General features: G+C 57.9%; 112 protein-coding genes, 2 pseudogenes and 1 riboswitch (1 of these 115 cut by a window edge). Of the genes and pseudogenes, 71 read left to right on the top strand and 43 right to left on the bottom strand.

Annotated elements, in window-relative coordinates; translation table 11 throughout:
- Positions 1-210 (bottom strand): annotated as a pseudogene (locus AC2FF7_RS13690) (hypothetical protein); the annotation flags it as partial.
- Positions 211-264: 54 nt separating this feature from the next.
- Positions 265-978 carry a uroporphyrinogen-III synthase gene (locus AC2FF7_RS13695; RefSeq protein WP_496905794.1) on the bottom strand — a complete coding sequence of 238 codons (714 nt, stop codon included), beginning with the start codon at positions 976-978 and terminating at the stop codon, positions 265-267.
- Positions 979-1,075: 97 nt separating this feature from the next.
- On the opposite strand from AC2FF7_RS13695, the gene tsaD reads away from it, so the two are divergent.
- From tsaD to AC2FF7_RS13715, 4 genes are read left to right on the top strand one after another with little or no spacing between them, the layout of a single operon-like run.
- Positions 1,076-2,170: a tRNA (adenosine(37)-N6)-threonylcarbamoyltransferase complex transferase subunit TsaD gene (gene tsaD, locus AC2FF7_RS13700; RefSeq protein ID WP_480868856.1), complete on the top strand. Its 1,095-nt coding sequence runs from the start codon at positions 1,076-1,078 to the stop codon at positions 2,168-2,170.
- Positions 2,167-3,123, top strand: a complete 957-nt coding sequence (locus tag AC2FF7_RS13705) for an NAD(P)H-dependent glycerol-3-phosphate dehydrogenase (protein WP_496905795.1) — start codon at positions 2,167-2,169, stop codon at positions 3,121-3,123. The genes tsaD and AC2FF7_RS13705 overlap by 4 nt, the downstream gene beginning before the upstream one ends.
- Before the next feature lies 1 nt (position 3,124).
- Entirely contained in the window at positions 3,125-3,394 is a 270-nt protein-coding gene (locus AC2FF7_RS13710; protein WP_170355578.1) for a YciI family protein, read from the top strand.
- Positions 3,394-3,816 carry an EVE domain-containing protein gene (locus AC2FF7_RS13715; protein WP_170755545.1) on the top strand — a complete coding sequence of 141 codons (423 nt, stop codon included), beginning with the start codon at positions 3,394-3,396 and terminating at the stop codon, positions 3,814-3,816. The genes AC2FF7_RS13710 and AC2FF7_RS13715 overlap by 1 nt, the downstream gene beginning before the upstream one ends.
- Before the next feature lie 190 nt (positions 3,817-4,006).
- On the opposite strand, the gene AC2FF7_RS13720 is transcribed toward AC2FF7_RS13715, so the two are convergent.
- Together AC2FF7_RS13720 and AC2FF7_RS13725 are read right to left on the bottom strand one after the other, a co-directional pair.
- Positions 4,007-4,348: a DUF2853 family protein gene (locus AC2FF7_RS13720; protein ID WP_353392476.1), complete on the bottom strand. Its 342-nt coding sequence runs from the start codon at positions 4,346-4,348 to the stop codon at positions 4,007-4,009.
- A 135-nt stretch (positions 4,349-4,483) separates the two neighbouring features.
- Entirely contained in the window at positions 4,484-5,359 is an 876-nt protein-coding gene (locus AC2FF7_RS13725; RefSeq protein WP_170355581.1) for a LysR family transcriptional regulator, read from the bottom strand.
- A 92-nt stretch (positions 5,360-5,451) separates the two neighbouring features.
- Here AC2FF7_RS13725 and AC2FF7_RS13730 point away from each other — a divergent pair, with 92 nt between their 5' ends.
- On the top strand, positions 5,452-6,528 hold the full coding sequence (locus AC2FF7_RS13730) for an L-dopachrome tautomerase-related protein (protein WP_480868862.1): 1,077 nt from the start codon (positions 5,452-5,454) through the stop codon (positions 6,526-6,528).
- A gap of 32 nt (positions 6,529-6,560) precedes the next feature.
- On the opposite strand, the gene AC2FF7_RS13735 is transcribed toward AC2FF7_RS13730, so the two are convergent.
- The 3 genes from AC2FF7_RS13735 to AC2FF7_RS13745 form a co-directional block, all read right to left on the bottom strand.
- The gene (locus AC2FF7_RS13735; RefSeq protein WP_496905796.1) at positions 6,561-7,307 is read right to left on the bottom strand and encodes an extensin-like domain-containing protein; all 747 of its coding nucleotides are present in this window, start codon (positions 7,305-7,307) and stop codon (positions 6,561-6,563) included.
- Positions 7,308-7,320: 13 nt separating this feature from the next.
- Positions 7,321-8,709 carry an adenosylhomocysteinase gene (ahcY, locus tag AC2FF7_RS13740; protein WP_170755541.1) on the bottom strand — a complete coding sequence of 463 codons (1,389 nt, stop codon included), beginning with the start codon at positions 8,707-8,709 and terminating at the stop codon, positions 7,321-7,323.
- Positions 8,710-8,810: 101 nt separating this feature from the next.
- Positions 8,811-9,131, bottom strand: a complete 321-nt coding sequence (locus tag AC2FF7_RS13745; protein WP_170355584.1) for a hypothetical protein — start codon at positions 9,129-9,131, stop codon at positions 8,811-8,813.
- A gap of 205 nt (positions 9,132-9,336) precedes the next feature.
- Between AC2FF7_RS13745 and AC2FF7_RS13750 the strand changes: the two genes are divergently transcribed.
- Positions 9,337-9,930: an HD domain-containing protein gene (locus AC2FF7_RS13750; RefSeq protein WP_480868866.1), complete on the top strand. Its 594-nt coding sequence runs from the start codon at positions 9,337-9,339 to the stop codon at positions 9,928-9,930.
- Here AC2FF7_RS13750 and AC2FF7_RS13755 read toward each other — a convergent pair.
- From AC2FF7_RS13755 to AC2FF7_RS13765, 3 genes are all read right to left on the bottom strand, one after another.
- On the bottom strand, positions 9,927-10,298 hold the full coding sequence (locus AC2FF7_RS13755; RefSeq protein ID WP_170355586.1) for a VOC family protein: 372 nt from the start codon (positions 10,296-10,298) through the stop codon (positions 9,927-9,929). The genes AC2FF7_RS13750 and AC2FF7_RS13755 overlap by 4 nt on opposite strands.
- Before the next feature lie 165 nt (positions 10,299-10,463).
- Positions 10,464-11,018 carry an ActR/PrrA/RegA family redox response regulator transcription factor gene (locus AC2FF7_RS13760; protein ID WP_142637470.1) on the bottom strand — a complete coding sequence of 185 codons (555 nt, stop codon included), beginning with the start codon at positions 11,016-11,018 and terminating at the stop codon, positions 10,464-10,466.
- A gap of 76 nt (positions 11,019-11,094) precedes the next feature.
- On the bottom strand, positions 11,095-11,715 hold the full coding sequence (locus tag AC2FF7_RS13765; protein WP_480868868.1) for an SCO family protein: 621 nt from the start codon (positions 11,713-11,715) through the stop codon (positions 11,095-11,097).
- A gap of 93 nt (positions 11,716-11,808) precedes the next feature.
- Here AC2FF7_RS13765 and regB point away from each other — a divergent pair, with 93 nt between their 5' ends.
- The 10 genes from regB to AC2FF7_RS13815 all read left to right on the top strand — a co-directional run bounded on the left by regB (position 11,809) and on the right by AC2FF7_RS13815 (position 24,407).
- Positions 11,809-13,206 carry a sensor histidine kinase RegB gene (gene regB, locus AC2FF7_RS13770; RefSeq protein ID WP_170355588.1) on the top strand — a complete coding sequence of 466 codons (1,398 nt, stop codon included), beginning with the start codon at positions 11,809-11,811 and terminating at the stop codon, positions 13,204-13,206.
- A gap of 64 nt (positions 13,207-13,270) precedes the next feature.
- Positions 13,271-14,779, top strand: a complete 1,509-nt coding sequence (locus tag AC2FF7_RS13775) for a PAS-domain containing protein (RefSeq protein WP_480868870.1) — start codon at positions 13,271-13,273, stop codon at positions 14,777-14,779.
- 41 nt (positions 14,780-14,820) lie between these two features.
- Positions 14,821-15,294, top strand: a complete 474-nt coding sequence (tsaE, locus tag AC2FF7_RS13780; protein ID WP_480868872.1) for a tRNA (adenosine(37)-N6)-threonylcarbamoyltransferase complex ATPase subunit type 1 TsaE — start codon at positions 14,821-14,823, stop codon at positions 15,292-15,294.
- Complete coding sequence (locus AC2FF7_RS13785; RefSeq protein WP_496905797.1) at positions 15,291-16,295, top strand: aminoglycoside phosphotransferase family protein; 1,005 nt, start codon at positions 15,291-15,293, stop codon at positions 16,293-16,295. The genes tsaE and AC2FF7_RS13785 overlap by 4 nt, the downstream gene beginning before the upstream one ends.
- A complete protein-coding gene (locus tag AC2FF7_RS13790) occupies positions 16,292-16,978 on the top strand; it encodes a nucleotidyltransferase family protein (protein ID WP_496847715.1) in 687 nt (228 codons plus the stop codon). Before AC2FF7_RS13785 ends, AC2FF7_RS13790 begins: the two co-directional genes overlap by 4 nt.
- Positions 16,971-19,898: a double-strand break repair protein AddB gene (gene addB / locus AC2FF7_RS13795; RefSeq protein ID WP_496905798.1), complete on the top strand. Its 2,928-nt coding sequence runs from the start codon at positions 16,971-16,973 to the stop codon at positions 19,896-19,898. Before AC2FF7_RS13790 ends, addB begins: the two co-directional genes overlap by 8 nt.
- Positions 19,895-23,254: a double-strand break repair helicase AddA gene (gene addA, locus AC2FF7_RS13800; RefSeq protein WP_496905799.1), complete on the top strand. Its 3,360-nt coding sequence runs from the start codon at positions 19,895-19,897 to the stop codon at positions 23,252-23,254. The genes addB and addA overlap by 4 nt, the downstream gene beginning before the upstream one ends.
- A gap of 60 nt (positions 23,255-23,314) precedes the next feature.
- Positions 23,315-23,635 (top strand): thioredoxin, encoded by a 321-nt coding sequence (trxA, locus tag AC2FF7_RS13805; protein WP_170355595.1) that lies wholly within the window; start codon positions 23,315-23,317, stop codon positions 23,633-23,635.
- 65 nt (positions 23,636-23,700) lie between these two features.
- Positions 23,701-24,048 carry a Lin0512 family protein gene (locus AC2FF7_RS13810; RefSeq protein WP_480868880.1) on the top strand — a complete coding sequence of 116 codons (348 nt, stop codon included), beginning with the start codon at positions 23,701-23,703 and terminating at the stop codon, positions 24,046-24,048.
- Entirely contained in the window at positions 24,048-24,407 is a 360-nt protein-coding gene (locus AC2FF7_RS13815) for a Lin0512 family protein (protein WP_480868882.1), read from the top strand. The genes AC2FF7_RS13810 and AC2FF7_RS13815 overlap by 1 nt, the downstream gene beginning before the upstream one ends.
- 58 nt (positions 24,408-24,465) lie before the next feature.
- Here AC2FF7_RS13815 and AC2FF7_RS13820 read toward each other — a convergent pair whose 3' ends face one another.
- Complete coding sequence (locus tag AC2FF7_RS13820; RefSeq protein WP_170355739.1) at positions 24,466-24,660, bottom strand: DUF1127 domain-containing protein; 195 nt, start codon at positions 24,658-24,660, stop codon at positions 24,466-24,468.
- Positions 24,661-24,857: 197 nt separating this feature from the next.
- Here AC2FF7_RS13820 and hslV point away from each other — a divergent pair, with 197 nt between their 5' ends.
- Positions 24,858-25,418, top strand: coding sequence for an ATP-dependent protease subunit HslV (gene hslV / locus AC2FF7_RS13825; RefSeq protein WP_480868885.1), 561 nt, complete (start codon positions 24,858-24,860; stop codon positions 25,416-25,418).
- On the opposite strand, the gene AC2FF7_RS13830 is transcribed toward hslV, so the two are convergent.
- Entirely contained in the window at positions 25,407-26,648 is a 1,242-nt protein-coding gene (locus AC2FF7_RS13830) for an MFS transporter (protein WP_209196012.1), read from the bottom strand. The two genes, hslV and AC2FF7_RS13830, sit on opposite strands and share 12 nt — an antisense overlap.
- Before the next feature lie 163 nt (positions 26,649-26,811).
- Here AC2FF7_RS13830 and hslU point away from each other — a divergent pair, with 163 nt between their 5' ends.
- From hslU to AC2FF7_RS13845, 3 genes are all read left to right on the top strand, one after another.
- Positions 26,812-28,119: an ATP-dependent protease ATPase subunit HslU gene (gene hslU / locus AC2FF7_RS13835; RefSeq protein ID WP_496905800.1), complete on the top strand. Its 1,308-nt coding sequence runs from the start codon at positions 26,812-26,814 to the stop codon at positions 28,117-28,119.
- A 99-nt stretch (positions 28,120-28,218) separates the two neighbouring features.
- Complete coding sequence (locus tag AC2FF7_RS13840) at positions 28,219-29,316, top strand: alpha/beta hydrolase (RefSeq protein ID WP_209196010.1); 1,098 nt, start codon at positions 28,219-28,221, stop codon at positions 29,314-29,316.
- On the top strand, positions 29,313-30,533 hold the full coding sequence (locus AC2FF7_RS13845; RefSeq protein ID WP_480868889.1) for an MFS transporter: 1,221 nt from the start codon (positions 29,313-29,315) through the stop codon (positions 30,531-30,533). Before AC2FF7_RS13840 ends, AC2FF7_RS13845 begins: the two co-directional genes overlap by 4 nt.
- Here the strand turns inward: AC2FF7_RS13845 and AC2FF7_RS13850 are convergent.
- From AC2FF7_RS13850 to AC2FF7_RS13860, 3 genes are read right to left on the bottom strand one after another with little or no spacing between them, the layout of a single operon-like run.
- Positions 30,530-31,117 (bottom strand): Smr/MutS family protein, encoded by a 588-nt coding sequence (locus AC2FF7_RS13850; protein WP_170755523.1) that lies wholly within the window; start codon positions 31,115-31,117, stop codon positions 30,530-30,532. The two genes, AC2FF7_RS13845 and AC2FF7_RS13850, sit on opposite strands and share 4 nt — an antisense overlap.
- On the bottom strand, positions 31,117-32,151 hold the full coding sequence (gene mltA / locus AC2FF7_RS13855; RefSeq protein ID WP_480868892.1) for a murein transglycosylase A: 1,035 nt from the start codon (positions 32,149-32,151) through the stop codon (positions 31,117-31,119). Before mltA ends, AC2FF7_RS13850 begins: the two co-directional genes overlap by 1 nt.
- Complete coding sequence (locus tag AC2FF7_RS13860; RefSeq protein WP_170355605.1) at positions 32,148-32,807, bottom strand: Tim44/TimA family putative adaptor protein; 660 nt, start codon at positions 32,805-32,807, stop codon at positions 32,148-32,150. Before AC2FF7_RS13860 ends, mltA begins: the two co-directional genes overlap by 4 nt.
- 108 nt (positions 32,808-32,915) lie before the next feature.
- Between AC2FF7_RS13860 and AC2FF7_RS13865 the strand changes: the two genes are divergently transcribed.
- Both AC2FF7_RS13865 and secB read left to right on the top strand, forming a co-directional pair.
- Complete coding sequence (locus AC2FF7_RS13865; RefSeq protein WP_480868894.1) at positions 32,916-33,404, top strand: FxsA family protein; 489 nt, start codon at positions 32,916-32,918, stop codon at positions 33,402-33,404.
- A gap of 64 nt (positions 33,405-33,468) precedes the next feature.
- Positions 33,469-33,969, top strand: coding sequence for a protein-export chaperone SecB (gene secB / locus AC2FF7_RS13870; protein ID WP_170355607.1), 501 nt, complete (start codon positions 33,469-33,471; stop codon positions 33,967-33,969).
- Positions 33,970-33,996: 27 nt separating this feature from the next.
- On the opposite strand, the gene dnaQ is transcribed toward secB, so the two are convergent.
- From dnaQ to AC2FF7_RS13890, 4 genes are read right to left on the bottom strand one after another with little or no spacing between them, the layout of a single operon-like run.
- The gene (gene dnaQ, locus AC2FF7_RS13875; RefSeq protein WP_480868897.1) at positions 33,997-34,719 is read right to left on the bottom strand and encodes a DNA polymerase III subunit epsilon; all 723 of its coding nucleotides are present in this window, start codon (positions 34,717-34,719) and stop codon (positions 33,997-33,999) included.
- Positions 34,712-35,305 carry a dephospho-CoA kinase gene (gene coaE, locus AC2FF7_RS13880; RefSeq protein ID WP_480868899.1) on the bottom strand — a complete coding sequence of 198 codons (594 nt, stop codon included), beginning with the start codon at positions 35,303-35,305 and terminating at the stop codon, positions 34,712-34,714. The genes dnaQ and coaE overlap by 8 nt, the downstream gene beginning before the upstream one ends.
- Entirely contained in the window at positions 35,302-36,135 is an 834-nt protein-coding gene (locus tag AC2FF7_RS13885; RefSeq protein ID WP_480868901.1) for a shikimate dehydrogenase, read from the bottom strand. Before AC2FF7_RS13885 ends, coaE begins: the two co-directional genes overlap by 4 nt.
- Positions 36,132-36,731 carry a Maf family protein gene (locus tag AC2FF7_RS13890; protein WP_480868903.1) on the bottom strand — a complete coding sequence of 200 codons (600 nt, stop codon included), beginning with the start codon at positions 36,729-36,731 and terminating at the stop codon, positions 36,132-36,134. The genes AC2FF7_RS13885 and AC2FF7_RS13890 overlap by 4 nt, the downstream gene beginning before the upstream one ends.
- Positions 36,732-37,135: 404 nt before the next feature.
- Between AC2FF7_RS13890 and AC2FF7_RS13895 the strand changes: the two genes are divergently transcribed.
- The 7 genes from AC2FF7_RS13895 (at position 37,136) to AC2FF7_RS13925 (ending at position 44,500) form a co-directional block, all read left to right on the top strand.
- Positions 37,136-37,585 (top strand): CopD family protein, encoded by a 450-nt coding sequence (locus tag AC2FF7_RS13895; protein ID WP_170355612.1) that lies wholly within the window; start codon positions 37,136-37,138, stop codon positions 37,583-37,585.
- Positions 37,586-37,707: 122 nt separating this feature from the next.
- Complete coding sequence (gene rho, locus AC2FF7_RS13900; RefSeq protein ID WP_170755515.1) at positions 37,708-38,979, top strand: transcription termination factor Rho; 1,272 nt, start codon at positions 37,708-37,710, stop codon at positions 38,977-38,979.
- A gap of 30 nt (positions 38,980-39,009) precedes the next feature.
- Positions 39,010-40,296, top strand: a complete 1,287-nt coding sequence (gene mnmE / locus AC2FF7_RS13905; protein ID WP_170755514.1) for a tRNA uridine-5-carboxymethylaminomethyl(34) synthesis GTPase MnmE — start codon at positions 39,010-39,012, stop codon at positions 40,294-40,296.
- Positions 40,297-40,308: 12 nt separating this feature from the next.
- A complete protein-coding gene (gene mnmG, locus AC2FF7_RS13910; protein ID WP_480868906.1) occupies positions 40,309-42,177 on the top strand; it encodes a tRNA uridine-5-carboxymethylaminomethyl(34) synthesis enzyme MnmG in 1,869 nt (622 codons plus the stop codon).
- On the top strand, positions 42,174-42,788 hold the full coding sequence (gene rsmG / locus AC2FF7_RS13915; RefSeq protein WP_480868908.1) for a 16S rRNA (guanine(527)-N(7))-methyltransferase RsmG: 615 nt from the start codon (positions 42,174-42,176) through the stop codon (positions 42,786-42,788). Before mnmG ends, rsmG begins: the two co-directional genes overlap by 4 nt.
- Positions 42,781-43,584: a ParA family protein gene (locus AC2FF7_RS13920; protein ID WP_170355617.1), complete on the top strand. Its 804-nt coding sequence runs from the start codon at positions 42,781-42,783 to the stop codon at positions 43,582-43,584. Before rsmG ends, AC2FF7_RS13920 begins: the two co-directional genes overlap by 8 nt.
- Before the next feature lie 19 nt (positions 43,585-43,603).
- Entirely contained in the window at positions 43,604-44,500 is an 897-nt protein-coding gene (locus AC2FF7_RS13925; RefSeq protein ID WP_170355618.1) for a ParB/RepB/Spo0J family partition protein, read from the top strand.
- Here the strand turns inward: AC2FF7_RS13925 and AC2FF7_RS13930 are convergent.
- Genes AC2FF7_RS13930 through rph form a run of 4 tightly spaced genes read right to left on the bottom strand, consistent with a single transcriptional unit; the run spans position 44,490 to position 47,313 of the window.
- A complete protein-coding gene (locus AC2FF7_RS13930; protein ID WP_480868910.1) occupies positions 44,490-44,843 on the bottom strand; it encodes a YbaN family protein in 354 nt (117 codons plus the stop codon). The two genes, AC2FF7_RS13925 and AC2FF7_RS13930, sit on opposite strands and share 11 nt — an antisense overlap.
- A gap of 1 nt (position 44,844) precedes the next feature.
- Positions 44,845-45,999 (bottom strand): radical SAM family heme chaperone HemW, encoded by a 1,155-nt coding sequence (hemW, locus tag AC2FF7_RS13935; protein ID WP_496905801.1) that lies wholly within the window; start codon positions 45,997-45,999, stop codon positions 44,845-44,847.
- Positions 45,989-46,603, bottom strand: a complete 615-nt coding sequence (gene rdgB, locus AC2FF7_RS13940) for an RdgB/HAM1 family non-canonical purine NTP pyrophosphatase (RefSeq protein WP_480868914.1) — start codon at positions 46,601-46,603, stop codon at positions 45,989-45,991. The genes hemW and rdgB overlap by 11 nt, the downstream gene beginning before the upstream one ends.
- Positions 46,600-47,313, bottom strand: coding sequence for a ribonuclease PH (gene rph, locus AC2FF7_RS13945; protein WP_480868916.1), 714 nt, complete (start codon positions 47,311-47,313; stop codon positions 46,600-46,602). The genes rdgB and rph overlap by 4 nt, the downstream gene beginning before the upstream one ends.
- Positions 47,314-47,425: 112 nt before the next feature.
- Between rph and hrcA the strand changes: the two genes are divergently transcribed.
- Both hrcA and AC2FF7_RS13955 read left to right on the top strand, forming a co-directional pair.
- Positions 47,426-48,490, top strand: a complete 1,065-nt coding sequence (hrcA, locus tag AC2FF7_RS13950) for a heat-inducible transcriptional repressor HrcA (protein ID WP_170755507.1) — start codon at positions 47,426-47,428, stop codon at positions 48,488-48,490.
- A 10-nt stretch (positions 48,491-48,500) separates the two neighbouring features.
- A complete protein-coding gene (locus tag AC2FF7_RS13955) occupies positions 48,501-49,064 on the top strand; it encodes a nucleotide exchange factor GrpE (protein WP_170355624.1) in 564 nt (187 codons plus the stop codon).
- A 28-nt stretch (positions 49,065-49,092) separates the two neighbouring features.
- Here AC2FF7_RS13955 and mutS read toward each other — a convergent pair whose 3' ends face one another.
- A complete protein-coding gene (mutS, locus tag AC2FF7_RS13960) occupies positions 49,093-51,708 on the bottom strand; it encodes a DNA mismatch repair protein MutS (RefSeq protein ID WP_496905842.1) in 2,616 nt (871 codons plus the stop codon).
- 161 nt (positions 51,709-51,869) lie between these two features.
- Here mutS and AC2FF7_RS13965 point away from each other — a divergent pair, with 161 nt between their 5' ends.
- Positions 51,870-54,134: an NADP-dependent malic enzyme gene (locus AC2FF7_RS13965; RefSeq protein WP_480868918.1), complete on the top strand. Its 2,265-nt coding sequence runs from the start codon at positions 51,870-51,872 to the stop codon at positions 54,132-54,134.
- Entirely contained in the window at positions 54,131-55,000 is an 870-nt protein-coding gene (locus AC2FF7_RS13970) for a ribokinase (protein ID WP_496905802.1), read from the top strand. The genes AC2FF7_RS13965 and AC2FF7_RS13970 overlap by 4 nt, the downstream gene beginning before the upstream one ends.
- Here AC2FF7_RS13970 and msrA read toward each other — a convergent pair.
- The 5 genes and pseudogenes from msrA to AC2FF7_RS13995 form a co-directional block, all read right to left on the bottom strand.
- Positions 54,997-55,668, bottom strand: a pseudogene (gene msrA / locus AC2FF7_RS13975) (peptide-methionine (S)-S-oxide reductase MsrA). The gene AC2FF7_RS13970 and the pseudogene msrA overlap by 4 nt on opposite strands.
- Before the next feature lie 88 nt (positions 55,669-55,756).
- On the bottom strand, positions 55,757-56,038 hold the full coding sequence (locus AC2FF7_RS13980; protein WP_170355627.1) for an SCP2 sterol-binding domain-containing protein: 282 nt from the start codon (positions 56,036-56,038) through the stop codon (positions 55,757-55,759).
- A 114-nt stretch (positions 56,039-56,152) separates the two neighbouring features.
- Positions 56,153-57,196: a M48 family metallopeptidase gene (locus tag AC2FF7_RS13985; RefSeq protein WP_480868922.1), complete on the bottom strand. Its 1,044-nt coding sequence runs from the start codon at positions 57,194-57,196 to the stop codon at positions 56,153-56,155.
- 3 nt (positions 57,197-57,199) lie between these two features.
- A complete protein-coding gene (locus tag AC2FF7_RS13990) occupies positions 57,200-58,267 on the bottom strand; it encodes a YjgN family protein (protein ID WP_480868923.1) in 1,068 nt (355 codons plus the stop codon).
- Positions 58,268-58,408: 141 nt separating this feature from the next.
- A complete protein-coding gene (locus tag AC2FF7_RS13995) occupies positions 58,409-59,632 on the bottom strand; it encodes an argininosuccinate synthase (protein WP_480868924.1) in 1,224 nt (407 codons plus the stop codon).
- Between the two features lie 228 nt (positions 59,633-59,860).
- On the opposite strand from AC2FF7_RS13995, the gene AC2FF7_RS14000 reads away from it, so the two are divergent.
- The 3 genes from AC2FF7_RS14000 (at position 59,861) to AC2FF7_RS14010 (ending at position 62,780) form a co-directional block, all read left to right on the top strand.
- Positions 59,861-60,535 (top strand): hypothetical protein, encoded by a 675-nt coding sequence (locus AC2FF7_RS14000; RefSeq protein WP_496905803.1) that lies wholly within the window; start codon positions 59,861-59,863, stop codon positions 60,533-60,535.
- Between the two features lie 58 nt (positions 60,536-60,593).
- A complete protein-coding gene (gene ilvA / locus AC2FF7_RS14005) occupies positions 60,594-61,820 on the top strand; it encodes a threonine ammonia-lyase IlvA (RefSeq protein WP_480868927.1) in 1,227 nt (408 codons plus the stop codon).
- Between the two features lie 81 nt (positions 61,821-61,901).
- Complete coding sequence (locus AC2FF7_RS14010) at positions 61,902-62,780, top strand: hypothetical protein (protein WP_480868929.1); 879 nt, start codon at positions 61,902-61,904, stop codon at positions 62,778-62,780.
- A 2-nt stretch (positions 62,781-62,782) separates the two neighbouring features.
- Here AC2FF7_RS14010 and AC2FF7_RS14015 read toward each other — a convergent pair whose 3' ends face one another.
- Complete coding sequence (locus AC2FF7_RS14015; protein WP_170355634.1) at positions 62,783-63,109, bottom strand: Hpt domain-containing protein; 327 nt, start codon at positions 63,107-63,109, stop codon at positions 62,783-62,785.
- 154 nt (positions 63,110-63,263) lie between these two features.
- Here AC2FF7_RS14015 and AC2FF7_RS14020 point away from each other — a divergent pair, with 154 nt between their 5' ends.
- Positions 63,264-64,535 carry a PP2C family protein-serine/threonine phosphatase gene (locus AC2FF7_RS14020; RefSeq protein WP_496905804.1) on the top strand — a complete coding sequence of 424 codons (1,272 nt, stop codon included), beginning with the start codon at positions 63,264-63,266 and terminating at the stop codon, positions 64,533-64,535.
- Here the strand turns inward: AC2FF7_RS14020 and AC2FF7_RS14025 are convergent.
- Positions 64,532-64,975: an NUDIX hydrolase gene (locus AC2FF7_RS14025; protein ID WP_170755495.1), complete on the bottom strand. Its 444-nt coding sequence runs from the start codon at positions 64,973-64,975 to the stop codon at positions 64,532-64,534. The genes AC2FF7_RS14020 and AC2FF7_RS14025 overlap by 4 nt on opposite strands.
- A gap of 76 nt (positions 64,976-65,051) precedes the next feature.
- On the opposite strand from AC2FF7_RS14025, the gene hslO reads away from it, so the two are divergent.
- The 8 genes from hslO (at position 65,052) to AC2FF7_RS14065 (ending at position 74,286) form a co-directional block, all read left to right on the top strand.
- Positions 65,052-66,029 (top strand): Hsp33 family molecular chaperone HslO, encoded by a 978-nt coding sequence (gene hslO / locus AC2FF7_RS14030; RefSeq protein WP_170355637.1) that lies wholly within the window; start codon positions 65,052-65,054, stop codon positions 66,027-66,029.
- Positions 66,019-66,618, top strand: a complete 600-nt coding sequence (locus AC2FF7_RS14035; RefSeq protein WP_480868933.1) for a CoA pyrophosphatase — start codon at positions 66,019-66,021, stop codon at positions 66,616-66,618. Before hslO ends, AC2FF7_RS14035 begins: the two co-directional genes overlap by 11 nt.
- The gene (locus AC2FF7_RS14040; protein ID WP_480868935.1) at positions 66,615-67,769 is read left to right on the top strand and encodes a CCA tRNA nucleotidyltransferase; all 1,155 of its coding nucleotides are present in this window, start codon (positions 66,615-66,617) and stop codon (positions 67,767-67,769) included. The genes AC2FF7_RS14035 and AC2FF7_RS14040 overlap by 4 nt, the downstream gene beginning before the upstream one ends.
- A 191-nt stretch (positions 67,770-67,960) precedes the next feature.
- Positions 67,961-69,799, top strand: a complete 1,839-nt coding sequence (locus tag AC2FF7_RS14045; protein ID WP_480868937.1) for an ABC transporter ATP-binding protein — start codon at positions 67,961-67,963, stop codon at positions 69,797-69,799.
- Positions 69,796-71,628, top strand: a complete 1,833-nt coding sequence (locus tag AC2FF7_RS14050; protein ID WP_496847687.1) for an ABC transporter ATP-binding protein — start codon at positions 69,796-69,798, stop codon at positions 71,626-71,628. The genes AC2FF7_RS14045 and AC2FF7_RS14050 overlap by 4 nt, the downstream gene beginning before the upstream one ends.
- Before the next feature lie 48 nt (positions 71,629-71,676).
- The gene (locus AC2FF7_RS14055; RefSeq protein ID WP_496847686.1) at positions 71,677-72,900 is read left to right on the top strand and encodes a class I SAM-dependent RNA methyltransferase; all 1,224 of its coding nucleotides are present in this window, start codon (positions 71,677-71,679) and stop codon (positions 72,898-72,900) included.
- A gap of 20 nt (positions 72,901-72,920) precedes the next feature.
- Entirely contained in the window at positions 72,921-73,706 is a 786-nt protein-coding gene (locus AC2FF7_RS14060; protein ID WP_496905805.1) for an ion transporter, read from the top strand.
- 61 nt (positions 73,707-73,767) lie between these two features.
- Entirely contained in the window at positions 73,768-74,286 is a 519-nt protein-coding gene (locus AC2FF7_RS14065) for a L,D-transpeptidase family protein (RefSeq protein ID WP_480868943.1), read from the top strand.
- Here the strand turns inward: AC2FF7_RS14065 and AC2FF7_RS14070 are convergent.
- The 7 genes from AC2FF7_RS14070 to cysQ form a co-directional block, all read right to left on the bottom strand.
- Positions 74,270-75,715, bottom strand: a complete 1,446-nt coding sequence (locus AC2FF7_RS14070) for a nodulation protein NodH (RefSeq protein WP_480868945.1) — start codon at positions 75,713-75,715, stop codon at positions 74,270-74,272. The genes AC2FF7_RS14065 and AC2FF7_RS14070 overlap by 17 nt on opposite strands.
- 6 nt (positions 75,716-75,721) lie before the next feature.
- Positions 75,722-77,422: a DUF5927 domain-containing protein gene (locus AC2FF7_RS14075; RefSeq protein WP_496905806.1), complete on the bottom strand. Its 1,701-nt coding sequence runs from the start codon at positions 77,420-77,422 to the stop codon at positions 75,722-75,724.
- A complete protein-coding gene (locus AC2FF7_RS14080) occupies positions 77,419-78,405 on the bottom strand; it encodes a glycosyltransferase family 2 protein (protein WP_480868948.1) in 987 nt (328 codons plus the stop codon). Before AC2FF7_RS14080 ends, AC2FF7_RS14075 begins: the two co-directional genes overlap by 4 nt.
- A gap of 136 nt (positions 78,406-78,541) precedes the next feature.
- Positions 78,542-79,609, bottom strand: coding sequence for a glycosyltransferase family 2 protein (locus tag AC2FF7_RS14085; protein ID WP_496905807.1), 1,068 nt, complete (start codon positions 79,607-79,609; stop codon positions 78,542-78,544).
- Positions 79,610-79,616: 7 nt separating this feature from the next.
- Positions 79,617-80,600 (bottom strand): UDP-glucose 4-epimerase GalE, encoded by a 984-nt coding sequence (gene galE, locus AC2FF7_RS14090; RefSeq protein WP_496905808.1) that lies wholly within the window; start codon positions 80,598-80,600, stop codon positions 79,617-79,619.
- 70 nt (positions 80,601-80,670) lie between these two features.
- Positions 80,671-81,471: a 3-deoxy-manno-octulosonate cytidylyltransferase gene (locus tag AC2FF7_RS14095; RefSeq protein ID WP_480868954.1), complete on the bottom strand. Its 801-nt coding sequence runs from the start codon at positions 81,469-81,471 to the stop codon at positions 80,671-80,673.
- Positions 81,471-82,268: a 3'(2'),5'-bisphosphate nucleotidase CysQ gene (gene cysQ / locus AC2FF7_RS14100; RefSeq protein WP_480868956.1), complete on the bottom strand. Its 798-nt coding sequence runs from the start codon at positions 82,266-82,268 to the stop codon at positions 81,471-81,473. The genes AC2FF7_RS14095 and cysQ overlap by 1 nt, the downstream gene beginning before the upstream one ends.
- A gap of 122 nt (positions 82,269-82,390) precedes the next feature.
- Between cysQ and AC2FF7_RS14105 the strand changes: the two genes are divergently transcribed.
- Positions 82,391-83,218 carry an ABC transporter permease gene (locus AC2FF7_RS14105; protein ID WP_170755481.1) on the top strand — a complete coding sequence of 276 codons (828 nt, stop codon included), beginning with the start codon at positions 82,391-82,393 and terminating at the stop codon, positions 83,216-83,218.
- On the opposite strand, the gene AC2FF7_RS14110 is transcribed toward AC2FF7_RS14105, so the two are convergent.
- On the bottom strand, positions 83,215-83,817 hold the full coding sequence (locus tag AC2FF7_RS14110; protein ID WP_480868958.1) for an alpha-ketoglutarate-dependent dioxygenase AlkB family protein: 603 nt from the start codon (positions 83,815-83,817) through the stop codon (positions 83,215-83,217). The genes AC2FF7_RS14105 and AC2FF7_RS14110 overlap by 4 nt on opposite strands.
- A gap of 213 nt (positions 83,818-84,030) precedes the next feature.
- On the opposite strand from AC2FF7_RS14110, the gene dnaK reads away from it, so the two are divergent.
- The 13 genes from dnaK (at position 84,031) to radC (ending at position 95,633) form a co-directional block, all read left to right on the top strand.
- Entirely contained in the window at positions 84,031-85,938 is a 1,908-nt protein-coding gene (gene dnaK / locus AC2FF7_RS14115) for a molecular chaperone DnaK (RefSeq protein WP_496847678.1), read from the top strand.
- A gap of 74 nt (positions 85,939-86,012) precedes the next feature.
- Complete coding sequence (dnaJ, locus tag AC2FF7_RS14120) at positions 86,013-87,158, top strand: molecular chaperone DnaJ (RefSeq protein ID WP_480868962.1); 1,146 nt, start codon at positions 86,013-86,015, stop codon at positions 87,156-87,158.
- Between the two features lie 173 nt (positions 87,159-87,331).
- Positions 87,332-87,438: riboswitch (TPP riboswitch) on the top strand.
- A gap of 46 nt (positions 87,439-87,484) precedes the next feature.
- Positions 87,485-88,288, top strand: a complete 804-nt coding sequence (gene thiD, locus AC2FF7_RS14125; protein WP_496905809.1) for a bifunctional hydroxymethylpyrimidine kinase/phosphomethylpyrimidine kinase — start codon at positions 87,485-87,487, stop codon at positions 88,286-88,288.
- Entirely contained in the window at positions 88,285-89,262 is a 978-nt protein-coding gene (locus AC2FF7_RS14130) for an FAD-dependent oxidoreductase (RefSeq protein WP_480868966.1), read from the top strand. The genes thiD and AC2FF7_RS14130 overlap by 4 nt, the downstream gene beginning before the upstream one ends.
- A complete protein-coding gene (gene thiS, locus AC2FF7_RS14135; protein ID WP_170355656.1) occupies positions 89,246-89,440 on the top strand; it encodes a sulfur carrier protein ThiS in 195 nt (64 codons plus the stop codon). Before AC2FF7_RS14130 ends, thiS begins: the two co-directional genes overlap by 17 nt.
- A gap of 2 nt (positions 89,441-89,442) precedes the next feature.
- Positions 89,443-90,207 (top strand): thiazole synthase, encoded by a 765-nt coding sequence (locus AC2FF7_RS14140; protein WP_170355657.1) that lies wholly within the window; start codon positions 89,443-89,445, stop codon positions 90,205-90,207.
- Entirely contained in the window at positions 90,204-90,800 is a 597-nt protein-coding gene (locus AC2FF7_RS14145) for a thiamine phosphate synthase (RefSeq protein WP_496847674.1), read from the top strand. Before AC2FF7_RS14140 ends, AC2FF7_RS14145 begins: the two co-directional genes overlap by 4 nt.
- The gene (locus tag AC2FF7_RS14150; RefSeq protein WP_496905810.1) at positions 90,797-91,762 is read left to right on the top strand and encodes a HesA/MoeB/ThiF family protein; all 966 of its coding nucleotides are present in this window, start codon (positions 90,797-90,799) and stop codon (positions 91,760-91,762) included. Before AC2FF7_RS14145 ends, AC2FF7_RS14150 begins: the two co-directional genes overlap by 4 nt.
- Before the next feature lie 20 nt (positions 91,763-91,782).
- A complete protein-coding gene (locus tag AC2FF7_RS14155; RefSeq protein ID WP_170786111.1) occupies positions 91,783-92,718 on the top strand; it encodes an ABC transporter substrate-binding protein in 936 nt (311 codons plus the stop codon).
- Entirely contained in the window at positions 92,715-93,389 is a 675-nt protein-coding gene (tenA, locus tag AC2FF7_RS14160) for a thiaminase II (protein WP_496905811.1), read from the top strand. The genes AC2FF7_RS14155 and tenA overlap by 4 nt, the downstream gene beginning before the upstream one ends.
- Positions 93,386-94,111, top strand: coding sequence for an ABC transporter ATP-binding protein (locus tag AC2FF7_RS14165; RefSeq protein ID WP_170755471.1), 726 nt, complete (start codon positions 93,386-93,388; stop codon positions 94,109-94,111). Before tenA ends, AC2FF7_RS14165 begins: the two co-directional genes overlap by 4 nt.
- Positions 94,108-94,842, top strand: coding sequence for an ABC transporter permease (locus tag AC2FF7_RS14170; RefSeq protein WP_480868973.1), 735 nt, complete (start codon positions 94,108-94,110; stop codon positions 94,840-94,842). Before AC2FF7_RS14165 ends, AC2FF7_RS14170 begins: the two co-directional genes overlap by 4 nt.
- Positions 94,843-94,877: 35 nt before the next feature.
- Positions 94,878-95,633 (top strand): RadC family protein, encoded by a 756-nt coding sequence (gene radC, locus AC2FF7_RS14175; protein ID WP_496905812.1) that lies wholly within the window; start codon positions 94,878-94,880, stop codon positions 95,631-95,633.
- A 3-nt stretch (positions 95,634-95,636) separates the two neighbouring features.
- Here the strand turns inward: radC and AC2FF7_RS14180 are convergent, their stop codons facing one another.
- The 3 genes from AC2FF7_RS14180 to secA all read right to left on the bottom strand — a co-directional run bounded on the left by AC2FF7_RS14180 (position 95,637) and on the right by secA (position 100,955).
- A complete protein-coding gene (locus AC2FF7_RS14180) occupies positions 95,637-97,193 on the bottom strand; it encodes a substrate-binding domain-containing protein (RefSeq protein WP_480868977.1) in 1,557 nt (518 codons plus the stop codon).
- Positions 97,194-97,217: 24 nt separating this feature from the next.
- Positions 97,218-98,138, bottom strand: coding sequence for a hypothetical protein (locus AC2FF7_RS14185; protein WP_480868979.1), 921 nt, complete (start codon positions 98,136-98,138; stop codon positions 97,218-97,220).
- Positions 98,139-98,237: 99 nt separating this feature from the next.
- The gene (gene secA, locus AC2FF7_RS14190; RefSeq protein ID WP_170755467.1) at positions 98,238-100,955 is read right to left on the bottom strand and encodes a preprotein translocase subunit SecA; all 2,718 of its coding nucleotides are present in this window, start codon (positions 100,953-100,955) and stop codon (positions 98,238-98,240) included.
- A gap of 176 nt (positions 100,956-101,131) precedes the next feature.
- Here secA and AC2FF7_RS14195 point away from each other — a divergent pair, with 176 nt between their 5' ends.
- The 3 genes from AC2FF7_RS14195 to mutT are packed head-to-tail and all read left to right on the top strand — an operon-like array spanning position 101,132 to position 103,607.
- Positions 101,132-101,980 (top strand): peptidylprolyl isomerase, encoded by an 849-nt coding sequence (locus AC2FF7_RS14195; RefSeq protein ID WP_480868981.1) that lies wholly within the window; start codon positions 101,132-101,134, stop codon positions 101,978-101,980.
- 5 nt (positions 101,981-101,985) lie between these two features.
- Positions 101,986-103,212 (top strand): bifunctional glutamate N-acetyltransferase/amino-acid acetyltransferase ArgJ, encoded by a 1,227-nt coding sequence (gene argJ, locus AC2FF7_RS14200; protein WP_480868982.1) that lies wholly within the window; start codon positions 101,986-101,988, stop codon positions 103,210-103,212.
- Entirely contained in the window at positions 103,209-103,607 is a 399-nt protein-coding gene (gene mutT, locus AC2FF7_RS14205) for an 8-oxo-dGTP diphosphatase MutT (protein WP_170755464.1), read from the top strand. The genes argJ and mutT overlap by 4 nt, the downstream gene beginning before the upstream one ends.
- A gap of 94 nt (positions 103,608-103,701) precedes the next feature.
- Here the strand turns inward: mutT and AC2FF7_RS14210 are convergent, their stop codons facing one another.
- Positions 103,702-104,112 carry an ester cyclase gene (locus tag AC2FF7_RS14210; protein ID WP_496905813.1) on the bottom strand — a complete coding sequence of 137 codons (411 nt, stop codon included), beginning with the start codon at positions 104,110-104,112 and terminating at the stop codon, positions 103,702-103,704.
- Positions 104,113-104,466: 354 nt separating this feature from the next.
- On the opposite strand from AC2FF7_RS14210, the gene AC2FF7_RS14215 reads away from it, so the two are divergent.
- From AC2FF7_RS14215 to AC2FF7_RS14255, 9 genes are all read left to right on the top strand, one after another.
- The gene (locus AC2FF7_RS14215; protein ID WP_496905843.1) at positions 104,467-106,410 is read left to right on the top strand and encodes an AMP-binding protein; all 1,944 of its coding nucleotides are present in this window, start codon (positions 104,467-104,469) and stop codon (positions 106,408-106,410) included.
- 79 nt (positions 106,411-106,489) lie between these two features.
- The gene (locus tag AC2FF7_RS14220) at positions 106,490-107,308 is read left to right on the top strand and encodes an ABC transporter ATP-binding protein (protein ID WP_170771453.1); all 819 of its coding nucleotides are present in this window, start codon (positions 106,490-106,492) and stop codon (positions 107,306-107,308) included.
- A 29-nt stretch (positions 107,309-107,337) separates the two neighbouring features.
- On the top strand, positions 107,338-108,324 hold the full coding sequence (locus tag AC2FF7_RS14225) for a branched-chain amino acid ABC transporter permease (RefSeq protein ID WP_170755463.1): 987 nt from the start codon (positions 107,338-107,340) through the stop codon (positions 108,322-108,324).
- A 3-nt stretch (positions 108,325-108,327) separates the two neighbouring features.
- Positions 108,328-108,585 (top strand): hypothetical protein, encoded by a 258-nt coding sequence (locus tag AC2FF7_RS14230; protein ID WP_170355673.1) that lies wholly within the window; start codon positions 108,328-108,330, stop codon positions 108,583-108,585.
- Between the two features lie 3 nt (positions 108,586-108,588).
- The gene (locus AC2FF7_RS14235; RefSeq protein WP_170355674.1) at positions 108,589-109,665 is read left to right on the top strand and encodes a branched-chain amino acid ABC transporter permease; all 1,077 of its coding nucleotides are present in this window, start codon (positions 108,589-108,591) and stop codon (positions 109,663-109,665) included.
- A 75-nt stretch (positions 109,666-109,740) separates the two neighbouring features.
- Positions 109,741-111,021 carry an ABC transporter substrate-binding protein gene (locus AC2FF7_RS14240; RefSeq protein WP_170355675.1) on the top strand — a complete coding sequence of 427 codons (1,281 nt, stop codon included), beginning with the start codon at positions 109,741-109,743 and terminating at the stop codon, positions 111,019-111,021.
- Between the two features lie 73 nt (positions 111,022-111,094).
- On the top strand, positions 111,095-111,928 hold the full coding sequence (locus AC2FF7_RS14245; RefSeq protein WP_170755462.1) for an ABC transporter ATP-binding protein: 834 nt from the start codon (positions 111,095-111,097) through the stop codon (positions 111,926-111,928).
- Positions 111,929-111,947: 19 nt separating this feature from the next.
- Positions 111,948-113,165, top strand: a complete 1,218-nt coding sequence (locus AC2FF7_RS14250) for a phenylacetate--CoA ligase family protein (protein WP_496905814.1) — start codon at positions 111,948-111,950, stop codon at positions 113,163-113,165.
- A 119-nt stretch (positions 113,166-113,284) separates the two neighbouring features.
- On the top strand, positions 113,285-113,545 hold the 5' end (the start) of the coding sequence (locus AC2FF7_RS14255) for an ABC transporter permease (protein ID WP_496905815.1). 1,407 nt of this gene lie beyond the right edge of the window; only the first 261 of its 1,668 coding nucleotides appear in the window; its start codon is at positions 113,285-113,287; its stop codon lies beyond the right edge, outside the window.

Below are 113,545 nucleotides of genomic sequence, written 5' to 3' on the forward strand. Positions count from 1 at the left end.
TTCGGCTTCGGCTTCGGCTTCGGCTTCGGCTTCGGCTTCGGCTTCGGCTTCGGCTTCGGCTTCGGCTTCGGCTTCGGCTTCGGAAAGGGTCTCTTCTAACGCTGTTGCATCGTCAATAGTCGGTTCCTCAGATGCGGAAACAGCTTCAACCGACTCATCTGTCTTGGGATCATCCACCGGTTTTTGATCGGAGTTCTTCTTATCAGCCACCGCAATATTCCCCTTATCGAATCCGAAATGCTTGGAACAACAGACCCGGCTAAGTTAGTCGGTGGCCACGTCGCCCTCAACCCGCAACGCATGTTTCACAAGTTTTTTAACGGCCTTACGCATTTTCTTGGGTGTCGGCGCTTTCGCGACCTTCAACCGCGCATAGGGCAAAGAATAAAGGGGTTCGGCCGTGGCCTGGCTGATGGCAGCTACCCAAAGCGGGGCAGAACCGCGCCAGATGTCGGCAAAATGTCGCGCCGTTCTGGGTGAAAATATTGGAACCAAAACAGGGGATTTACCGCTTGCGGCGGCAGTCGCTTCGGGTGTCAGCGGTAACAGGTTTTGCTGGTAAACGGGCTGTTCGCGCACGGTCAGGCCGGATTCGGTCAGCCGCGCGGCAATATTGCCCCGGCTGTGCTCGCCTCGCAGGTGCAGTAGCGGACTGAGCGGTCGGGTTTGCAAAAGGGCTGCGATTAACTCCTCGGCGGTCTGGCCCATCATTTGCGCGTCCCACCCAGCACCTTTTGCCGTACCTGTTGTTGCAGGACCCACGCAGAAGGCAGGTAGAGACCGCTCAACCCCAGCCGAGGCCGCCGCGTTCACCGCATTGGCTGAAGTGAAAATCAGCCCACGCGTATCAATCGTATCCACATGAACCGGCAGGGGTTTGATTTCCAGAATCGGGGAATAGATGACCTGCACCCGAGACCTGACGCGGGTCGGAAGCTGCGCAACGAACCTTTCAGAGGCCGCGCGCGGGCGGGTCATCAACAAATACAACGGTCGGCGCCTTGGGCCTTGGGATTGTTTGCATCCGCACAGGGTGATACCCCGCTTGGCAACCAAGGTGTAACGGATCAGGCCAATGGTGCAAACACTTACTGTCCTCGGGTTGGAAAGCAGCTGTGACGACACAGCCGCAGCCGTTGTGCGCCATGGCGAAAACGGGGCCGAGGTTTTGTCCTCGATCGTTCATGGCCAAAACGAACTGCACAGTGCCTTTGGCGGCGTTGTCCCCGAGATCGCTGCCCGCGCTCATGCCGAGAAACTGGACACTTGCGTCATGCAGGCGCTTGAGGAGGCCGGTTTGGCTCTGTCCGACATGGACGCCATAGCCGTGACTGCGGGGCCGGGTTTGATCGGCGGCGTCATGTCCGGCGTGATGTGCGCCAAAGGGATCAGTGCCGCGACAGGGCTGCCCTTGATCGGGGTGAACCATTTGGCAGGCCACGCGCTGACGCCGCGCCTGACCGACGGGATCGCGTTTCCGTATCTGATGCTGCTGGTTTCGGGCGGACATTGCCAATACCTGATCGCCCACGGGCCGGACCACTTTACCCGTCTGGGCGGCACCATCGACGACGCGCCGGGTGAGGCGTTCGACAAAACCGCCCGTCTACTGGGCTTGCCGCAACCCGGCGGCCCTTCGGTCGAGGCCGAGGCCCGCGCAGGTGATCCCACACGGTTCCGCTTTCCGCGGCCTTTGTTGGACCGCCCCGGATGTGATCTGTCTTTTTCAGGCCTTAAGACTGCACTTATGCGGATGCGCGATCAGGTCGTGGCCGAGAAAGGCGGGCTGACCCGTCAGGACCGCGCCGATCTGTGCGCCGGATTCCAACAGGCCGTTGTCGATACACTGGCCGAGAAAACGCGCCGAGCGATGGATCTGTATTTAAACGAAAACCCCGCGGAGCCGGTGATTGCCGTGGCTGGAGGCGTCGCAGCAAATTCGGCCATTCGTTCAGCATTAGAGACTGTTTGTAGTGAGAAAGGCGCGCGTTTCACCGCGCCGCCTCTCGCCCTTTGCACCGACAACGCGGCCATGATCGCCTATGCCGGGATCGAGCGATTTCGCACCGGCGCACGCGACGGGCTGGACTTGACCGCCCGCCCCCGCTGGCCTTTGGACCAGACCAGCCCCGCAATGCTTGGCAGTGGCAAAAAAGGGGCCAAGGCATGAGCGTTTCGGTTCTGGGCTCGGGTGCATTCGGGACCGCGCTGGCAATTTCGCTGGCCGGAAACGGACCGGTAACGCTTTGGGCGCGAGACGCGGAACAGGCGCGGGTGATGCACAGCACGCGTGAAAACGCGGCGCGGCTGCCGGGTGTGGCCTTGCCGGATGCGATCACCGTAACGGCGGACATTACGCAGGCAACGCGCAGTCAAACGTTACTGGTCTCAGTGCCGATGCAAAAACTGCGCGGTGTGCTGACGGATCACGGCGTGGTTCTGGCTGGGAAAACGCTGGTGGCCTGCTGCAAAGGTATCGAGCTATCCACCGGGCTGGGTCCGATCTCGGTCATCCGGCAGACCATTCCCGACGCGCGCCCTGCCCTGCTGACCGGCCCGAGCTTTGCCGATGATATCGCACGCGGATTGCCCACCGCGCTAACGCTGGCCTGCTCTGAGGATGCGCATGAGCTACAGCATGACCTGACCACGGCGAACCTGCGCCTGTACCGCACCACCGATCTGATCGGGGCGGAACTGGGCGGCGCGTTGAAGAACGTCATGGCCATCGCTTGCGGAGCAGCGATCGGAGCCGGTTTGGGCGACAGCGCCCGCGCCGCGCTGATGACGCGCGGATTTGCTGAGATGCAGCGCTTTGCCCTAATGCGCGGCGCGCGGCCCGAAACCCTTATGGGCCTGTCGGGACTGGGCGATCTGGTGCTGACCTGCTCGTCCGAGTTATCCAGAAACTATCGTTTCGGCCTGTGTTTGGGTCGAAATCAGCCCTTTGACACCACCACCACGGTCGAGGGCGTCGCAACCGCGCGTGCCATGTCCGACATTGCCCGGGCCGAGGGGCTGGACATGCCTATCAGCGCTACTGTCGCCGACCTGAGCCAAGGCACATATAGTGTGGCGCAGGCCATTGATACTCTGCTCAACAGACCCCTGAAGGAGGAATAATATGCTCATCGCTCTGATCGCCCGTGACAAGGACGGCGCATTGCAAACCCGGCTGGACAATCGCGCCGACCACCTGGCTTACATCGAAGAAACCGGTGTCGTTGCACAGGCTGGACCCCTGTTGGATGGCGACGCAATGATCGGATCGCTGATCATCCTTGAGGTGGAAGACATGGCCGCCGCCCAAAGCTGGGCTGACAATGATCCCTATGCCAAGGCCGGTTTGTTCCAGTCCGTCGACCTGATCGCGTGGAAAAAGGTCATCGGCTGATGGCATATTGGCTGTTCAAATCCGAACCCTCGACCTGGAGCTGGGACCAACAGGTTGCCAAAGGGGACGCAGGCGAGGAATGGGACGGCGTGCGCAACTATCAGGCGCGCAATTTCATGCGTCAGATGGCGGTGGGCGACCGGGGGTTCTTTTACCATTCGCAAAAGGACAAGGCGGTGGTTGGCATCGTCGAGGTCTGCGCCGCCGCCCATCCCGACAGCACCACCGATGACGAGCGCTGGGAATGCGTGGATATCAAGGCCGTACGGCCCTTCAAAACACCGGTCACGCTGGACCAGATCAAGGCCGATGGACGGCTGGACGAGATGGTGCTGGTGAAAAACTCGCGCCTGTCGGTGCAGCCGGTTACGGATGCCGAATGGCAGGTGATCTGCGATCTGGGGCAGACTCAGGCGGAATAAAAAAGGGAAGGTTCCGACGGATGCAGAACCTTCCCTACCCCGCGTGCTCCCGACTCACCACACGCGTATAGAAATTCTTCGGTTCTGACCGTCCTGGCCACAAGATGACACTAGCCGAAACAGCGGCGCCGATACAAACACCAAGTACTTAAAATTGGAAACGCCCGCCGCTGCGACGGGCGCTATTGGATCAACCGTAGACCGATTCCTTGCCGAAGTGTTTGGTCAGCATGTAATAGACCACAGCGCGGTATTTATTGCGCTCTGACATGCCATAAGTGCCAAGCACCGATTGTATCGCCTCATCTAACGCAGGACTATCGGACAGGCCCAGTTTCTTGATCAGGAAGTTGTTTTTGACAGTCTCAATCTCGCCCTCTTGCGAGGCCGCCACGGTCGATGCGTCGGCATCGTAGATCGCCGGACCGCAACCGATCGTGACCTTGGTCAGCAAGTCCATATCGGGATCCATCCCGCATTTGTTCTTCAGATCTTCCGCGTATTTTGCAATCAAGTCGTCGCGTTTTCCCATGACTGGCTCTCCCGTAAAGCAGCGTCTTGCTGCGAAGTCACAAAAGGTTGAAACAAGTGCGGGAAATCTATTCAGCTGAGGGTAGGTCACAACGGGAAAAACTGGTTTGTTTCCCCCCAAGGAAACACGGAAAACTCACTGAAAGGCGCGATTGGCCAAATCTGAGAAAGCGCGCACCTTTCGCCCAGGTGTTGCGTTCCCTGCATGCACGAATGAGATCGGAGCGTCAGGTGACCGCAAAACACCAGGCATGACCTCAACCAGTGCTCCGCTTTCCAACTCGCGCTGAACAGCTAATCGGGATTTGACCGCAAGCCCCAACCCCTGTACCGCCGCTTCGGTCAACATATCCGAGTTCGATACTGCAATCCCGCGCGGGATCGAAAACTGCGCAGCACCGTGACCATCCGTGATGTCGAGCCGAGTTTGCCACGGCAGACAGGCCCAGCGCATTAGGCGTAAGTCTTCAGCCGTGGCCGGCAGTCCATATGTCTCGCAAAACACCGGTGAAGCACAGATGATCCTGTCATTATCGCTTAGTTTACGGGCCTTTAGTGTGCTGTCGGCCATCTGTCCCACCCGGATCGCGCAGTCGATACCCTCATCCACCAACGCGACATAGCGATCAACGGCCAGAAACTCGACCGTCAGGTCCGGATGCTCGGCCTGAAACGCGCTCATAACCGGCATGATGAAGCGCGACAAAATCCAGGGTGACAGCGTCACGCGCAAATGTCCGCGCAATGCGCCAGTGCCACTGCCGGCCTCAAGCTCGGCGTCGCGCAAATCGGCCAACAAAGGTTCGATCCGGTCCAGAAAGATCAGACCTTCTTCGGTCAGTTGCACCTTGCGGCTGTTGCGGTGGAAGAGTTTGAGGTTCAGAACCTCCTCAAGCTTCGTGATGCGATGGCTGACCGTCGCCGCCGAGATCCCCTGCGCCTTGGCCGCGGACCCGACGCCGCCGGTTTTCGCGACCGAGACAAAGGTCAGCAGGTCATTCACATGGTACATTCGAAAATTCCTAACGCTGGTTTCAAGATTGAGCCAGTTATCGCGGAAAATTTCAAATGGTATCTGCTGAACCACGACCAGAGGAGGACCTGATGAAATCACTTTACGCAGCCACATGCGCGCTTGCGCTGGCCATGCCCGCAGCGGCAGCCGAGTTGGAAACCTATCTTGAGTTTGAAAAGGCCATGCCTCCGGGCAATCTGGCCATTGGCCCGGATGGGCGCATGTTCATGTCCGTGCATGAATTCTATGGCCCCGAATTGCGCGTGGTTGAAGTGATGCCGGACGGCTCCACCAAACCCTACCCGACCGAAGACTGGGCCCGCGCCCCGAACGATGATGCGGACGGGTTGAACGGCGTGTTGGGCCTGCGGGCGGATCGCGATGGAATCCTGTGGATGCTGGATGGTCAGGGCGAGAACCAGACCGGACGCGTCGTTGGTTGGGACACCAAAACCGAAACGCTGCACGCAATCCACTATATCGGCGCGCCTGTGGCGCGGCCCACATCGTTCCTGAACGATCTGGCTGTGGATCGCGATCATGGGGCTATCTACATCTCGGATACCGGCGACGGGCAGAACTCGGCCATTATCGTGGTTGATCTGGATACCGGGCGGGCGCGTCGGGTCCTGGAAGGCTCTAAATATACGATTCCTGAAGATACGCCGATGGTGATTGACGGGCGCGAGATTACGCTGGGCGGCAATCCTGCGAAGATCGGCATCAATCCGATCACCGTCGATCCGACCAACACGTGGGTTTACTTCGCGCCCATGACAGCCAGCGCAATGTACCGCATTCCCACCGCCGCGCTGCTGGATGAAAGCCTGTCAGATGCCGATCTTGAAGCCAAGGTTGAACGCTATGGCGACAAGCCGATCTCGGATGGGTCAACCGTGGATACCGGCGGCAATGTCTATATCACCGCGATGACGGACAATGCGCTGGGCGTCACCAAGCCGGATGGCAGTTATGAAGTGCTGTTCCAGTCGGACGATGAATTGCCGTGGCCAGACGGGTTTTCGATCGGTGCGGATGGGTATGTCTATGCCACGATTAACGAGTTGCACCGCTCGCCCGTACTGAACAATGGCGAGGATGCCTCGAAGGGTATCTACAAGATCGTCCGGTTCAAATCGCTGGCTGATGCGGTCAGCGGACGCTAAGCCAATCTCCGGCCCCGTTTCGCGGGGCCGGATTATCTGCAATAGCCCCAGCCGGGCCCCTGCAAATGGAAGTGGTCCGCGTGCAGCTTGTTGAAATTGGGGCTCAGCACCACGCGGAACCAATCACAAGCGCCCTGCCCGATCTGGCGTAGGAATTCGGATTCGGGCCCTTGGGTCGGCCAATCCCGCAACAGGTTCACCGTGCGGCCATCTGCCAGATCGACCCCTATGATATCAATAGAATCCGCAGTTGCATGACTGCTCCATCGGCTGTCCTGCCCCTGCGCGGTCCGCATCCGGCGGCAGTTATAGCTGCCCAGGTGCCGCAGAGCACGCGCCTCAGTACCCAAAATGTCCCGCGCAGCAGGCTGAACCACGTGATGTTCCCACATGGCAAGACGCAGAGCCGTGGTACAGCGCGTTTCGACCCCCGGGACATCTGCGGTAACAACGCGCGACAACAGGCCCCGTCCGCTGATCCCGCAATTCTGATCGACGACCAAATCTTCCATCTCAGCAAACGCCACTTCGTCCGCAGACAGTACCGCCTTGCATTGCGCCTCATCCGCCAGAGCACGGTTCAACTGAAACCGCGTAACCAGAGTAACCGGGGCCGTAATCGACAGATCGCGCAGGGGGTTCCAATGGTCAGGCAAGGGTGACTTCGGGTGTGTCACCAGCAGAAACCCGGCAGAGCCAACTAGAAATAGAAATACGATGATGGAAAAGAAAGACGCCGCCAGTCGCATGAACCGGCGGCGTCCCGTGCGTTTCGTCATACCCGATCCGCGATCAGTAGCGGTAATGCTCGGGCTTATAGGGACCTTCGGGTTTCACGCCGATATAGGCCGCTTGTTCCGAGTCCATCTGAGTCAGCTTCACGCCGATACGGTCCAGATGCAGGCGGGCGACTTTCTCATCCAGATGCTTGGGCAGGATATAGACTTCGTTTTTGTACTCATCGCCTTTAGTGAAGAGCTCGATCTGCGCCAGAACCTGGTTGGTGAACGAGGCCGACATCACGAACGACGGATGCCCGGTGGCGTTGCCGAGGTTCAGCAGACGGCCTTCGGACAGCAGGATGATGCGGTTGCCCGAGGGCATCTCGATCATGTCCACCTGTTCCTTGATGTTGGTCCATTTGTGGTTTTTCAGGCTGGCCACCTGAATTTCGTTGTCGAAGTGGCCGATGTTGCCGACGATGGCCATGTCCTTCATCTCGCGCATGTGCTCGATACGGATCACGTCCTTGTTGCCGGTGGTCGTGATGAACACATCAGCGCTGGCAACTTCGTCTTCCAGCAGAGTGACCTCGAACCCGTCCATTGCGGCCTGCAACGCGCAGATCGGGTCAACTTCGGTCACTTTCACACGGGCACCGGCACCGGCCAGCGACGCGGCCGAGCCTTTGCCCACATCGCCATAGCCGCAGACCACGGCAACCTTACCGGCCAGCATGGTGTCGGTGGCGCGGCGGATGCCGTCGACCAGCGATTCTTTGCAGCCATACTTGTTGTCGAATTTCGACTTGGTGACGCTGTCATTCACGTTGATCGCAGGGAAAGGAAGGTGGCCTTCTTTCACCAGCTGATACAGACGGTTCACGCCGGTCGTGGTTTCCTCGGACACACCTTTGATCTGGTCGCGCATCTTGGTGAACCAGCCTGGGCTTGCAGCCATACGCTTGGCGATCTGCTTCTTGATCACCTCTTCCTCTTCCGAGCCCGGAACGGGAATGATGTCTTCACCCGCTTCGGCACGTGCGCCCAGCAGGATATACAGCGTCGCGTCGCCGCCGTCGTCCAGGATCATGTTCGGGCCATCTTCGAACATAAAGGACTTGTCCAGATAGTCCCAATGCTCTTCCAGGGTCTGGCCTTTGATGGCGAAAACGGGAATGCCCGCCTCGGCAATGGCCGCCGCCGCGTGGTCCTGAGTCGAGAAGATGTTGCACGACGCCCAGCGCACATCTGCGCCAAGCGCCACCAGCGTTTCGATTAGAACGGCTGTTTGGATGGTCATGTGCAGCGAGCCAACGATGCGCGCGCCGCTAAGCGGTTTGCTTTCGCCATATTCTGCTCGCAGGGACATCAGGCCCGGCATCTCAGTTTCGGCGATATCCAGTTCTTTGCGGCCGAACCCGGCCAGCGAAATGTCTTTGACGATATAGTCCCCGGCCATCAGGTACTCCATTCCGGTAAATACTGTTCCGGGTTGCCCCTAACATCCCTTTATGAGCGTGGCAACGCAGATGGCCGGAAACGGGATTTTTGTCGCTAAAATCAGCTTGGCGTGCCGTCTACCTTGATCTTGGGGATCGCCTCAAAAAAATCGGTGCCAACGGCGACGATACAACTCAGGCCGTTCGCATGGGTCACCAAAACGGTATAGCTTCCCGTTTCCTCAGAGGTCCAAACCTCCATCACCGATTGCCCGCCGCGCGATTTCTGCAATCCGCCAAAGGCTAGCTGTTCCGAATAGCTGTCCTGTAGCTTGGCGATTACGTGATCACGCTGCGCACAAGTGTTCTGCTGTGCAAAAGCCGGAGGCGCAGTCGCGGCCATTCCAAAAGCCAGGGCAACTCCAAATAAACGCTTGAACATAACAAGCTCCTTTCGATTCTGGTTTCAATCGAGAGGGGCACACCGGGAGAAGCATGCGCCCCCCTCGGTACTTGATGTCGGTATCACCGCGCACTTGTTCAAAGCACGAATGCTCAAGAAAAAGTTGGCAGCTGGTGATCTTGACAGGTAAACCATACCATAAAATTGAGGCGCAATCGCGACTGTACGGACGAGGCATGGCATAATGGCAACACAACCCCGCGCGTGGCAGAGGATGCTGTCGGGCCGTAGGCTGGACCTGCTGGACCCCACCCCTGTGGATATCGAGATCGAAGATATCGCGCATGGACTGGCCTTTGTGGCGCGCTGGAACGGCCAGACGGCAGGGGATTTCGCCTATTCCGTGGCCGAACATTCGCTGCTGGTCGAAGAGCTTTATGGCCGCATGGCCCCCAATGCGCCGGTCAAATGGCGGCTGGCTGCCTTGTTACATGACGCCCCCGAATATGTGATCGGAGACATGATCTCGCCGGTCAAATCCGCCGTCGGTCCCGACTATGGTGCGTTGGATGATCGGTTGGCGGCGGCGATCCACATTCGCTTTGGCCTGCCCGCTGCGGTGCCGAAGACAGTGAAACGTCAGATCAAAAAGGCCGACAAGATCAGCGCCTGGATGGAGGCCACCCAGATCGCGGGCTTTTCCGAGGCCGAGGCGACCAAGTTTTTTGGTCGCCCCGACAAGTCGGTGACAGAGGGGCTGAACATCGTCCTGCGCCCTCCGGTCGAGGTGCGACGCGCCTATACTGACCGGCACGCCGCCCTGTTGGCACAGCTTTAGCCGAAGACGTAGAAACAGATCTTGTTGTTGTCCGCATCACGGACATAGGCCCCGTAGAACACATCCGGCACGCGCTGGCCGGGCTCGCCTTCGTCGGTGGCACCAAGGCTGATCGCCTTGTCGTACATCGCCTGCGCGTGCTCTTTCGAATCCGCTGCAAAAGCCACCATAGTGCCGTTTCCCGGCGCACAATCACCACCGTCATAAGGTTCGCACACAGCCAGCATCGGCGCACCGGGCTGGTTGCCGATAAAGGCGATGCGCCCCACATCCAGCGTCACCTTGGCATCGCGATCCGAAAGCAGCTCGGTATAGAATTTCTTTGCGCGCTCCATGTCTGACACGCCGATGGTCACGTAACCGATCATTTGAGAGGTTCCTGTCTTGTTAAGTGTTTTCCCGAGGCGAACACTTGGCCTCAGGTCGCAGAGGTGCAAGTCACGAAGGCGTGACACATGACGACACACCGCAACTTATCTGCCGGCTAGAACACATAGAAATACTGAATCTCAGCGCCGAGGACTCAAACAAGCTTATCGCGGGCTGCGCTTTGCCAAAATCCGCTGCAACGTCCGACGGTGCATGTTCAGTCGACGGGCAGTCTCGGACACATTCCGGTCGCACAGCTCATAAACCCGTTGAATATGTTCCCAGCGCACGCGGTCCGCGCTCATGGGGTTTTCCGGGGGCGGTGGTAGTTCGTCGCCCTTGGCCAGCAGCGCGTTGGTGATGTCAGTGGCGTCGGCGGGTTTCGAAAGATAATCGGTCGCACCGATCTTAACGGCGGCCACGGCGGTCGCGATCGCGCCGTATCCGGTCAGAACCACAACCCGGCTATCCGGGCGCTTTTCACGCAGCACTTCGACCACGTCTAAACCATTGCCGTCCTCAAGCCGCAAATCCACGACCGCATATGCTGGTGGGCGGGCTGTTGAAATGGCACGGCCTGCGGCGACCGAACCTGCGGTCTCGACCTCGAAGCCGCGCTTTTCCATGGCTTTGGCCAGACGTCTCAGAAAAGGCTCATCATCATCTACCAGAAGCAGGGATTTGTCCGGGCCGATATCCAGGTCAGAGCTGTCTGCCATATTTTATTCTTTCCGCTATTTCACGCCGTTGGCCTAGCTATGAGTAATAGCAGCGCCATTGCAAAGGTCAAACGGATCACAGTTTGTCCAGAAAACACCCGACCTTGTCGGCCATCTGTTCAGCTGAGTCATTGCGGTTGAAGAATTCAAGAAATCCGGCCTCGGGCGTCATCAGGTAGGTAAAGGTGGAATGGTCGACCAGATAGTATTCGTCGCTTTTGTCATGGGCCTTGTAATAGGTCTTGTAAGCCTGGCTGGCGGCTTTGACCTGCTCGGCCGAACCGGTCAGCGCGATGGTTTTACCGCCCATGTTAAAGGCATAGTCGGCCACCACTTCTGGCGTGTCCCGGTCTGGGTCGATTGAGATGAAAAGAGGCGTCACCGACTGGCCACGACCCGCCAGTATATCCACGGCCTCGGCGTTGCGCGACATGTCGAACGGGCAGACATCAGGACAGAACGTATAGCCAAAATAAACCAGTGTTGGCTCGGTGATAACGTCAGTGTCAGTGACAGTCTGACCCTCTCCGTTGATCAATTCGAATGGGCCGCCGATTGCTGCGGTGCCACCGGCGATTTGGCTGGACCGGCATTGTGCGAACTGATCATCTGATCCGGCACCTCGGGTCAGCAGCCACATGGCCCCCAGACCAATGGCAAGAACAACGGTGGCAAGAACGGCATAAAGACGGACCATGACTTCAATCCTAATGATCAGAGGGGTTGTTGATCGTTTCGGCCCGGACACCTATCAAGATGATCAGCCGATGCAACAGGACATAGTGAACCCATGGCCAATTCCAACATCACATTATGGCGTGGACAGGAACGCAGCAGCTGGATCAGGCTGCGCACGCTGATCCTGCTGCGCTGGGTTGCCATCATCGGCCAGATCACAGCCATCACCGTCGCCCAACAGACCTATCACGTCGAGCTGGATGTGATGCTGTGCTACCTGGCCATCGGGGTATCGATCCTGGGCAACTTGACTGCGATCCTGATCTTCCCAAGAAACAAGCGCTTGTCAGAGTTCGAGAACTTCCTGATGGTTCTGTTCGACCTGCTGCAATTGACCGTTCTGCTGTACCTGACCGGGGGGCTGAACAATCCGTTTGCCTTGCTGCTTGTGGGGCCAGTAACGATCTCGGCCAATGTCATGAGCACCCGGTCGACGTTGATCGTTGGCGTGGTTGCAATTGTTCTGACCACTCTGCTGGCCGAATTCCATGTGCCCTTGCGTACGGATGTCGGAATGGATCTTGAAATCCCGGATATCCTGTTGTTCGGAAACTGGGCCGCGATCGTCATCGCGATCGTCTTTTTGGGTGCCTATTCACATCGTGTCAGTTCCGAAGTTCAATCCATGTCCGAGGCTCTGGCCGCCACGCATATGGCCCTGGCGAGAGAACAGAAGCTGACCGACCTAGGTGGGGTTGTTGCTGCGGCCGCGCATGAACTGGGCACGCCGCTGGCCACAATCAAATTGACCAGCTCGGAGTTGATCGAAGAACTGGATGACCGGCCCGAACTGAAAGAGGATGCCGCGCTGATCCGAGAACAGGCCAACCGGTGCCGGGACATATTGCGCGACATGGGCAGGGCCGGAAAGGATGATCTGCATCTGCGGCAAGCCCCTCTTTCAACCGTGGTGAACGAGGCTGCAGAACCACACATTCACCGGGGCAAAACCGTCCATTTTACCGAAGGCCCTGCGGATGACGGGGATGTTCAGCAACCCTCGATCCTGCGCAAGCCCGAAATCATTCACGGGTTGCGGAACCTAATCCAGAATGCGGTGGATTTTGCCCGCGCGAACGTTTGGGTCGAGGCGGAATGGAGCTCTGATCAGATCATTGTCAGCATCATGGATGACGGGCGCGGATATCCGTCTCAGATGATCGGGCGAATTGGCGACCCATTCATGCGCCGCCGGCGCGCCGAAACCGATCAGCGCGCACGCCCAGAATACGAAGGCATGGGGTTGGGCTTGTTCATCGCCAAAACCCTGCTGGAGCGCAGCGGAGCGGAACTGGAATTTGCCAACGGTTCAGACCCCTATCAGACCTTATCCGAAAACCCCGAACGTCGGGGGGCTATCGTCAAGGTCACTTGGCCAAGAAATCTGGTTGATGCGCAACAAGGAGACACCCCGGTCCCGTCTGGCGCGAACCAACGGATTCAGGTCTGAGTTAAGACCCCGTTAACCATTGGTAACCATAATCCGGTTTCGTAACTTCTGTTGCGGGGCGTTCATGGTCGACTGGTTCATTCTGGCTGTCATAGGCTTGGTCTCTGCCGGCCTTGCGGTGCAATGGCTGCTGCCGCGCCGTCGGCACAGGGGTGACAATTTCGGCCTATCCTCGCCCACGTCCTTGTTTGACGCGGTGTTTTTGTTCGACGATCAACGTCTGATCAGCCACTCGGATATCGCGCTAGAAGGGTTCGAAGAAGTCCGGTCCTGGCACGACCTGCGCCGTTTACTGCAGCGAGACTTTCCCACTTTTCCCGAAACTCCGGACTGCATCCGACAGGAGGGTAATCTGATCATCCCCGCCATAGACTGTACGGTCGAGCGTGACGTCATGTGCGAATGGATCGACGGCATAGTCAGGGTTCAATTGCGTGAAAACAGCATCTGCCCTGCCACCATCAACCGTGAGGCGAACGATCCAATCCGCCTGGCAATGGAACGCGCGCCGTATCCCGTCTGGTTACTGGATGAACAAGACACAGTTCGTTGGTGCAACGCAGCCTATATTTCGTTGGTTCGCAAGGTGCGGGGTCAGGATACCGATCTGACCGCGCCGTTGTTTCCCGGATCCGAAGAAGATGCCCGACTGGGTGGAAAGACGCGGATTTCAATTTCGTCGGACGGCAGCGAAATCAAGCTTTGGTTCGATCTGACACGAGTCCACCATCCAGAGGGGCACTTGTGTTACGCCGTCGACATCAACGCGATTGTCGACGCCGAAACCGCCCAGCGCAAATTCGTTCAGACGATGACCAAGACCTTTGCCCAACTGTCCATTGGGTTGGCGATTTTCGACCGCAACCGACAATTGGCCCTGTTCAACCCGGCCCTAATTGACCTGACCGCCCTGCCCCCGGACTTCCTCAGCTGCCGGCCAAGCCTGTCCAGTTTTTTCGACCGGCTAAGGGATCAACACGTGATGCCCGAACCCAAGAACTACCGAAGCTGGCGCAGTCAGATGAATGACCTGCTTGAGGCTGCCGAGGACGGGAATTATCAGGAAACGTGGTCGCTGCCCTCAGGGTCGGTTTATTCGGTTAGCGGCCGCCCCCATCCCGACGGTGCCGTCGCCTTTTTGTTCGAAGACATCACGGCCGAGATCACCCTGACCCGGCGGTTCCGTTCAGAAATGGACCTGATGCAATCGGTTCTGGACAAACTGGCGGATGCGGTCGCCGTTTTTGGCGATGACGGAACCCTGGCCTTTACCAATTACGCCTATCAAAATCTGTGGGGCGACAGCGGAGACTCGGGGTTTGACGCCGATTCAGTTCTGGATGTCACCCGCAGTTGGCAGGAACTTTGTACCGCATCCCCTGTTTTCGGTGAGATTCGAGAGTTTGTAGGGATGCGCGACAACCGGGCAGAATGGTCGGCAGAGTTGCGTATGCGCAATGGTGCTTCGCTTGAATGCACAATCTGCCCGATGCAAAACGGAGCGACAATTATCCGGTTTGCAACAGAAGATAAAACAGTTCTTCAACCTAAGTTACACCAGATCAGCGCCTGAACCGGGTTGCAGGCAAACCGGTGCGACGTCATTGTGGCGCCATGACGACCGCGCCCTTTGCAATCACCTTCAATTCGCCTTGTGAGACGGCAGATTTTGCCGCTCGGTTGGGCCGGATTCTACGTCTGGGCGATACTCTCTTGCTCGAAGGCGAAATTGGCAGCGGAAAAACCCACTTCTCCCGCAGTCTTATTCAATCGGTAATGAGCATCCCCGAAGACGTTCCTTCGCCAACATTCACGTTGGTTCAGGTTTATGACACCGAAATCGGAGAAATCTGGCACTGTGATCTTTACCGCCTTGGCGCAGTGGATGAGGTCGATGAGCTTGGCCTGACCGAGGCATTTGAAACAGCGATTTGCCTTGTGGAATGGCCTGACAAACTCGGGTCGATGCAACCTGAAAATGCCTTGACACTTTCGTTTGAAACAGACCCTAACACTGTGGAAAAACGCCTTATAACCCTTTCGTGGGTAAATACCGAATGGGCCAGCAGACTGGAGGCCGCGCAATGACAAACCGAGCTGTGCTGGCCGAAGCGCTGATCGCTCAAACCCCGTGGGCCAATGCGCAGCGTGCGCCTTTGGCCGGGGACGCCTCGAACCGCCGTTATGAGCGTCTGACCGATCCGGATACCGGCAAGACAGCGGTTTTGATGGACTCGCCACCGGGTCAGGCTGAACCCGTCGAAGCGTTTGTCCGAATGGCAAACCATTTGCGATCCATCGGCCTTAGCGCGCCCGAAATTTATGCCGAAGATACCGAATATGGCTTTTTGTTGCTTGAGGATTTGGGCGACGATCTGTTTGCGCGTGTGCTGCGGCGATCTCCGACGATGGAACGTGAATTCTACGAGGCAGCCACAGACGTTTTGATCACGCTGCACAAGGCACCGACGCTTTCATTGCCATCCTATGGCCCATCCTTGATGACAGAACTGGCCGCACTGTCGTTCACCAAATACGCCCAGTCGATCCAAGGATCGCATGACGAGGACGCACGGGATCGTTTCGAACACCGGTTTGCAGATATCCTGCACCGGGAAACTGCGGGAACAAAAGTTGTTGTCCAAAGGGATTATCACGCCGAAAACCTGATTTGGTTGCCTGAACGCGACGGCGTTGCCCGCGTTGGGTTGCTGGACTTTCAGACAGCCATGCTGGGCCATCCCGCTTATGATCTGGTCTCGCTTCTGCAAGATGTGCGCCGGGATGTAGCACCTGGAACCGAAATGCGGATGGTTAACAGGTATATTCAGACAACCGGAGTGAACGACCACGATTTCCGCACCGCATATGCCGTTCTGGGAGCGCAACGAAACCTGCGTATTCTCGGTGTATTTGCCCGATTGGCGACGGAATATGGAAAACCGCAATATGTCGACCTGATCCCCGCGACATGGACGCATTTGATGCGCGATCTGGAACATCCCGCGTTGGTCACCGTGTCCGATCTGTTACGTGATGGGCTACCTGCACCGACGCCTGAAAACCTTGCTAAGCTCAGAGAGTCATGACCGAAACGCCTGATGCCATCATGCTGTTTGCTGCCGGGTTTGGAACTCGTATGGGTGCGCTGACCAAGAATCGGCCGAAACCTCTGGTGGAATGCGCAAGCCGCCCGCTGATTGACCACGCGCTTGATCTGGTCAACGACCTTGATCCAATTCGTAAGGTCGCCAACCTGCATTACCTGCCAGATCAGCTTGAGGCTCATCTTGCCCCCAAGGGTGTTTTGCTGTCCCATGAACAACCCGAAATCCTTGAAACAGGAGGTGGATTGCGCGCAGCATTACCTTTGTTAGGGTCTAGTACTGTTTTCACCCTGAATTCAGATGCGATCTGGTCGGGGCCAAATCCACTTGGGATGCTGCGGGATGCTTGGGATCCCGAAAAGATGGATGCGCTATTGATGTGCATACCAACAGACCAAGCCGTTGGACATGCGGGTCAGGGTGATTTCACTGCAGATCGCGACGGCCGCATCACGCGCGGCCCGGGGTTGGTTTATGGTGGCGCGCAGATCATGAAAACCGATGGATTGGCCGATATCCCGGACAAGGCGTTTTCGTTGAATGTTTTGTGGGACCGAATGCATCAGAACGGTCGGTTGTTTGGCCTGACATATCCCGGGCGCTGGTGCGATGTGGGCCGTCCCGAAGGGATCGCTCTGGCTGAAAGGATGTTGGCGGATGTTTGACCCCAGCGGTCTACCCCGTGTATTTGCCGTTCCCCCCGGCACAGATTTTCCGGCCGCTTTGGTGAAAGGGTTGCGCGACCGCAGCAAGGACTATCCGCCCGAAGCATTGGCCAAGGTGCAGCTGGTGGTAAACACAAGGCGAATGGCCCGACGTGTGCGAGAGTTGTTTGACCAAGGGCCAGCCTGCCTTCTGCCGCGTTTATCCTTGGTCACAGACTTGGGCGAAAGCGTTGACCTGGCTAGCGTTCCGCCAGCTATTCCGGCACTACGCAGGCGGTTGGAGTTGACACAGCTGGTCTCAAAACTACTGGACCAACAACCTGATCTGGCGGCGCGATCTTCGCTGTTCGATTTGTCCGACAGTCTGGCCGCATTGATCGACGAAATGCAGGGCGAGGGCGTGTCGCCCGAGGCAATCGGGCAGCTGGATGTCAGCGACTTGTCTGGCCATTGGGCACGCGCGCAGGCCTTTTTTGGGATCGCAGATCAATTCATCGACGCAGGACCCGATGCGCTGGACGCGCAGGCCCGACAGCGCATCGTCGTCGAAAACCTTATTGCGCGGTGGCGGGACGCACCTCCGCAACATCCGGTCATTCTGGCGGGATCTACCGGATCACGCGGCACCACACTGATGCTGATGGAGGCGGTGGCGCGCCTTCCACAGGGTGCTTTGATCCTGCCGGGGTACGACTTCGATCAGCCTGATCACGTCTGGCGGGGGTTGGACGATGCCCTGACCTCGGAAGATCACCCGCAATACCGATTTCACAAATTGATAACTCAGCTTGATCTGAGGCCCGATCAAGTCACGCCCTGGACACCTGATACACCTCCGTCACCCGCGCGTAACCGTTTGGTTTCCCTAGCATTACGCCCAGCACCAATCACGGATGCCTGGATGTCCGAAGGGCCCAAGCTGACAGATTTGGACGGCGCGACGAAAGACCTGACCCTGGTCGAGGCACAATCGCCGCGGGACGAGGCGCTGGCCATTGCCCTGCGCTTGCGGCAAGCGGCCGAGACAGGTCAGACCGCTGCTCTGATCACCCCGGACCGGATGCTGACGCGGCAAGTCAGTGCTGCTTTGGATCGATGGAACATTCTGCCAGATGACAGCGCAGGTCTGCCGCTGCAGCTTTCACCACCGGGGCGATTCCTGCGCCATGTGGCCGGATTGTTTGCGCGACGGCTGGATGGCGAGGCCCTGCTGACACTACTAAAACATCCCCTTTGCCACGATGGTGGCGATCGCGGTACACATCTGCTGCACACGCGCGATCTGGAGCTTGACCTGCGGCGGCATGGGCCTCCGTTCCCGGACAGCCGCAGCCTGACCGCGTTTGCGATCCGCAAAGAGGTGCCGGACGATTGGGTGCGTTGGGTGTCGCATCACTTCTGCGACCAACAAGTGACTACAGATCTGCCACTATCGGACTGGGTCATCCGGTTGCGCGATCTGGCCGAAGCGATTTCAGCCGGAAATACCGGGGGGCCCGGTACGCTTTGGGACAAGAACGCAGGACAAAAGGCTTTGTCGGTTCTGACCGCACTTACGGAAGAAGCTGGTCATGGTGGTCCGATGACGGCGCATGACTTTGCGGATTTGCTGGGTGCATTGCTGTCAGGTGAAGAGGTCCGGGACCGCGACGCACCGCATCCCCATATCATGATCTGGGGAACACTCGAGGCACGAGTACAGGGTGCAGATCTACTTATCCTTGGTGGCTTGAACGAAGGCAGTTGGCCCGAGGCCCCAAGCCCTGATCCCTGGCTGAACCGCCAGATGCGCGCCAAGGCAGGATTGCTGTTGCCCGAACGGCGGATTGGTCTATCGGCGCATGATTTCCAACAGGCCATCGGCGCGCCCGAGGTCTGGCTGACCCGGGCCACCCGATCCGATGATGCCGAAACCGTGCCGTCGCGCTGGTTGAACCGTTTGACGAACCTGTTGCAGGGCCTGCCGGAACAGGGCGGTCGAGCCGCCCTTTCGGCCATGCGCGGGCGCGGGCAGAAATGGCTGAGCTGGTCGGAACAACTTGAAATCGCGCCCGAAATTCCGGCGGCATCGCGCCCGTCTCCTCGCCCTCCGGTCACGTCGCGCCCGCGTCGTCTGAGCGTGACCGAGATCAAGCGCCTGATACGGGACCCTTATGCGATTTATGCCAAACATGTGCTGCGGCTGCGGCCTCTGGACCCGTTGGTGCAGGCCCCCGATGCGTTATTGCGTGGCATCGTGATCCACGAGATTCTGGAACATTTCGTCAAGGACAGCGTACTGGACACCGCACTGCTGACCCTCGAAACATTTCTGAAACGCGCAGAAACCCTTCTGGATCAACATGTTGCGTGGCCCACCGCCCGCAAATTGTGGCTGGCACGGCTGGAGCGGATCGCCGATGATTTCTTACGCGCCGAAACCGCCCGACGCAGCGATGGCGGGCCCGTGGCGTTTGAGGCCGCTATGAAGCTGGTGCTAGAGCCGCTGAATTTTACCATCGCAGGCCGCGCCGACCGTATCGACCTGAACAGCCGGGGCGCGCTGCGGCTGGTGGATTACAAAACCGGTGCGCCTCCGACCGAAAGCCAGCAGTCCAAATTTGACAAGCAACTGCTGATCGAAGCCGCCATGGCCGAGCAGGGCGGGATCGAGGGTTTTGACCCTCTGCCCGTGGCTGAGGCGGTGTTTATCGGCATGGGCGGCAGCTACAAAGAAGTCCCCGCACCGTTGGCGAAAGAACCGACGGACAAGGTGTTGGCCGAGTTAAAAGAGCTGATTTCGGCTTATTTAGAGCCTAACCAAGGCTTTTCCTCGCGTCGGATGCTGCACAAGGACACCGACTCTGGCGATTACGACCATCTGGCCCGGTTCGGCGAATGGGACCGCACCGCAGACACCAAGCCCGAGGATCTGACATGAGCGCCCGCAACGACGCGACCGAACGGCAGGTGCAGGCAGCGCGGCCCGATGCCTCGACCTGGCTGGCGGCAAATGCGGGCTCGGGCAAAACGCGGGTTCTGACCGACAGGGTGGCGCGGTTACTGCTGGACGGGGTGCAGCCGCAGCACATCTTGTGCCTGACCTACACCAAAGCCGCCGCCAGTGAGATGCAGAACCGTCTGTTCAAACGGCTGGGCGAATGGGCGATGCTGGGTGACAAGGCGCTGCTGGCGCAACTGACCGATCTGGGCGTCCCCGGCCGGATTGATCCCGACCGTCTGGCACAAGCCCGCACGCTATTTGCCCGCGCGATTGAAACGCCGGGCGGGTTGAAAATCCAGACGATCCACTCTTTCTGTGCCTCGCTTCTGCGGCGATTCCCGCTCGAGGCCGGGGTCAGCCCCCAGTTTTCCGAGATGGAAGACCGCGCCGCCGCCTTGCTGCGCGAAGAAATCGTCGAGGATTTCGCCGAAGGCCCGCAGGCCGCTCTGATCGAGGATGTGGCCCGTTTCGTTACCGATACAGGGTTCGACAATCTGACCGCCGCGATCACCCACAAGCGCAACCTGTTTGCGCAGCCCTTGGGCTGGGCTGATCTGTTGGACCGGTTCGACCTGCCCGATGGGTTAGACGAAGACGCTCTGATCGCGCGCGTGTTTCTGGGCGGTGAGGTCGACCTGATCCGCGCGATCCTGCCCGCGTTGACGGAAAGCGGCGGCAACAACGCCAAAGCGGCCGCAAAACTAGCGGCGTTCTCCGATCCCCGGATCAGCAGTCTGCCCATCTTGGAAAGCGTTTTTCTGACCGGAAAGGCCGCCAAAAAACCCTTTACCGCCAAGATCAACACGTTCCCGACCAAAGCCCTGCGCGAAGGCGCATTGGCCGGGCAGATGCCACAGCTTGAGGCGTTGATGCTGCGCATCGAGGCTGCGCGGGAACAGCGGCTGGCGCTGGTGGCGGCGCGCAAGACCCATGTGCTGCACCGGTTCGCCTCTGCCTTTCTGCCGGAATATGAGCGCCGCAAGCAGCTGCGCGGCTGGCTGGATTTCGACGACCTGATCCTGCGCGCACGGCAAGTGCTGAACGACCCGGCGGTTGCCGAATGGGTGCTGTACCGGCTGGATGGCGGCATCGACCACATTCTGGTGGACGAGGCGCAAGACACCAGCCCCGACCAATGGGATGTGGTCGAGAAGCTGGCGCAGGAATTCACCAGCGGCGAGGGGGCAAGGTCTGGGGTCGAGCGCACGATCTTTGTGGTCGGCGACAAGAAACAGTCGATCTATTCCTTCCAGGGCGCGGACCCTGCGGCCTTTGACCAGATGCAGCAGGAATTCGGGCGGCGGCTGAGCAATTCAGGCTCTAAACTGGAGAGTTTGGAGCTGGAATATTCCTTTCGCTCGTCCAGCGCCATCCTGTCCTTGGTCAATATCCTGTTCGAAGGCCATGCCGAGGCCGGGTTTCAGGACAAAGCCCTGCACCGCGCTTTCAAAACCAGCCTGCCGGGGCGAGTCGACCTGTGGCCCGTGGTTGAAAAGGTCGAGGATGAAGAGGATGGCGACTGGACCGATCCCGTCGATCGCCCCGGCGCACGGCATCACACGGTTATTCTGGCGGAAAAGGTGGCACACTCGATCAAAGAGATGATCGACCGGGGCGAAACGATCCCCGAGGATAACGACACCCCCGGCGCATTCTTGCGGCGCAAGGTGCAGCCGGGCGATTTCTTGATCCTAGTGCAGCGCCGGTCCGATCTGTTTGCCGAGATCATCCGCGCCTGCAAGGCCGCCAATCTGCCCATCGCCGGGGCCGACCGGCTGAAGGTCGGGGCGGAACTGGCGGTGAAAGATCTCGCCGCGCTGCTCAGCTTTCTGGCCACGCCCGAAGACAGTCTGTCGCTGGCCACTGTGCTGAAATCACCGTTATTCGGGTGGAGCGAGCAGCAGCTATTCGATCTGGCACACCGGCGGTCCGAGCAGTTCCTATGGGCCGCCCTGCGCCACCGGGCCGAGGATTTCCCCGAAACGCTTGAGATTCTGAATGACCTGCGCGGCCAGATCGACTTTCTGCGCCCCTATGACCTGATCGAACGCATCCTGACCTGCCATGACGGACGGCGCAAATTGCTGGGTCGTCTGGGGGCCGAGGCAGAAGACGGAATCAACGCGCTGCTGTCGCAGGCCCTGGCTTATGAGCGCACGGATATTCCCAGCCTGACCGGCTTTCTGGTCTGGATGCAGACCGACGATCTGGAAATCAAACGGCAGATGAGCGGTGTCGGCAACATGATCCGGGTGATGACAGTGCATGGCTCAAAGGGGCTAGAGGCTCCGATCGTAATCCTGCCCGATACCGGAAAACGGCAGGCCCCCCGCGATGCCGAGATCATGGTAGGCGAGGGGGTGCCTTTGTGGAAAGTGCCCGCGGATGCCTCACCCGCGTTGATTGCTCAAGCCCGGTCTGAGGCCCGCGCGCGGGAAGAGAATGAGCGCCTGAGATTGCTCTATGTGGCTCTGACACGGGCAGAAAAGTGGCTGATCGTCGGGGCTGCGGGCGACGTCGGCAAGGATGGCACCAGCTGGTATCAGATGGTCGCGGCGGCAATGGCGCGGGCAGGGGCCACGCAACTGCCAGGCTCGGAAACTCTGCGCCTGTCGCATGGGAATTGGGACGGGCTGTCGCTTGTCGAACAGGAACAGGCCGAAACCACGCAGACTGATCTGCCCCCAGTGTTTGAATCCCCCGCCGCGCCGCCTTTGCCGCAGTCCGAGACGCTCAGCCCTTCTAATCTGGGTGGAGCCAAAGCGCTGCCGGGTGATGCGGGGCAGGATGAAGAGGCCGCCAAACTCAGGGGCACCCGCCTGCATCTGTTGCTGGAACACCTGCCCGGCGCACCACATCAGGACTGGCCGCAGCTTTGCGCCAGAGTACTACCCGATATGCAAGACATCGAACGCAACGATCTGCTGGCAGAGGCAAAGGCCGTTCTGACCTCAGACCACTTGCGGCCTGTCTTTGCGGAAAACACACTGGCCGAAGTTCCTGTTAGCGCAGATCTGGGCGGTCAACGAATGCATGGGGTGATTGACCGGCTGATCGTAACCGAAACTGAGGTGCAGGTGATTGATTTTAAATCAAACGCCACCGTTCCAGAGGCCCCGACTGCGTGCCCCGAGGGTCTTTTGCGGCAGATGGGAGCTTATGCGCAAGCGATGGCCCAAATCTATCCCGACCGAAAAGTGAAAACCGCCATCCTTTGGACCCGCACCGCGCAGTTGATGTGGTTGCCACACGAACTTGTGACCCAAGCACTGACCCGCGCCCAGATACCTTGACCTCGGGATACCCCGTGCCTAGGTTCTGAAGCCAAGCATTCCCCATTCAGGAGACAGAATATGTCGACCGTAGCCGTAACCGACGATACCTTTGACGCCGAAGTCAAGAATTCCGACATCCCTGTTGTTGTCGATTTCTGGGCAGAATGGTGTGGCCCCTGTAAGCAAATCGGCCCCGCTCTGGAAGAGCTGGCGACCGAGTATGGCGGCAAGGTGAAAATTGCCAAGGTAGACGTGGACAGCAACCCGAACGCCGCTGCAGCGATGGGTGTACGCGGTATTCCCGCGCTGTTCATCTTCAAGGACGGTCAGGTTGTTTCGAACCGCGCAGGCGCGGCACCCAAAGCCGCGCTGCAAAGCTGGATCGAAGAGTCCATCTGATCCATTGGATCAACCGAAATAAGAGGCGTCCCACTAGGGGCGCCTTTTTTGTGACCGAGGATCAAATGGCTAAAACACGTGTTCTTGTTGAATTTGGCATGGGAACGTCCTTGCGCCGCCAAGACTATACCGAGGCTGCGCTGCGCGCGATCAAGGATGCCTTGTGGCACAACTCGGTGAATATGGCAGAGCTGTTCGGCTTTCCGAAAGAGGCCATGATCATTGATGCCGAAATCGGCGTAGTCCAACCGGATAAGGTGGATGTCGAGGCGTTAAAGGCCGTTTTTCCCTATGGGCGACCTTCGATCCAGGTCAATCAAGGGGGATTGGATATAGAAAAGCCTGATGCGCAAGGTCACACCGTTATCGCCAATGCCGCAATCATAGTCTCGTTTGATATGGAGGCCGTTTGATGAGCGAAAAGCGAATTATCCTTGAGATGGGCACTGGAAATGACCTGTACGGGCAGGATTACACAAAGGCCGCAAGACGCGCGGTGCAGGATGCGCTGCACCATTCCTCGATCACGCTTTTTTCCAAGCTTGGTGTGGATCACACAGCGATGAGGGTTCAGGTGACGATCGGGGTACAACAGCCGTCAGCTGTGGACTGTGATCAGGTGGCTGCTGATTTGCCACGCGGTCGGGCGCAGGTTCGTGCGGTTCAAGGTGGGCTTGATGTCGTTGACCCGGACGCGGGGCGTCATGTTGTGGCCACCGCCGTGATCGAGGCATTCCTGCCTGACATGGACGGCCAATACAAACTGTCCTGACAAAGAAAAAGCCGCTCGGCTTCGAGCGGCTTGTCTAAGCGGGTATCCTGATTGCGGATCAGAATTTTTCGATATCCGCACGGCACAGACCGACATCGTCCAGCTGGGTGTCGGAGAGTTCCCACAACAGCTTGCGTGTCTTGCGGGATTCATTCCACGCCAGTGCCTTTTCATAGGTTCCGAAGAACGCGTCCACTACATGCAGGATGGTAGCTGCTCCGAGCGGCGCATGGATATTTGCGGTGGTTGCCATTTGCGCATTCCTTGTAACTGAAACAGCCGACCCTTCGTCGGTTGTGAGGCTCATGTAGGATCAAAGCCCGAGTCTCACAATTGCTAGTCTGGTAACCCCGAATTGCACTCAATGCATATCTTTTGAGCAGTTTGAGAACTGTTGCGCTGAACGCACGCCCGGCCCATATAGGATGCCAGTTGAAAACGGAGGCCCCTATGGCAAACAGCGATTTTCCCGGTTGGCATGGCACGACAATTATTGGCGTCAAGAAAGGCGGCCAAGTGGTGATTGCCGGGGATGGGCAGGTCAGTCTGGGCCAGACGGTGATCAAAGGCACTGCCCGCAAGGTGCGCCGCCTGTCCCCCGGTGGGTTCGAGGTCGTCGCAGGTTTCGCCGGATCAACAGCCGACGCCTTCACTTTGCTGGAACGGTTGGAAGCCAAGCTTGAGGCAACGCCGGGCCAACTGGCCCGGGCCTCGGTCGAGCTGGCGAAAGACTGGCGCACCGACAAGTACCTTCAAAAGCTTGAGGCGATGCTGATCGTCACCGACGGCAAAGACCTTTTGGTGATCACCGGGGCAGGGGACGTGCTAGAGCCCGAACACAACGTCGCCGCCATCGGGTCGGGTGGCAATTTCGCATTGGCCGCCGCCCGCGCGATGATGGACAGTGACAAAACCGCCGAAACCGTGGCGCGCGAGGCAATGGCTATTGCCGCCGATATCTGCGTCTACACCAACGGCAATCTGACGGTCGAGGAAATCTCAGGCCAATAACGCTTTGATCTCTTTCCCTTTCCAGCGGCGGTGCATGCCGATCAGGCCCAGTATCGCCGCGACGATGACGATATAGTAGGGCACGCGGATATCGATGCTCATCAATCCGCCGCCAATCAGGGACATGATCCCTCCAGCCAGGCAGAAGACGGCTGTTGTCACGCCCATGACCCAGCCCTGATCGGTTTCGCTGACACTTGCTGAAAATAAGCCCAGTAAAGTCGGATAAGATACCCCGAAGAAGAAATAGAAAAAGAACACCGGCACGTAACTGAGAACACCGCTGGGGCTAAAGGCGAAACCAAAGCCACAGATCACCATTGTGATCAGCGAGACATAAATGATCTGATGCTTGCTGAACCTTTGTTGTGCTGGTTTCACCAGAAAGGTGCTGGAAAAGGCCAGGGCAAAGCCGATGACGACCATGGCCATGCTCCCTCCGATGACGCCATAGCCAAAGCGACTGGTCAGATAATTGTCGACGAACACGTAGAAGGTGACGTTGGCGATCATGAAGAAGGAATAGACTGGCAGGATCTTCAAGACCATCGGATGCCCGCGCACCGCAATCAGGCTGTCGGTAATATCGCGGGGGCGAAACACGAAAGCAGTCCGCTCGGTCCTTGTGTCTTTGAAAAAGGTCATCACCATAAAGATGGCGATCAGCACCAGAACAAACGCGCCGTAGAACGGCATCTTGAGCGTGGCATAGCTGCCCAGCAAAGTGGCGTCGGACAGAACGGCACCGATGATGGGCCCTCCGACCAGGCCAAAGCTGACGCCGGTGACGATGTACCCCATGTTACGATCCCGGTCGGCGGCATCCGTGCTGCCATCAATCATCGCCGCCTGTGCGATGGGTTGGTTTCCGGCTGTGAACCCAGTGATTGACCGCCCAATGATCAACAGCAGCAGGCTGTTGAGGTAAAGTGAGGCGATCGTCAGCGCATAGCCCACGAGCGCCCCACCCAGACAAACCAGTAGCGCGTTCTTGCGTCCGATCGAGTCCGAGACCTTGGACACATAAACCACCCCAAGAAACCACGACAGAAAGAAGCACCCGATCACCAAACCGTAGTAGAAATGCCGCCGTCCCATCGGTGTACTTTCGGGCAGAAAACTGGACGACGTCTCCATGATCAGCGAGTTGATGATCGGAAAGACCAGACCCTGACCCAGCAAGTCCACAAACACCACAAACAGCAGGGTGATCTTGGCAATTTTCGTCATTTTCAAGCTCCTGACCTTCAGGCCACCGTAACAGAATGGGCGCGTTTCACCTATGGAAAGCAATTGCAAACACGATGGGGCGTTGCTAACCAACGCTGCCGCTGTTGTTTTCACCTGTGCGGTGACTACGTAAGCCAAACCGCTGATCGAAAGGACTGCACCCGTGACCGACCTGACCCCGCGCGAGATTGTCTCGGAACTGGACCGTTTCATTATCGGTCAGAAGGATGCCAAACGCGCGGTCGCTGTGGCGCTGCGCAACCGCTGGCGGCGCAAACAACTGGCCGATGACATCCGGGACGAAGTTTATCCCAAGAACATCCTGATGATCGGACCCACCGGCGTCGGCAAGACCGAGATCAGCCGCCGTCTGGCGAAGCTGGCTCGCGCCCCCTTTATCAAGGTTGAGGCCACAAAGTTCACCGAAGTGGGTTACGTCGGCCGCGACGTCGAACAGATCATCCGCGATCTGGCCGATGCGGCGATCATCCAGACACGCGAGTATATGCGCGAGGATGTGAAAGCGAGCGCCTATCAAGCCGCCGAAGACCGAGTGATCGAAGCCATCGCCGGGGAAGACGCCCGCGAAGGCACGCGCGAGATGTTCCGCAAAAAACTAAAGGCCGGAGAGCTGGATGACACGGTGATCGAGCTGGAGCTGGCCGACAGTTCAAACCCGATGCCGATGTTTGACCTGCCCGGTCAGCCCGGCAGCCAGATGGGGATGATGAATCTGGGCGATATATTCGGCAAGGCGTTCGGCGGGCGCACCGTCAAAAAACGCATGACCGTGGCCGAAAGCTATGACGCGCTGATCGGGGAAGAGGCCGACAAGCTGCTGGATGACGAAACCGTCAACCGTGTGGCCTTGGAGTCAGTCGAACAGAACGGCATCGTCTTTCTGGATGAGATCGACAAGGTCTGCGCCCGCTCGGATGCGCGCGGTGGCGATGTCAGCCGCGAGGGGGTGCAGCGCGACCTGCTGCCGCTGATCGAGGGCACCACCGTATCCACCAAACATGGCCTGGTGAAAACCGACCATATCCTGTTCATCGCCTCAGGCGCGTTCCACATCGCCAAGCCCTCGGACCTGCTTCCGGAATTGCAGGGGCGTCTGCCGATCCGGGTTGAACTGCGCGCGCTCACCGAAGAGGATTTCGTGCGTATCCTGACCGAGACCGACAATGCCCTGACCCGCCAGTACACCGCGCTGATGGGCACCGAAGAGGTGACTGTCAGTTTCACCGATGACGGCATCGCGGCGCTCGCCAAGATCGCGGCGGATGTGAACCAAAGCGTCGAAAACATCGGCGCGCGACGGCTTTATACGGTGATGGAACGCGTGTTCGAGGAACTCTCGTTCACAGCACCCGATCAGGCCGGAGTGGAAATCACTGTGAATGCACAGTTCGTGGATGACAATCTGGGCGAATTGACCAAATCCACCGATCTCAGCCGTTACGTTTTGTAACGCACCCGGCTGATTTTTGCTGCCTGTGCCAACCTGCCTCGCTGGACGTGGGGCGGGAATGCGTTAGCCTAGGGCCAAACCTCTAAAGGGCCGTTCCCCGTGCTGCGTTACCTTCTGATTATACTGACCGCGACGTCTCTGACCGCCTGCGTGGATCGCACCGTGTCCAAAACTGTGCCATCTGCGCTGAGCGTCGGCACGGCCGAGACCATTTTTGCCACCACCACCCGCGCGCGTGAAGTGGATGGATCATATGGGTTCAAACGCGGTGAGACACTGCAATTTCTGGAAATGACGGTCTCTATCCCGCCCAACCACACGCCGGGAACGCTGGATTTTTCTTACGCCAATCCAAACCCTGAAAAACAGTTTGTCATGGCCGGGGTCGAGGAATTGCAAGGGCCCAAAGACATGAAATCACGCCTCAAAGGCGCAGATGAGGTGTCGATATTTATTCATGGGTACAACACCACCCAGGCAGAAACCGCCTTTCGTGCCGCTCAGCTTAGTCACGATCTGAACATCCCCGGCGCGACAATGGTCTATTCCTGGCCCAGTCAGGCCACGGGATATGGCTATGCCTATGATCTGGACAGTATGCTGTTTGCCCGCGACGGGCTGGAAAAAACCGTCCGCCACCTGAAATCCATGGGTGTCAAACGCGTTGTTCTGGTGGCGCATTCCATGGGCACCGCCCTGACGATGGAGATGATGCGACAGGCCGAGCTGCGCGAACCCGGATGGTCCAAGCGCAACATCGAGGGGGTTGTTCTGATCGCGCCGGATCTGGATGTGGATCTGTTCCGGTCCCAGATGGACGTCATCAAGACCCCGCCTGACCCCTTCATCGTCATCGTTTCACAAAAGGACAAGCTGCTGAGCATCTCGGCCCGGCTGCGCGGCACCACCAAGGGCGAACGGCTGGGTAATATCAGCTCGACCGACGCGCTGGCCGAGTACAAGATCAGCATTCTGGACACGACGGCCTTTAATGACGACGCAGAATCCTCGCATTTCGTGGCTGCAACCTCGCCTGCATTGCTTGCGATCATCGGGTCGGCCCGCCGGGTCAGCAATACATTTGGCACCGAACAGCGGGGCATCGACGTGATTGCCCCAGCAAGCGTCCGCAACCCGACCGGCGCGACCGAGATCGTTCTGACCGAAACAGGACAAGCGCAGGTCAGCTCTCCGTGACGCAGTTTCAGGCTGCCCGGTTTCTACGTGACAACGGGGCGTGGTTGGGTGCGGGAGTGGTGCTGACATTCCTGTCCAGTTTCGGTCAGACCTTTTTCATTTCGGTTTTTTCGGGCGAGATTCGTACCGCCTATGGGCTGAGCCATGGAGCGTGGGGTGGGTTGTATTCGCTGGGCACCACAGTTTCCGCTGTCGTCATGATCTGGGCCGGAGGTTTGACGGATATCTTCCGTGTGCGTGTGCTGGGGCCTGCAGTTCTGGGCGGTTTGGCGCTGGCGGCGTTGGCCATGGCGCTCAATAGCCTGTTGTTCCTGTTGCCGGTCATAATTTTTTTGCTGCGCTTGTTTGGTCAAGGCTTGAGCATCCATCTGGCCATGGTCGCAATGGCGCGCTGGTTCACCGCGACGCGGGGCAAGGCGTTGTCAATCGCCTCGGTCGGGTTCGCAGTGGGCGAAGCATTGCTGCCAGTGATCTTTGTGGCCGCGATGGTGTTTTTAGACTGGCGAGTGCTTTGGGTGATGTCCGCCGGAGTAGTGGTTTTGGGAATCCCGGTCCTACTGCTTCTGCTGCGGAAAGAACGAACCCCGCAAAGCCTTGCCACCGAATATTCCTCTGTCGGTATGCAAGGGCGCCACTGGACCCGGAGGCAAGCACTCCTGAACCCGCTTTTCTGGTTCATGACCCCTGCAACACTGGGACCATCCGCCTTCATCACTGCGTTCTTCTTTCATCAAGTGCACCTGGCTGAAATCAAAGACTGGCAACATATTGAACTGGTGGCCCTGTTTCCGGTCTATACCGGGGTTTCGCTGCTTTCGATGTTTGCAGCGGGTTGGGCTTTGGACAAATGGGGCACTGCGCGGATTATGCCGTTTTACCAATTACCTATGGCAATTGGTTTCATGATCGTCTCGGCCACAGATACACTGGGAGGAGCGGCACTGGCATTGATCTTTCTGGCCCTGACCGTCGGGGCAAACAGTACCCTGCCCAGCGCTTTTTGGGCCGAGTTTTATGGAACCCGCCATATTGGTGCGATCAAGGCGATGGCCACGGCGGTCATGGTATTGGGTTCAGCAATCGGTCCCGGTTTGACAGGAGTTCTGATTGACCAAGGTATGGCACTGGACAATCAGTTCTTATGGATCGGTGTTTTCTTTATTGCCGTTAGCGCGTTGGTCTGGATCGGAATTACACGCGCTGTTCGCTGGTTTTAGCGCGTGCGTCGCAGATAGACGTAATACGCGCCATCACCGCCATGACTGATATGCGCAGGAGTAACCTGCAAAACCGCCTGCGCCAGCGGCGGGATCGACAGCCAATGCGGCACTTGATTGCGTAGAACGCCGCGCGGGGTGGGAATGGGACCGGGTTCATCCCGATCCTTGCCTTTACCGGTCACCACCAGAACCAGCCGTTTGCCCTGTGCCTGCGCGGTCAGCACAAATCGGACAAGGGCAGGATGGGCCGTGTCCATGCGCATTCCATGAAGGTCCAGCTTGCCCTCTGGCTTGATCTTGCCCCGCTTCATGCGACCAAATGCCTTGGCGTCCATCTGTACCGGGCTAGCCCGCAGCCGATCCGTGACAGAGGGCTGCAGCGAATTTCGCGATGGCTTGGCTGGCGCTGTTTGGCCAAGCTCGAACGGGTCGACCCGCGCTTTGGGCGTTTTGGTCGGCTTGGGCTTGGGCAGTTGGGTCGGATGTACGGATTGTGGCAACTCGGGATGCATCCGTTCAGCTTGTTTGGCAACTTTGCGCCATAGCTCGATCTCGTCCTCGGTCAGTTTGCGCCGGGTCATCAGAATGCATCCGGCAACAGCGCATAGGCGCGCTGGATTGGCAGCAAAACGACCATGCGCCCCGAATCCTTAAGACGACCAGCAGCGCGGCCAGCCTCGTCCCCGGTTCCAAAGAAGATATCTGCCCGCTGCGCGCCTTTGATTGCAGCCCCGGTGTCCTGTGCAATCATCAAGCGGCGCAAAGGATCTTTGCCGTCCTTTTCGACCCAGACCGGTGCGCCCAGCGGAGTATAGGCCGGATCAGCGGCAATACTGCGCATGGTCGTGACAGACCGATTCATTGCGCCCAACGGCCCAAACTCGGGTGCCACGCGCGTGACCTCTCGGAAAAACACGTAAGAGGGGTTGTGAAACAGCAGTTCGGCACCAGCCTCGGGGTTTTTGCGTACCCAGGATTTGATCATCTGCGCACTGACCTGATGCGCAGCCAATGCACCTTGTCGGATCAGCTCTTTCCCGATCGAACGATACGGATGGCCGTTCGCCCCGCCATAGCCCACGCGCAATCCACCGCCATCAGGCAGGCGAATACGCCCCGAGCCTTGAATCTGCAAAAAAAACAACTCGACCGGGTCATCGACCCATGCGATCTCAAGCCCGCGGCCGTTCATAGCCTCGCCTGTCAGAATATCGCGGCGGCTCAACCAAGGTCCGTCGGCCCGTGCCTCGGGGGGCATTTTGTAGATCGGGTATTTGTACCGTTCCGTCCGCGTGCGAGAGCCATGCAGCTCGGGTTCAAAATACCCCGTGAACAGGGCGTCATCGCCGTCCTCGACCAGAACGGGGCGAAAGAACAGTTCAAAAAAGGAACGTGCAGCATCCGCCTGGTAGGTGCGGGCGACAGCACACAGGGCGCGCCAGTCCGGATCTTCCAGATCACCACATGTGTTCAAGAAAACTGAAAGGGCCGCACCGTGGTCATCGGCGGCCCAGCCATCAAGATCGTCAAATGACAGAATGGAACGCGTCGCCTCGGCGCTGGCAGAGGTTGCCATCACAGCCCCCAGCAAAAGCGACCGAAGCGCAGCAATCATGCGTCCGTGGCAACAAGCAGCCAGTTAGGATCGTCCGAGCCCATGACGCGGGCAAAGGTCCAGCTGTCCTTTTGGCGTTTGACGGTGTTGGGGTTGCCTTCGATGATATCCCCACCGCGATCCCGCACGACCGAGGTCAGTTCACCCACAAAGCGCATTGTGATTTCGGCCTCGTTAGTGTCCTTGTCGAACTTCACATCAGCTAGGGCGGTTTCCCGCACACCGATAAACTCGGCCTCGATGGTCAGACCCTGATCTTCGCGAGAGGCGACCACCGAAACAAATGTGTCAAACACTTCTTCGGACAAGAAGGGCTGGATTTCATCCAGGTTGCCCTTTTCGAACCCCATGACGATCATCTCATAAGCACCGCGGGCGCCTTGGACGAATTCGCTGACAGAAAAGCCGGGCTCAATCCTTTTCATCGCGGCCAGGGATTGGGCCTGCTCGCTGTCTTCGGCGACGTGGTCGGTAATGTCGTGATCCGGGCCACCTTCGATCACCTCGAAGTCTCGGCGCGATTTATGCGCTTCCGGCTGCTGTTGAACGGGGGGCTTCTCAAAACCCTCACGCGTCCCCAGCACGCTTTTGAGGCGTAGGATCAGGAAAACGGCAATTCCGGCCAGGACCAGCAACTGGATCATCGGTTCGTTCATTTCATCCTCTTTATCAGACCGCAGCTTTGTATACGCGGCCTTATGCCACTATGTAGGTGACAGTTCGGGACAAGTCTACTGCCCGACCTGTAGTAAAGGATAACGCTTATGTATCTGTTTCTGGCATTTTTGCTGGTTCCGATCATCGAAATCGCCCTGTTCATTCAGGTCGGAGGTCTGATCGGCCTGTGGCCCACGCTTGCAATTGTCGTTGTGACCGCTGTTATGGGTACTGCTTTGGTCAGGACACAAGGTCGCATGGCGCTGGCAAATCTGCAGCGTTCCTTTGCTGACCTTGACGATCCGACCGAGCCATTGGCCCACGGAGCGATGATCCTGCTGTCCGGTGTACTGTTACTGACGCCAGGTTTTTTCACCGACGCGGTCGGATTTGCCCTTCTTATTCCGGGGGTTCGCGTCGCTGTATTTCGATATCTGAAATCAAAAGTACAGATCACTCAATTTCAGATGGGCACAGGCGCGCAGTTTCGCGGTGGCCCCGACCCATCGGGTGATGACGTGATTGATGGGGAATACACCGAAGTTCAACCCCGTCGTGACCCATCAAAACCATCGAAATGGGTGGATGGCCCGTGACCTGCATTGAGGTGCCGCGCCCAACTTGCTAAGCAATGGCGGATTTTAGTTTCGGAGTAGACCCATGGCCGAAGAAGACGCCAAAGAAAACACCGCAGCCGCACCGGCTGCACCTCAGATTCAAATGCGCGTTCTGGGACAATTCATTCGTGATCTGTCTTTTGAAAACGTGATGGCCCAAAAGGGTGTGTCGGGCGACGTGCAGCCCGAGATTTCTGTTCAGGTCAATCTTGACGCTAAAAAGCGTCAGGTCGAGCATCAGTATGAGGTCTCGGTCAAGCTGAACCTCAAGTCCAAAGCCAAGGGGATGGAAGACGTCCTGTTCCTGTGCGAGATCGACTATTGTGGTCTGTTCCATGTGGAAGGCGTGGCCGAGGATCAGCTGCACCCCTTCCTGATGATCGAATGTCCCCGGATGCTGTTCCCGTTCCTGCGCCGTATTGTCAGCGACGTAACACGCGACGGTGGATATCCGCCGGTCAATCTGGACAATATCGACTTTGTAGCTTTGTACCGGAATGAGCTGATGCGCCGTCAGGCCGAGGCGCAGAAAGCAGAAGCCTAAACAATCTGACCCGCGCCGGGGACACCTTCAGGCGCGGGTCCACAGGGCGTTTTCGCCCAGTTTTTCAACAAAACCTTCATGCGCCGCGCGCTCTTCTTCCGTGATCCTTGAGGCCAACGGCGTCGGACGGGCTGTAGGCCGCCATTCCTCACCCCCGGCTGCTGTTGCCGCCACCGAAGTCGACAGACCAAAATCCGGCTGTCGTCCGCCGATAAGTTCAAGATAAACCTCGGCCAGGATCTCTGAATCCAAAAGCGCGCCGTGCAGCGTTCGGTTCGAATTGTCGATATTAAACCGCCGGCACAGCGCGTCCAGAGTCGCGGGCGAGCCGGGGAATTTCTTGCGCGCCATGGCCAGAGTATCCAGTGCCTGTGCCATAGGCAGGGTCGGCAAACCCATCCATTTGAGTTCGGCGTTCAGGAATTTCATGTCGAACGAGGCGTTGTGGATCACCAAACGCGAATCCCGCACGAAATCCAGAAACCCCTGACCGACCTTTGCGAAAACCGGCTTATCCTTCAGCGTGACCTCGCCCTTTTCCGGCGGGCGCGGGTTATCCAGCAGGTCGGGGCCGATACCATGCACGCCAAAGGCCTCTTCGGGCATCCCGCGTTCGGGGTTGATATAGACATGATAGGTCTCGCCCGTGGCCATGTGGTTCCACAGCTCAACCGCGCCGATCTCGACGATCCGGTCGCCGCTTTCTGGGTCAAAGCCCGTGGTTTCGGTATCCAGTACAATTTCACGCATCTGCCAGCCCCGCCCGTATCTGCCTGACCACATCCTGCACCTGCGCGCGGGCGTGGTCCAGACTGTCCGTCTCGATCACATAGTCCGACCGAGCGCATTTTTCTTCATTGGGCATCTGTTTGGCACGGATCTGTTCAAACTGCGCCTCGGTCATCGTACCGCGCGCCATCACGCGACGCTTTTGTTCATCGGCTGGGATCGACACACAGGCGACGGCATCCATCGCAGCGTCTCCACCGGTTTCGAACAGCAAGGGAATGTCGAAAACCAGAATATCCGCCGTGGCGTTCGCCCGAAACGACGCACGGTCTGCAGCGACCAAAGGGTGCACTATGCCTTCGATCTTTTTCAGCGCAGCCGGGTCATTTCCGATGATTTGTTTCAACGCCTCCCGGCTGACTGCGCCGTGAACGATTGCGGTCGGGAAAGCTGCGTGCATTGGGTCAACGGCAGCTCCACCCCTTGAATAGAGTCTATGTACGGCCGCATCCGCATCCCACAGCGCGCAGCCTTCATCGACAAACATCTGCGCCGTCGTGCTTTTGCCCATTCCGATCGAGCCTGTCAGGCCCAGCGCGAAACTCATGACAAAACAGCCGCGCGCAGGTCCAAATTGACCTCGGGGCGGACGCCGAACCAGCTTTCGAAACCCGGCACCGCCTGATGCAGCAACATGCCTAGGCCATCGACAGTGGTGCAGCCGACCTCTTCGGCGGTTTTTAATAAATGCGTTTTCAGCGGTGCATAAACCAAATCCGTCACAACCGCACCGGGCTGCAACCCGTCCAGCGGCACACGCAGTTCGGGCTGACCTTGCATCCCCAAAGAACTGGTGTTGACTACCAATTCCGCATCCTCGATTACATTTCCAGCCTGAACCCAATCGACAACCTTGATGCTGGGTCCAAATTCATCGCGCAATATCTCGGCCCGTTCACGGGTACGGTTGGTCAGCAAAATCTCGGGCACCTCTGCGTCAACCAAAGCCTGAAGCACCGCCCGCGCGGCACCGCCAGCCCCGAACACAACCGCAGGTCCGCCCGACGGGGACCAATCCGGCGCACCGCTGCGCAGGTTCTCAAGAAACCCGTAGCCATCGGTATTGTCGGCGTGAATTCGGCCATCTTTCTGGAACACCAGCGTATTTGCCGCGCCGATCTTGCGTGCCCGGTCCGAAACCTCGTCGGCCAGTCGCAGCGCAGCTTCTTTATGCGGGACAGTGACATTTGTCCCCACGAACCCAGCCTTGGGCAATGCGCGCAACACATCCTGCAAATCTTCCGGGGCCACATCCATCGGCACGTAGTGACCCGGCAGCCCATATGTCTTTAGCCAATGTCCATGTAACTGAGGCGACTTCGAATGCGCGACCGGATGACCAATCACCCCAGCCAAAGGAATTTTTGTCTTGCTCATTGATCAATCACCCCTTTGACAGCCAGGTAGTTCAGCAGCTCTAATAGAGGCATACCCAAAACGTTAAAATAATCTCCGTCAATGGTGGCGAATAAGCGCGCGCCCTCTTCTTCAAGCTTATAGGCCCCGACCGCATGGCGGATACTCTCCCAGTTGCGGTCGATATAGTCACGCAGATACGCATCCGAGCTCATCCGCATCCGCAGGCGAACCTGACCCACATGCCTCCAGATCGGCTCGCCGTCTTGATAGATTACAGCAGCAGATAACAACATGTGCCGCTTACCCCGCATCGCCTTAAGCTGCGCAAAAGCATCTTCGGCCGTTTTGGGCTTGGACAAAAGCTGACCGTCGAAATCCAGCACTTGGTCACAGCCCAGCACCATCGCGCCGGGGCTCTTGTCACTGACCTTGCGCGCCTTCATCTCGGCCAGCGCATCGGCAATTTCGCGCGGGCTGGCACCCTCGGCCAGCAAGGCGCGTTTCATCGTCTCTTCGTCCACGCGCGCGACTTGGACGGTAAACGGCACGCCTGCGTTCTGCAAAAGCTGCGCGCGAATGGATGACCCCGAGGCCAGGATGATGGGGACAGACATGTGGAAAACCCCGTGTGCAAATCGTTGAGCGTTCTAGGATGGTTTGTATGGTTTTCAGGTTGACACGCAAGCCCGGTGTTTTCGACTGAAACTTCCCCGATTCGCCCAAATCCTGTCCATCCGGGACAAGGATAAGTCTGTCGAATGGTATAACCCGAATTTCCTTAATTACCCAAAGAGTTATCCCCAGAAGTACACATTCAATTATTATTTAAAACACTGTTTTTTATAAATAATTTTTTTCTTCAACAGAATCGTTTTGTTCAAGCTGGATTCTATCCACCTGGGGAAAACACTTGTGTAAAAAAGTAATCCACGGAAATTGTTCACCCTACAAAACCATCTTCCTTTTTCTTTTCTTATTTTTTTATTAGGGAGGGTTTCGAGCAACCCTCGGAGCCAGCATGACCGACCTCCTTTTCGCAATCTACCCGTGGGTGAAGTCAGTCCATATTATGGCTGTGATCTCTTGGATGGCAGGCTTGTTCTACCTGCCCCGTTTGTTCGTCTATCACGTAGAAAAGGCGCAAGCCGTAGACGGAGCGCAGGAGATCTTCTTTGAAATGGAAGAGAAGCTGCTGCGCGTGATCATGCGTCCGGCGATGATCGTGGCGTGGGTCTGCGGGCTGATCATGGTCCTTACACCCGGCATTGTTGGCTGGGACTGGGCCTGGCCCTGGGCCAAGGGGGCTGCGGTGATCGGGATGACCTGGTTCCATCATTGGCTGATGGCGCGACGCAAGGACTTCATAGAGGGGCGAAATAAGCTCACTGGGCGGCAGTATCGCATGATGAACGAGGTTCCGACCGTTTTGATGGTGATCATCGTTCTGGCGGTCGTTCTGAAGTTCTGAGCGAGCATTTGACTCGGACCACCGGGATGCGTATGTAACGCACAACACGCCCGTCCGGGCGGCGTATCTTCCGTACTGAAATTCCACTTCGTGCCGCACAGTCAGCGGTGAAGGTTTGTATCATGTCCAATGAATCTCTGAATCTGGCCGATCTGAAAGCCAAAAGCCCCAAAGACCTTCTGGCCATGGCCGAAGAGCTGGAGATCGAAAACGCCTCGACCATGCGTAAGGGCGAGATGATGTTCCAGATCCTGCGTGAACGCGCGGACGAGGGCTGGACCGTGGGCGGCGACGGCGTTCTGGAAGTGCTGCAAGACGGCTTTGGTTTCCTGCGTTCGCCCGAGGCGAACTATCTGCCGGGTCCGGATGACATCTATGTGTCGCCTGATATGATCCGCCAGCATTCGCTGCGCACTGGCGACACCGTCGAAGGTGAAATCAAAGCGCCGGATGACAATGAACGTTATTTCGCGCTGATCAAAGTGACCAAGATCAACTTTGAGGAGCCCGAAAAGGCCAAGCATAAAATTCTGTTCGACAACCTGACGCCTCTGTACCCGGATGAGCGCCTGAAGATGGAGATCGAGGACCCCACCATCAAGGATAAATCGGCCCGTGTGATCGACCTCGTGTCGCCCATTGGGAAAGGCCAGCGGTCACTGATCGTGGCGCCTCCGCGGACGGGTAAGACGGTGATCCTGCAGAACATCGCGCATTCGATCGAACAGAACCACCCCGAGTGCTATCTGATCGTCCTGCTGATCGACGAACGCCCCGAAGAGGTGACGGACATGCAGCGTTCGGTGAAGGGTGAGGTCGTGTCTTCGACCTTTGATGAACCTGCAACGCGCCACGTGGCCGTGTCGGAAATGGTGATCGAAAAGGCCAAGCGATTGGTCGAGCATAAACGAGATGTTGTTATTCTGCTCGATTCGATCACAAGACTTGGTAGGGCGTTTAACACTGTGGTCCCATCTTCGGGTAAGGTTCTGACCGGTGGTGTGGATGCGAATGCTCTGCAACGACCCAAGCGGTTCTTTGGTGCGGCCCGGAACATCGAAGAGGGCGGTTCGCTGACCATCATCGCCACAGCGCTGATCGACACCGGCAGCCGGATGGACGAGGTGATCTTTGAAGAATTCAAAGGCACCGGTAACTCGGAAATCGTGCTGGATCGCAAGATCGCCGACAAGCGCGTGTTCCCAGCCATCGACATCCTCAAATCCGGGACCCGGAAAGAGGACTTGCTGGTCGACAAGGGCGATCTGGCCAAGACATTTGTTCTGCGCCGAATCCTCAACCCGATGGGCACGACCGACGCGATCGAATTCCTGCTGTCCAAGTTGAAACAGACGAAGACGAATGGCGAGTTCTTCGATTCAATGAATACCTGACACAGGTCTTAACCAACGCGAGGCCTTCGAATGGATACGATATTCGCCTTGGCCAGCGCGCAAGGCAAAGCCGGGGTGGCGGTGATCCGCCTCTCGGGGCCCATGGCGCATTCTGCAGCGGCAGATTTGACGGGTGGGGATTTACAGCCGCGCGGGATGAAGTTGCGGACCTTGCGGACACCAGATGGGTCACGTCTGGATGATGGGCTGGTTTTGACATTTCAGGCACCAGCCAGTTTCACTGGCGAGGACGTGGCAGAGCTACAAATACATGGCAGTACAGCCGCGGTGAATGCCGTCATGCGTTGCCTGTCGGATACGAACGGTCTGCGCCTGGCAGAACCCGGAGAATTCACCCGCCGCGCGCTTGAGAATGGTAAGATGGATCTGACCCAGGTCGAGGGGTTGGCCGATCTCATAGATGCGGAAACAGAAGCGCAGCGCAAGCAGGCGCAGGTAATACTTGCAGGTGGACTAGGAACGCTTGCGGAAAGATGGCGTCGTGATTTGATCAGAGCGGCCTCATTGTTGGAGGCCGTGATCGATTTTGCCGACGAAGAGGTTCCAACAGATGTAACTCCTGAGGTCCGCTCTTTGATCTCGGGTGTTGTTACGGACTTGCAGTATCAAGCCGAAGGTGTCCGGATTGCTGAACGCATCAGATCTGGTTTTGAAGTGGCTATAGTAGGTCTTCCAAATGCAGGTAAGTCGACTTTGCTTAACGCATTGGCAGGGCGTGAAGCGGCAATCACTTCCGAATACGCCGGAACTACCCGAGACGTCATTGAAGTAAGGATGGACTTGGATGGGCTTCCGGTTACCTTGCTGGATACAGCGGGCCTTCGCGAGACTGAGGATCACGTTGAAAATCTGGGAATCGAGCTTGCCAGGAAACGGGCGGAAACAGCTGATCTTAGAGTTTTCCTTGCCGAAGATCCCGAATTATTGGGTATCTCTATGCAAAAGGGGGATATCCATGTGTTGCCGAAATCTGATCTTCGCAGTGTATCAGATGGTGGAGTATCGGGGATAACAGGTCAGGGCGTGGATAGACTAGTATCCGATATATCGGGGGTACTTGGTCAACGAACCACTAGTTCTGGTATTGCAACACGGGAACGGCATCGTGTTGCGCTGGTAAATGCTCAGACCTCCTTGATCGCTGCGATGTCGTTTCTTGAATCAGGCCCCGACATGTATGATATCGTGGCTGAGGAGTTGCGCAGTTCAATTCGGGCGCTCGAGGCGTTGGTTGGCAGAATAGGCGTGGAAGATTTGTTGGACGAGATCTTTTCAAGTTTTTGCCTGGGTAAGTAAGGAGTGTTTCACGTGAAACATTCAGATTTCGATGTTGTAGTTATTGGTGCAGGCCACGCAGGAACCGAGGCTGCTCATGCTGCGGCACGGATGGGTGCCAACACTGCACTGGTGACCCTTTCTGCGTCAGATATTGGCGTCATGTCCTGCAACCCAGCTATTGGAGGTCTAGGTAAAGGGCATCTTGTTCGAGAAATCGACGCGTTGGATGGCGTCATGGGCCGGGTCGCCGATGCGGCAGGAATTCAGTTTCGTTTGCTGAATCGCCGAAAAGGCCCAGCGGTGCAAGGGCCCAGAACACAAGCAGACCGAGCTTTGTACCGATCTGCAATGCAGAAAGAAACACAAGCACAACAGAACCTCACCGTAGTTATTGGTGAAGTCGTTGACTTTCTGATGTCTGGCAACAAGGTTGTCGGCATAAAGCTCTCGGATGAGTCCGAATTAAGCGCCGCTGCAGTGATCTTGACCTCGGGTACGTTCCTGCGGGGAATCATTCATATAGGTGATGTTTCTAGACCTGGTGGCCGAATGGGTGATAGACCATCGGTTAAACTGGCCGAGAGACTGGATAGCTTCGAACTTCCATTAGGTCGGCTCAAGACTGGAACGCCCCCGCGGCTTGATGGCCGCACCATTGATTGGTCTGGTCTAGAGCGTCAGGACGGTGATGACGTTCCGACGTTATTCTCATTTTTATCTAAGACTGTCCAAGCGCCTCAGATTTCCTGCGGCATAACACATACCAACTCACGAACGCATGAGATTATCGAGCAAAACCTGTCGCGATCAGCGATGTATGGTGGCCACATTGACGGGATTGGTCCTCGGTATTGTCCATCTATAGAAGACAAGATTGTTAGGTTTGCAGACAAGGACTCTCATCAAATTTTCCTTGAGCCCGAGGGTGTGAATGACCACACAATCTATCCCAACGGAATCTCCACCTCTTTGCCCGAAGATGTTCAATTGGAATATGTTCGGTCGATTAGGGGCCTAGAAAACGCAGAGATTCTTCAACCTGGGTACGCAATTGAATATGACTACGTCGATCCGCGTGTACTGACGTCATCATTGGCACTTCCAGAGGTGCCTGGACTTTTCCTTGCCGGGCAAATCAATGGAACAACAGGTTACGAAGAAGCCGCGGCCCAAGGATTGGTTGCGGGTTTAAATGCTGCTTTGTTGGCATTTGATAGGGGTCCCGTCCATTTCACACGTTCAGACAGTTATATCGGCGTTATGATAGATGACCTGACAACTCGTGGCGTTGCTGAACCGTATCGAATGTTTACTTCTCGGGCTGAATTCCGCTTGTCTTTGCGTGCTGACAATGCCGATCAACGTTTAACACCGATTGGTTTGGATTTAGGCTGTGTGAAATCTGTTCGCAGAAACTCGTTTTATGAAAAGATGGAAAAGCTTAGCGCTGCAAAGGCTAAGTTGATTGAACGCAGTTTTACGCCAAAGGAAATCCGATCTGCTGGTATCAATGTAAACCAAGACGGTAACCGCAGGTATGGTATGGCCGTTCTAGCATTCCCAGATGTGTCGTTCGAAGATTTACTTCCATTAATTCCTGCTTTGGAGGCCGTCGACCAAGACATACGCCTTCAGGTAGAGCGCGACGCCTTGTATGCGAATTATATCGAACGTCAGAAAAAAGATGTTGAGGCGATGAAGCGGGATGAGTCTTACGAAATTCCGCAGGATTTTGACTTTTTTGCTTTGGAAGGGCTGTCTTCTGAGATGAAGCAGAAACTATCCATTGCCAGACCTGAAAATATCGCTCAGGCCGGACGCGTAGAAGGCGTAACGCCCGCAGCTTTGACTTTGGTCTTAGCGAAACTTCGGCGGGACCAAAAGGTGCGAAAAGCATGATCGGGGTGATTTTCGAAGGTCTGGATGTTTCACGTGAAACATTGGAACGGCTGACGACATACGTTGACTTGGTAAATCGCTGGAATCCCAAAATAAATCTTGTCTCTCGCAACAGTCTTAATGAAATTTGGGTTCGGCACATCAAGGACTCGGTTCAGGTTTATCGGTGTGCAGAGACCTTCGACAACTGGGCTGACTTGGGTAGCGGAGGAGGTTTTCCGGGTATGGTCTGCGCTTTGATGGCGGTAGAAGAGAACCCAAATGCAGAGTTTACTTTTGTCGAAAGCGATCAAAGGAAATCGGCGTTTCTAAGGAATGTTGCGCGCGAATGTGGTGCCAATTGCAAGATCATATCTAAGCGAATTGAAACAGTTGGACCATTGAATGCGCAAGTCTTGTCAGCCCGTGCACTAGCGGATCTGAAGACGCTTTTATCCTATTGTGACAGGCATTTAAGCGAGTCCGGCGTGGCGTTGTTGCCGAAAGGCGCAAACTGGAAAAAAGAATTGGACGACGCTCGGGAAGAATGGAATTTCCAAGCCGACCCGATTACAAGTTTAACAGAACCCCAAGCCGTTATCCTTAAGATCAAAGGAGTTTCACGTGGTTGACCTGTCTCGCCCCACCGGCCCCAGAATTATTGCGGTTGCCAATCAAAAAGGTGGGGTAGGGAAGACAACAACTGCGATCAACCTCGCAGCGGGACTAGCCGAAGCTGGGTGTAATGTCCTGGTTGTCGATCTGGATCCCCAAGGCAACGCCTCAACCGGGCTTGGTGTTGAAGACCGGGATTGGACAACTTACGACCTTATTCTGGATGACGCTCCGCTAGAGGCAGTTATCCAAGAGACAGAAATTGGCGGACTCTACGTCATTCCGGCCACAGTGGATCTGAGTTCGGCGGATATTGAGCTTATTTCAAACGAGAAGCGCAGCTATCTGTTGCACGACGCGTTGCGACAAACGGCGATCGACAAGTTTGAATTTGATTTTGTGCTGATCGACTGCCCACCGTCACTGAACTTGCTGACTGTGAATGCTATGGTGGCTTCGCATTCTGTCCTTGTTCCTTTGCAAAGCGAGTTTTTCGCCTTGGAAGGTTTATCACAACTGATGTTGACGATCCGAGAGGTACGACAAACGGCGAATCCCGACCTCAGAATCGAAGGTGTTGTGTTGACCATGTATGACAACCGCAACAACTTGTCCCGGCAGGTCGAAAAGGACGCGCGTGACAATCTGGGTGAGATGGTATTTAAAACCAAGATACCTAGAAATGTTCGGGTGAGTGAGGCTCCGTCTTATGCGTTGCCTGTATTGCAATATGACTCCGGCTCTTTAGGGGCGATGGCATACCGTCATTTGGCACGGGAAGTCATTCATAAAAACAAAAAAGCCGCTGCATAAGCGGTAAAAGGAGGGTCACGTGGCCGCAAAGAAAGCAAAACCCCGAGGTTTGGGCCGCGGATTGTCCGCTTTGATGGCTGATGTGACGCAAGAACCCGAAGGTCGCTCTGTATCCGAACCGCGTCGTCCGGACATGACGGTACCAATCGAAAAACTGCACGCGAATCCTAATCAGCCACGCAGAACATTCTCGCGCGAGCAACTGGATGAACTTGCGGCTTCAGTCAAAGAAAAGGGCATCATTCAGCCGCTGATCGTACGCGAGATCTCTGAAGGGGACTATGAAATCGTCGCGGGCGAACGTCGATGGCGCGCTGCTCAGATGGCGCAATTGCACAATATACCGGTGATCGTCCGGGATTTCGACGACACTGAGGTTCTGGAAGTCGCTATTATCGAAAACATCCAGCGCGCCGACTTGAACGCAGTAGAAGAGGCGGCGGGCTACAAACAGCTTATGGATCGCTTTGGTCATACGCAGGAGAAACTCGCCGAAGCACTGGGTAAAAGCCGCAGTCATATAGCGAATCTTTTGAGACTTTTGTCTTTGCCAATGGACGTTCAGCATTTCGTCGTTGAGGGGAAGCTTTCTGGCGGACATGCGCGGGCTTTGGTGACGGCTGAAAACCCGACCGATCTGGCCAAAACCGTCATTCGAGATGGTCTTTCGGTGCGTGCAACTGAGGCTTTGGTAAAAAAGCAGCATCAACCCGAGGCTGAAAAATCTGCACCACGATCACGGAATTTGGACGCGGGCAAAGACGCCGATACGCGTGCGCTTGAAAAAGACCTGTCTGCAATTCTCGCAATGAAGGTTGTCATCAATCATAAAGCCGGAACCGAGACGGGACAGGTTGTTTTGACATATGAGAATCTGGATCAGTTGGACGATCTGTGTGCCAAACTTAGTCGTTAGGCCGGGTCCAAATAAAAGTTAGCACACCGCCAAGAACGACGGCTTGAATTGCCAATACGTAGATGGGCACCGCGATCAGAACAGAAATTCCAAAGACGGCAGCGATCGACACGGTGGCCGCTCTTTTTGCGGCGGGTCGAATGGCGCCAGAGCTCTGCCAATCCTGGATTAATGGTCCAAACGTACGATGCGTGATTAGCCAGTGGTGCAGGCGTGAAGACGAGCGCGCGAAGAAGAACGCCGCCAACAGTAGGAACGGCACCGTGGGCAGAAGGGGCAGCACAATGCCGATCACGGCAAGCGCGACGCTAATCAAACCCAAAGCTGCCCAGAGATACTGCATGTTACCCCAACAATTCTCGAATGACGGCGTTTAGAACTGCGCGTCCCTCTTTGGTTGCGCGAAGCCGGTTATCATGCAGTTCGATCATCCCTAGTTCGCAGAGATGGTGCAGTTTCTCTTGTGGCAGAGGTTGCTTGGACAGAGCACCAAATCGATCAATATCTAGTCCTTCGTCAATCCTAATCCCCATCATAAGGTATTCACTTGCCTGATCTTGCAGAGTTAAGGCAGCTCGCTCCTTCTCACCTGATCCCGCAGATGCAGCTTTCAGCCACGCATTCGGCGATAGGTATGTTTCGGTGGCCCATTTTGTTCCGTTTGCGGTTACTCGTCCGTGTGCTCCGGGGCCGATGCCGACATAATCGCCATAACGCCAGTAAATCAGATTGTGTTGCGACTCTGACCCCGGTCGGGCGTGGTTCGAAACCTCATAGGCGGGCAGGCCGTGGGCCTCACAAATCTCCTGCGTGGCGAGGTACATGTCAGCGGCGTGGTCATCCTCGGGCAGGCCGCGCAGTTTGCCCACCGCGTAACGGTCGCCAAAGGCGGTGCCTTCCTCGATCGTCAGTTGGTACAGTGACAGATGATCAACGGCCATCGACAGGGCTTCGGTTAGTTCCGCGCGCCAATCGTCCAACGTTTGATGCTGGCGGGCATAGATCAGATCGAAACTGACACGCTCAAAGCAATTCCGTGCGATATCAAAGGCGGCGTGTGCTTCGGCCACTGTGTGGATACGGCCCAGACGACGCAGATCTTCATCGTTCAGCGCTTGTACCCCCATTGAGATCCGGTTCACGCCGGCATCACGATAGGCAGCGAAGCGCCCAGCCTCGACCGAGCCGGGATTGGCCTCAAGCGTGATTTCCATGTCATTGGCGGGGCGCCACAGGGCGCGGGCCTCATCAATCACAGCTGCGACTGTGTCGGGGTCCATCAGAGATGGGGTGCCGCCACCGAAGAAGATCGTGTTCAGGACGCGATTGGGCGTTTCTGTGGCCGAGCGATGCAACTCGGTCAGATACGCCTCAAGCCATTGTTTTTGAACAATATTACTGGAAACGTGGCTGTTGAAATCACAATATGGGCATTTGGCCTCGCAAAAGGGCCAATGCACATACAGGCCAAAGCCCCCGTTGCGCCAATCATCCGCCAAAGCAGCCCTTCACGAACATCTCCACCGCGTGGCCGCGATGGCTGATCTTGTTCTTTTCCCAGCGATCCATCTCGGCAAAGGTAATGTCATAGCCGTCGGGGACAAACATCGGGTCATAGCCAAAACCGCCTTCGCCACGAATGGGCCAGACCAGATGGCCGGGGGCGATGCCCTCGAACACTTCGTCATGACCGTCGGGCCAGGCCAGCACCAGCGTGCTGCGGAACTGCGCAGTACGCGGGTGGGGGGCGTTTTTGGCTTCCAACTCATTATGAGCGCGGGTCATCGCCATCAGGAAATCCCGGCCATTGCCGGTTTCGGCCCAATCGGCAGTGTAGACGCCGGGTGCGCCGTTCAGCGCGTCGATGGTGATCCCAGAATCGTCCGACAGGGCAGGCAGGCCGGTTGCTTGTGCGGCGGCATGTGCCTTGATCCGGGCGTTGCCGACGAAGGTATCCTCGGTCTCTTCCGGTTCGGGCAGGTTCATGTCGCCCGCACCGATCACGGTCACACCAAAGGGCTCAAGCAGATGCGCCATCTCCTCAAGCTTGCCTTTGTTATGAGTGGCAACCAGCAGCCTGTCGCTGTCGAACTTGCGGGTCATGCGGTGGCGGCCTTTTGTGCGGCGGCCAGTTCGCCCACTCCTTTTTCCGCCAGATCCATCAACTGATCCATCTGCGCGCGACTAAAGACCGAGCCTTCGGCGCTCATCTGCACTTCGATCAGCTTGCCCGTACCGGTCATTATAAAGTTGCCGTCAACACCAGCCTCGCTGTCTTCGGGGTAGTCCAGATCCAACACGGGTTGACCGGCATAGATACCACAAGACACGGCGGCGACCGGATCGACCAGCGGATCGCTGATCACATCGCCCGCCTTCATCAGCTTGTTCACCGCCAGACGAAGCGCAACCCAACCGCCGGTGATTGAGGCGCAGCGGGTGCCGCCATCGGCCTGGATCACATCGCAGTCGACTGTGATCTGACGTTCTCCCAAGGCAACCCGGTCCACACCGGCGCGCAAGGCGCGGCCAATCAGGCGTTGGATTTCCACGGTGCGGCCACCTTGCTTGCCCGAGGCCGCCTCGCGCCGCATCCGGGTGTTGGTCGCGCGGGGCAGCATCCCGTATTCCGCCGTTACCCAACCCAGGCCCGAGCCTTTGATGAATGGCGGCACGCGATCCTCGATTGTGGCGGTACACAGCACATGGGTGTCGCCCATCTTGATCAGGCAAGACCCTTCGGCATGTTTGGTGAAACCTGTCTCGATGGAAACAGCGCGCATTTCGTCTAGATTACGTCCTGAGGGTCGCATGGAATTTCCTTTGTTTGCTGGCTTTGGGATACCGCCCCGTGGCGTTACGATGCAACCCCGATTGACCTTTCATTTACCTGCGATTTAATGACGATCCAGCAGGGGGCCGCCGATGAGCGAAGCAAGTAAAATTCTGAATGAGATGAACGACCGCTCGCGCGAGGTGTTTCGGTTGATCGTCGAAAGCTATTTGGAAAGTGGCGAGCCGGTGGGCAGCCGCACCCTGACCCGCACCCTGTCGGAAAAGGTCAGCGCCGCGACGGTGCGCAATGTGATGCAGGATCTGGAGTTTCTGGGCCTGTTGGACAGCCCTCATGTGTCTGCGGGGCGGATTCCAACGCAGCAGGGGCTGCGGATGTTTGTCGATGGGCTGCTTGAGGTCGGCGATCTGGGCGCTGATGACCGGCAGAAGCTGGACGAGACATTAGGCTCTAACGCAGGTGATGTAGGCGGAATGCTGGACCGGGTGGGATCGGCCCTGTCACACGTGACACAAGGCGCATCACTGGTGCTGACGCCCAAGCATGAGGCCGAGATCAAGCATATCGAGTTCGTCTCGCTGGGCCATGACCGGGCTTTGGTGGTGCTGGTGTTTTCGGACGGGCACGTGGAAAACCGCCTGTTCACCCCGCCTCCGGGGCAGACGCCCAGTTCCATGCGTGAGGCGGCGAATTTCCTTAATGCGCTGATCGAGGGGCGCACAATCAGCGAAGTACGCAAGCAGATGCTGTCTCAGATCGACGCGCGCAAACAGGAAATTGATGTGCTGGCGCGCGACATGGTCGAAAGTGGAATCGCGGCCTGGGACAATGATGGCAGCGACTCAGCCCGTTTGATTGTGCGCGGGCGGGCGAATCTGCTGCATGATCCGGCGCAGGAAGAGGAATTGGATCGCATTCGCACCCTGTTTGACGATCTGGAGCGTAAGCGTGACATCGCCGAATTTCTTGAATTGACTGAAGATGGCGAGGGTGTGCGCATTTTTATCGGCTCTGAGAACAAACTTTTCTCACTTTCGGGTTCCTCTTTGGTGGTGTCTCCATATATGAACGCTGATCGAAAGATAATCGGTGCGGTCGGGGTTATTGGACCCACACGTCTGAACTATGGACGGATCGTGCCGATCGTGGATTATACGGCGCAACTGGTCGGCAAGCTGATTTCCGACCGGAGCTAGAGGGTAAGAGATGGCAGAGCCCAAGAACGAAGATTTTCTGGACGATATAGCAGCCGCCGAGGCCGAAGAGCTGGCGGAAGAAATCGCAGAGTTCAGCGACGAAGCGCTGGAGCTGGACGAACTGCGCGCCGAGCGTGACGAGTACAAAGACCGGTTCATGCGCGCGCTGGCCGATGCCGAAAACGCGCGCAAGCGGGGCGACAAGGCGCGTCGCGATGCGGAACAATATGGTGGGTCCAAACTGGCCCGTGACATGCTGCCGGTTTACGACAACATGAAACGCGCGCTTGAGGCCGCGACCGATGAGCAGAAAGAGGTTGCTGCCGGTCTGATCGAAGGTGTTGAGCTGACCATGCGTGCGCTGACGAACGTGTTCCAGAAACACGGGATCGAGGTGATCACCCCCGAGGTTGGTGATCGATTTGATCCGAATGTGCATGAGGCGATGTTCGAAGCTCCGGTGCCGGGAACGCGCGCGGGCGACATCATTCAGGTCTCAGCCGAAGGGTTCATGCTGCATGACCGCCTGCTGCGCCCGGCGCAGGTTGGGGTGTCGTCGACACCTGCGAGCTAAGCGATCACACAGACTTGGAAAGGGGCGGTCAGGATTTGGCCGCCTCTTTCAGTTTGTAGATAAGGTCCAGCGCCTCGCGCGGGGTCAACTCGTCCGGCAGGATGTCGTCCAGCATATCTGTGACGGGCGATGCTTTGGGCGCGGGCGGCGGAGGTGGCGGCGCGGCTGAGAACAGAGGCAGGTCGTCGATCAACGCCTTTTGCTTGCCGCCTTCGCGTTCGGTTTTTTCCAGCTGGTCCAGAACAACGCGGGCACGGTCGACCACGGATGCGGGCAGCCCGGCCAGCTGCGCGACCTGTACCCCGTAGGATCGGTCGGCGGCGCCTTTGTGAACCTCGTGCAGGAAGATCACCTCGCCTTCCCATTCCTTTACGGCGACGGTGGCATTGTCGACGCCTTCGAGCTTCCCGGCCAGCGCGGTCAGTTCGTGGTAATGGGTGGCAAACAGCGCGCGGCATTGGTTGGCGGCGTGCAGATGTTCCAGCGTGGCCCAGGCGATGGAGAGGCCGTCATAGGTGGCCGTTCCGCGCCCGATTTCGTCCAGAATAACCAGCGCGCGGTCGTCGGCCTGGTTCAGGATGGCGGCGGTTTCGACCATCTCGACCATGAAGGTTGAACGCCCACGGGCCAGATCGTCTGAGGCTCCGACCCGGCTGAATAGCTGGCTGACCACGCCGACATGGGCCTTTTCGGCCGGGACATAGCTGCCCATTTGCGCCAGTAGGGCGATCAGGGCGTTCTGGCGCAGGAAGGTCGATTTACCGGCCATGTTGGGGCCCGTCAGCAGCCAGATCGCGGCCCCCTGATCGGCGCTCAGATCGCAGTCATTGGCGATGAAAGCATCACCTGATTGCTGGCGCAGCGCGTGTTCGACGACCGGATGACGACCACCTTGCACGTTGAACGCGCGCGAGCTGTCGACCTGTGGACGGCACCAGTTTTCACCCCGCGCCAGATCGGCCAGCGCGGTGGTCAGGTCCAGCTCGGCCAGCCCGCGGGCCGCTTGGTTGAGGCGGGCGGCAATGGCCAGAATATCGCCAGAAAGCCTTTGGTAGAGCCGTTTTTCGATCTCAAGCGCCAGATTTCCGGCGTTCAGGATGCGGGTTTCGATCTCGGACAGTTCCACCGTGGTGAACCGCACCTGATTGGCGGTGGTCTGACGGTGGATATAGGTCTCAGAGAACGGCGGGTTCAGCATTTTCTCGGCGTGCGTAGCCGTGGTTTCGATGAAATAGCCCAGCACGTTGTTGTGCTTGATTTTCAGCGAGGTGATGCCGGTGTGCTCTGCGTATTTCTGCTGGAACCCGGCGATGACGGACCGGCCTTCGTCGCGCAGAGTGCGGGCCTCGTCCAGTTCGGGGTCGAAACCGGGAGCGATGAAACCGCCGTCGCGGGCCAGAAGGGGCGGCTCTGCGACCAAAGCCTCGTCTAGAAGGTTCAGCAGATCGTCGAACCCCACGAGGTTCTGCAACGCGGTCGAGAGCAGAACGGGCAGATCCTGCGACTCGCAGATTTCGGCAATCGCGGCGGCCTGGGTCAGGACGTTGCGGATGGCAGCCAGATCGCGCGGCCCGCCACGGTCCAGCGACAGGCGCGACAGGGCGCGGTCCAGATCGGGGGATTTGCGCAGTGCCTCGCGCAGGTCCGAGGCGATCAGGTTATCCTCAGCAGCGAAACTTACCGCATCAAGCCGGGCATGGATTATGTCCAGATTACGAGACGGACTGGACATGCGCTGTTCCAGCAGACGTGCGCCGCCCGGCGTCACGGTGCGGTCAACCACCGACAGCAGTGATCCGGCGCGGCCGCCTGACAAAGACCGGGTCAGTTCCAGATTGCGGCGCGTGGCGGCGTCGATCTGGACCACGCGGTCCTCGGATTCCTTCAGCGGCGTTTGCAGCAGGGGCAGTTTGCCCTTTTGCGTGATCTCCAGATAGTCGATCAACGCGCCCATGGCCGACACTTCGGCTCGGCCAAAGGACCCGAACGCATCCAAAGCGCCCACGTGAAACAACCCGCAGATGCGTTTTTCCGCCGCCGTGCTGTCGAAACTGGCGCGTCCGATGGGCGTGAGCGAAATGCCCAGATCTCGCACCGTCTCGTTCAGCGCCTGTTCCATCCCGTCGCCCACGATTAACTCGGACGGGGCCAGCCGCGCCAGTTCGGGGCTGAGCCGCACAGATGTCAAAGGCATCACGTGAAACGCGCCGGTCGAGATATCGGCCCAGGCCAACGCGGCCTCATCCCGAACCTCTGCATAGGCGGCCAGAAAGTTGTGACGGCGGGCTTCCAGCAGGGCGTCCTCGGTCAGTGTGCCCGGGGTGACCAGACGCACAACATCGCGCCGAACCACCGATTTAGAGCCTCTTTTCTTAGCTTCAGCCGGGCTTTCCATCTGCTCGCACACGGCCACGCGAAAGCCTTTGCGGATCAGCGTCAGCAGATAGCCCTCGGCGGCATGAACCGGCACGCCGCACATAGGGATGTCCTCACCATTATGCTTGCCGCGTTTGGTCAGGGCGATGTCCAGTGCCTCGGCGGCATTGACGGCGTCCTGAAAGAACATCTCGTAGAAATCGCCCATGCGGTAGAACAGCAGGGCGTCTGAATGGGCCTCTTTGATCTCAAGATATTGCGCCATCATCGGCGTGACTGTGGACAAAAGCGGCCCCCTTTTGGCGTCTTCCGGGCGCGACCTTACAAATCCCCTAACCGTGACGAAAGGTGAAAACGTATTGTCGTTGAGGCGCAGCCCCGCCTGCGTTATGACGCATAAGCCCCGAAGTCATGGAAACGACCGATAAGATGCCTAAAACGAAGATTACAAAAGAAGAGGCGCTGGCCTTTCACCTGGACCCCACCCCCGGCAAGTGGGAGGTGCAAGCCACCGTTCCCATGACCACGCAGCGCGATCTGTCGCTGGCCTACAGCCCCGGCGTCGCTGTTCCATGTGAAGCCATCGCCGAAGCGCCCGAGACGGCCTATGACTATACAAACAAGGGCAATCTGGTGGCTGTGATCTCGAACGGGACGGCGGTTCTGGGTCTTGGCAATCTGGGCGCTCTGGGGTCGAAACCGGTGATGGAGGGCAAATCCGTCCTGTTCAAACGGTTCGCCGATGTGAACTCGATCGATATTGAGCTGGACACCGAAGACCCGGATGAATTCTGTCGCGCTGTGCGCCTGATGGGGCCTACTTTCGGCGGCATCAACCTTGAGGACATCAAGGCGCCCGAGTGTTTCATCATCGAACAGCGCCTGAAGGAAGAGATGGACATCCCCGTCTTCCACGACGATCAACACGGCACGGCAGTGATCTGCGCGGCGGGCCTGCTGAATGCTCTGCATATTTCAGGCAAGAAGATCGAAGACGTTAAGATCGTGCTGAACGGTGCGGGCGCGGCAGGCATCGCTTGTATCGAACTGCTCAAATCCATGGGTGCGCGGCACGAAAACTGCATCGTCTGCGACACCAAGGGCGTGATCTATCAGGGCCGGACCGAGGGAATGAACCAGTGGAAATCGGCCCACGCGATCACCACTGACCTGCGCACGCTGGACGAGGCGATGAACGGTGCCGACGTGTTCCTGGGCGTGTCGGTCAAAGGGGCGGTTACTCAGGATATGGTCGCCAGCATGGCCGATAATCCGGTCATTTTTGCCATGGCGAACCCTGACCCTGAGATCACGCCGGAAGAGGCGCATGAGGTCCGCGTGGATGCCATCGTCGCCACGGGCCGCAGCGATTATCCCAACCAGGTGAACAACGTTCTGGGCTTTCCCTACCTGTTTCGCGGCGCGCTGGATATCCACGCCCGCGCCATCAATGATGAGATGAAGATTGCCTGTGCCCACGCGCTGGCCAATCTTGCGCGCGAGGATGTGCCGGATGAGGTTGCGATGGCTTATGGCAAGTCGCTGACCTTCGGGCGTGACTATATTATCCCTACGCCGTTCGATCCGCGCCTGATCCATCGCATTCCGCCCGCCGTTGCCAAGGCCGGCATGGATACCGGGGCCGCGCGGCGTCCGATCATCGACATGGACGCCTATGAGCTCAGCCTGAAATCCCGCATGGATCCGACGGCCAGCATTCTGCGCGGTCTGAACGCACGGGCGCGTCAGGCGCAAAGCCGGATGATTTTTGCCGAGGGCGATGACCCCCGCGTGTTGCGCGCTGCGGTGACTTATCAGCGCTCGGGCTTTGGCAAGGCGCTGGTTGTGGGTCGCCAGGATGACGTCAAGCAAAAGCTGGAAGAGGCTGGGTTGGGCGATGCTGTGCGCGAGCTTGAGGTGGTGAATGCCGCCAATACCATGCACCTCGATACCTATACCGATTTTCTGTATAAACGCCTGCAGCGTAAAGGTTTCGACAACAAAGATGTCTACCGTCTGGCGGCGCGTGACCGCCACGTGTTTTCCTCGCTGATGCTGGCCCACGGCCATGCTGATGGTCTGGTGACTGGCGCCACGCGTAAGTCAGCGCATGTACTGGACCGCATCAACCATGTGTTCGATGCTGACGCCGCGCATGGCGCGGCGGGGGTAACAGCGCTTTTGTATAAAGGGCGGATCGTGCTGATCGGCGATACTTTGGTGCATGAGTGGCCGGATGAGAATGATCTGGCCAATATCGCCGAACGCTCGGCTGCTGTTGCACGCCATATGGGGCTTGAACCACGCGTGGCCTTTGTCAGCTTCTCGACCTTCGGGTATCCGGTGTCGGAACGTGCTGAAAAGATGCATCGCGCCCCGGCCGTTCTTGACCAGCGCGGCGTGGATTTCGAGTATGAGGGCGAGATGACCGTCGATGTGGCGTTGAACGTGGATCAGCAAGCGGCTTATCCGTTCCAGCGTCTGACGGGTCCGGCCAATATCCTGATTGTGCCTGCGCGGCACTCGGCTTCGATCTCGACCAAGCTGATGCAAGAGATGGGCGGCGCGACCGTGATTGGCCCGATCCTGTCGGGTGTCGACAAGCCGATCCAGATCTGCTCAACCGTCTCGACCGCGAATGACATCCTGAACATGGCCATTCTGGCCTCGTGCGATATTTCGGGTAAACCATGACGATCTGGAACCTCGGTTCGATCAATGCGGATATGATCTATGACGTGCCGCATCTGCCCGGGCCGGGGGAAACGCTCTCGGCCAGCCGTCTGGACCGGTTTCTGGGAGGCAAGGGGGCGAATACGTCTGTGGCCTCGGCCCGGGCTGGTGCACGGATTGCGCATATCGGCGCCGTTGGTTTTGATGGGCGCTGGGCGCGGGATCGACTGACCGAGTATGGTGTTGATACGCGCTATATCGCTCAGGTCGATGTGCCAACGGGCCACGCAATCATTGCTGTCGATGCGCAGGGTGAGAACAATATCATCCTGTTTCAGGGCTCGAACCATGCGATTTCACAGGATCAACTGGGGCAAGCGCTGTCATCCGCGTCGCAAGGCGATCTGTTGGTGATGCAGAACGAAACCAATCTGCAGGTTGAGGCGGCGAAGATGGGCCGTGAAATGGGTCTGACGGTCTGTTATGCTGCTGCTCCGTTTCAGGCAGAGTCCGTTCAGGCCGTGCTGCCATATCTGGATTTCCTGATCCTCAACGCGGTCGAGGCCGAGCAGTTGCACGAGGCCACCGGTCAACCTGTTACGGACCTCCAGATTGAGCATGTGATTGTCACACTGGGGGCCGAAGGCGCGCGGTATTATCATCGCGGAGAAGCCTTGGACTTCCCGGCCCATAAGGTGCAGGCCGTGGATACGACCGGAGCAGGCGACACCTTTACCGGCTATGTTCTGGCGTGGATGGATCGCGGAATGCCGATGGCGCAGGCGATTTCACAAGCAAATCGTGCCGCGGCCCTGATGGTCACGCGGCACGGTACGGCAGATGTGATCCCCGACCTCAAAGAAGTCAGGGAAGCGCGGTTCGATTAAGACCCGGCAAAAGGTGCGTCGCCACCCCAAAGCTGTTTTACGCGGGCGTCTCGGCCACAGGCGTTGCGATAAGCCTTTTAGGCATTCTTCTGGCGCTTGGGTCCGAAGCGGGTGAAGACCAGCTTGTCGCCTTTGTAGTAATCCTGATGGTATTCCTCCGCCGGATAGAATGCGCTTTCTTGCAGGATGGGGGTTACAACAGTCTGTCCCAAAGCGCGCTGGGCGTCGGCCTTTGCAGCCTCAGCCACGGCCTTTTCGCCGGCGCCGGAGACGAAAATCGCAGTGCGATAGCTGTTTCCACGATCACAGAACTGACCGCCAGCATCCGTGGGGTCGACCGATCGGAAGAACATGTTCAGCAGGGTTTCACGGGAAACGCGAGCCGGGTCGAACGTAATCTGGACGGCCTCGTAGTGGCCGGTGCCGCCCTTGGACACCTGATCATATGTTGGGTTGGCAGCTTTGCCGCCGGTAAAGCCCGAAACCGCTTCGATCACACCGGGGACGGATTCGAAATCGGATTCGACGCACCAGAAACACCCTCCGGCAACGGTCAGGGTCTCGGTTCCTGCTGCGGGCGCGGGGGCGGCACGCAGCAAGGCCGCGATCGTAATCAAAGCAAAAAGAAGCGTCGGTTTGACGTAGTCGAGATAAGCGATGCGTGTCATGGCAGGTCTCCTTCTGATAGAAACTTGCCTTCTCTTTTTGATCCGTGCAATCGCCTGACATCGTTTGTCACGCGCTGGTGAGACGAGTTTATCCCAACAATTGCCCCAGCTTCATCGCGACGCCCATGTTTCCCGAAATCTTGAGCTTACCCAGAGCAACACCCGTCATCGGGTTCAATTTGCCCGTGAGCAGTTTGGTCAGGTTGCTTTGCGAGATTTTGATGGTGCAGTCCGTATCCTGATCCTGTGTCGTGGCCTGATTGTCGGCCAGAACAATCACGCCATCGGAACCGCAATCGAATTTGAGAGAGCCCTCAAAGCTCTTGCCTGCGAGGTTCTTTTGAATTCCGTCCGCGATCTCTTGCAACATGATATCCTCTTTCCCTGTTCGCGAGACCGTAAAGAGCCAATGGGTTTATCCGCAAGCTTGACCAAAGGACAACTTACGTAACGGTGAAGAAGGCTCTGACCCTAGGCACAACAGCTAGTGGCGGTGGTTCAACTCTCTGAGGTTTTCCTGCCGTTCCTGGAACCCCGGATGGGTGCTGAACCAATCGGTACCGTGATCTCCGAACTCGGTCTCGAGAATATCGAAAAACTCGGACAACCCATTTGGGTCAAAGCCTGACCGGGCGGCCAGATCGACTCCGTATCGGTCAGCAGACAATTCATGCTGGCGCGAGTAGGACAGGGACAGGATCAGATTACCCTCTAGCAGAACCTCTTCAAGGATGGGGCCAGTATCCCCGGCCATCATTCCGATCAGGACAAATGTCCCAAGCGACCGATACAGCTGGGTCAAACCGTGCTGTTCAGCGACATGCCCGATTTCATGACCCAGCACACCTGCCATCGCGTCCACCGAGATCAGCTTTACCAGCTCATCGGTGACGACGATGGTTCCGTTGGGCAAGGCAAACGCGTTTGGGCCAATTCCAGGCAGGCGCCTGAATTGCAGATTGTAGGCAAAGTCTTGCGCCTCGGGTCCCATGTTGGTCAGAAGACGGTCGAAATTGTTCTGAACCTGTTCCTGTTGATCCGGACTCAGGGCGCTGGGTTTCGCCAGCACTTTGTCTATTGCTTGCAAGGTGCTGGCATCGATGGCCGATACAAGCGGCGGTGGCGTCATCCAGACGGCCAGTGCGACCAGCACGGTCAGGCCATATTTCCATATACCCCAAGCGGCAAACAGACAGGCGATCGAGACCAGAATAAGCCGAGGGTGAAAGCGTTCGGTATGGTGCAGCCAGGATCCACTGCTATCGGAAATCAAGTGTTCCAGCGCGGCATGCCTGGTGGTCAGAAACAGCGTGCCATCTGGAAAATTCACCCTGCGTTCGGTCGACCCGACGCGGGGCTCGATATCCAGCTCATTCGGGGCGCAGCGTGTTTGTATCTGCCCGTCTCCGTCGATCAACCAGACGGTATTGGATCCAACAGCCAGACGCGCACGGATTTCGCGTGAGCTGAGTGGTGGATAGGCGCGCCCTTCAACGGGCGCGCTGATATTATCGGGCAGATCTTGCAACGGTCAGACCGCGATACCGATGTCAAAGCCTTCGATGTCACCATAGGCATCGCCAATGGCACTGACATTGGCCGTGACACCTCCGACGAATTCGTCCAGCGAACCCGAGGGGATAAAGGTGGTGTGATCGGCCAGATACCGCGCCCGGCGAACATGCGCCCATGGCAACATCAGACCAAGGGTCACAGAAATGACGATCGCATTTGAAACAGAAATCCACAGCAAGCGCAGCGCGTTCACATCCGAATGGAACCTGTGACCGTCGCCCAGAATGGCGTAGTTGTAAACCGTATTGCGCACCATGGCGCGATAGATGATCGATGCCGGAACAAAGATCGCGAAAAGAAGCAACAAGATCAGGAAAACGTCGATCGCGGCGGCGACGTCCTCGGGGTTTTCGTTGATCGAGGCCAGAGCTTCTACGAAATTCATGTTTACACCAACCACTGCAATCGCAACGACGATGGTTCCCAAACCCCAAGCCATCGCCGCCAGTGCGGCCTTGTAAAACGGCCCGATCGGGCTGTCGAAGGTCATTGCAGTTGCACCAAATTTGTGACCGTTCACGTGAAACCTCTGGACGGATCGCGTGACAAATGGCCATGTCGTATAAAGCGTCAGTGCGGCGATGATCGGGTACAGGAAGTAATTGGCCGCCGCCGATCCCCATGTGCCTTGAAAGTCGAACCGAACGTTCGACCAGCTAGAGACACGTGCCTGAAACCGCAGTGAGCGGACCAGCAGATATGGGATCACGAAGATCAGCCCTATTATCATCACAAGGTTCACAATCGGGATTGCGCCGAGAACGGAGTAAATCACGATACCCGCAACGACGATAATCCGTCCGAACAGAATCTGAAGTCCGGTTGCGTGATAGTCAAAGCTGCGTCCTGCCACATAGGTGTTTTGATAAAAGTATTTCTTGGTCCGAACCTTTGCCCACGCGCTGTAAATTCCGAACGTGATAAGCGACAATAGCAAGTTGACGATCCAGATCCCGAAATACTCGCTGGCCGAGCCTCGGAACTCGAATTCGTTTGGGGTGCCTTGTGGGTGATTTGCCTGCATTTCAGCCTCAAAAGAATGGATAGAAAAAAGGGCCGATCCCACAAGGGAACCGACCCGCTTTGTCTGAACATTCAAAAAGGCGATTGTACGGCAGAGTTGCGACCGCGAATCCCTATTCAACCTTTTGGTGCAGCGTTGCCGCTATTTCAGGCGCTTGTCGCGTGCGGCCAGCAGTTTCAATCGCAGCGCGTTCAGCTGGATAAAGCCCGCCGCGTCTGTCTGATCATAGGCACCGGCATCTTCCTCAAACGTCACATGCGCTTCGGAATACAGCGAGTGATCCGACCAGCGGCCAACGGTCGAGGCCAGACCCTTGTACAGTTTCACGCGGACGGTGCCAGTGACATGTTCTTGCGATTTGTCGATGGCCGCTTGCAGCATCTCACGCTCGGGCGAGTACCAGAAGCCATTATAGATCAGCTCGGCATATTGCGGCATCAGCTGGTCCTTCAGGTGCATCGCGCCGCGGTCCATGGTGATGGATTCGATACCGCGATGCGCCTCCAGCAGGATGGTGCCGCCGGGAGTTTCATAGATACCGCGCGATTTCATACCGACAAAGCGGCCTTCGACCAGGTCCAGACGGCCAATGCCGTGCTTGCCGCCATATTCGTTCAGCTTGGTCAGGATGGTTGCGGGGCTCATCACCTCGCCATTGATGCTGACCGCATCGCCTTTTTCAAAGCCAATTTCGATGAATTCGGGCTGATCAGGCGCATCCTCGGGGTGGACGGTGCGCTGGTACACATAGTCCGGCGCCATGTCGGCGGGGTCTTCCAGAACCTTGCCCTCGGACGAGGTGTGCAGCAGGTTCGCATCGACCGAGAACGGAGCCTCGCCGCGTTTGTCCTTGGCGATCGGAATCTGATGCGCTTCGGCCCATTCGATCAGACGGGTACGGCTGGTCAGATCCCATTCGCGCCAGGGCGCAATGACCTTGATATCGGGGTTCAGCGCATAGGCGGCCAGTTCGAACCGCACCTGATCGTTGCCTTTGCCGGTCGCGCCATGCGCCACGGCATCGGCCCCGGTCGCTGCCGCAATCTCAACCAGGCGCTTCGAGATCAGAGGCCGCGCAATCGACGTGCCCAGTAGATACAGCCCTTCGTATTGCGCATTGGCGCGGAACATGGGGAAGACGAAGTCGCGAACGAACTCTTCACGGATGTCTTCGATATAGATGTTCTCGGGCTTGATCCCCAGCAGCTCGGCCTTTTGGCGGGCGGGTTCCAGTTCCTCACCCTGACCCAGATCGGCGGTGAAGGTCACGACCTCACAGCCATACTCGGTCTGCAACCATTTCAGAATGATCGAGGTATCAAGGCCACCGGAATAGGCCAGAACAACTTTCTTGGGCGCGGACATCTGACTTCCCTTTATGCGTAGAACGACTGGCCCCTAGCGGGTTTTGAAAGCGGGGGCAAGTTATCTGCGTTGACGGGCTGCCTGATTTCGGGTGAAACATTCGCATATAAAACACGAAATGGTTGAAAGGGCAGTTTTCGGATGTTGGGTTGGAAGATTTTTGTGCACTCGGTGCGGATGGTTTTTGGAAATTTTAAGCAAGCGCTTCAGATAACGCGGGGTCCGTCATTGATTGCAACGGCGCTGACGATTGCCCTGTTTTTTCTAATCGACATCCCGTGGGACCAGTTGGACGCCAGTACCGGGGCGTTTCCTTCGACCGCAGCCAATGGTTCGTTTGCGATTTTGGTGGTCTGTGTTGCAATCATCTTTGTGCTGACGATGTTCTGGATCGCCGTGTCCTGGCACCGTTTTATCCTGCTGACCGAATATCCCAGCGGGATATTCCCGGCATTCCGGTTCGATAGAATCCTCGCCTACCTTGGGCGCATTCTTTTGCTTGGACTTCTGATGGGGGTCGCGTTTCTGCCGATGAGTGTCCTTCTGTTGGCAACCGGCGGTGGCGCGTTTTCAGCCGCTGTAATGGTCGTATATGCCATCTTTCTGATAGTCGCTTTCTACCGCCTGTCTGTTATCCTGCCAGCCGCAGCGCTTGGTGAGCCGTTAAGCCTTTCGAACGCATGGGGCAGTACCTCAAGTGCAGGCGGAGCGATTATTGTGCTGTTGGTCGTGAACGCCCTGTTCCAATTTTTGGTACAGATGGTCTTTTCGCTGCTGGCCATTATTCCGATCTTGGGGATTCTGCTAACGCTGCTATTCTCAATGCTGGTATTGCCGCTGATTAACGTCAGTATTCTTACAACCATGTATGGTGTCTTCATCGAAAAACGCGAACTCGATTGACGCCCGTACACATATGTATTCCTTGCTCTTTTAGTCAGGATCGGCCACTGAACGGGTCATGAGTGATTTCATGACCCGCGCCCGCGCCGCCGAACAGGCGATGCGCTCTGTTTTTCCGGCAACGCCGCTACAGCGCAATGCCCATCTGTCTGACCGATATGGCGCGGATATCTGGCTGAAACGCGAAGACCTCAGCCCGGTACGCTCATATAAAATTCGCGGCGCGTTCAATGCCATGCGCAAACAGCAGGGACAAGACCTGTTCGTCTGCGCCAGCGCGGGCAATCACGCACAGGGCGTGGCGTTCATGTGTAAACATCTGGACGTGCGCGGGGTGATCTTCATGCCAGTGACGACGCCGCAGCAAAAAATCCAGAAAACCCGCATCTTCGGTGGCGACAATGTCGAAATCCACCTGACCGGCGACTATTTCGACGACACTCTGGCCGCTGCGCAGGCCTGGTGCGCCGATCAGGGTGGGCATTTCCTGTCGCCGTTCGACGATGAGGACGTGATTGAGGGGCAGGCCTCACTGGCCGTTGAGATCGAGGAGCAGTTGGGCCATCTGCCTGATCACGTGATCCTGCCGGTTGGCGGGGGCGGTATGTCCTCGGGCGTGGCAACGTGGTTCGGGGATCGCACTCATTGCCTGTTTGTTGAACCTAAAGGCGGGGCCTGCCTGCACGCGGCGATGGCGGCGGGGCATCCGGTGGCACTGGACCATGTGGACAATTTCGTCGATGGGGCGGCGGTGGGCAAGATCGGCGCGAAACCCTTTGCGCTGCTCAAGGATCGTCACCTGTCCGACGTGCATGTCCTGTCCGAGGACCGCATCTGCACCACCATGATCGAGATGTTGAATGTCGAGGGCATCGTGCTGGAACCCGCCGGTGCGCTGGCGATCGAGGCGCTGGGCGATATCCAAAGTTTTATCCGCGGCAAGACTGTGGTCTGTGTGACATCCGGTGGGAATTTCGATTTCGAACGCCTGCCCGAGGTTAAGGAACGGGCGCAGCGCTATTCGGGTGTGAAAAAGTATTTCATCCTGCGCTTGCCGCAACGCCCCGGAGCTTTGAAAGAATTTCTGAGTATCCTCGGCCCCGAGGATGACATCGCCCGGTTTGAATACATGAAAAAATCGGCGCGCAATTTCGGTTCGGTCCTGATCGGGATCGAAACCCGCAAGCCCGAGAATTTCGCCCGCTTGTTTGCGCATCTGGACGAAGCCGGATTCACCTATACCGACATCACCGAAGACGAAACGCTTGCACAGTTCGTGATCTGACGGCGCATTTGTCGATCGACTTGTTTGCACTTGGAAATTCGCCTAGGCACGAGCGAGCGAACAAGACTGGAAAGTGCACAGATGAAGCCGCTTGCAGCAGTGACCATGGTATGGCGCGACTATTGGTATCTTGAGAAATGGGTCGCCTACTACTCGGCCCAGCTTGGGCCCGAGAACGTCTATATTCTGTCGCACGGAGCTGATCCTGAAATCGATCGGATCGGCGAGGGCTGCAATGTGATTGCGATTTTGCGCGATGGTTTGCACCAAACGTTTGAATATGCCCGCTGGCGAATGCTGTCGGATTTTTCAGCTATGCTGACTCAGTTCTACAGCCGAGTGATTGTTTCGGATTGTGATGAAGTGCTGCTAACCGCCGATGGATCGGGCTTGCTAGACTATGAATTCGCATTTGGTGAAAACACCGCTGGCGCTGTCGGATTCAATTTGGTCACTTTGCAGGACGATGATGAAGATTTGTTGTTCAAGGGCGAAAAGTTCAGCCTTTTCGAGGTTCCATATTCGAAACCGTGTATCGTCCAGCGCCGGGCCGCTTTTGGAACGGGCGGGCATGGTGTGACAAACGACACGTTCCGTCTGCTGCCGGGTCTGCTCAACCTGCACTTTCACTATGGAAATCTACAAGAGTTGCATCGACGCCAAGAGGAAAGATCGCCGCTTGTGGACCAATCCATGGCGGATGGCGTCAAGATCGCCAGCACACCAGGGCAATCGGTCGGTATCGTGGGCTGGCGTCGGCGCTCACGCCGTTTCCGTCGTCTGGTAAAAGAGCTTGCACGCACACAGGAATTGCCGATGGAAGAATGTGTCGAACTGAGCCGACTGGAGGCAACCCGAACGCTAAAGACAATGGCCGACGGATATTTCACCCACGACCGGGCGCTTGAGGTAACTTTGCGGAAATTCCGTTTTCCCGAGGACTTTCCGATCAAACTGTAAGGCTACGAGATCTTCCCCAGATCGGACTTGAATTCCGCAGCTGATGCCTCAAACACCTGAACGATACTATCGAGGTCTACAGACTTGCTGTTCCCCTGTGCGGAATGCCTTTCACCGTCTTGGCACAGCTTTGCCAATGATTGGAATCCCAGGCTGAGTGCGCTGCCTTTCAGAAAATGCAGGTTTTGGTCAAAACTTACCCGATGGGTGTCGGTGCGAAGGCGGCCAATTACCTCTTGTACTTCATCAAGAAAAATATTCACCACTTCGTCAAACTCGCTTGCGCCGACCTCATCCCTAAGCTGTTTGACTCTGGCCCAGTCGATCATGCCGCAAGCTCCGCAATAACTGTTGTCTGATTGCTTAGCCCGCCCAAGGTAAAGGTTGGGTTAAGCGGGTTCAGTATTGCCTTTCACCGGTTGTTAAACCGCTGCGCTATAGGTTGAGCAGAATTAGGTAGGCGCCCCATCGCAGAGGACTCACGTGGCAGAGGTCAGTCGCAAAGACATCAGGTCAGAGCTGGATTTTGGAGCGATCCAAAAGGTGCTTGTCGTTGATGACAGCCGCCTGCAACGACGCATTCTTGTGGCGTCTCTGAAGAAATGGGGGTTCGAAGTTTTCGAGGCCGACAATGGTGAAGCGGCCATCGAGATCTGCGCAAACACACCGCCTGATCTGGTGCTCAGCGACTGGGTCATGCCGGGGATGAGTGGGTTGGAATTTTGTCGGGCCTTCCGCGCGTTGGACTGCGACCAGTATAGCTATTTCATTCTGCTGACATCAAAAAGCGAAAAGCAGGAAGTGGCGCGCGGTCTGGATGCGGGGGCCGACGACTTCCTGATCAAACCGCTTGAGGCGGATGAACTGCGCGCGCGCATTTCGGCGGGCGCCCGCATTCTGGATATGCAGCGTGAATTGTCCGAGAAAAACCGTATGATCGAAACCGCGCTGGAAGAGTTGCGCGTGGCGCATGACGCCATCGACAAGGATCTGATGCAGGCGCGCAAGATTCAGGAATCTCTGGTGCCGGAACTGATTAGGGAATTCGGCAAGTCGCGGGTCAGTTTGTTATTGAAACCTTGCGGGCATATCGGCGGCGACCTGGTCGGTATGTTTTCGCCCGGCGTGAACCGGCTGGGATTTTACAGCATTGATGTCTCGGGCCACGGTATAACCTCGGCCATCATGACGGCGCGGTTGGGGGGGTATCTGTCCAGCAACCACTTTGATCAGAACGTGGCGATGGAAAAGCGATTTGACAAATTCTATGCGTTGCTGCCGCCGGAACAGGTGGCAGAGATGTTGAATTCTCGACTAATGGCGGATGCGGGTGTCGAAGAATATTTCACGATGGTTTACGCGATTGTCGATTTGCGCAACGGGCATCTTAAGATGGTTCAGGCCGGTCATCCTCATCCGCTAATGCTGCGGGCCGACGGAACCACCGAATTTCTGGGCGAAGGCGGTTTGCCAATCGGCCTGCTGCCGGATGTCAAATTCCAGCGTACTGAGACCTATATGCAGCCGGGCGACAAACTGCTGCTGTATTCTGATGGCTTCACCGAATGCAGTATTGCTGATGGTGGCTTGCTTGAAGAAGAGGGGTTACGAGACCTGGCGCTAAACTGCGTGCCCGAGCGATGTAGGACAGAGTTTCTGGATGATATGTTCTGGCGGCTGACACAGAAGATGGTGCCCAACACCGGAATGGACGACGATGTGTCCGCAGTTTTTTTTGAATACAGCGGAACCTAAAGGCCCTGTAAATGTAGCTTGGCGAAGTGGCGGTCGCCCGCATTGCCCAACATCTGCGCAGCGTCCGCGCAGTCCATCCATAGCGCCTCGTGAAACGGCTCGGTCGGGGGGCCGATGCGGCGCACAGGTCGGGCGCGGTAGATCAGGCAGATTTTCTCGGCCCACAGGTCGTATTCGGGCATGAAGGTAAAGCGCCGAAACGCGCCCATGCGACGCGGCGCGGCGATCAGCCAACCGGTTTCTTCGTACACTTCGCGATGCAGGGCGGTGATCGGTGATTCGCCCGGATCAATACCGCCTCCGGGCAGTTGCAGATCGGGGCCGGGCTGCAACTGGCAGGTCAGCAACAGGCTGCCGCCGCGCGGTAACAGAGCATAAACTCCGACACGTCTGATGTATTTCTGCCCCGATTGCGGGGTTTCACCGAACCGTCTGATCATGTATGGCCCCTTACAACCCGAAAACTTCGACCTATATGCTGGCGGTATGCCAATCTGTGGCGTGTAAGGAAACCCCATGTCTCTTGGAACCAAAATCGCGTGGGACGACACCGTCCTGCCCTTTCAACTTGATCTGTCGGATATGCGCGGCCGCGTCGCGCGGCTGGACGGGGTGCTGGACGGCATCCTGAAACAGCATGATTACCCCGAAAAGGTCGAGGCTCTGGTGGCCGAGATGGCCCTGCTGACCGCGCTGATCGGCCAGACCGTTGCTCTGCGCTGGAAACTGTCGCTTCAGGTGCAGTCCAAGGGCGCGGTGCGCATGATCGCCACCGACTACTATGCCCCCACGCAAGAGGGCGAGCCGGCCCGCATCCGTGCCTATGCCAGTTTCGACCGAGATAAGCTGACCGACGCCGCCCCCTTTGATCAAGTGGGTGAGGGGTATTTTGCCATCCTCATCGACCAGGGTGAGGGCACGCAGCCGTATCAGGGCATCACCCCGCTGGCGGGTGGTTCGCTTAGTGCTTGTGCCGAGGCGTATTTCGCACAATCTGAACAGTTGCCGACGAGGTTCTCGCTCAGCTTTGGCAAATCGACTGAGCCGGGCGTCGGTGAACACTGGCGCGCGGGCGGGATCATGTTGCAGCATATGCCCAAAGCCTCGCCCTTTGCCGCATCGGGTGAAGGCAGCGGTGAGATTCTGACGGCCAATGATCTGGTCGACGGGGATGAAGGTGAAAACTGGGGCCGCGTGAACATCCTGCTGGATACGGTCGAGGATCTTGAGCTGATCGGCCCCTCGATCGCGCCCACCGACCTGCTGATCCGCCTGTTTCACGAGGAACAGCCGCGTGTCTATGACGCGCAGCCGGTGCAATTCGGTTGCACCTGTTCCGAGGATCGTGTGCGTCAAAGCCTGTCGATCTACTCGGCGCGCGACATTGAAAAGATGACGACGCCCGAGGGCGACGTGACCGCAGATTGCCAGTTCTGCGGTGCGCATTACGTGCTGGATCCGGCCTCTGTCGGTTTTGATGCGGATGAGGCCTGATCCCACCGAACAGCTGCGGGCGGCGCTGCGCCGCCCCGGCCCGGGGTCCAGCGATTTCGACCTAAACCCCGACACGGTGCTGCCCGAGGGGCGCAAACTGCGTCCTGCCGGTGTGCTAGTGCCGATCTCAATCGCAAGCGATGAGCCTTGCCTGATCCTGACGAAACGGTCCTCGGCGCTGAAACATCATCCGGGCCAGATCGCCTTTCCCGGCGGCAAACAAGACGAAGGCGACGCGGATGTGACCGCCGCCGCCTTGCGCGAGGCGCAGGAGGAAATCGGCCTGCCCAGCGACGTGCCGCAGGTTTTGGGCCATCTGCCGCCGCACGAAACCGTCACCGCGTTCGCTGTGACGCCGGTTGTGGCAATCCTGCGAGACCCGTTCCCGATCACCCCCGAGCCGGGCGAGGTTGACGAGGTATTCTCGGTTCCTCTGACACATGTGCTTGATCCGGCGAATTATGTTGTTGAATCGCGCCGCTGGGGTGGCCACAAACGGTATTATTATGCAGTGCCGTTCGGTCCTTATTATATCTGGGGCGCGACGGCCCGGATGTTGCGGGGATTGGCCGCGCGGATGAACGAATGATACAAATCTCGGACGGTTGGGTCGCGGACCCAGCAACCCAAAAATTGTGCGCAGCCCTGACGGATGCCGGGGCACAGGCGCTTTTTGTAGGTGGTTGCGTGCGCAATGCGCTGTTGAAGGCTCCGGTTTCGGATATCGACATCGCAACGGATGCGCGCCCCGAACGGGTGATGGAACTGACGCAGGCCGCGGGCCTCAAGGCCATTCCCACCGGGATCGAACATGGCACTGTCACCGTGGTCAGCCACGGCGTCCCACATGAGATCACCACCTTTCGCCGTGATGTAGAGACGGACGGCCGCCGCGCCGTTGTGGCCTTTGCCGACACAATCGAAGAAGACGCCGCGCGGCGTGACTTCACCATGAACGCGCTATACGCCCGACCCGATGGCTCTGTATTGGACCCGCTTAACGGTTTGCCGGACCTGCAGGCGCGGCGGGTGCGCTTCATCGGCACCGCCGAAAACCGCATTCGCGAGGACTACCTGCGCTCGCTGCGCTTTTTCCGGTTTCATGCGTGGTACGGCGATATGGATGCGGGTTTCGACGCGGATGCACTGGCCGCGATTGCTGCCAATCTGGACGGATTGACCGGTCTGTCCCGCGAACGGGTCGGGGCCGAGATGTTGAAGCTGCTTGGCGCGACTGATCCTGCGCCCTCGGTCGCAGCGATGCGGCAGGCAGGAGTGTTGGCGCAGGTGCTGCCGGGGGCCGAGGATCGCGCGCTTGCCCCGTTGGTTGCGTTGGAAGAACAGGCCGGGGCCACGCCTGACCCGATCCGCCGCCTGGCTTCCATAGCAACGCCCGAGATCGCCAAAACCCTGCGCCTAAGCAAGGCGCAGCTGCAACGCCTGACCCGGATGCGTGATGAGGCGATGGCCACCACCAGCATTGCCGAGCTGGGCTTTCGCTATGGCGAAGAGGGCGGGATGCACGAAACCCTGCTGCGTTGCGCCTTGCTGGAACAGCCTTGGTCCGAGGCGATGCGCCAAGATCTGCGCGCCGGGGCGGCCGCCGATTTCCCCGTTCAGGCTACTGATCTGATCCCTGAATTTACCGGTCCCGCGCTGGGTAAGAAGCTGGCCGAGCTTGAGGCCCGCTGGATCGCATCCGGCTTTGCCCTGACCCGAAGTGATCTGCTGGGCGGGTAGGCGAGGTCTCAAAAAGGGATGACAAGCCGAAAGCTTTGTGCTTACGTGCGGCTGTCACATGATTGGAGGGATGCGAATGTATTACGGGATCTGGTTCGGCTAAAGCCGGAACACTTTGACCCGTAGGGGTGGTGTTCTGGCGCCATCTGTCCTCGCATGACCTGTTATCTGCTCAATCTGGAGCATCCTCCATGTTTCGCTATTTCGAAAACCTTGTTGACCCTTTTGTCGCCTATCAGGAAACCAACACACCACCCACGCGGCTGTGGCCGTTCATGTTGGAATACACGCGACCGTTTTATCGGCTGTTCTTTTGGGCTGCGCTGATCTCTATTATAGTAGCCGGTGTCGAAGTCGGGCTGATCTACTATATGGGCCGCGTTGTTGACCTGCTGTCCGGGTCTCCGGCCGAGGTTTGGCAGGCCCACGGCACCGAGTTGATCCTGATGGCCGTCTTCGTGTTGCTGCTGCGTCCGCTGCTGCACGTGGTGGACGTACTTTTGCTAAACAATGCGATTTTGCCCAATATAGGCACTATTTTTCGTTGGCGCGCGCATAAGCATGTGCTGCGTCAGTCCGTGGGCTGGTTCGAGAATGATTTCGCGGGCCGGATCGCCAACCGCATAATGCAGACCCCCCCTGCGGCGGGTGAGGCGGTGTTTCAGGTCTTTGACGCAATCTCGTTCTCGCTGGCCTATCTGGTGGGTGCTGCGATCCTGTTGATGGCAGCTGATCCGCGTTTGCTTTTGCCGTTGCTGATTTGGTTTGCATTGTACGGTTTGCTGGTACGCTGGACAGTGGCGCGTGTTGGCCCTGCGTCGCAGGCGGCCTCTGATGCGCGCTCGGCTGTCACAGGGCGAGTTGTGGACAGCTATACCAATATCCATTCGGTCAAGATGTTTGCCCATGACGCGCAGGAACTCGACTATGCCCGCGAAGCCATCGAGGAAACCCGCCGTACCTTCCAGATCGAGATGCGGATTTTCACCATCATGGATGCGGTTTTGGTCACGTTGAACGGGCTGCTGATCGTGGGCGTTGTCGGTTGGGCGATTGCGCTGTGGATGCAGGGCAGTGCCTCGGTTGGGGTGGTAGCGGCGGCCACCGCTTTGACCCTGCGGTTGAATGCGATGACCGGCTGGATCATGTGGGCGCTGACCAGTTTCTTTCGCCAGCTTGGCGTTGTGGCCGAGGGGATGGAGACCATTGCTCAACCCATCGATCTGCTGGATGCGCCGGGTGCCGAACCCTTGCAGCTGGGCAACGGCCAGATCGACATTCGCGATCTGTCGCACCACTACGGGCGCAAAACCGGGGGGCTGGACCACATCAACCTGACGATCCAGCCGGGCGAAAAGATCGGCCTCATCGGGCGATCCGGCGCTGGAAAATCGACCCTAGTAAAACTACTTTTGCGGTTTTACGACGTCGAACAAGGGGCGATCCTGATCGACGCTCAAAACATCGCGCAGGTCACTCAGGACAGTTTGCGCAGCCATATCGGCATGGTGCAACAGGACAGCGCGTTACTGCATCGCTCGGTCCGGGACAATATCCTTTATGGCCGTCCCGACGCGACCGAAGAACAGATGATCGCCGCCGCCAAACAGGCCGAAGCGCATGAGTTCATCCTGGATCTGCAAGACCCTCAGGGGCGCACCGGCTATGACGCGCATGTGGGTGAACGCGGTGTAAAACTGTCGGGTGGGCAGCGGCAGCGGGTGACGCTGGCTCGGGTCATTCTGAAAAACGCGCCGATTTTGCTGTTGGATGAGGCGACCTCTGCCCTAGATTCCGAGGTCGAAGCCTCAATCCAGGAAACGCTTTACGGCATGATGCAAGGAAAAACCGTGATCGCCATCGCCCACCGTCTGAGCACCATTGCTCAGATGGACCGCATTCTGGTCATGGATGGCGGCAGGATCGTCGAACAGGGTGGTCATGCTGAACTGCTGGCCAATGGCGGGCTGTACGCGCAGTTCTGGGCGCGGCAATCTGGTGGCTTTCTGAACCCCGAGGCTGCGGAATGAAGCTTGCCGACCTGATCAACCCGTTCAAAAACACCGAAACGCCCCCGCCGCAAACGCTGGGGGCGTTCATTCGCTGGTGCCTGTCGGGCGCCTGGCCGATGATCTTTGTAGCCGCGGCCTTCTCAGCCACCGCCGGCGCGATGGAAGCGGGCACGGCGTGGATGCTGGGTCTTGTGATCGACCTGACTGCGGAAACCGGGCCCGAGGGCATTCTGAGCGGCCCCGCGCTGTGGACGATCTTAGGGGTGGCGGCGTTTTTCATGCTGCTGCGTCCGGTGTTTTTCGGGCTGTCGGCCTTTTCGAACAACTACATCGTCATGCCCAACATTCCGCCGCTGGTTCTGGCCAAGCTGAACCGCTGGACTCTGGGTCAGTCTGTGACCTATTTCGACGACGATTTCGCAGGCCGGATCGCGCAGAAGCAGATGCAGACCTCGAACGCGTTGGCCTCTGTCGTGTCGGAAACGATTAGTGCGATTGTGTTTGCACTGGCCTCGCTTGTGGGCTCTTTGCTTTTGCTAGGGTCTATTCATCCGCTGGTGATCCTTCCTTTTGCCGCTTGGCTGGTGGTCTATTTCCTGCTGATCCGCTGGTATCTGCCGCGCATCCGCGTGCGGTCGGCGGCACGGGCCGGGGCGCGGGCGATGGTGTCGGGGCAGGTGGTCGACACGATAACCAATATCAAAACTGTGAAGCTCTTCGCCCATTCCGCTTTCGAGGATCAGGCCGCACGAAACGCGATGGTCGATCTGCGGGAAAAGATGCTGGCCTTCGGCAAGCTGTCGGCCAGTTTCCGGCTGATCCTTATGGTACTGGCCGGGGTTCTGCCGGTTCTGCTCTTGGGCGTCACGCTGATGCTGTGGCGCAATGGGATCGCGACAGCAGGGGATATTGTGGCGGCGGGTGCGGTCTCGATCCGCATTTCGCAGATGACCGGCTGGGTCAGTTTCACGCTGATGGGCCTTTATGCCAATGTGGGTGAGGTCGAGAACGGCATGAACACTCTGGCCAAGCGCGACCGGGTCGAGGATGCGCCAGACGCGACCGTCCTTCGCGTGCCCGAGGGCTGGATCGCCTTTGACCATGTCAGCTTTGCCTATGGCCGCGATGTGGGCGGTGTGTCCGATGTGAATATGACCGTTCACGCGGGCGAGAAACTGGGCATTGTCGGCGCATCCGGCGCGGGTAAATCAACCTTGGTTTCGCTGCTACTCAGGCTCTATGATGGGGAAAAAGGCGCGATTTCGATTGATGGGCAGGATATCAGCCAGGTCACTCAGGACAGCCTGCGCAGTCAAATCGGCATGGTCACGCAGGAAACTGCGATGTTCAACCGATCCGCGCGCGAGAATATTCTGTACGGCCGCCCGGACGCGTCCGAGGAGGATATGATCGCAGCCGCTCAAAAAGCCGAAGCGCATGAGTTCATCCTGTCGCTACAGGACGCCCATGGCCGCACAGGATATGACGCGCATCTGGGTGAGCGGGGGGTGAAATTGTCGGGCGGGCAACGGCAGAGGATCGCTCTGGCCCGCGCCATTCTGAAGGACGCGCCGATTCTGGTGTTGGATGAGGCGACGTCGGCATTGGATTCCGAGGTTGAGGCGTCGATTCAAACCGCGTTGCACCGGGTGATGCAGGGCAAGACCGTGCTGGCAATCGCGCACCGCCTGTCAACGCTCAGCGAGATGGACCGGATCGTGGTTCTGGATCAGGGCCGGATCGTGGAAACCGGCACCCATGAGGCCCTGTTAGAGCAAGGCGGCCTGTATGCCCGGTTCTGGCATCGCCAGTCCGGTGGGTTCATTCAGGCAGAGGCGGCAGAATAAGGGCCCAAAGGGCTTTTGTTGCGCGCAAACCCCCGGTATCAGGCCCCCATGACGCAGCAATTCACCATAATCCGCCTTGGTCATCAGGGCGATGGCATCGCCGAAGGCCCTGTCTATGCCCCGCGTACCCTTCCGGGTGAGGTGGTTAGCGGCACGGTGGACGGTCAGTTTTTGCAAGATATCCGGGTCGAAACCCCCTCGGACCAGCGTGTCAAGGCGCCGTGCCGCCACTACAAGGCGTGCGGCGGGTGTCAGCTGCAGCACGCGTCAGACGATTTTGTCGCTGGGTGGAAAGTGGATGTGGTGCGCAACGCGCTGGCCGCGCAGGGGCTCGATGCGCCGACGCGGCCCATTCACACCTCGCCGGAACGTTCGCGCAGGCGGGCCACCGTCGCCGTGCGGCGGACGAAAAAGGGCACGCTTGCGGGATTCCATGGACGCGCGTCTGATACCATCACCGAGATACCTGATTGTCACCTGCTGGATCCGGACCTGATCGCTGCGATCCCCGTGGCCGAGGCGTTGGCCCTGTTGGGTGGCAGCCGAAAGGGAGTTTTGGCCGTTACCCTGACCCTGTCCGAGGGCGGGCTGGATGTGGCCGTGAAAGGTGGTAAACCGCTGGACGGCCCGCTGGAGCTGGCCCTGGCGCAAGCAACCGAGAAACATGGCCTCGCCCGTCTTAGTTGGGATGGTGAAGTCATCGCCATGCGCCAACCCCCCGTTCAACGGTTCGGCAAAGCGGCGGTCGTCCCGCCCCCCGGCGCGTTTCTGCAGGCCACGAAATACGGAGAACAGGCTCTGTTACAGGCGGTTTCGCAGGCCACGCAAGGGGCAAAGCGGATCGTTGACCTGTTTGCGGGCAGCGGAACCTTCTCTCTGCCGCTGGCGGAAGCCGCCGAAGTGCATGCCGTCGAAGGCGAATCCGCCATGACCGAGGCACTGGATCAGGGCTGGCGGCGGGCGCAGGGCCTCAAGAAAGTCACGACCGAGGCGCGCGACCTATTCCGCCGCCCTTTGATGCCCGATGAGCTGAAATCCTATGACGCCGTGGTCATCGACCCGCCCCGCGCCGGGGCCGAGGCGCAAACTGCTGAGCTGGCGCAGGCCAAACGTCCGGTGATTGCCTATGTTTCGTGCAACCCGGTGACTTTTGCCCGCGACGCAAAGACGCTGGTTAACGCGGGATACACCCTTGAATGGGTACAGGTGGTTGACCAATTTCGATGGTCGTCCCACACCGAACTTGCCGCCCGGTTCACCCTGAACCCCTAACCGCACAGGAGACCATCCCAATGGGGATCACTCAGCGCCTGCTGACCATCATCGAAGCCCCATGGTTTGGGAAATTCATCACCGGGGTCATCCTGTTCAATGCGGTGCTTTTGGGGATGGAGACCTCACCCACGCTGATGGAGGCTGCGGGCCCCCTGATCGTAACTCTGGATAAGTTGTGTCTTGCGATCTTTGTGGCTGAGATCGCGATGAAGCTGGTCGCAACGGGCCGCAGGTTTTTTACAAGCGGCTGGAATATCTTCGATTTCATCATCGTGGGCATCGCTCTTGTCCCGAGTGCGGGTGCCCTGTCGGTGCTGCGGGCACTGCGAATTCTGCGGGTGTTGCGGGTAATATCCGTTGCGCCGAGCCTGCGCCGAGTGGTGGAAGGCTTCATCTCGGCGTTGCCGGGCATGGCCAGTGTGTTCCTACTGATGGCGATCCTGTTTTATATCGGGGCCGTGATCTCGACCAAACTGTTTTCCTACAGCTTTCCCGAGTGGTTCGGTGATCTGGGTCTGTCGGCCTACACGTTGTTCCAGATCATGACGCTGGAAAGCTGGTCGATGGGTATCGTCCGCCCGGTGATGGAGGTGTACCCCTATGCCTGGTTGTTCTTTGTGCCCTTCATCATGGTCACGACATTCGCCGTGGTGAACCTGCTGGTCGGTCTGATCGTGAATTCGATGCAGGATGCCCACCATGCCGAGGATGAGGTTAAAACCGACGCCTACCGCGATGAGGTTCTGGAGCGGCTGGAAAGCATCGAGCGCCGTTTAATTGAGCACTCGGACATCAAAAAGTGATTTCAGTTTTTGCCGATTCTGGCATAATCCTTGAAAAAAACAGAGCAGCAGGCAGTGAAACATGGATCGTCGAGCATTTGGAATGGGTGCTGTAGCAACGCTGGGCCTTTCGGCCTGCGCGTCGGCCAGCCCAAGGTTTCTGACCTATGACGGGCCCGAGGTCACCTCATTAGTGATCAACAAGGGTGCACGTAAACTTTATCTTCTTCATAACGAACATGTCCTGAAGGAATACAAGGTCGACCTTGGCTTTGCTCCGCGGGGCACCAAGACCAAGCGCGGTGACGGACGCACGCCGGAAGGCACGTATCTGATTGATCGCCGCAATCCCAACAGCCGTTATCACCTGTCGTTGGGTATTTCCTATCCCAACTCGCAGGATGTGGCTCAGGCCAAGGCGGCCGGTGTTGATCCGGGCGGAGACATCTTTATCCACGGCCAACCCAACAAGCGGGCCGAGCGTAAACGGGCAAAGAAAACAGAAGATTGGACGGCGGGTTGCATCGCGGTCACTAACGAAGAGATCGAAGAGATCTATGCGATGGTGAATCGCGGCACGACTATCACGTTGCGCCCGTAGCCGGTTTCCATCCTCCGAACCCGAATTGCATATAGTCGCGCTGGTAGGCATCCTCTGCCAGCGTTTCGAGTGTTTCGTCGTAAATTTCGGCCAATGTGAATGGCGCGTCATCGGGGGCTGTATCCGGCATGGGTGGGGCATCATGACCCATCTCTCGCACCAGATCAGGAAGCGCTTTGGTCATTTCATCTTCGCGTAAGATCAGATCGGGCAGAGCGAACGACGCCATCCCCTCAAGGACTTGTGCCTGACTGCACCAGACGCCATCCACTCGAACAGGGGTTTGCCCGGCGAGGTTTTGGCGCAGAAACACCAGAAACGCGCTGAACGCTTCATGGTGTTGATCCAGTGAATAGGTTTCAGCGCGCACATGTCCCGGGATCGGGATTTTGAACCGGTTGCGCAGTATGTTGCGTATCTTCAGATAGGCGCCAGGTTCGGTACTGAGGATGTACCTGCAAAACACCGAATGTGCGCGGGCCAAAGGATGGCGCACAACGGTGAACTTACGATGCCCTTTGTTGGACTGAAGCCAGTGCCGGGTTTGCTTGCGGTTCTGGTTCGTCAACAGATCCTCGGGCGACACCCCGTCGAGTTTGGCCAACCACGCCTTAACCCGATCCTCGACACCTCCGCGAACTGGCAAATACATCACTCGCGTGTTCGGTGCTGCAACGTAATTGGCGACCGCCGGCCCTCTTCGAGGTTCAAAATTGGGTGTGCGATGCAGATTGAAATAGTCCAGCCCGTGCAGGGATTGCTCGGTCTCGTCAGGGTTGGTGACTTTGGCCAGAGGCGGCTCGGGGTTTTGCGGCTTGAGCGTGTCGTCGATCCGGGACAAGCGACTTTCCACACCTAACCACTTGGCCAGACCGTTCAGAGTTTCAAGACGATGCAGGTCATCATACGAGATGTAGAAGGCCGTTTGGCCGCTTGCCTGCAAATGGTGCAGCAAAAACAGCTGAAAATCCTGCTGCTGGTCCAGATAGTCCCTAAAGCTGTGAGGATCGAATTCAACCTGAGCTTCGCGCCGGCGTTTTACGTTCTTTAACTGCCATTGCTTGGTTTCCCGCGCTATCTGCAGGGAAATGAAACTGTCCAACGGATTACGCGTCAGGATGATCTTGGCGCAACGGGGATCGCTCAAAACAGGCTCTAACACGCGGGAATCATGCCCTTGGAAAAAACGAAACCCATTCATTTCGCCGGGTGCAATCCTGATTGCTTCCAGCAGGCGTGACGGGTCGGCGTCCCGTTCGTCCAACGAAATGTCCAAAAGCGTGTCCGATTTAACGCGTCCGATGAAATGGGGATTGAACGCCTCGCCATGGCTTGTGACACCATCCAGTGCGTTCAGGTTCGCCTCGAGCAGGTTGGAGCCGGTGCGCATGGCGGCAAGGATGACAAAATAGTCGAAACGGGGCTGCATAAGTGGTCACTGCACCAGATAGGGTTTGTGATAGGGTCTTGTCCGTTTGCCGAACACATCATCAGCAGGAAAATCGCCCATCAGGTAAGGGTGCATTCCTTGGTTTTTTAGGTTCTGCAGAAACTGTCCAAAGCCGCTCAGGTCAACCATCGTCGGCGCGGTCGTCAGGTGGGCTTGGGTCTGCATTCCAATTTCGTCTGCCACAGTTTGCAGGGGTTCCATGGGGGATTCGACGAATTCAGCCAGTGACCACGTTCGTACCCGCGCTTTGGTCCAGACCGAGTTCAGAACCTCGAGCTGCTTGGTTTCGATCTGCTGAAGGCGCGCGGCCTCGGCCCGGATATCCGAAAAATTCATATTTGACCGAAACAGAGATATGGCCCACGCCCCGGTCACGACCGAAATCTGAGCATTCTTGTCGCGCGCCAGAAACCAATTAAGCGACTGCGTGTCGCGAGGTCCGTATTGAAAACACTGGCGCTCGCCGCGCGTGTTCCAGATCAGATTAGACAGGAAGGCGGTTGGGTTATAATCCCGCAAAGTCGCGCAGTCGCTGAGTGCGCCATTCGAGATCGTCTCACCCCCCGAAAACTGGGCACGTTCCGGGGCAAAGAGATGGCCATGGACGCGTGCACCAGTCGTATCCGTCAGCCAGCTTTCAAAATCGTCGAACAGTTCCGTAAAGCCCTGAAACACTGAGTAGGGAAAACACGTCAGACCGTTCTCGCTGCCATGCCGGGGAAAGCGGCTTTGCATGTACAAGCCATCCCGCCCGTGCGTGCGACGCTCGACCGCTTTGGAAAACACTCGGTCGATCTTGCCGGGGCTTGGCTCAGCCGGAGTGACTGCGCTGCTCTGTTTGGTCAGAAAGGTCTGATACAAGCGGTCGGCATTGCACCAAATCTTGCGGGCCACAAAACAATCGGACCGCCGTAAAAGCTGTAAATGGTCGTCGTAGAATATATGCGGACGACCTTGGAAATCGAACTTGGACAAGGTCAATGACCGGCTTTCGATATGTGTGGAATACAATCGGGCGAGTGTTTGGAAATAGCTTTCGTCCGGGATCCACACCCGCCGGAAATAGCGATCATAGACCTTGCGTTTGGGGTCTTGCAGAATTGCGGACAGGGTCTGGCGTGTCAGACACCACCATTGGCTACCCATATGCGGAACCAGCCCCTCGGGAATGCTGCGACGCATTCCCAGTGCGCGTTGCAATTTGACATAGGCATCAAACAGTTTGCGATGCCTGCGCCATGAAAACGGAAATCGCAGCGTAAAGCGTTCCTGATCCAGGCCGCCAATTGTCCAGCTTACGTCTGCCGTGGTTGCACTTTCGATGAAATCCACTCTGGGGCGTTGCGCGAGGTACTCGATCAGTTCAGGTACTGGTCGCAAAGGTAGGCAAGCGCCCGAGGACAGGTAAACATGGTGAACATCTGGGAACGCGTCCAGCATCAGTTCGGCCCCTGCCTGCGACGCCTCGACAAGACCCCAACTGCCCCACGGACATTTGTGACGTCTGGAGAACCGGATAAGTGGATTGTCGTCACAAGAAGCCACAAAATCGGAAAAGACCTGATCTGACACGTTCTGATCCACGTGGATCACGACGGGGCATCCCGACGCCGTCCAATGCCGCGCAACCTGCTCGGCCCGGTGCAGAGCCGTGTGTACCAGCATGACGACGCCCAGATTGCTCATGCCCAGTTTCCCTTGGACATAAGACCCAGAATCTCAAGCTGTCGCCAGTTGATGTACTTCTCGGACCACGTGCACCAAAAGACGGGCTGCTCGTCCAGGCCCTGCGCATAAGCCTGATATTCGCCGGATTTGCGATAATGCTGGCGACGGCCCATTTCTTCGCGGGCTTTTTCCCCCAGCGTATTGATCAGTTTTGCGTGCAGCAGCGCGCCGCTGGCCTTTTCGCCGCCCCATTCGTCATAGACCTGGTTCAAACCTCGTGGCAGCAGCGAATGAGTCGAGCTGACATAAGCATAGCGACGATCCCATTTCACCAGCGGGATTTTGTTAAGCGCTGGCGCCTTTGACGGGGTATCGCGAAAGAACACCCGTGCCCGCGGCCCGCCTTGAATCCATAGATTCCCGTATTCCGGGTTCCGGGTGATCATGTAATTGCCGGAATCGAACCAACGGGCAATTTCGAACGGATCCTGCCCTTCGGTATAAACCTGTGCATCGACCGGGCCACGCGGGTACATATCCAGCAGCATCGTGCCAAAGCTGCGAACGGCGCATCCGTCCAGCCAATCTGTCAGTGCCCGCAGCGGCCGCGTGTCGCAAAACGGGTAGATAAAAAACTCATCCGGGTCCACGGTCAGAACCCAGTGTCCATGGGCATATTTGCGCAAAAGGTAGTTCGACCAATCTATCCCGAAGGTCGCGCGCCGATAGCTGGCGTTTGTATGCCAGACCGAAACATCCGGCTGCGCGGCCAGGAACTCGGCCGTGCCATCGTCACTGTCATTGTCCACGAAAAGAAAATGGTTCACACCCAGCTTACGATAATATTCCAGAAAATAAGGAAGGCGGATTTTTTCATTCCGCACCACGCTCATCAGCAGGGTGTCGCGGCGTTTGATCTTACCAGTGTTGTTCGAGACGGTCGAAAGATCGCGTCGTTTTCGAGCGCAGCGCAAAATACGGCGCTTGCGCCGCAGTCTCATTCGGTAAGAATCCAACAGGCTCACGTGACCGCCCAACCTTTTGATTTACGCGAGCATCCCCGGGGCCTGGATGTGCCAGAGTGGTGCCGGGTGATTGTCGAGTTATGCCATTTTTTCATGTATCAAAGCAATGCATTTACAAGTCGTTAGCCCCAGTGGCGGTTTCCCACTCAATTAGACCCATCAGTTTGGCTTGTTGCAACGTTTTCCAACCCGTGTAGCGTGCGGATTGAGAGGTCCAGAGAGTCGGCCGATCGGCTATCCCGTCATAGTAGTCACCAAATTGATCTGGATCGTGGAAATGCTGTCGGCGGGTCTTTTCGGACTGCGACTTTTCGACGATCTCGGGCAGGAATTTCGTATGCAGCAATACCCCGGATGGGGTTTGGTTATTCGGCCCGTTGTAGGTGGCATTCAAGTCTCGGGGTAATGCGGAATGGCAAGAGTTTACAAAGGCATACCGCCGCGACCAACGTATTAGTGGAATCTTGTTCAGGGTTGGGGATCGGTCCGGCTTATTTGAAAAGAACATGCGCTCCCGCACACCGCCCTGCACCCAGAGATTACCTAAAGGCGACTGCCTTCGTGATCTGTAAGGCGCCGGATCGAACCAGCTCAGCAGGTCGGTTGGGTCGGTTTCAGAGTTATAAGGTTCGGCACCCAGCGGGCCTTTGGGGTACAGGTCCAGCATCAAAGCACCAAAAGAGCGCTGTCCCCTTGCGTCCAGCCATGCGGTCAGGTCGTGCAAGGTCCGGGTGTCGTAGTCAGGATAGACAAGCAGTTCATCGGCATCCACCATCAAGGTCCAGTGCCCGTGACCATAGCGCATTTGCAACCATGTCAGCCAATCCAAGCCGAAGCGCGACGCACGATAGCTGGCCTGCGTTTGCCATAGCGAAACATCCGTTTGGTCGCGCAGCAGCTCGACCGAGCCGTCATCGCTGCCATTGTCCACGATCAGAAAGTGGTCAACATCCAGCGCGCGATAATGGCGCAGGAACCAGGGCAGACGGGTGATCTCGTTGCGCAGAGTGGTAAAGGCCAAAATTGCGTCTTGTCCGATCCCAGCAGTCCGGTTTGCCAGGGCCGTTAGATCGTGGCGACTGCGAAAGGATCGCCACAACAGCCGCCTCCGTTTCAGCCGCAACCGATACTTCTGCGTCCAACTGATGGGCGGAAGGTTATCGGGTGCGGGATCGGTCACCAAAAGCTCATTTCTCGTAATTGCCGTTTTGGTGCCACCGCCAAGCGTCGCCAATCATAGTCTCTAACGTGGATCTTTCCGGCGACCAGCCCAGTTCCTCCCCGGCCCGGACGGACCCTGAAACCAGTTTGGTGCAGTCTCCAGCCCGGCGTGGGCCGATGGAATAGGGCACCTCGCGGTTGGTGACGGCTTTGGAGTGGCCGATCACCTCCATCACCGAAAAGCCCGAGCCGGTGCCCAGATTGAACACCCGGCTGCCCTTGCCCTGTTCCAGCCAATTCAGCCCCAGCACATGGGCATCCACCAGATCGCAAACATGCACGTAGTCGCGGATACAAGTCCCGTCGGGCGTATCATAATCGGTGCCGAACACAGTCAGCCCGTCGCGCTTGCCGTCAATGGCATCCAGCATCAAAGGGATCAGGTGGGTCTCAGGGCGGTGGAATTCGCCCACTTGGCCATCGGGGTCCGCACCCGCCACGTTGAAATAGCGGAAAATCACGTGGTTCAGCCCATGCGCGGCTTCGAAATCCCTCAGGATATCCTCGATCGCCCGTTTTGAGGCCCCATAGGCGTTCAGCGGCAATTGCGCGGTGTCTTCATCGAGCACCACATTGTCGTGCTCGCCGTAGGTCGCGCAGGTCGATGAGAACACAAAGTTCCGGCAACCCGCGGCGACCGCGGCTTCGATCAGGGATAGCGAGCCGGTGACGTTGTTGGTCCAGTATTTACCAGGCTCGGACATCGCCTCACCCACCTGGCTGAGGGCGGCGAAATGCATCACGGCGGCGGGTTGGTGCTTGGCAAAAACCTCATCCAGCCGGGCGCGGTCCAGCAGGTCGCCCTGTTCAAAGGGCCCGAATTTCACCGCGTCCTGCCAACCGGTGATCAGGTTGTCATAGGTCACAGGTGTATAGCCGGCCTGCGCCAGCGCCTTGCAGGCATGCGATCCAATATATCCGGCCCCGCCGGTGACAAGAATATGCGTCAATTCAGTATCCAGTTTTCGAAACCGGGCGTGTTTAGTTCCTGTTGGATAAACACGCCAGCGGCCGTTTTATTCAATCCAGGCCCATCTCGGCCATCATCTGTTCCAGCTTGGGCACGTCCTGCGGGTTGTTCAGCTCCCAGAACTGGCGGCCTTTGGCCTCAACCTCGACGCACAGAACTTTGCGGCCGTTTTCCATGAAGCGCAGCTGTTCAAGCCCCTCCAGCTGCTCCAGCGGGCCAACGGGCCAAGTGGGATAGGCGGCCAGCGCATCGGGGCGATAGGCATAGACGCCCACATGGTGAAACACCGGGGTGTCGTCCGGGCCCGCATAGGTCTGCGCGGTATAGGGCACCACCTCTTTCGAGAAATACAGCGCGCTGTGATCGGCGGCGAACACGGCGGTGGTGCCACCGACCCGCCCGTGTTTGCGGTCGTTCAGCAGGCTGTTGAGCGCATCGCCATCGCAGCGCAGCACCGGTGTGGCGACCCCGGCATCGGGCGCGGCGCGCAGGCCCGCGATCAGATCCTCGACAAACCAATGCGGCGTCAGGGGCGCGTCGCCCTGCAGGTTGACCACAATGTCAAAGCCCGCGCCCAGATTGGCATGGGTTTCGGCGCAGCGTTCGGTGCCGTTCTGGCAAGTGTCCGAGGTCATCACGACCTCGGCCCCGAACGCCTCGGACGCGGCGCGGATGCGGTCATCATCGGTGGCGACAACCACCTTGTCGATGCCCGACACCGAACAGGCCGCGCGCCAGGACCGTTCGATCAGGGTCATGGCTTTGCCGCTAGCCCCGGTCAGCGGTACCAGCGGTTTGCCTGGATAGCGGGTCGAGGCGTAGCGGGCGGGAATAGCGATGAGAACAGACATCAGGCCTCCTTCAGCTCAACACCCGGAGCGTAGGCGATGAAGAACGGGTTTGCATAGCCGTCCTTGCCGTAGGTCAGGGGGGAATTATCGTCGAACCGCACCACGTGTCCGCCCGCACCGGCCAGAACAGCGTGGCCTGCGGCGGTGTCCCATTCCATCGTACGGCCGACGCGGGGGTAGAGGTCTGCTTCGCCCGTTGCGACCAGACAGAATTTTAGCGACGAGCCCGCGCTTTTACTGTCCTTGACCTGATATTTGTTGATGTAATCCTCGGTCGCCTGATCCCGGTGCGACTTCGACGCCACGATCATCAGCGCCGAATTGTCTGGTTTAGAGACTGATATCGGTGTCACATCCCCCGCTTGTGCCTTGTCCAACGTGCCGGTTTCCTCGACCGATTGGCCATTCGGTTGGGTATAGAACATGCGCCCTTTAGCGGGTGCATAGACAACGCCGCGCGTCGGCACGCCATTCTCGACCAAAGCGATATTTACCGTAAAATCGCCGCGCCGGTTGATGAATTCCTTGGTCCCGTCCAGCGGGTCAACGATCAGGAACGTTTCGCCTTTCTCCGAATGCGAGGCGGCCTGTTCCTCGGTAACCAGCAGAATATCGGGAAACGCAGCGCGCAACCCGGCCGAAATCAGAGCGTCTGCAGCCTCATCCGCTTCGGTCACGGGGCTGGCATCGGATTTGACTTTGACGTCGAAATCATCTGCCTCATAAATCTCCATGATCTTGTCGCCAGCTTCCAAGGCGAGGCGTCGAATGACAGGGATGAGGGCGTCGTAGGTCACAACAATGCTCCGTTCCAGTGATTTGTTGATCGAAAATTCTGACGGCCTTATGATGCGCCGGTTACGGAACGGCAAGAAATTCGTGGCAAATTGCAGGCGATTCAGCGGGAAAGAGTGCGTACGTGTTTTATTTTGAGCGAAATAAATCGCTGGTGGGCGGTGCATTTACCACACTTGAGCTGATCTATCATGCGGTCGTGCGCAGCATCCGTTCGCAGCGGTCGAATGCTGTGCTGGCCGTAATTATGAACATTGTGCAAATTCTTGCGCTGGTCACGGTGTTCTATCTGATCATGACCTTGGTCGGTAAAATTACGGGTGTTGCAAAGATTCGCGGTAACCCGATCCTGTTTTTGTTGTCCGGGGTATTTCTGTTTCTGACCCATGTGAAGTCTGTCAGTGGTGTGTCTGGGGTTTCAACGGGCAACAATCCGATGATGTTGCATTCTCCGATGAACATGATGGTATCGCTTTTGGCAGCGGCCTTTGGGACATTATACACTCAGCTCGTTTCGATCCTGGTGATCCTGTTTGTATACCACGTCGCGATCGAACCGCTTGAGGTGCAAGATCCTGGTGGTGCGTTCTATATGCTGGTTTTGGCATGGTTCACGGGATGCGCTGTAGGCGTTGTGTTCATGGCGCTGAAGCCTTGGCTGCCAACTTTTGTGTCCATTTCCTCGACCGTGTACCGGCGTATGAACATGATTTTCTCGGGCAAGATGTTTGTAGCAAACAGTTTGGGAGGGTTTACTTTATTGATGTTCATCTGGAACCCGCTGTTTCACATTATTGATCAGTGCCGCGGGTTTGTGTTTCGCAACTACTTTCCGCGCAACACAAGTTGGGAGTACCCGCTGTGGGTCGGTCTTGTCTTGCTGCTGATCGGGCTGCTGGGCATTTTCTTTACACGCCAGCATATCTCGCAAAGCTGGGGTGCCCGCAGTTAACGTGCGACACGCAAGGTCAGATTGATCCGCCCCCCTTTGGGCAGCAACCGGGATGAACCGAACCTAATTCGGTCTATGCCATGATAGGCCAGGCGCGCAGGTCCGCCCATGATTACGACATCACCCGAGTTCAGCCAGATCGACTCGGTCTTGCCGCCGCGGGTGGTGTTGCCGATGCGAAACAGCGCGTCGTCACCCAGTGAGACAGACAGAACGGGCCATGAAAAATCCGCCTCGTCCTTGTCCTGATGAAGCCCCATGCGCGTTCCTTCGCCGTAGTAGTTGATCAGGCAGCAATCGGGATCGCGTTCGGATGATGCGAGGTCCCGCCAGATATCAAGGATGGGGTCGGGGATAGCAGGCCATGACATGCCTTTAGGGTGCAGATCCTGATACCGATATCCCGCTTTATCTGATACCCATCCCAAAGATCCGGCGGATGTCATGCGGACTGACATTTCCTTGCCCGAAGCCGTAGTTGGTCGAAACAATGGCGCAGATTTCAGAATCGGCCGCAGCAGATCGACCAGTTGCGCCTGAGCGTGCCCGTCCAGATAAGCTTTTCGTATATCGAAATCGCGCAAAAGCAGCCGTGCCATCCAAGATTCCCCAATCCTTGCCAAAACCTTGCAAAAAAGGCCACAGATTCCCGAAAACCTGCGATTTACACCGCTTGCAGGCTTTTGGTCTCGCCCTTATATACGCCGGGACGCGTCATGGTGTAGGGCCATTGCGCAATTGAGATCGAGGCAGGGATGCCATAACGGGTCCCGGCCTCGGGACATCGCCTTGAAGAGAAAGGGATCGAACATATGAGTAAAGTAATCGGGATTGACTTGGGAACCACCAACTCGTGCGTGGCTATCATGGACGGCTCGCAGCCGAAGGTCATCGAAAACGCCGAAGGGGCGCGGACCACGCCCTCGATCGTCGCCTTCACCGAAGATGAGCGACTGGTCGGTCAGCCTGCAAAACGTCAGGCGGTCACCAACCCCGACAACACGATCTTTGGCGTCAAGCGTCTGATCGGTCGTCGCGTGGATGATGCCGAAGTCGAAAAAGACAAGAAAATGGTGCCGTACAACATCGTCAATGGCGGTAACGGCGACGCGTGGGTCGAAGCCCGCGGTGAAAAGTACTCCCCAAGCCAGATCTCGGCCTTCACTCTGGGCAAGATGAAGGAAACCGCAGAAAGCTATCTGGGTGAGGAAGTCACACAGGCGGTTATTACTGTTCCCGCCTATTTCAACGATGCTCAGCGTCAGGCCACCAAAGATGCCGGTAAAATCGCCGGTCTGGAAGTGCTGCGGATCATCAACGAACCGACAGCGGCTGCTCTGGCCTATGGTCTGGACAAGGAAGAAACCCAAACCATCGCGGTTTATGACCTTGGTGGCGGTACCTTCGACGTGACCATCCTGGAAATCGACGATGGTCTGTTCGAAGTCAAATCGACGAACGGCGACACCTTCCTGGGTGGTGAAGACTTTGACATGCGCATCGTCAACTACCTGGCGGATGAGTTCAAAAAGGAACACGGTGTCGACCTGTCGCAAGACAAGATGGCCCTGCAGCGTCTGAAAGAAGCCGCTGAGAAAGCCAAGATCGAGCTGTCCTCGACCTCGCAAACCGAAATCAACCAGCCGTTTATCTCGATGGGTGCCAACGGCCAGCCGCTGCACATGGTCATGAAGCTGACCCGTGCCAAGCTGGAATCGCTGGTTGGCGACCTGATCAAGAAGTCGATGAAGCCTTGCCAGGCGGCCCTTAAAGACGCGGGCCTGTCGGCTGGCGACGTGGATGAGGTTGTTCTGGTCGGTGGTATGACCCGGATGCCGAAAGTGATCGAAGAGGTCACCAAGTTCTTCGGTAAAGAGCCCCACAAAGGCGTGAACCCGGACGAAGTGGTTGCCATGGGCGCCGCTATTCAGGCCGGTGTTCTGCAAGGCGACGTCAAAGATGTGGTTCTGCTGGACGTGACCCCGCTGTCGCTGGGCATCGAGACGCTGGGCGGCGTGTTTACCCGCCTGATCGACCGCAACACGACCATCCCAACCAAAAAGTCTCAGGTCTTCTCGACGGCCGAAGACAACCAGAACGCTGTAACCATCCGCGTGTTCCAGGGTGAGCGTGAAATGGCTGCGGACAACAAGATCCTGGGTCAGTTCAACCTCGAAGATATCCCACCCGCACCGCGCGGCATGCCTCAGATCGAGGTGACCTTCGACATCGACGCCAACGGCATTGTCTCGGTTTCGGCCAAGGACAAAGGCACCGGCAAAGAACAGAAGATCACCATTCAGGCCTCGGGCGGTCTGTCGGACGACGATATCGAAAAGATGGTCAAGGACGCCGAAGAGAACGCGGAAGCCGACAAGGAACGCCGCGAGCTGGTCGATGCCAAGAACCAGGCGGAAAGCCTCATCCACTCGACCGAGAAGTCGATGGAAGAGCATGCCGACAAGGTCGACCCGACCACCATCGAAGCCATCGAACTGGCGATTGCCGCGTTGAAGGACGAGCTGGAAACTGAAAACGCCGACAAGATCAAGTCTGGCATTCAGAACGTCACCGAAGCCGCGATGAAGCTGGGCGAAGCTATCTACAAGGCGCAAGCTGAAGATGGCGAAGATGAACCGGCCGCAGCCGATGCCGCACCGGGCGATGATGACATTGTCGACGCCGAGTTCGAAGATCTGGACGACGACAAACGTAACTAACGGCTCACCGGGCCAATTCGGGCCGGTCCGTTCTCCGGGCCGGCCCATTTACGTTGAGGCAGAAGGACATACTGATGTCAAAACGCGACTACTACGATGTGCTCGGCGTACCCAAGGGCGCATCGGCGGATGAGATCAAGAAGGGTTTTCGCAAGAAGGCCAAGGAATTGCATCCCGACCGCAACAAGGACAACCCGGACGCTGAGGCCCAGTTCAAAGAAGCGAACGAGGCTTACGACATCCTGAAGGACGCCGAGCGCAAGGCAGCCTATGACCGTTTCGGCCACGCGGCCTTTGAAAACGGCACCGGTGGCGGCCGTCCTGGCGGCGGCTTTGGTCAGGGCGATTTCTCGAGCGCGTTTTCCGACGTGTTCGACGATCTGTTCGGCGATTTCATGGGCGGCCAACGTGGCGGAGGCGGTGGACGTCGCGCGGCGCGCGGCTCGGACCTGCGCTATAACTTACGCGTGACGCTGGAAGAGGCGTTCTCGGGTCTGCAAAAAACCATCAACGTGCCTGCCGCTGTGGCCTGCTCGGCCTGTGATGGCTCGGGTGCGGAAGGTGGTGTAGAACCCACGACCTGCCCCACTTGTTCGGGCATGGGTAAGGTCCGTGCGCAGCAGGGCTTTTTCACGGTGGAACGCACCTGTCCGACCTGTTCGGGTCTGGGTCAGATCATCAAGAACCCCTGTAAATCCTGTGGCGGTGCGGGTCGCGTGGAAAAAGAACGCGCCCTGTCGGTCAATATTCCGGCTGGTGTCGAAACCGGTACGCGCATTCGCCTAGCGGGCGAGGGTGAGGCTGGAATGCGGGGTGGTCCTCCGGGTGATCTGTACATCTTCGTCGAAGTGTCGGACCATAAACTGTTCGAGCGTGACAGCGTGAACCTCTATTGCCGCGTACCTGTCAGCATGGCCAAAGCAGCCCTGGGTGGGTCGATCGAAGTCCCCACCATCGATGGCGGGCGTGGTCGCGTTCAGATTCCAGCTGGCAGCCAGTCTGGCCGTCAGATGCGCCTGCGTGGTAAAGGTATGCCCGCGTTGCGCGGTGGTGGTGTAGGGGACATGTTCATTGAACTTGCGGTGGAAACGCCGGTGAACCTGACAAGCCGCCAGAAAGAGCTGTTGAAAGAGTTCGACGACTTAGGTGAAGACAACCACCCAGAGTCCAAAAGCTTTTTCTCATCCGTCAAATCTTTCTGGGATGGAATGAAGGGCTGAAAAGCAGGGTAGGGGGCTCTGCCCCCGCCGCCCGTTCCGGGCGACTCCCCCGAGATATTTATAGCCAGATGAAGCAGGGGATCCGAACTTTATCTGGCCACAAGTAGCTCGGAACGTGAGGCAGAGCCTCGCAGAATCCTCTTGATTATTTCTCGCGTGCCTGAAATGTTCCGCACCAACCGTTGGGGTGCCTCTTGTGAGGGGCTGAGAGGTGCTATTGCATCAACCCATCGAACCTGATCCGGGCAATACCGGCGGAGGGAACGGTCGCCAAATTATGGACGTTTTCTACGCCACGATTGCCCAAGATAATCTGGAGCAACGATATGGCGTCTATTGCCTTGACGATAGCAGGTTCGGACAGTGGAGGGGGGGCCGGCATTCAAGCCGACCTCAAGGCCATGTCTGCTCTTGGAGTGTATGGCGCCAGCGTGATCACGGCGATCACGGCGCAGAACACGCGGGCGGTGACGGCTGTTCACAGTATTCCGTTGGATGTGATTGCAGCACAAATTGAGGCCGTGCTTAGCGATCTGGATGTCGGGGCGATCAAGATCGGGATGCTAGCAACTCCAGAAATTATCCGAACCGTGGCTGACAGTATCACTGGGTTCGGCGGTCCGATTGTGCTCGACCCGGTCATGATCGCCAAATCGGGTGACTCCTTGCTGGCTGAGGACGCGGTGCAGACATTGCGTGATGTGTTGGTGCCGTGTGCTTCTGTACTGACGCCGAATTTGCCCGAGGCGTCATGTTTACTGGGCTTGTCGGACGCGGAGACTACAGAACAGATGATCGAACAGGGGCTTGGGCTATGCGACCTTGGGGCTCAGACCGTATTGATGAAGGGGGGACATGGAAAGGGTGACGTCTGCCACGATCTTTTGATGGATCGGACGGGCTTGATCGCTGAATTCTCGGCCCCCCGCCGTCAAACCAAAAATACGCATGGCACCGGGTGCACATTGTCTTCTACGGTTGCGGCGGGATTGGCGAAGGGGTTGTCAGTTCCCAACGCAGTCGCGCAGGCGCACGAATACCTGCAGGGTGCGATTGCACAAGCAGATCGTTTGAACATTGGGCATGGTCATGGGCCGGTGCATCATTTCCACCAGTTTTGGCCTGCGTGACGATCTGGTCGGTCATAGGTTCGGGCGTTGCTGGTTTGGCTGTGGCCAGTGAATTGGTCTCGCGCGGGGCACAAGTGCAGGTTTTTGACCCCGGCGGGCCACCCGGAGCGCATGGTTGTTCTTGGTGGGCCGGTGGGATGCTAGCCCCATGGTGCGAGTATGAAAATGCTGAAGAGCCAGTGATGCGTTTGGGGCAGACCGCGTTGGATTGGTGGGCCGCGCGGACTCAGGTGCAACGGTGTGGGACGTTGGTTGTGGCCAATCCGCGCGACTTGCCTGATTTACGACGATTTGCGCGTAGGACTGAAGCATTCGTCGAAGTCGATCAATCTGAAATCTCTGAGTTAGAGCCTGATTTACATGATTTCCCCAAGGGTCTGCACTTTGCGCAAGAGGCACATCTTGATCCGCGTCAAGCGCTGCATGACCTGTATCGACAGTTGCAGAATCAGGGCGTTGTGTTCCACCGCAAGCTTGCGCCTTCGCGGTTGGAAAACGCGATTGACTGCCGGGGGCTGCACGCGCGCGAGGTCTTGCATGATCTGCGAGGTGTGAAGGGTGAGATGTTGGTGATCCGCTGCCCCGAGGTCACTTTGACCCGGCCGGTGCGGTTGCTGCATCCCCGGATGCCACTTTACATCGTTCCGCGTGGTGGTGGCGTCTACATGCTGGGTGCGACGATGATCGAGAGCGAGGACAGCAGCCGCATCACCGCGCGGTCTATGCTGGAACTGCTCAGCGCGGCTTATGCGTTGAACCCGGCCTTCGGCGAGGCCGAGGTGCTGGAGATTGGCGTCGATCTACGTCCTGCCTTCCCCGACAACCTGCCGCGTATTCGGCGGTTGGGGCACATGATTTACGCCAACGGTCTTTATCGCCACGGCTATCTACTGGCCCCGGCGCTGGCGCAGGGTGTGGCCGATCTGGCGCTTGAAAATAAACATTCGGAGATGGTCGATGAAGATCGTGCTTAATGGCGAGACCCGAGAAATAACGGCTCTGACGCTGGCGGAAATGTTGGTTGAATGCGGATTCTCGGGCCGGGTCGCAACGGCGGTGAACGAGGAATTCGTTCCTTCGAGCCTGCGCATTGCGCACGAACTGGTAGATGGCGACCGGGTCGAGGTCGTCGCACCGATGCAGGGGGGCTGAGGATGAAAACGTTTTACGGCACAGATTTGCCCAACCCCTTAATGCTGGGCACGGCGCAATATCCAAGCCCGGCCATTCTGGAGCAGGCGTTTCGGGAAAGCGGGGCCGGGGTGGCCACCGTGTCGCTGCGACGGGAATCTGGCGCGGGGCAAACATTTTGGCAGATGATCCGCGATCTTGGCGTGTTGGTCCTGCCAAACACCGCCGGGTGCCACACGGTCAAAGAGGCTGTGACCACCGCTCATATGGCGCGTGAGGTGTTCGACACCAAATGGATCAAGCTGGAACTGATCGGCCACACGGACAGTCTGCAACCGGATGTGTTCCAACTGGTCGAAGCTGCCCGCATCCTAACCGAGGATGGATTTCAGGTCTTCCCGTACACCACCGACGATCTGATCGTGGGTGAACGTCTGCTGGCCGCAGGGTGTGAGGTGCTGATGCCCTGGGGCGCGCCGATTGGGTCGGGGCGCGGATTGAACAACGAATACGCGTTGCGGGCGATGCGGGCGGAATTCCCGGATGTGCCGTTGGTGATTGATGCTGGCATTGGCCTGCCCAGCCACGCCGCGCGCGCGATGGAGCTGGGTTATGACGCTGTTCTGCTGAACACGGCCGTCGCGCGTGCCGGTGATCCGCCGGCGATGGCGCAGGCCATGATGCAGGCGATTGAGGCCGGGCAACTGGCCCATCAGGCCGACCCGATTGAGGCGCGCGATATGGCCGAACCCTCGACCCCTGTGATCGGAAAGGCGTTTCTGTCATGAGCCTCGACCGCTTTTACCCGATCTTTGATCACTCGGACTGGCTGCGGCGGATGCTGCCATTGGGTGTCAAACTGGTGCAGCTGCGCGTCAAGGATCAGCCCGATGCGGTGGTGCGTGAACAGATTACCCTGTCGCGCGATCTGTGCCGCCACTATGGCGCGGTTCTGGTGGTGAACGACTATTGGCAGGCCGCGATTGATCTGGGTTGTGACTGGATTCATCTGGGGCAGGAGGATCTGGACGACGCCGACCTGCAAGCCATTCGCAAGGCTGGGCTGAAGCTGGGCGTATCGACCCATGATGACGACGAGTTGGAACGCGTTCTGGCCATGGACCCGGATTATGTGGCGCTGGGGCCGGTCTATCCGACCATTTTGAAAAAGATGAAGTGGCATCAGCAGGGCCTGCCACGTGTCACCGAATGGAAGTCGCGGGTGGGCGATATCCCTTTGGTCGGGATCGGCGGGATGAGCGTCGAACGCGCGCCGGGCGTTTTGCAGGCGGGGGCGGATATCGTCTCGGTCGTGACAGATATCACCCTGAACACGGACCCCGAAGCGCGCGTGCGCCAATGGATCGAGGCCACCCGATGAGCCGTTATGCCCGCCAAACCATCCTGCCTGAGGTGGGGGCAGAAGGGCAGGCGCGGTTGTCTGCGGCGCATGTGTTGGTCGTCGGGGCCGGAGGGTTAGCTGCGCCGGTTCTACCCTTGCTGGCTGGGGCTGGAGTCGGGCGGATCAGGATGATGGACGGGGATACAGTCGATCTGTCCAACCTGCATCGCCAGACTTTGTTTACGCAGGCGGATTGTGGTCGACCCAAGGCTGATGTGGCGGCTGAGCGCTGCCGGAGCTTGAATGATGAGATTAACGTTGATGCGCTGAAACAGGCTCTAACAAACGAAAATGCGCCCAATATGGTCGCGCAGGCTGATGTGATCCTGGATTGTGCGGATAGCTATGCGGCCAGCTATATTCTATCCGATACTTGTTTGGCGCAGGGGAAACCGTTGATCAGCGCCTCGGTGCTGGGGTTATCGGGCTATGTTGGTGGGTTCTGCGGAGGGGCACCTTCGCTGCGCACGGTGTTCCCTGACGCGCCCGATAGCGGAGCGAGCTGCGCAACCGCCGGTGTACTGGGTCCGGTCGTTGGGACAATAGGCGCGATGCAGGCACAGATGGCGCTGAACCTGATCCTTGGGATCACGCCCTCGCCCTTGGGGCAGATGGTGCAATATGACGCCCTTACCCTGCGCACCAGCACCTTCCGGTTCGACACCGCGCCCGAGCCGAATAGCTGTTTTCGGTTCGTCTCAGCCAGCCAACTCAGCACGGATGACCAGATCGTCGAGCTGCGCGATGAGGCAGAGGCAGCAATCCCAGCGCATCCGAACGCGCAGCGCGTTTCGCCTGAAAATTTGCAAGAAATAGAGCCTAAACAAGGCAAAAGACTGGCCTTGTGCTGTGCAACTGGTCTGCGCGCATGGCGCGCTGCTGAAAAGATTCAACCGGATTGGCCGGGCGAGATTGTCCTCGTCGCGGCCTCGACCTCGTAAGCGAAAAGGAAACGCGAGACATGAAGAAACTGATCACCGCCATCGCCCTGCTGGCCGCTGCGCCAGCCTGGGCCGAGGACAAGATGACCGTCCTGCTGGACTGGTTCATCAACCCCGATCACGGCCCGATCATCGTGGCACAGGAAAATGGCTATTTCGCCGAGCAGGGGCTTGAGGTTGAAATCGTCCCGCCCGCCGATCCTTCTGCCCCGCCGCGTCTGGTGGCAGCAGGTCAAGCTGAACTGGCGGTGTCCTACCAGCCGCAGCTGCACCTGCAAATCCACGAAGGCCTGCCGCTGAAACGCGTGGGCACGCTGGTTGCGACCCCGCTGAACTGCCTGCTGGTGTTGGAAGACGGTCCGATTAAATCTTTGGCCGACCTCAAGGGTAAAAAAATCGGCTTCTCGGTCGCTGGCGTGGAAGAAGCGATCCTGACCGCCATGCTGAATGCCCATGGTGTGGCGCTGGACGATATCGAATTGATCAACGTGAACTTCTCGCTGTCGCCGTCGCTGATGACCGGGCAGGTGGATGCGGTGATCGGTGCGTTCCGCAATTTCGAACTGAACCAAATGGATATCGAAGGTGTCGCGGGCCGCTGCTTTTACATCGAGGAAGAAGGCGTACCGCCCTATGATGAGCTGATCTATGTGGCCAACCCCGAAACCATGGATGCCGACATGATCGCGCGTTTTCTGGCCGCGACCGAAAAAGCTACGCAGTATATCGTCAACAACCCGGAAAAAAGCTGGGAGATCTTCGCGGCCACCTCGCCCGAGCTGCAGGATGAGCTGAATGCGCGCGCATGGGTCGACACTCTGCCCCGTTTCGCCCTGCGTCCGGCTGGTTTTGACGCTGGTCGGTACGCACGGTTCGAGGCGTTCCTGAAAGACAGCGGCATGATCGACAGCATCAATCCGGTCAGTGACATCACCATTGATGTGACCGCGCAATGAGCGGCTACGGCAAAGCCTTCGCGCTGATGCGTGATGCGGCGCAAGGGCCGTGGCGGGATTATACCCGCCACGCCTTCGTCGAAGGCATGAAGAACGGCACGCTGCCGCGTGAGGCGTTCCTGCACTATCTGCGGCAGGATTACGTGTTCCTGATCCATTTTAGCCGCGCCTGGGCATTGGCGGTGGTGAAATCGGAAACGCATTCCGAGATGTTGACCGCTGTGGGCACCGTGAACGCTCTGGTCGCCGAAGAAATGCAGCTGCATATCGGCATCTGCGAAGCGGCCGGGATTTCGCAGGAGGAGCTGTTCGCGACTCCCGAGCGGGCCGAGAATCTGGCCTATACGCGGTTCGTGCTAGAGGCCGGGTATAGCGGAGATCTGCTGGACCTGCTGGCCGCCCTTGCGCCCTGTGTCATGGGTTATGGTGAGATCGGCGCGCGGCTGGCTGCTGAGGCGACATCCGAGACCTATCGCGATTGGATCAACACCTATGCCGGTGAGGAATACCAAGGCGCATGTCAAGCGGTCGGAAAATTGCTGGATCAGGCTCTAACGCGGCGTATTGGGGCAGATTTTGAGGCTTCACCACGCTGGGATCGACTGTGTCAGACCTTCCGCACTGCGACCGAGCTTGAGGTCAACTTCTGGCAAATGGGGCTGACCCCGTGACCCAAGCGCCTGATCTGACCATCAGTGGCTCGGCCACAATCGACGGCGCGCCCTTGTTCGCGCCGTTGACCCTGACCCTTGGGGCGGGGCAGTGGACTTGTCTGCTGGGCGGATCGGGTGTGGGGAAAACTACCGTTCTGCGCCTGATCGCGGGGTTGGAAACAGGTGCCGCGTTCAATGGTCAGATCACTGCCGGTGACGCGCAGCCAGTGACAAGCCGCGTCGCCTATATGGCGCAAGACGATCTACTGCTGCCTTGGGCGACGGTGGCGCAGAATGTTTCTCTGGGTGCGCGGCTGCGCGGGGAAAAACCCGACCTGGCCCGCCGGGACCGTTTGATCGAGCGGATGCGATTGCAGGATCATCTGAACAAAAAACCCGGAGAATTGTCTGGCGGTCAGCGTCAGCGCGTGGCCTTGGCGCGCACGTTGATGGAGGATCGCCCCATCGTTTTGTTGGATGAGCCGTTCTCGGCGCTCGACGCCCGCACCCGGGCAGACATGCAGGATCTGGCCGCCGAGGCGCTGGCAGGGCGCACCGTGTTGCTGGTGACGCATGATCCGGCCGAGGCCGCGCGTTTGGGTCAATCTATTGTGGTGATGACCGCGCAGGGGCTGACGCCCTGCGAGCCGCCTTCGGCCCCGGCTCCGCGCCATGTGGATGACCTGGAAACGCTGGAGACGCAGGGCGCGTTGTTGCGGTTGTTGAGAGAGGCTGCATGAAGATCCTGTCCGCCCTTGCCGCAACTGTATTCGCGCTGGCCGTTTGGCAGGCGATTGTCAGCTTAACGGGCCTGCCGAAATTCATCCTGCCCGGTCCTGCGCTGGTGGCTGAGACATGGTGGCAGAACCGCTGGGTGATTGCCGAACATACATGGATCACGGCGGTTGAGGTGGTGATCGGATTGGCTTTCGGCACAGCTCTCGGCGTGATCACCGCGCTTCAATTGGCCAATTCGCGGGCAGCGCGTGTGTTGGTGCAGCCGATGCTGGTCTTTACACAGGCGCTGCCGGTGTTTGCTCTGGCCCCGTTGCTGACCCTGTGGCTGGGTTATGGGCTGTGGTCCAAGGTCGCGATGGCGGTGCTGATCATCTATTTCCCGATCACCTCATCCTTTTTCGACGGGCTGATGCGTACGCCCCCCGGCTATCTGGACCTTGCACGCACCATGCAGGCCAGCCCGCGTGCAGTGTTGTGGCATATCCGCATTCCGGCGGCGCTGCCCTCGTTGGCGTCGGGGATGCGGCTGGCGGCGGTTTATGCGCCCATCGGGGCCGTGATTGGCGAGTGGGTGGGCTCGTCTCAAGGCTTGGGCTATCTAATGCTGCTGGCCAATGGGCGCGCCAAGACCGATCTGATGTTTGCCGCGATGCTGACCTTGGGCGTGTTTTCGATTCTGCTGCATCTGATCATCCGCCGCGCCACGGCGCGCATGGCAGGTGAAGCGCGTTAACGGTTTGGAAACCGATTCGGCGTCAGGGTTGGTACATGACCAAGGACGCCTTTGCCGAAGCCCCGATGCTGTTTGAAACGGACGAAGCGTCCGCGCAGCCGCTGCCAAGTGGTCGATTGCCCTCCTATATAAAAGACCATCGCAAGCGGCTGCGCGAAAGGTTCATGTCGGGTGGGTCCGACGCAATGCCGGATTATGAGTTGTTGGAACTGGTGCTGTTCCGGTCCATCCCCAGGCAGGACGTTAAACCTCTGGCGCGGGCGCTGATGGATACGTTTGGGGATTTCAACCGCGTGCTGACCGCGCCCGAAGAACGGCTGCGTCAGATCAAGGGTGTAGGTGATACAGTCATCACTGATCTGAAAATCCTTGAGGCTTGCGCCCATCGCATGGCCCGCGCGCGGGTGATGCAACGGCACGTGATCTCGGGCTGGGATGCGTTGCTGGACTATTGTCACACCACAATGGCCCACCGTGAGACCGAGCAGTTCCGGGTGTTCTATCTGGATCGTAAAAACGTCCTGATTGCGGATGAGGAACAAGCCAAGGGCACAGTTGATCATGTGCCTGTTTATCCGCGCGAGGTAGCGAAACGGGCGTTGGAACTGAACGCCTCGGCGCTCATTCTGGTGCATAACCATCCGTCGGGCGATCCGACGCCCTCGCAGTCGGATATCGACATGACCAACCGGATTCAGGATGTATGTCTGGCGCTTGGCCTGACTCTGCATGACCACCTGATCATCGGAAAATCAAACGAACTGAGTTTTCGTTCGGAAGGTTACTTGTAAAGGTTACTCGACCCACACTTCGACCCGGCGATTGATTTTGCGACCCCATTCAGTGTCGTCACAGGCCATGGGCATCGCCTCGCCAAAGCCATCAACTTCAAGCGTCACGCTGTCTGCGATTTTGGTTTCAACCGCATCGAGCACCGCGTTTCGGACGGTTTTCGCCCTCAGTTCGGCAATCCGGGCGTTTGCGGTGGCGGCGCCGTCTCCGTCACTGAATCCGACAAAGGTCAGTGTTCGTCCATCAAACTTGCCGGATTCCAAAAGCTGGGCCAGATGGAGCAGGTTCGATCTGGATTGCGCGTCCGGTCGGGAGGAGCCTGCCTCGAACCGAAACGACAAGGACAAACGGGATCGCGGCCGTAATGTTTCGACCATCCGTTGCAATTCGTCCAGACCGACTTCTGAGGCGCCAGATGCCACGGCGTTTGCCAACCGATCACCCTGCGCGCTAAGAGGCAGCAACTCGGGCGATTGATCTACGAAACCGGCATTCCGGATCACATCCTGAGCTTCGGCGCCTTGGATATAGGCCAGAAACTGTCGTCCAATTCGCGGCAACCGACGATTGGGCAGATACAGAAACATCGGCGCGGTCAGTGGGTAATCCTCGGTTTTGATAGATTGGCGCGTGGCTGCCAGCGGATGACCACAGCCACCGGTCAGGGCCAACGCGCGGGCCGCACCGGCCTCGGCCTGGCTGGCGATCCCGATTGCAAACGGATCTTTGGCAACAGCCCGCGCCATTGCAGTGCTGCGTTTGTGTCGGATAACCGTGTCGGCAAGCGTAACGTCTGCGGGTTGCAAAAGCTGTTTTTCAACACCTTGAGTCAAACCTGAGCCAACCTCGGGCATATGAACGGAAATTGGCGCATCGGGACCACCGAGTGCGACCCAGTTGTCGATCTGGCCGGACAGAACCTGAACCAGCTGCCCCAAGGATATCTGTCCCACAGGATTGTCGGTGGCCACGATCGGCACCAGTGCGTCTAATGCAATGACCCGCGCACGCCGACTATGCCGAAGGTCCCCCAGTCCGGCGTCCTGCACGGCCTCTTGTTCCTGGGAAGTGATCTCACGCAGGGCCATCACGATGTCGGTTTCATTTTCAATGAAATCCGAAAACCCGCGGGCTGTAGTACCAGGGTCAAAGTAAAACCGACCAAGCGGTGCCTCACGATCAGTTGTTTTCAACTCATAGTAAAATCGGCCTGAGGATTCCCGAATAGGCGCCGCCGACAACCCTTCTTGTCGGGCAAAGCCGATGATCAATTCGGGCAAGATTTTTTCCGCCATGACCGATGCACCGGAAAAGCGCAGCTCGGCGACGAAATCCGTGAGGCTGGGGCAGGCAGGCCCGGCACATGTGACGCCTGAGCCGTCTACGGTCAGCTCTCCGAACTGCGTATCCACGCGATAGAATTCACCGTCAAATCCCAACAGGTTACCCACGACCTCGACCTTGCCGTCATGGGAGGTAAGAGAGATATCCTGCGCCGATGCATTCAGGGTATATATCGCCGAAAACAGTGCGGCCACCGCCACACGATAGAAAGTCATCAAAAGCCCGAGCCTGCCTGCGTTTTATTTGGCCGCGATTGTCAGGTCTTCGAGCAGATTATTCAACACCAGAAACTCGCCAGACTGGCCGCAATCAGGCAGAGTCAGCGACAAATCGCGTGACTGCAGACGACGGTTGCCGCGTAACTCCAGCGATTGCAGGGCCAGTTCCTGACCGCAATTCTCGGCAGTCACTTCGGCCTCGACGGACAGGGCAATCGAACCGGATTGGGCGGATTGGCCAGCCGGGTAGGAATACACCTGAATGTTTTTGGCATCGCCTATCCCGGTGTGCCCCAGATGTACGACTTTGCCGATTCCCTGGGTTTCAGGATCGGCTGAGACATGCCCCTTGCCGCCATAGCTGGCACCGAATTCCAGAGCATGAATCTGAAGATCGGTCTGCCCGGTCCATTGTAGGGCGACCCGGTTGTAATGCGCGATTTCTGGAATATGAGTCGTGGCAACCGTTCCCTGTTGATCCTCTGTCGAGATCAGAAAGATCGCGTATTCCGACAAGGCTGGAACAGTTAGGTCTGCCTTGCCGTTCTTGTCAGTCTTCTGGGTGACAGTTAGACCCCTGTGGTGGACATCGATGCGCGAATTGCTGTGGCAGGGGGCAATGACGCTTAGATGTGCGGCGGCACCGGGAACGGCAACTGCGCGTGCGCTGATGGCACAATCGCTGTTGTCCGCGATCGATTGCGCGGTCGTGACCACGTGTCGTTGAGAGTGCGGTTCGCTGGCGCCATTACCGGAAGGAGCCGAGGAGGTCAGAACGATATGCTCAAGCCAGGTTATCCCGACACTCTGATACGAGGCCGAGTTTGCTGCGACCTGCGTGCCTTGCGGCTGCGCAGGTGTTCCATTCTGCATTAAGTAACCAATGGCGAGGGCGCATGCGACTGTTCCCCCGGTGGTCACGTAGTTCTTGATTACAAACAAAACACCCTCCCCAGTTGAAGGAGCGAGTCGGATGTTTAAGCCGAAACACGGCCAATATGTGGCCGTGGCGCGGACTCATTGTGACTGAACCCGGTTAAATCAGGTCAGTCTGCCGTGGCAGTGTTTGAACTTTTTGCCCGATCCGCAGGGGCAGCGGTCATTGCGCGATGGGTTACCCCATGTGTTGGGATCGTTTTCATCAAACCCGGGGAGCGGATCGCCTGAGGCTTCGGCCTCGGCCACTGCTTCGGCCTGTTCGGTTGCTTGGTCGACAGCTTGCTGAGCCTGCGCCTGTTGCGCCTGCATCTGAGCCAGCATCTCGCGCTGCTCTTCTTCGGTCAGCGGGCGCACGCGTGACAATTGTTGCGTCACGGTTTCGCGAAGACTGTCCAACATGCTTTCGAACAGCTGGAAGCTCTCGTTCTTGTATTCGTTCAGCGGATCACGCTGGGCATAGCCTCGGAACCCAACGACCGAGCGCAGATGTTCCAGTGTCAGCAGGTGCTCGCGCCATTTGCCGTCGATGGTGTTCAGCAGAACCTGCTTTTCGATGTTGCGCATGTTTTCGGGGCCAAAGGCGGCGGCCTTTTGCGCCATCATCTCATCGGCGGCATTGACCAGACGCTCGCGCACCTGTTCGTCGTCCACGCCTTCCTCGGCGGCCCAGTCCTGAACCGGCGCGTCGATGGTCAGCTTGTCCTTGATCGCCTCATGCAGACCGTCGGTGTCCCACTGATCGGCATAGGTTTTGGGCGGCATGTATTCGTCGATCAGGTCGTCGATCACCTGCTCGCGCATGTCCGAGACGATCTCGGAGAGGTCATCCGCAGACATGATCTCGCGTCGTTGGCTGAACACCACTTTCCGTTGGTCGTTCATCACGTCGTCAAACTTCAGGACGTTCTTGCGCATGTCAAAGTTGCGACCTTCGACCTTGGATTGCGCGCGCTCCAGCGACTTGTTCACCCAGGGGTGGACGATCGCCTCACCCTCTTTCATGCCCAGCGTGGTCAGAACCTTGTCCAACCGCTCCGAGCCGAAAATCCGCATCAGATCGTCTTCTAGGCTGAGGTAGAACACGGTGCGGCCCGGATCGCCCTGACGGCCCGAGCGTCCACGCAGCTGGTTGTCGATGCGGCGGCTTTCGTGGCGTTCGGACGCCATCACGTAAAGGCCACCGGCGGCCAGTACCTTTTCTTTTTCCTCAGCGTGGCGCGCCTCTTCGGCTGCACGCAGTTCGGCCGGGTCGGCCTCGGGGTTTTCGGCCAGGGCCTGCAAAACCTTCATCTCGACATTCCCGCCCAACTGGATGTCGGTTCCGCGACCGGCCATGTTGGTGGCGATGGTCACTGCACCCAGACGGCCCGCATCGGCGACGATCTGCGCCTCTTGTTCATGCTGGCGGGCGTTCAGAACGTTATGTTCGATGCCTTCTTTCTGCAGCATCTGGCTGAGAAGTTCGGATTTCTCGATCGAGGTAGTGCCCAGAAGAACTGGTTGCCCCTTCTCCTGCGCCTCTTTCGTCTGTTCGATCATGGCGCCGTATTTTTCCATCGCGGTGCGATAGACCTGATCATCTTCATCCACGCGGGCAATCGGCTTGTTGGTCGGCACTTCGACCACGCCCAGACCATAGATTTCTTGGAATTCTTCGGCCTCGGTCAGGGCGGTGCCGGTCATGCCGCCCAGCTTGTCATACAGGCGGAAATAGTTCTGGAAGGTCACGCTGGCCAGCGTCACGTTCTCGGGCTGGATCGGAACGCCTTCCTTGGCTTCGATGGCCTGATGCAAACCCTCGGACAGGCGGCGGCCCGCCATCATACGGCCGGTAAACTCGTCGATCAGGACCACGTTATTGTCACGAACAATATAATCCTTGTCGCGCTGAAACAGCTTATGCGCGCGCAGTCCCTGGTTCACATGGTGCACCACGGTCGTGCTTTCGGGATCATAAAGCGAATGGCCTTCGGGGATCAGCCCGTTGGCGATCAGTTGCTGTTCCAGAAACTCATTGCCCTCATCGGTGAAGGTCACGTTTCGCGATTTTTCGTCCAGCGTGAAATGATCATCGGCCAGCGAAGGGATCAGCGCGTCAATCGCGGTATACAGATCAGATCGGTCCTGCGACGGCCCTGAGATAATCAGCGGTGTCCGCGCTTCGTCGATCAGGATCGAGTCGACTTCGTCCACAATCGCGAAGTTGTGGTATTTCTGGTAGATCTCGGCAAGGTCCGATTTCATGTTGTCGCGCAGATAGTCAAAGCCCAACTCATTGTTGGTGGCATAGGTGATATCGCACCCATAAGCGGCTTTTTTATCGGCGTCAGGTTGCCCCGACCAGATCACGCCGGTTGTCATGCCAACCGCGGCGAACACCTTGCCCATCCATTCCGAGTCGCGCTTGGCCAGGTATTCGTTCACCGTGACCACATGCACGCCCTTGCCGGTCAGTGCGTTCAGATAGGCTGGGAAAGTGGCGACCAGGGTTTTGCCCTCACCCGTCTTCATTTCCGAGATATTGCCTTGATGCAGGAAGGTGCCGCCCATCAACTGCACGTCAAACGCCCGCAGACCCAGCGCGCGCTTCGCGCCCTCGCGCACATTGGCAAAGGCTTCGGGCAGCAAATCGTCCAGGCTTTCACCGTCCAGCGCGCGTTTGCGCAGTTCGGCGGTCTTTTCGATCAGACCTTCATCGGTGAGCTTTTCGAACTCGGGCTCCAGTGCGTTGATCTTTTCGATCAGGGGGCGGGTCGCCTTGATCTTGCGGTCGTTCGGTGTTCCGAACACCTTTTTGGCGAGCGTTCCGAGTCCCAGCATGTTCACTCCAGCGGATCTGTTCTTGTCTTGGTTGCGACAGGCTTGCCCACCTTGCGCGCAACCCATAGATACGGGGGGTGAAAGGCGGCCCTGTCCAAGGCTTCAAAGCGATGTAAGCGGCAGGTTCCACAGTGTCAACGCTGCGCCCCGTCGTGGCAAAGAAATAGGATGATTCCATGCCCAAAGGCCTCACTTTTCTGCCATCGCTGGCTCTGACTGCCGTGCTGGCCCTGCCGCTGGCCGCCGAAACCAAGCCTGACGCCAGCACCGTGGTCGCCCGCGTGAACGGAGATGAGATCACTTTGGGTCACGTTATCGCCACTGTTGCGACCCTTCCGGCGAATTATCAGCAGATTGAAGACGACGTCTTGTATGACTTCATCATCGAACAGTTGATCCAGCAGCAGCTATTGGGTCAGCAACAGGACGAGCTGACCAAGCTGAACGCATTGGCGCTGGCGAATGAAACCCGCTCGTTGCTGGCCGTTCAGACTGTGAACGCTTTGATCGGCGATCTGGTCACCGACGAGGCGATTCAGTCCGCCTACGACGCGCGGTTCGCCGAGTTCGAAGGTGAAGATGAGTTCAACGCCAGCCATATACTTGTCGAAACCGAAGAAGAAGCCAACGAGATCAAGTCGCAACTGGATGACGGTGCGGATTTCGCGGAACTCGCCAAAGAAAAATCGACCGGTCCCTCTGGCCCGAATGGGGGCGAGCTGGGTTGGTTCGGAAAAGGGCGGATGGTTCCGGAATTCGAGACAGCCGTCGTAGGATTGGACAAAGAACAAGTTTCTGATCCGGTGCAGACTCAGTTCGGTTGGCACGTGATCATCCTGAACGACAAACGCAAAACCGAGGCACCCGAGTTGGCTGCTGTGCGGGAAGAACTGGCTCAGACCTTGCAGAACGAAGCGATTCAGGCCCGCATTGATGAGCTGACGCAAAGCGCTCAGATCGACCGCCCGGAAATCGAGGGCGTGACCCCGGGTATCGTTCGACAGCTGGACCTGATTCAGGAGTAAACCCGGTGGCCACGATTACCAAAGTGTCCCCGCTGGCTCCGGCGGCATTTCCCGACCTGCCCGCGATTGACGGCGTGCGCTTTGCCACCGTTGATGCTGGCGTGCGCTACCAGGGCCGCACCGATGTGATGCTGGCGGTGCTGGACCCCGGCACCTCGGTAGCGGGTGTGTTTACGCGATCCGCTACCCGCGCCGCTCCAGTGCTGGATTGTCAGGACAAGATCGGTGGGGCCAGCGATGGCCCGGCGGCCATTCTTGTGAACTCGGGCAATGCCAATGCGTTCACCGGGCATTACGGTCAGACCTCGGTGGCCGAAGTGACGCAGGCCGTGTCCAAAGCCACCGGCGTCACAGTCGAGCGGGTCTTTACATCGTCCACCGGCGTGATCGGCGAACCGCTGCCCCATGATCGTATCGTATCGCAGCTTGAGACGCTTAAGGCCGGTCTCAGCCGTCACGCGATCGAGGACGCAGCGCGGGCGATCATGACCACCGATACCTTCCCCAAAGGGGCGTCGGCGCAGGTCGAGATTGATGGTAAAACAGTCTCAATTGCGGGGATTGCCAAGGGTTCCGGTATGATCGCGCCGGATATGGCGACGATGCTGGTTTATATCTTCACCGATGCGCAGGTCGAACAATCGGCGCTGCAGTCCATGCTGGGCGCGCAGACGGATCGTACGTTTAACTGCATCACGGTGGACAGCGATACCTCGACCTCGGATGGTTTGCTGCTGTGCGCCACCGGGGCCTCGGGCGTGGATGCTACTGGCAACGCAGCCTTCGCGCAGGCGCTTGAAACGGTGATGCTGGACCTTGCGCAGCAGGTGGTGCGCGACGGTGAAGGAGCCACGAAATTCGTAGAAGTTCGTGTGACCGGAGCGGCCTCGGACGCGGACGCCAAGGTGCATGGGCTGGCGATTGCAAACTCACCACTGGTGAAAACGGCGATTGCGGGCGAAGACCCGAACTGGGGTCGTGTGGTCATGGCCATTGGCAAATCCGGAGCGGCTGCGGATCGCGACCTGCTGAGTATTTCTTTCGGCGATATTCTGGTGGCCGAGAAAGGCTGGGTCAGCCCCGATTACCGGGAGGAAGACGCGGCCGCCTATATGAAAGGTCAGGATCTGGTGATCGCGGTTGATCTGGGACTGGGTGAGGGCGCATCGACCGTTTGGACCTGCGACCTGACCCACGGCTATATCGAAATCAACGCGGATTATCGCTCTTGAAGACTGTATTGGTGTCTGCTGTCGCCCTGATCGACGTCGAAGGCCGGGTGTTGCTGGCGCAGCGCCCGGAGGGGAAGTCCATGGCCGGTCTGTGGGAATTCCCCGGCGGCAAGGTCGAACCCGGCGAAACCCCCGAGGTCGCCCTGATCCGCGAGCTGGAGGAAGAACTGGGCATCAACACCTGGGCCTCCTGCCTCGCACCGCTGACCTTTGCCAGCCACAGCTATGACGATTTCCACCTGTTGATGCCGCTGTTCGCTTGCCGGAAATGGGAGGGGATACCACAATCAAAAGAAGGTCAGGCGCTGAAATGGGTCCGCGCTAATGATCTGCGGAACTATCCTATGCCCGCAGCGGATGTGCCGTTGATCCCGATTCTGCGGGATTGGTTGTAGTGTCGCGGCAGGGCGCATGCCCCCTGTGGCCAAAAGAGAGCACGCGGTGGCCGGAATTGCGTGATCTGTGACCTGTGGCCCTGTTCCGAAAGTATTAGGCCCAGCTGAGCTGTTTCAAGGAATGCGCATCATTCCATATCTTGGTCATGTGTTTGATTTTGTCACCGTCAAACTCAATGGCATAGACGTATTCCGCGGCCAGAGTTTTTCCCGTAGCAGGCACTGGGCCATCCACGGAATGAGTTCCATGGAACACGGCAAATATGCTTGCAATTCCACGCTCTTCATCAACAGAAAATGATTTGAGCTCATAATGACCATCCGGGATCGGAGTCAGCAGGTTTTTCATCCAGTCTGCGTAACCTTCCAGGGAAGTGACGTCGGCCAATGCGTCGGCTTGTGCTGAAAACGTCGCGCCCTCATGGCAAAAGTTTTTGCAGGCGTCCCAGCCTTTGCCTGTATCGCAGGCCTCAAAGAATTCTCTTGCGGCTTTTTGGATAGACATGTGTTTCCCCCCCTACGAAACTGTGGCCAACCGTGGTGACCATCAACTGAAGCAGTAAGAAACAGGGTACGCTGAAATAGTTAATTATCAAAACGCGCGGAAATATCGTGGCTTGGTGACGACATTGTGACTGATGTGCTCCGGCGATCCATCCAATCCATCACCCTTCCACCACTGTTACAATTCGTAAGAATTGAGAAAACATCAGGCAAAACTTGACGCTGATCGTTCTCATGTCTCTTAATCGGGGCATTGGCGTTCGGGCACCAACCCGGACCCGCCAGTTCCGGCCCGGGGAGGGGTCGGATGGGGAGGAGAAAAAGATTGGCTCAGATGCAGTCGGGCGCGGAGGGGATGGTATCTCTTCCGGCGCTGTTACATCGAAATGCGACGCAGTTCGGGGATGCCCCGGCCTACCGGGAAAAGGAATTCGGGATCTGGCAATGCTGGTCCTGGGCTGAAACCGCCGCCGAGGTGCGCAAGCTGGCGTTGGGATTTCTGGAGATCGGCGTTGAGAAGGGCGACCATATCGCCGTCATAGGCCGCAACCGCCCGGCGCATTACTGGTCGATGGTCGCCGCGCAGATGGTGGGGGCGGTGCCGGTGCCGCTGTATCAGGACTCGGTCGCGGAAGAGATGGCCTATGTTCTGGAACACTGCGGTGCGAAGTTCGTCGTCTGTGGCGATCAGGAGCAGGTCGACAAGGTCATCGAGATTCAGCAGGGGCTGCATCAGGTCAAGCATATCCTCTACACCGACAAGCGGGGGATGCGGAAATACGACCACTCCCAGATGAACGCGCTGGACGACATCATGGCCGAGGGCAGCGCCGGACACGCGCGGTTCGACGCGGAACTGGACAAGCGTATCGCGGCGATCACCTATGACGATACTTGCGTGATGCTCTATACCTCGGGCACGACGGGCAAGCCCAAGGGTGTGGTTCTGTCGAACCGCAACGTTATCGAAAGCGCCAAGAACTCGGCTGAGTTCGACCATCTGACCCGCAACGAAGATATTCTCTCCTACCTGCCGATGGCGTGGGTGGGCGACTTCATATTCTCGATCGGTCAGGCCTATTGGTGCGGGTTCTGCGTGAACTGCCCCGAAAGCGCCGACACGATGATGACCGACCTGCGCGAGATTGGGCCGACCTATTTCTTTGCCCCGCCGCGCGTGTTTGAGACGCAGTTGACCAATGTGATGATCCGGATGGAGGATGCGGGCAAGCTGAAGAACCGCATGTTCCGTCACTTCATGGATCACGCCAAGAAAGTCGGCGGTCTGTTGCTGGATGGCAAGCCGGTCGGGTTTGGCGACAAGGTGAAATACGCGCTGGGCAACATGCTGGTTTATGGTCCTCTGAAGGATACGCTGGGTTATGGCCGGTTCCGCGTCGGCTATACGGCGGGTGAGGCGATCGGGCCTGAGATTTTTGATTTCTACCGCTCGCTGGGTATCAATCTGAAGCAGCTATATGGTCAGACCGAGGCGACCGTTTTCATCACTGTGCAGCCCGATGGCGAGGTGCGCGCGGATACGGTTGGTGTTCCCGCGCCGGATGTCGAGTTGAAGATCGACGACAAGGGCGAGATTCACTATCGCTCGCCCGGTGTGTTTGTCGAGTATTACAATAACCCGGACTCTACCGCCTCGACCAAGGATGCCGAGGGTTGGGTGGCCACAGGTGATGCAGGGTTCATCGAGGAAGGGTCCGGCCATTTACGGATCATTGACCGTGCTAAGGACGTGGGCAAAATGGCCGACGGGTCGATGTTTGCGCCGAAATATGTCGAGAACAAACTGAAGTTCTATCCCGATATTCTTGAGGTTGTTCTGTTCGGCAACGGCAAGGATCGTTGTGTGGCCTTTATCAATATTGACCTGACGGCGGTTGGAAACTGGGCTGAGCGCAACAATGTTGCCTATGGGTCCTATCAGGAACTGACCAGTCATCCCCGCGTGTTAGAGACGATCAAGTCGCATGTGGAAGAGGTCAACAAGTCGGTTGCGGCAGATGAGATGCTGTCGGGCTGCCAGGTGCATCGCTTTGTGGTTCTGCACAAGGAACTGGATGCGGATGATGGTGAGATGACCCGGACTCGTAAAGTGCGGCGCGGTTTTGTGGAAGAGAAATTCCACGACATCATTGATGCGCTTTATGACGGATCATCCAGCGTTTCGACTACGACTGAAGTGACCTATGAGGACGGGCGGAAGGGGTCGATCTCGGCCACGCTGGAAATCGTCGACGCGCCGGTTGTTGCTGCGGCCTCGCACAAGGTTGCGGCGGAATGAGGGCCGTTCGAGCGCCGCTCGACCTGACGGTCATCGCCCCGCCCACCGTCCCGTTATTTCGCAGCTCAGGGAGGATCTGATGCTGGATAGTTCCGAAGGATATGTCACCGAAGACGGCCGCAAGATCGGTGGTGTGGTGATGGAGATGAAGAACATCACCCTGCGCTTTGGCGGTGTGGTGGCAATCAAGGATATCTCTTTCGACATTCGCGAGGGTGAGATCCGGGCCATCATCGGACCGAACGGTGCGGGTAAGTCCTCGATGCTGAACGTGATTTCCGGGTTCTATGTGCCGCAGGAAGGTGAAGTTTGGTTTCACGGATCAAAACGCCCGCAGATGCGACCCTTTGAGGTGGCGCAGCAGGGGATTGCACGGACGTTCCAGAATATCGCTCTGTTCGAGGGGATGAGCGTTTTGGATAACGTCATGACCGGGCGTTTGGGCTTCATGAAGACCAACATTTTCCAGCAGGCCTGGTGGAAGGGCAAGGCCGAAGCGGAAGAGACCGAGAACCGCGAGGCCGTCGAGAAGATCATCGACTTTCTGGAAATCCAGCACATCCGCAAGACGCCCGTGTCGCGCCTGCCTTACGGGTTGAAGAAACGGGTCGAGCTGGCGCGGGCGCTGGCGGCAGAGCCCAAGCTGCTGCTGCTGGATGAGCCGATGGCGGGCATGAATGTCGAGGAAAAAGAGGACATGAGCCGCTTTATCCTGGATGTGAATGATGAGTTCGGCACCACAATCGCGCTGATCGAACACGACATGGGCGTTGTGATGGACCTGAGCGACCGCGTGGTGGTGATGGACTATGGCCGCAAGATCGGTGACGGCACACCCGATGAGGTGCGCAACAATCAGGAAGTCATCGACGCCTATCTGGGGGTGAGCCATGACTAAACATCTGACAGACATGAGAGGGGGCGGACATGCCTGATCAGTTGGTATTCGCGATGGAGGTCATCCTGAATGGCCTGATGGCCGGGGTCCTATATGCTTTGGTCGCGCTGGGCTTTGTGCTGATCTACAAGGCCTCGGGGATTTTTAACTATGCACAAGGGGTTATGGCGCTGTTTGCGGCGATGACTCTGGTGGGGATCATGAAAGGTCAGGTGCCGTTTGCGCATCTGATCAACGCCACCTTCGGCACGCATATCCACTATTTTGGCTGGAACGTGCCTGCGCTGCTGGCGATTATTCTGACCATGGCGGTGATGGTTCTGCTGGCTTGGGCGGTGCAGCGCTTTGTGATGCGTCATCTGGTGGGGCAGGAGCCGATCATTCTGTTCATGGCAACGATTGGTCTGGCCTATCTGCTTGAGGGTGTTGCAGACCTGATGTGGGGGTCCGAAATCAAGACGCTGGACGTGGGCCTTCCGCAGGGCATCAACCTTTGGATCGACGAGAGCACGTTCAACATCTTTGGCTACGGCTTCTTCATCGACAATCTGGACATTGTTGCAACAGTGATCGCGGCATTGCTGGTGGCGGCGCTGGTGGCGTTCAGCCAGTACACCAAACAAGGGCGTGCGATGCGCGCGGTGGCCGATGATCATCAGGCTGCGCTGTCAGTCGGGATCTCGTTGAACTTCATCTGGGTGATGGTCTGGTCAGTGGCCGGTTTTGTGGCCCTTGTCGCGGGCATTATGTGGGGCACGAAATCGGGCGTTCAATTCTCGCTGAGCCTGATCGCGCTCAAGGCGCTGCCGGTTCTGATGTTGGGCGGCTTCACCTCGATCCCCGGCGCCATTGTCGGTGGCCTTATCATTGGTGTGGGCGAAAAACTGTTTGAGTTTGCCATCGGTCCGATGGTGGGCGGGGCGACCGAGAACTGGTTTGCCTATGTACTGGCGCTGATCTTCCTGGTTTTCCGGCCGCAGGGTCTGTTCGGCGAAAAGATCATCGAGAGGGTATAGGGCATGACCAAACTTATCGCCATCACCAATGTCATTGCCTGGGCCGGGTTTTGGGCGTTTGGATATATCGCTCTGACGTCGGACGACCTGTCGGACGGGCAAGTGACAATTGCAGCCATTCTGGCTTTTGCAGGGCTGGTCATGGGTGTTCTGGCCTATTTGAAACTTGTGCGCGCGTCCGAAGCGAGCGGCTACGCTAAGGGGTCGAACCAACTGGATGCTGCGGCCCGGAACCGGGCGCAGGAACAATGGGGAAAGTAAGACATGTTCTATCGTGAAGCAGGGGACTTCAAAGTCTCTTACGTGGATGACAGCCAGACCTTCCCGATCAAGTTCGACCGGTATCGGTACTATGTGGTGCTGGCGGTGGCATTTGGGATCATCCCGTTCATCATCAACGACTACTGGGCGAACGCTTTGCTTTTGCCTTTCCTGATCTATGCGATTGCAGCGATCGGGTTGAATATCCTTGTGGGTTATTGCGGTCAGGTCTCGTTGGGGACAGGCGGATTCATGGCTGTGGGGGCCTACGCTTGCTATAAGCTGATGACGGCCTTCCCTGATGTCAGCATGTTCATCCATGTTATCCTTGCGGGTGGCATTACCGCGCTGGTGGGTGTTTTGTTTGGTTTGCCAAGCCTTAGGATCAAGGGCTTCTATCTGGCCGTGGCGACGCTGGCGGCGCAATTCTTCCTGGTTTGGCTGTTTAACCGCGTGCCGTGGTTCTACAACTACTCAGCCTCGGGTCAGATCAACGCGCCTGAACGGGAAGTATTTGGTATCATCATCACAGGTCCGAATGCACCAGCCTGGGCCACCTACCTGTTTTGCCTGATCTTCCTGACAGTCTGTGCCGTGATTGCCCGCAACCTGACGCGCGGAACGACCGGGCGAAAATGGATGGCGATCCGCGATATGGACATCGCTGCAGAGATCATCGGCGTTAACCCCCTGCGGGCAAAGTTGACGGCCTTTGCAGTCAGTTCGTTCTTTGTGGGCGTCTCGGGTGCGTTGTTCTTTGCGGTCTATCTGGGCGCGGTCGAGGTCGGCGAAGTGTTTGGCATCCAGAAGTCGTTCCTGGTGCTGTTCATGATCATTATCGGCGGGCTGGGCTCGATCTTCGGGTCTTTCGCGGGGGCTGCGTTCCTTGTTCTGCTGCCAGTCGTGCTGAAGGTCGTCGGTGCGGACATGCTGGGTTGGCCCACCGATATCGTGGCGCATTTGAATCTCGTCATCGTCGGCGGACTGATCATCATGTTCCTGATCCTTGAACCACATGGTCTGGCGCAACTGTGGCGCGTGGCGAAAGAAAAACTGAGACTCTGGCCATTCCCGCACTAGCGGGTCGGCCCAATCACATAACGGGTGGTACACGCCCGAGCTCACCATCGGACAAACCAAGGGAGGAGACACCCGATGAAATTGAAACTGGCAACCATGGCGCTGGGCGCTGTAATGGCGGCAGGTCCGGTTATGGCCGACCTCGTCTTTCCGTCGCTTAGTTATCGTACGGGGCCATATGCGGCGGGCGGTATCCCGTTTGCGGATGGCTATGCCGACTATTTCACACTGCTGAATGAACGCGATGGCGGGATCGGAGGAGTTCCGACCAGGGTGATCGAATGCGAAACCGGCTATAACACTGAAAAAGGTGTGGAATGCTATGAATCGACCAAGGGCGAAGGCTCGTTGGTGTATCAGCCGCTTTCGACCGGCATTACCTATCAGCTGATCCCCAAGACCACCGCAGATGGCATTCCGATGCACACGATGGGTTACGGGCGTACCTCGGCCAAGAACGGTGACGTGTTCAGCCATACCTTCAACTATCCTGCGAACTACTGGGATGGGGCCTCGGGTGCGATCAACTATCTGTTGGAGTCGAACAACGGCGACCTCAGCGGTAAGAAAATCGCGCTGGTCTATCACAACTCGGCCTACGGCAAGGAGCCGATCCGCACACTCGAAGAGCTGTCGGCAAAGCATGGCTTTGAGCTCGTTGCGCTGCCCGTTGATCACCCAGGTCAGGAGCAGAAATCCCAATGGCTGCAAATTCGCCGCGATCGTCCCGACTTCGTCCTGATGTGGGGCTGGGGTGTGATGAACCAGGTCGCTGTTCAGGAAGCTGCCAACATCCGCTACCCGATGGAAAACTTCATCGGTATCTGGTGGTCGGGTTCCGAGAATGACGTGCTGCCTGCGGGTGAAGCCGCCAACGGCTACAAGGCACTGACCTTCCACAACGTGGGCACCGATTTCCCGGTCTTTGACGACCTGCAGAAATATGTGGTCGACGCCGGTAAGGCTGCCGGTGCGGGCGATCAGGTAGGTACGGTTCTGTATAACCGCGGTCTCTATGCCGCTATGTTGGCCGCCGAAGCTGCCAAGAAAGCGCAGGAAATCCACGGCACCGACGACATCACCCCTGCGATGATGCGCGACGGTATGGAAGCGCTGGAAATCACCGAAGCCAAGATGACCGAACTGGGTCTGCCCAACTTTGGTCCAGCCTTCTCGGTCTCGTGCGAAAACCACGGCGGGGACGCTTTGGTTGGCGTGACCCAATGGGACGCGGCCAGCAAGACCTGGAGCTTGATTTCAGAGTTCAAGGCCACCGATGGCGACGTGATCGGCCCGCTGATCAACGAAGACTCGAGCGCTTATGCGACCGAGAACAAAATCGACGGACGTTGCTGATCCGATCTTCTGAAAAACGGGGTGGCGCATTGACGCCGCCCCGACCCCAACACAAGCCTGAGGACACGCACTGATGCTGGATGCGGCTCAAAACACCGAAGTGCAGGCTGAAACCCTGCTTGAGGTCAACAATATCGAGGTGATCTACAACCACGTGATCCTCGTTTTGAAAGGCGTCAGCCTGACCGTGCCCAAGGGCGGGATAACCGCTTTGCTGGGTGGCAATGGGGCGGGCAAAACGACAACGCTCAAGGCGGTGTCGAACCTGCTGCATTCGGAACGGGGCGAGGTCACGAAAGGGACGATCAAGTATCGCGGGACCAGCGTGCATGAAAGCGATCCGGCGGATTTGGTTGAAAAGGGCGTCATCCAGGTTATGGAAGGCCGCCATTGTTTCGAACACCTGACGGTCGAGGAAAACCTGCTGACCGGTGCCTATACCCGCAAGGACGGTGCGGCTGCGATTCAGAAAGACCTTGAGCTTGTCTATTCCTATTTCCCGCGGCTGGCCGAACGCCGCAAATCCCAAGCCGGATATACCTCGGGCGGTGAGCAACAGATGGTCGCCATGGGGCGCGCATTGATGTCACGACCCGAGACGATCCTGCTGGACGAACCCTCGATGGGTCTGGCCCCGCAGTTGGTCGAAGAGATTTTCGGCATCGTGAAGGACCTGAACGAGAAAGAGGGTGTGTCCTTCCTGTTGGCCGAACAGAACACCAACGTGGCGCTGCGGTTTGCGCATTACGGCTACATCTTGGAATCGGGTCGTGTGGTGATGGACGGTCCGGCGGCGGAGCTGCGCGAAAACCCGGACGTGAAGGAATTCTACCTCGGTATGTCTGATGAGGGCCGCAAAAGCTTCCGCGATGTGCGGTCCTATCGCCGCCGCAAGAGGTGGCTGTAAGCGGATGGAGGATCTGGCGATGACCTATTTCGACGCACTCGAAACCCGATCAGCCGACAAACGCGCCGCCGATCAGGCCGAGGCGCTGCAAAAGCAGCTTGCACGGGCCCTGTCTGCCCCGGGTTTCCAAACGCATCTGGCGGATGTGGAGACAGATGGTGTCGCATCGGTTGAGGACTTGCCCAAACTACCGGTGCTGCGCAAAACAGACTTGGCGCAGGCACAGGCTGCACGTCCTCCGTTTGGAGGGTTCACCGTCAAACCCGCACGGCATTTCCACCATGTGTTTCAATCTCCGGGCCCGATCTACGAACCGGGCAGCACCGATCCCGACTGGTGGCGCATGGGCCGATTCCTGCACGCTGCTGGTGTGGGGCCGGGCGATATCGTTCAGAATTGCTTTGGCTATCACCTGACGCCCGCGGGTATGATCTTTGAAAGCGGCGCGCGCGCGGTCGGGGCAGCTGTTCTGCCCGCAGGCACCGGCCAGACCGAATTGCAAGTGACTGCTGCCCGCGATGTGGGCTGCACTGCCTATGCCGGGACGCCGGATTACCTGAAGGTCATACTGGACAAGGCGGATGAGATGGGCGTCCAGCTTCATTTCACCACCGCCGTTGTAGGGGGCGGGGCCTTGTTCCCGTCACTGCGGCAGGAATACGCGGATCGTGGAATCTCGTGCCTGCAATGCTATGCGACCGCGGATCTGGGTAACATCGCCTACGAAAGCCCCGCAATGGAGGGGATGATCATCGACGAACATGTCATTGTCGAGATCGTGACCCCCGGCACCGGTACCCCGGTGGCAGAGGGTGAAGTGGGTGAGGTCGTTGTGACCTCATTGAACCCCGACTATCCGCTGATCCGTTTCGCGACAGGCGATCTATCGGCGATCATGCCCGGCCAGTCATCTTGCGGGCGCACCAATGCACGGATCAAGGGCTGGATGGGCCGCGCCGATCAGACCACCAAGATCAAGGGTATGTTTGTGCGCCCCGAACAGGTGGCCGCACTGGTCGATAAACATGCCGAGATCGTCAAAGCTCGCGTCATTGCCGCCCGCCAGGGTGAGATGGACATGATGACCGTTCAGATCGAAAGCCCCGGTGGCGATGACATGGCCTATGCCAAATCGGTTGTCGAGCTGCTGAAACTGAAAGGCGCGATCGAGGTCGTCGCACCGGGATCACTGCCCAAGGATGGCTTGGTGATCGAGGATCAGCGCGTTTACGAATGACGCCAAGCAGGTCTGCGGCAGTATGTGCCGCAGATTTGTACCCCTGCCCACTGGTGTTTCCGACCGTTTTGGTCGATTAAAGACGAAACTTGCGCCTTAGCCAGTAACAAGCCGGGATCATGGCCGACGTCGAATTCTCAGAACACGGAACGCGCAACCGCGGCGCGTTGGGCACCCGGTTGGTGGCGACAGTGGCCTGTCTGGTGGCGGCGGCCTGTCTGCTGCCTATGCTGGCCGTCGTTCTGGCGGCGGTGACGGGCGGGACGGACACGATCTCTCACCTAATGGAAACGGTCTTGCCGGGCTATGCGCTGACCACTGCGGTGCTGGTTGTTTTGGTGGCGATAGGGACGTTTTCCATTGGTGTCGGTGCGGCGTGG

The organism is Ruegeria sp. YTSC325 (assembly GCF_059609525.1).

Coding starts and splice junctions, on each gene's coding strand:
- addB (WP_496905798.1), top strand. CDS start 16,971: ATGTTTGACCCCAGCGGTCTACCCCGTGTATTTGCCGTTCCCCCCGGC.
- thiD (WP_496905809.1), top strand. CDS start 87,485: ATGGCGTCTATTGCCTTGACGATAGCAGGTTCGGACAGTGGAGGGGGG.
- hslO (WP_170355637.1), top strand. CDS start 65,052: ATGTCTCTTGGAACCAAAATCGCGTGGGACGACACCGTCCTGCCCTTT.
- AC2FF7_RS13725 (WP_170355581.1), bottom strand. CDS start 5,359: ATGTACCATGTGAATGACCTGCTGACCTTTGTCTCGGTCGCGAAAACC.
- AC2FF7_RS14015 (WP_170355634.1), bottom strand. CDS start 63,109: ATGATCGACTGGGCCAGAGTCAAACAGCTTAGGGATGAGGTCGGCGCA.
- AC2FF7_RS14210 (WP_496905813.1), bottom strand. CDS start 104,112: ATGTCTATCCAAAAAGCCGCAAGAGAATTCTTTGAGGCCTGCGATACA.
- tenA (WP_496905811.1), top strand. CDS start 92,715: ATGAGCGGCTACGGCAAAGCCTTCGCGCTGATGCGTGATGCGGCGCAA.
- AC2FF7_RS13715 (WP_170755545.1), top strand. CDS start 3,394: ATGGCATATTGGCTGTTCAAATCCGAACCCTCGACCTGGAGCTGGGAC.
- AC2FF7_RS13790 (WP_496847715.1), top strand. CDS start 16,292: ATGACCGAAACGCCTGATGCCATCATGCTGTTTGCTGCCGGGTTTGGA.
- ahcY (WP_170755541.1), bottom strand. CDS start 8,709: ATGGCCGGGGACTATATCGTCAAAGACATTTCGCTGGCCGGGTTCGGC.
- radC (WP_496905812.1), top strand. CDS start 94,878: ATGACCAAGGACGCCTTTGCCGAAGCCCCGATGCTGTTTGAAACGGAC.
- addA (WP_496905799.1), top strand. CDS start 19,895: ATGAGCGCCCGCAACGACGCGACCGAACGGCAGGTGCAGGCAGCGCGG.
- AC2FF7_RS13970 (WP_496905802.1), top strand. CDS start 54,131: ATGACGATCTGGAACCTCGGTTCGATCAATGCGGATATGATCTATGAC.
- rho (WP_170755515.1), top strand. CDS start 37,708: ATGTCCAATGAATCTCTGAATCTGGCCGATCTGAAAGCCAAAAGCCCC.
- AC2FF7_RS13710 (WP_170355578.1), top strand. CDS start 3,125: ATGCTCATCGCTCTGATCGCCCGTGACAAGGACGGCGCATTGCAAACC.
- AC2FF7_RS13865 (WP_480868894.1), top strand. CDS start 32,916: ATGTATCTGTTTCTGGCATTTTTGCTGGTTCCGATCATCGAAATCGCC.
- dnaQ (WP_480868897.1), bottom strand. CDS start 34,719: ATGCGTGAAATTGTACTGGATACCGAAACCACGGGCTTTGACCCAGAA.
- AC2FF7_RS14025 (WP_170755495.1), bottom strand. CDS start 64,975: ATGATCAGACGGTTCGGTGAAACCCCGCAATCGGGGCAGAAATACATC.
- AC2FF7_RS14040 (WP_480868935.1), top strand. CDS start 66,615: ATGATACAAATCTCGGACGGTTGGGTCGCGGACCCAGCAACCCAAAAA.
- AC2FF7_RS14145 (WP_496847674.1), top strand. CDS start 90,204: ATGAGCCTCGACCGCTTTTACCCGATCTTTGATCACTCGGACTGGCTG.
- AC2FF7_RS13760 (WP_142637470.1), bottom strand. CDS start 11,018: ATGGCAGACAGCTCTGACCTGGATATCGGCCCGGACAAATCCCTGCTT.
- AC2FF7_RS13895 (WP_170355612.1), top strand. CDS start 37,136: ATGACCGACCTCCTTTTCGCAATCTACCCGTGGGTGAAGTCAGTCCAT.
- AC2FF7_RS14035 (WP_480868933.1), top strand. CDS start 66,019: ATGAGGCCTGATCCCACCGAACAGCTGCGGGCGGCGCTGCGCCGCCCC.
- AC2FF7_RS13745 (WP_170355584.1), bottom strand. CDS start 9,131: ATGTTCAAGCGTTTATTTGGAGTTGCCCTGGCTTTTGGAATGGCCGCG.
- AC2FF7_RS13810 (WP_480868880.1), top strand. CDS start 23,701: ATGGCTAAAACACGTGTTCTTGTTGAATTTGGCATGGGAACGTCCTTG.
- trxA (WP_170355595.1), top strand. CDS start 23,315: ATGTCGACCGTAGCCGTAACCGACGATACCTTTGACGCCGAAGTCAAG.
- AC2FF7_RS14250 (WP_496905814.1), top strand. CDS start 111,948: ATGACCTATTTCGACGCACTCGAAACCCGATCAGCCGACAAACGCGCC.
- AC2FF7_RS13995 (WP_480868924.1), bottom strand. CDS start 59,632: ATGTCCGCGCCCAAGAAAGTTGTTCTGGCCTATTCCGGTGGCCTTGAT.
- AC2FF7_RS13755 (WP_170355586.1), bottom strand. CDS start 10,298: ATGATCGGTTACGTGACCATCGGCGTGTCAGACATGGAGCGCGCAAAG.
- AC2FF7_RS14060 (WP_496905805.1), top strand. CDS start 72,921: ATGGGGATCACTCAGCGCCTGCTGACCATCATCGAAGCCCCATGGTTT.
- thiS (WP_170355656.1), top strand. CDS start 89,246: ATGAAGATCGTGCTTAATGGCGAGACCCGAGAAATAACGGCTCTGACG.
- dnaJ (WP_480868962.1), top strand. CDS start 86,013: ATGTCAAAACGCGACTACTACGATGTGCTCGGCGTACCCAAGGGCGCA.
- hrcA (WP_170755507.1), top strand. CDS start 47,426: ATGAGCGAAGCAAGTAAAATTCTGAATGAGATGAACGACCGCTCGCGC.
- AC2FF7_RS14150 (WP_496905810.1), top strand. CDS start 90,797: ATGAGCCGTTATGCCCGCCAAACCATCCTGCCTGAGGTGGGGGCAGAA.
- AC2FF7_RS14055 (WP_496847686.1), top strand. CDS start 71,677: ATGACGCAGCAATTCACCATAATCCGCCTTGGTCATCAGGGCGATGGC.
- AC2FF7_RS13775 (WP_480868870.1), top strand. CDS start 13,271: ATGGTCGACTGGTTCATTCTGGCTGTCATAGGCTTGGTCTCTGCCGGC.
- AC2FF7_RS14070 (WP_480868945.1), bottom strand. CDS start 75,715: ATGCAGCCCCGTTTCGACTATTTTGTCATCCTTGCCGCCATGCGCACC.
- AC2FF7_RS13930 (WP_480868910.1), bottom strand. CDS start 44,843: ATGCAGTATCTCTGGGCAGCTTTGGGTTTGATTAGCGTCGCGCTTGCC.
- regB (WP_170355588.1), top strand. CDS start 11,809: ATGGCCAATTCCAACATCACATTATGGCGTGGACAGGAACGCAGCAGC.
- rph (WP_480868916.1), bottom strand. CDS start 47,313: ATGCGACCCTCAGGACGTAATCTAGACGAAATGCGCGCTGTTTCCATC.
- mutS (WP_496905842.1), bottom strand. CDS start 51,708: ATGATGGCGCAATATCTTGAGATCAAAGAGGCCCATTCAGACGCCCTG.
- AC2FF7_RS13990 (WP_480868923.1), bottom strand. CDS start 58,267: ATGCAGGCAAATCACCCACAAGGCACCCCAAACGAATTCGAGTTCCGA.
- AC2FF7_RS13830 (WP_209196012.1), bottom strand. CDS start 26,648: ATGACGAAAATTGCCAAGATCACCCTGCTGTTTGTGGTGTTTGTGGAC.
- AC2FF7_RS14065 (WP_480868943.1), top strand. CDS start 73,768: ATGGATCGTCGAGCATTTGGAATGGGTGCTGTAGCAACGCTGGGCCTT.
- AC2FF7_RS14095 (WP_480868954.1), bottom strand. CDS start 81,471: ATGTCTGTTCTCATCGCTATTCCCGCCCGCTACGCCTCGACCCGCTAT.
- AC2FF7_RS13885 (WP_480868901.1), bottom strand. CDS start 36,135: ATGAGCAAGACAAAAATTCCTTTGGCTGGGGTGATTGGTCATCCGGTC.
- AC2FF7_RS13850 (WP_170755523.1), bottom strand. CDS start 31,117: ATGACCCGGCGCAAACTGACCGAGGACGAGATCGAGCTATGGCGCAAA.
- AC2FF7_RS13720 (WP_353392476.1), bottom strand. CDS start 4,348: ATGGGAAAACGCGACGACTTGATTGCAAAATACGCGGAAGATCTGAAG.
- secB (WP_170355607.1), top strand. CDS start 33,469: ATGGCCGAAGAAGACGCCAAAGAAAACACCGCAGCCGCACCGGCTGCA.
- AC2FF7_RS14110 (WP_480868958.1), bottom strand. CDS start 83,817: ATGGCACGGCTGCTTTTGCGCGATTTCGATATACGAAAAGCTTATCTG.
- AC2FF7_RS13750 (WP_480868866.1), top strand. CDS start 9,337: ATGGCAACACAACCCCGCGCGTGGCAGAGGATGCTGTCGGGCCGTAGG.
- AC2FF7_RS14140 (WP_170355657.1), top strand. CDS start 89,443: ATGAAAACGTTTTACGGCACAGATTTGCCCAACCCCTTAATGCTGGGC.
- AC2FF7_RS13860 (WP_170355605.1), bottom strand. CDS start 32,807: ATGAACGAACCGATGATCCAGTTGCTGGTCCTGGCCGGAATTGCCGTT.
- AC2FF7_RS13815 (WP_480868882.1), top strand. CDS start 24,048: ATGAGCGAAAAGCGAATTATCCTTGAGATGGGCACTGGAAATGACCTG.
- mltA (WP_480868892.1), bottom strand. CDS start 32,151: ATGATTGCTGCGCTTCGGTCGCTTTTGCTGGGGGCTGTGATGGCAACC.
- AC2FF7_RS14220 (WP_170771453.1), top strand. CDS start 106,490: ATGCTGGATAGTTCCGAAGGATATGTCACCGAAGACGGCCGCAAGATC.
- AC2FF7_RS14050 (WP_496847687.1), top strand. CDS start 69,796: ATGAAGCTTGCCGACCTGATCAACCCGTTCAAAAACACCGAAACGCCC.
- AC2FF7_RS13785 (WP_496905797.1), top strand. CDS start 15,291: ATGACAAACCGAGCTGTGCTGGCCGAAGCGCTGATCGCTCAAACCCCG.
- AC2FF7_RS14195 (WP_480868981.1), top strand. CDS start 101,132: ATGCCCAAAGGCCTCACTTTTCTGCCATCGCTGGCTCTGACTGCCGTG.
- AC2FF7_RS14155 (WP_170786111.1), top strand. CDS start 91,783: ATGAAGAAACTGATCACCGCCATCGCCCTGCTGGCCGCTGCGCCAGCC.
- AC2FF7_RS13965 (WP_480868918.1), top strand. CDS start 51,870: ATGCCTAAAACGAAGATTACAAAAGAAGAGGCGCTGGCCTTTCACCTG.
- AC2FF7_RS13980 (WP_170355627.1), bottom strand. CDS start 56,038: ATGTTGCAAGAGATCGCGGACGGAATTCAAAAGAACCTCGCAGGCAAG.
- AC2FF7_RS13890 (WP_480868903.1), bottom strand. CDS start 36,731: ATGTCTGTCCCCATCATCCTGGCCTCGGGGTCATCCATTCGCGCGCAG.
- AC2FF7_RS14235 (WP_170355674.1), top strand. CDS start 108,589: ATGTTCTATCGTGAAGCAGGGGACTTCAAAGTCTCTTACGTGGATGAC.
- AC2FF7_RS14240 (WP_170355675.1), top strand. CDS start 109,741: ATGAAATTGAAACTGGCAACCATGGCGCTGGGCGCTGTAATGGCGGCA.
- AC2FF7_RS14230 (WP_170355673.1), top strand. CDS start 108,328: ATGACCAAACTTATCGCCATCACCAATGTCATTGCCTGGGCCGGGTTT.
- coaE (WP_480868899.1), bottom strand. CDS start 35,305: ATGAGTTTCGCGCTGGGCCTGACAGGCTCGATCGGAATGGGCAAAAGC.
- AC2FF7_RS13695 (WP_496905794.1), bottom strand. CDS start 978: ATGACCCGCCCGCGCGCGGCCTCTGAAAGGTTCGTTGCGCAGCTTCCG.
- AC2FF7_RS13955 (WP_170355624.1), top strand. CDS start 48,501: ATGGCAGAGCCCAAGAACGAAGATTTTCTGGACGATATAGCAGCCGCC.
- AC2FF7_RS13735 (WP_496905796.1), bottom strand. CDS start 7,307: ATGACGAAACGCACGGGACGCCGCCGGTTCATGCGACTGGCGGCGTCT.
- ilvA (WP_480868927.1), top strand. CDS start 60,594: ATGAGTGATTTCATGACCCGCGCCCGCGCCGCCGAACAGGCGATGCGC.
- tsaE (WP_480868872.1), top strand. CDS start 14,821: ATGACGACCGCGCCCTTTGCAATCACCTTCAATTCGCCTTGTGAGACG.
- AC2FF7_RS14180 (WP_480868977.1), bottom strand. CDS start 97,193: ATGACTTTCTATCGTGTGGCGGTGGCCGCACTGTTTTCGGCGATATAT.
- dnaK (WP_496847678.1), top strand. CDS start 84,031: ATGAGTAAAGTAATCGGGATTGACTTGGGAACCACCAACTCGTGCGTG.
- AC2FF7_RS14080 (WP_480868948.1), bottom strand. CDS start 78,405: ATGAGACTGCGGCGCAAGCGCCGTATTTTGCGCTGCGCTCGAAAACGA.
- AC2FF7_RS14170 (WP_480868973.1), top strand. CDS start 94,108: ATGAAGATCCTGTCCGCCCTTGCCGCAACTGTATTCGCGCTGGCCGTT.
- AC2FF7_RS14075 (WP_496905806.1), bottom strand. CDS start 77,422: ATGAGCAATCTGGGCGTCGTCATGCTGGTACACACGGCTCTGCACCGG.
- rdgB (WP_480868914.1), bottom strand. CDS start 46,603: ATGACCCGCAAGTTCGACAGCGACAGGCTGCTGGTTGCCACTCATAAC.
- tsaD (WP_480868856.1), top strand. CDS start 1,076: ATGGTGCAAACACTTACTGTCCTCGGGTTGGAAAGCAGCTGTGACGAC.
- rsmG (WP_480868908.1), top strand. CDS start 42,174: ATGATCGGGGTGATTTTCGAAGGTCTGGATGTTTCACGTGAAACATTG.
- hslV (WP_480868885.1), top strand. CDS start 24,858: ATGGCAAACAGCGATTTTCCCGGTTGGCATGGCACGACAATTATTGGC.
- AC2FF7_RS14045 (WP_480868937.1), top strand. CDS start 67,961: ATGTTTCGCTATTTCGAAAACCTTGTTGACCCTTTTGTCGCCTATCAG.
- AC2FF7_RS13730 (WP_480868862.1), top strand. CDS start 5,452: ATGAAATCACTTTACGCAGCCACATGCGCGCTTGCGCTGGCCATGCCC.
- AC2FF7_RS14215 (WP_496905843.1), top strand. CDS start 104,467: ATGGTATCTCTTCCGGCGCTGTTACATCGAAATGCGACGCAGTTCGGG.
- AC2FF7_RS13705 (WP_496905795.1), top strand. CDS start 2,167: ATGAGCGTTTCGGTTCTGGGCTCGGGTGCATTCGGGACCGCGCTGGCA.
- AC2FF7_RS14010 (WP_480868929.1), top strand. CDS start 61,902: ATGAAGCCGCTTGCAGCAGTGACCATGGTATGGCGCGACTATTGGTAT.
- AC2FF7_RS14245 (WP_170755462.1), top strand. CDS start 111,095: ATGCTGGATGCGGCTCAAAACACCGAAGTGCAGGCTGAAACCCTGCTT.
- mnmE (WP_170755514.1), top strand. CDS start 39,010: ATGGATACGATATTCGCCTTGGCCAGCGCGCAAGGCAAAGCCGGGGTG.
- AC2FF7_RS14225 (WP_170755463.1), top strand. CDS start 107,338: ATGCCTGATCAGTTGGTATTCGCGATGGAGGTCATCCTGAATGGCCTG.
- secA (WP_170755467.1), bottom strand. CDS start 100,955: ATGCTGGGACTCGGAACGCTCGCCAAAAAGGTGTTCGGAACACCGAAC.
- AC2FF7_RS13765 (WP_480868868.1), bottom strand. CDS start 11,715: ATGGTCCGTCTTTATGCCGTTCTTGCCACCGTTGTTCTTGCCATTGGT.
- AC2FF7_RS13820 (WP_170355739.1), bottom strand. CDS start 24,660: ATGGCAACCACCGCAAATATCCATGCGCCGCTCGGAGCAGCTACCATC.